A 115,343-nucleotide genomic window follows, 5' to 3' on the forward strand; every position below is an offset into this window, starting at 1 on the left:
GAATTGATCGGCGCCCCCTCCTGGATCCGAAAAGCCTTCACCGCTTGATGCAACTGAATACCGAAAACTTCGGATTGGCCGCCACTAACCGACAGTTGCCGAATAACTTGCCCAAACTCAGCTGATAATTCAAATGACGGTTACCGATCACCCGCAGTTCGCCGCCGCTACGCAAGACCCTTTGGGCGTGGGTAAACATCGACCAAGCGATCTGGTCGCCAACCGTATGTTGTTGATGAAAGGGCGGATTGCAAACGACGCAATCGGCCCTTTCGGCCGGAAACTCTGTCAGGCCGTCACCGGCGACAAATTCGGCGTCGCGGCTATCCGCGAATGCCGTTTGGAAATTTTCCCGCGCCGACGCCAAGGCCATGAACGATTCGTCGACGAATACCAAACGGCCGGCCGGATAGCGCCGGGCCAGCATCACGCCGACGATGCCGTTGCCGCAACCCAGGTCGATCAAATCGCGGTAGCCGGTCCGGTCCGGCAGATGCTGCAACAAAAAGCGGGTGCCGATGTCCAGCGAATCGCGCGAAAACACATTGGCATGGTTGGTGACGATCAACTCGTCGTCTTCCAAGCGGTAACGGGTCGGATAGGGATTGGCCGACAGTTCCAAGTCGGGATCGACTTGCACGAACAATAAGCGGGCTTTTTTTACCGCCAGCGACGGCGTGCAAGGGCCGAGCAAGCGTTCGAGTAACTTCCAGGCGGTGGGCGGCAGATTCTTGACCATGCCGGCCGCGATCACGCGAGCGCCGGGGGCCAATCGCGGTTTCAAGCCGTGTAGTTGGTGTTCCAGCAAAGCCAGCGTTTTCGGAATTTTGATCAGCAGGCAATCGATACCGGGGCTAGGCAATCCGAGGCTATCCAGCAATGCGACGTTTGCCACGTCTAGGCCGTTGCGGCGCAAATTGTCGCGGGTGGCTTGTTGCGACAGCCAGGAATCGGATATCGCGGTCGGCCGGTACGCGTGCAGCGCGACGGCCAAAGCGCCGAAGCCGTCGTTTAAAATGGCGATCCTCGCGCGGTCGGAAAGCCCGATTTCCGCAAGATGAGTCAACAGATATTCGTCGGCCGCATCCCACGCTCTGAGCGTTTCCTGGCGCCGGTGTGGCAGGCGCGCCAGTTGAAAACGCCCCTGGGGCACTATCATCTCTTGTTCCATATTCGGTTGACGGCTTCCGCCTAGAGCTTGGCGGCTAGGTCGCCGCACCCAATGGTTTCAGTAGCGACAATTTGCCACGCGGCAATATGCCACATTTTCTACCGCACTTTAGTTCAGTAGACTAAACGCGACTCTTGTATGCGCCCCAGACGGGGAATGAGAGTTATACCCCACCTCTCTATGCGGTCAGCCTCAAACATCCAGGTCCTGACCGCTTTTTTTTCCCACTCGATCAATGCGCCTCGCCAAAAGCGCCCGCAAATAAGCGATAAAAATTCTCGGTGGACTGCCGGGCGACCGTCTCGACGTCGACGCCGCGCAATTCGGCGATGTGCTCGGCGACATACCGCACATATAACGGATAATTGGGCTTGCCGCGATGCGGTACCGGCGCCAGATACGGCGAATCGGTTTCGATCAAGTAGCGGTCGGCCGGAATTCGCCGGGCGACATCCTTGATCGCTTCGGCGTTCTTGAAGGTCACGATCCCGGAAAACGAAATATAAAAATTCAGTTCCAAGGCTTTTTCGGCATAATCCCAGTCCTCGGTAAAACAATGGATGATACCGCCGACCGTATCGGCGCCTTCTTCCCTGAGCACCTGCAACGCATCCTGGCCGGCTTCGCGGGTATGAATAATCAGCGGCTTATTCAGCTGCTTGGCGACGGCGATGTGGTTACGAAAGCGGCGAAATTGCCAACCCAGATCGCCTTGGCTGCGAAAATAATCCAGTCCGGTTTCGCCGATGGCGATTACCTTGGCGTCGCTCCCCAGTTCCAGCAAATCCTCGACGCTGGGTTCGCGGCCGTCGGTCACGTTTGGATGTACGCCGACCGATAGCGAAATGTCGGGGTAAGGCTCGATCAAGCGCCGCATGGCGGGATAGGCCTCCAGATCGATGCCTATGCACAGCATGCGGCTGATTTGCTGGGCGCGAGCGGCGCCGACGAAACCGGCAAAATCGCCGCCGTAGGGTTGCAAGTCGATCCGGTCGAGGTGGCAATGGGAGTCTATGAACATCGGATGGTTTACGAAAATCAAGGCCGGCGGACATGCCGACAATACTACATGGTATGGGTGGAGCGGTCGGATTCCAGCGCGCCGGCCAGATAGGTTTCGATTTTATTGCGGGCCATGCCGCCGTCCTGGTCGCTAAATTGCACGCCGATGCCGGCGGCCCGATAACCCTCGGCGCCGTTCGGGGTTTTCCAGATGATCTTGCCGGCGATCGGCAATCGCTCGGTTTCATCCATCAAATTCAGCAGCATGAACACTTCTTCGCCCATTTCGTATTCGCGCTTGGTCGGAATGAACAATCCGCCGTTTTTGACGAAAGGCATATAGGCGGCATACAAGGCGTTCTTGTCCTTGATCGACAGCGAGAGTATGCCTTGCCGGGGTGACGGAGTTTCTGCCATGGCTTAATTCGGATTGAGTTGCGACCAACGGATCAGGAGTTGCTCGACCAGTAATTGCCGGTTCATTTGGGTCGCCAATTGCGATTTGGCGAGCAACAAGGCGTCGTAAAAACGGTACAAGCCTTGCAATTCTAGCCGCTTGGACAGGGCTTGCAAGGCATTTTTCATGTCGGGATCGGCTGCGTCGGCCGGCTCCGCCACATGAGCGCAGCGAATGATGTCCGCCACCCATTGCGCCATCCAGGTCAAGGCCACCGCTAATTCCACCGGCTCGCCCTTCTGCCACTGTTCGGCAACCGCCAACGGATTGCCCTGCCCCCTAACTATCGCCAACCAGTCCTGGAAATAGCGCTGGCGATATTCGGCGATGTTGCGTTGTGCATATTCGCCGGCCAGTAGCGGGGCACCGCGCGCCAACTCCAATATCGGTTCGGCGTCGGTCAATATGCCTTGTCCGGCTAGCCATTCCAAGGCCAGCGCCTTGGGCGGCAATGGACAATACAGCTTTTGACAACGACTGCGTATCGTTGCCGGTAGCCGGCCAGGTTGCTCAGTCAGCAACAGCAAACAAGTCCTTTCGGTCGGTTCTTCCAGACACTTAAGAAAGGCATTGGCCGATGCGGTGTTGAGCAGTTCGGCCGGGCTCAAAATCACCACCCGGTAGGTGCGGTCGTATTGCGGCTTCAGCGCGAGCTTGGCGATCAAGTGGCGGATTTTGTCGATACCGATCGCCTTGCCGGGTTCGTCGGGTTCGACGCTCAAATAGTCGGGATGCGTGCCGGCCGCCACCAACAGGCAAGCATGACAGCGCCCGCAGGCTGAAGCGTCGCCCGCCGGCGTTTCGCACAACAACGCCCGCGCGTAGTAGTCCAGCAAATGCCGCCGGCCGATGCCGGCCGGACCGGAAACTAGCAAGGCCTGCGGCACCCGCCCTTGGGCAAGGTAGGCTTGCAAGGTTTGCCAAGCCGGCTGCTGCCAGGGGTAAAGCGTCGTCATCGCCGCTCCAACAACGCCGCCAATTCGTCGGCCAAACTACCTTGCACGTCCTCCAGCGGCCGCCCGGCATCGACGACCCGGTAGCGTTCCGGATATTGCGCGGCCCTGGATAGATAGCACTGGCGAACGCGCTCGAAAAACTCGCCACGCTCGGCTTCGAAGCGGTCGGCCGCGTCGCGCCGTCCGACCCGCCCCATACCAATTTCGACCGGCGCATCCAACAACAAGGTCAGGTCGGGGCGCAGGTCGCCCTGCACGCAATGCTCCAACCATTCGATCGTCGCGACGTCCAGTCGGCGTCCGCCGCCCTGATAAGCGTAAGTCGCATCGGTGAAACGGTCGCACAGTACCCATTTCCCGGATTCCAAGGCCGGCAAGATCACTTGGCGGATGTGCTGAGCCCGCGCCGCGAATACCAGCAACAGTTCGGCCTGCTCGGACAAGGGTTCGTCGGCTTTTTCCAACAGAATCGCTCGGATCTTCTCGGCAATCCCGGTGCCGCCCGGTTCGCGAGTCACCACCGAAACGATGCCGCGCATCTCCAGCCAAGCCTTGACGAATTGTAGATTGGTGGACTTACCGACGCCTTCGCCGCCTTCCAAGGTGATGAAACAACCGCGACTCATCGTTGGTAACGCTCCACATACTTTTCGTGCTCGGCCAAGGTGGATGAAAACGCGTGACGGCCGTTGCCGCGCGCGACGAAATACAGCGCATCGCCGTGGTCGGGATGCAGCGCGGCGACGATAGCCTCCTTGCCCGGCAATGCGATCGGCGTCGGCGGCAAGCCTTCGATGATGTAGGTGTTATATGGCGTGGGCTCGCGTAAATCCTTGTGGCGAATATCGCCGTGATAACTGTCGCCCATCCCGTAAATCACGGTCGGATCGGTTTGCAGCAGCATACCTTTTTTCAGGCGCCGGGCGAATACGCCGGCGATTTGTCGACGCTCTTCGGCCGCTCCGGTTTCCTTTTCGACGATCGACGCCAAGATTAAGGCTTGGTAGGGATTTTCCAGCGGCACGTTTTGATCGCGCTTGGACCACTCCTCGGCCAACACTTTTTGCATCCGGTCGTGTGCGCGTTTCAGCAATTCGATATCGGCCGTGTATTTTTCAAAGTAATAAGTATCCGGAAAAAACAAGCCCTCCGGATGAGGTTTGTCCGAGCCGATGCCCTTCATCAACTCGGTCAACTCGGCGTCGCTGAGCGTATGCGCCAAATAAGGATTGGTTTTGACCGCTTGAAACAGTTGTTTGAACGACCAACCTTCCGGAAAAGTGATGGAATATTGGCGGGTGCGACCTTCGGTCAGCTGTTGCAAAATGTCGGCCGCGCTGGCGCCCTTGGCCAAGACGTACTCGCCGCGCTTGAGGCCGCGATCCAAGTGTTTTCGATAGGCGAACAGCTTGAACCAGAAGCGGTTGATTTGCACGCGGTGGGCCAGCAATGTCGAAATCACGCTGTCCAAGGTATCGCCGCGGCGGATTTCGATGACGGTTTCGCTGGCCACCACCGGTTTTTTCTCGATCAGATGATAGTGCATCCCGGCCCAGATCGAGATCAGTCCCGCCAGCATCAGCAGCGTGAACGCGGCAATGCTGTGACCCATGACATGCTTAGCCATCACGACAACTCCCGTTGTTTGGCTAGCCGATAGGCCGCGCATATACGTTGCGTCACCTGCCCGACCGGGAAATCTTGCCCGGCCAAGCGCCGCACCGGCCAAATCCCGATCACCGAGTTGGTCACGAACACTTCGTCGGCCGCCAATACCTGATCCACGGTGATCGCCGCTTCCACCGACGGCAAGCCTTCGGCGGCCGCGAACGCCAAACTCCATTCGCGAACGATGCCGGCCACGCCGCAATCGGTCAAAGCAGGCGTCAGCAAAACGCCGTTCTTGACGATAAACAGATTGCTCATCGTGCCTTCCACGACGTAATTCTGGACATCCAGCATCAAACCTTCCTGGCGGCTGTCGTCCGACCACTCTGCGCGGGCAAGTACTTGCTCCAAACGATTCAAATGCTTGATGCCGGCCAGCGTGGCATTGCTGGACAAGCGTTGCCGACAAAAATCGGCGACGATGCCGTCGGTTTGGTAATGCGCGGGGTAATCGGGATAGGGATGCAGGCTGAACAGCCGAGTAGGCTGGATAACGTCCGGTTGCCGGTAGCCTCGCCCGCCGCAACCGCGAGTAACGATCAGCTTAAGCACCGCGGCTTCCCTGCCGGCGGCGAAAGACAAGGCTTCCGCTTCGAGCAAACCGGCGTCGGGCATCGGAATCATCAAACGCCGGCAGCCCGACGCCAGACGTCTAAGATGCCGATCGAGAAATAAAGGCCGGCCCTGCCGGACTTCCAGCGTTTCGAACAGGCCGTCGCCGTATTGCAAGCCGCGATCGGCCGGATCGATGCAATGCGCGGGTTCGCCGTTCAGCAGAAACATCGCCGGTCACTGCCGCGGCCCGCAAAAATTATGCGTAGCGTTTGAACACCAGAGAACCGTTGGTGCCGCCGAACCCAAACGAGTTGGAGATCGCGACGTCGATTTTCATGTTTCTGGCGATGTTGGGAACATAATCCAGATCGCATTCCGGATCGGGATTTTCCAGGTTGATCGTCGGCGGCGCGATCTGGTTGCAAATCGCCAGCGAGGTTAAAACGGCCTCGATGCCGCCGGCCGCCCCCAGCAAATGGCCTATCATCGATTTGGTCGAACTCACCGCGACCTTGTAAGCGTACTCGCCCAACGCGGCTTTCATCGCGTGGGTTTCTCCGATGTCGCCCGCCGGGGTCGAGGTGCCGTGCGCGTTGATGTAATCGATGTCTTCCGGATTCAACTTGGCGTCGCGCATGGCGTTACGCATGCAGCGCGCCGCGCCCTCGCCGCCCTCGGACGGCGACGTAATGTGATAAGCGTCGCCGCTCATGCCGTAACCGACCAACTCGGCGTAAATCTTGGCGCCGCGCGCCTTGGCGTGCTCCAACTCTTCCAACACGATCACACCGGCACCGTCGCTCAATACAAAGCCGTCGCGATCGCGATCCCAAGGCCGACTGGCCCGTTGCGGATCGTCGTTACGGCGAGACAAGGCCTTGGCGGCGGCAAAACCGCCCATCGCGGTCGGCGATGTCGTGCAGCGCTCGGCACCGCCGGCGACCATCACGTCCGCATCGCCGTATTTGATCAAGCGAGCGGCGTCGCCGATATTGTGCGTGCCGGTCGAGCAGGCGGTGACGATCGCGAAATTCGGGCCTTTCAACCCGTATTTAATCGACAAATTGCCGGAGATCATGTTGATGATGTTGCCGGGCACGAAGAACGGCGAGATCCGCCGCGGGCCGGCCGCCGTGTAGGTGGCGTAGCACTCTTCGATACCGGTAATCCCACCGATGCCGGCGCCGATCGCGACGCCGATACGCTCGGCATTCTGTTCGGTGACGACGATACCGGAGTCTTCGAAAGCCTGACAACCTGCCGCGATGCCGTAGTGCACGAAACCGTCCATGCGTTTGGCATCTTTCTCGGCGATGTAGTCGCCGATATTGAAGTTTCTGATCACACCGCCGAAGGTGGTCGCAAAGGGCGAAATATCAAAGGAATCGATCGGACTAATGCCGCTCTTGCCATTGACGATACCGTCCCAAGTATCGGCAACATTGTTGGCTAAAGGCGTGACGGCGCCCAAGCCCGTAATAACAACTCGACGTGTGCTCACAGAAAACTACCGGTAAAAAAGAAGACAACCAGGAAGAGAGGGAGGAACCGGCTAGTGGATGGAAACGCCATCCACTAACTGACTTGAATCGACTTATTGCAAGTTGGCGTTGATGTAATCGATAGCCAATTGGACGGTGGTGATTTTTTCGGCTTCTTCGTCCGGAATTTCGCACTCGAATTCTTCTTCCAGAGCCATGACAAGTTCAACTGTGTCTAAAGAATCAGCGCCAAGATCGTCAACAAAAGACGCATCGTTTGCGATTTCTTCCTTTACGCCTAATTGTTCCGCGACAATCTTTTTTACTCGTTCTTCGATATTACTCATATATTTTTCCTCGAACAATGCAAATGCCTGATTGCAAGCACTTACCTTATCTTTAGTGTTGTATTAATTGAATTTGCAATCTCGTCACCGGCCGGGCCTAACGACTTAGCGGATTATACTTGATGTTCAAAAATTTTCACAACATTAGCCCAACCCGCTATGACTGAGGCTTGGCGCTCAAATTCCTGACGATTTCCTCGAGCGGCACCAGATTGAGCTTGATTCTGAACAGGATTTCCCTATCCTCCAACACGCCGTAACACTCGTAAGTCCGCAGCAGAATATCGGTGTGGTTCAGCGTATTGTCCTTGGATTCCGGCAGTTGCTTGACCAGAATATGCAGCTTGTCGTTGTTCTTCAAACGCTGTACCAAGCAGCGATCGACCGAGATGTCGTGCGAGGTGTACACCATCGGATTCGCCTTGAAATCGTGGTGTTCCAGCTGGGCCTTTTCCAGCAAGGCCCCCGAGGTCAAACAGCAGGGAAACACCTCCGGATAACTGGCGATGTGCGCCAGTTCGTCGAAATACGCCGATTGTTCCGCCAACGATCCCGACAGGAAATTCTTGACGTTGCCGTTATGCATCCACTTTCGTTTCAGGAAGAAGTCGGTGCCGGGTACGATGCTGTCGTCCGCCAGCGCATTCAAATCCGGCAAGCCGCTCAGATCGGTATTGGCCAGGAACAACGGGGTTTTGGTTTCCTTCTTGTAACCCAGCAAGATCGTCTTGCCTTGCGATTTGATCGCCACCCGGTTGGTCAAGGTCAATTCCGGAATCGTCGCGATCAGGGTTTTTTTGATGTCCAGCGTCATTTCCTGCCGAGGCCGCAAGGCGTTGACGAAGGTGATCTGGTAATTACTGAAGCGTAGGCCGCGATCCGCGATGATCTTGTCCTCCTGATGCGCTTCGCGGTACAAGCGCATCTGGTATTCGATCAGGGTATTCAACTGAAAACCCAGCACGATAGGCCCTTTGAACGGGTTATGCGTAATCTGCAGCCACTTATGCTTATCGTGAAACAAATTGAAGTCGTCCGACGCGTTGCGGGCAACTTCAATATGGATTTGTTCGAACTGAAAGGTTTGCTCTGTCATCAAAATAACCGGTTGTTTTAAGCGTAACTAACCGCATTTTAGGCCGAATACGCGCCGATCGCGAACCGAGGCGCTCGCTGCTCAGTTTCCCGACCCAAGCGCGCCAGTAGCGCGACAGGAAAAAATTTTGTAGGCTTGACGGAACGCCGGCCCGCTTTTTAGCCGACCCACGATCAAACCAACCGGGAATCTCAATGAACCTCGATCTGCGCACGATGATGGTGATGATAGCCGTGCTCAGTTTTCTGTTCTCGATACTGCTCGCGGTCGCCAGCCTGCACGCCCGCGGCGTGCAAGGACTCCGGCATTGGGCCTTGGCAAGCTTTTGTATCAGTCTGGGCTCGTCCATCGCCTTGCCCAATCTACACGCCGGCCAGGGCTGGCCCGTGGTCGCCGGCGCGGCATTGCTGGCGGCGGGATCGACGACCCAATTGGCCGGCATTCAAGCCTTCAAGGGAGAAGCCTGCCACATTCGCTGGATGATCGCCGTCGTGGTGGCGGTCGGATTTTTCAGTTATTGGTTCAGTCTGGTGCACATCAATATTCAATTTCGAGCCATCGCCAATTCGCTGGTGTTCGGGGCGATCAATTTCACCTGCGCCCGCGCCTTGCTGATCAGACTGCCCACGCCCGAACGCACCGCCCACTGGTTGACCGGAGCCTCTTTCGCGGTGCTAAGTCTGATCTACGCCTCTCGAGCGATCGCGATTTACTCGGCGCCGCCGGGTACCTACACCCTGTTCAGCCCGATGCTAATCAACCCGGTCATGTTCTTGGCGGGCAGCGTCATCCAATTGTTTCTGACCTTCGGCTTTATCTTGATGGTCAATTACCGGATGGCTTCGCAACTGGAAAATCTGGCCACTACCGATGCGCTGACCGGCGCGTGGAACCGGCGCAGTCTGGAGTTGGAGTTGCAGCGCATGCTGGCGCGCAGCCAACGCCGTCAGGAGCCGATGTCGGTGGTTATGCTGGACGTCGATCACTTCAAGCTGATTAACGACAGCCACGGCCATCGGGCCGGCGACGAAGTCCTGCGTCAGCTGACGGCTAGAGCACGGCTGGAAATCCGCCGCGACGACTATCTGGCCCGCTACGGCGGCGAGGAATTTTGCCTGCTGCTACCCGGCACCACCGAACTGGATGCCCACCAATTGGCCGAACGTTTGCGCCGCATCCAAGCCGAGCAAACGGTCGATTGGCGCGGAACGCCGATCAACAGCTCTATCAGCATCGGCATCGCCAGTTCCGAACACACCGGCCTTAACGGCGACGCGCTGCTGGAAGCCGCCGACGCCGCGCTATACCGTGCCAAACAAACCGGCCGCAACCGCGCGGAAACATTTTCGCAATTCCGGATCAGCCCGGCATGACCGAGATAGTGCTGTGTACTCTGAATGCTCGCTACATTCATTCGGCCTTCGGTTTGCGCTACCTGTACGCCAATATGGCCGAACTGCGCGAACGTACCCAAATCGCCGAATTCGGCCTGCAGCAACGGCCGGCGGAAATCGTCGAGCGCTTGCTCGACCGCCGGCCTAGAATTATCGGCTTTGGCGTTTACATCTGGAACGTCGCGGAAATCGGCGCGGTACTGGCCATCCTCAAGCAAGTCGCGCCGGACATCACCATCGTGCTGGGTGGGCCGGAAGTCAGCCATCCACCGGATTTGCCGGCCTGTGCCGAACTGGCCGATTACATCGTCACCGGTCCCGGCGAACGGAGTTTTCCGGCACTGTGCCGTCAATTGTTGGCCGGCGTAAGGCCCGAGCCACGCATCGTCGCCGGACCGACGCCGGCGCTCGCCGAATTGGCCTCACCCTACCCGTACTACAGCGATAGCGATTTGCGCCAACGCCTCACTTACGTGGAAGCCTCGCGCGGCTGCCCGTTTAAATGCGAGTTCTGCCTCTCGGCGCTCGACGTCACCGCCAAGCCGTTTCCGCTCGCGGCGTTTTTAAGCGAATTGGACGCGCTATACCAACGCGGCGGCCGCCATTTCAAATTCATCGACCGGACCTTCAACCTGCGTATCGACAACAGCGTGGCAATACTGGAATTTTTTCTGGATCGGCTCGGCGACGGCCTGCAAGTGCATTTCGAAGTCATTCCCGATCACTTGCCGGAACGCCTGCGCGAAGCGATTCGCCGTTTTCCGCCCGGCGTGCTGCAATTCGAAGTCGGCGTGCAAAGCTTCGACCCGGACGTACAACAACGGATCAGCCGCCGCCAGGACAACGCCGCGACCGCCACTAACCTGAGCTGGTTGCGCGAACACACCCACGTCCACATTCACGCCGATCTGATCTTCGGCTTGCCGGGCGACACCCTCGCCAATTTCGGCGCCAGCTTCGACCACCTCTACGCGCTCGGGCCACAGGAAATTCAGGTCGGCATTTTAAAGCGCCTGCGCGGCGCGCCGATCAACCGTCACGACGACGCCTACCGGATGCGTTACGATCCGAATCCGCCTTATTCGGTACTCGCCACCCGCGATATCGGTTTCAGCGAGATTCAACGCATGCAGCGATTTGCCCGATACTGGGATATGATCGGTAATTCAGGCCGCTTTACGACCAGCCTACCCCTCCTGTGCGGCGATCGGCCGTTCGAACGGTTTTTAGACTTTAGCGACGCGCTGTACGCCGGCGCCGGCAGCACTTGGCAAATCGCGTTGAAACGCCTGTACGAGCTAAGCTATGGCATCATGACCGAGCGCTTGCGGATACCGGCCGCTCCGGCGGCGGCGGCCTTGGCGGCCGACTACCGGCGGAGCGGCGAAAAAGGCCGGCCGGCGTTCGAAGCCGGCGCCTCGCCAGCGCCGGCCAAACGTCCGCAAACCGGCAAACGACAACGCCAAGCAATATGCGATTGACCCATGAAGACCCGCCGCCGCGAATGCCGCGTCGACACCCGACCTCCTCCGACTACGCAAAGGAAACCCGATGACTCCATTGAGCGAATACTTCGATTACCGGCAAGATGCCAACGGCCAAACCTATATCGCCGCTAAAATTCGCGGCATAGCCCTACTCCGGCTGCCGGCCACCAATAAAGGCACCGCTTTCACGATCGAAGAGCGTATCGAGCTGGGCGTGGACGGCTTGTTGCCGCCCCGAGTGACCGATCTTAACCGCCAATTGGACCGTCTCTACGCCAACTACCTAAAACAGCCCAGCGATCTGGCCAAGTACCAATTTCTCCGCGCCACCCAGGAACGTTCCGAAGTCTTGTTTTACGCGCTGTTGGAGCGCCATTTGGAAGAGATGGTCCCCATCGTTTACACGCCGACGATCGGTCAGGCCGTCCAACAATTCAGCTCGATGTACACCACCGCGCGCGGCCTGACGTTTTCGGTGGAAAACATCGACCGGGCCGGTACCATCCTCGACAACTACCCCTGGCACGACATCCGGATGATGGTGGTGACCGACTCGTCGGCCATTTTGGGCATCGGCGACCAAGGCATGGGCGGTCTGGCGATCTCGATCGGCAAATTGGCGCTGTATACCGCCGGCGGCGGCCTGTGCCCCTTCCAAACGCTGCCGGTCAACCTCGACGTCGGCACCAACCGCGACGATTTGCTGGCCGATCCGTTTTATCTGGGCGTGCCGCAAAAACGCCTGACCGGCCCCGCCTACTTCGAGATCGTCGATAAATTCGTCGCGGCTGTCCAAGCCAAATGGCCCAAGGCCATCATTCAATGGGAAGATTTCGCCAAAAACGTCGCGTTCGACGTGCTGGAGCGCTACCGCGACCGGATTCCGTGCTTCAACGACGACATTCAAGGGACCGGCGCGGTGGCGCTGGCGGGTCTGCTGTCGGCTTGCCGACTGAAGGGCGAAGCCTTGACCGATCAAACCGTCGTGGTGGCCGGCGCCGGCGCCGGCGGTATCGGCGTGGCGGCCGCGATCAAAAGCGGCATGATTCGCGCCGGTCTGACGCCAGACGCCGCGCAAGCCCGGATTTTCGTCATCGACGCGCACGGTCTGGTCGTCAAAGGCCGCACCAGCGATGCCTACAAATCGCCGTTGGCGCAAGATCCGGATATTTACCGCGACTGGGGCGTTGCCGCCGGCCAGGTACCCAGTTTGCAAGAGGTCATCGCCCACGCCAAACCCAGCGTGCTATTGGGTTTATCCGGCGTCGCGGGCCTGTTCAGCCGGGAAATCGTTACCGATCTGGCCGGTTTCCATGCGCAACCAATCATTTTCCCGCTATCCAACCCAACCGACAATTGCGAAGCCAATCCGCAAGATTTGCTGAATTGGAGCGAGGGGCGGGCCATCGTCGCCACCGGCAGTCCGTTCCCCGACGCCAGTTACGGCGGGCGGCAATATCCGGTGGGTCAGGGAAACAACGCCTTCATTTTTCCGGGTTTGGGTTTGGCGGCGACCTTGGCCGAATGCAGCCGCATCAGCGACGAAATGGTCCAGGAAGCCGCCTATGCACTAGCGGACTACACCGCCGAACATTGGTTGGATGCCGGCCTGATTTACCCGCCGGTCGCCGATCTGAAAAAAGTTTGCCAATCGGTCGCCAAACGCGTCTTGGCCCAAGCCCTGCGGGACGGCTCCGCCAGCCGCACCGATTTGAACGACACCGACTTGGCCGCGTATATCGAATCGGCCTCGTGGCGAGCGGAACAGCTGCCCTTCAAATACGAACCGGCTTAAACCCGCTGAGTCGCGCTATTTTCCGTCCAAGCGATGCCATCTCGGCCGAACCGAGAACGGCCCGAGTATTCAACGGACCGCTCTCGGTTGGAACGGAACAAACCAGCGGCATCGGTAGCCGACTGTCTCGTCGGCGCGGCTTATTGCCGATGCCGACCGCCCGACGCCACACCAAAATCGGCGAAACTGCTCGTGCTATTCTCGCCACTGTTCGGCGCTCAACGGCAGCTCGTTCAACTCGGCCCGCGCCTCGCGCCAGGCCGGATAATATTCGTTCAAGATCGCGACAAACCGTTCGTTATGGCTTGGCTCCAACAGATGCACCATTTCGTGTACCAGCACATACTCCAAAAGATGCCTGGGCTTCTTGACCAATTCGGTATTCAAGCGAATATGTCCGGCTTTGGGGTTGCAGCTGCCCCATTTGGTTTTCATCCGCTGCAAAAAATACTGCTTAACCGTTACGCCCAGCTTGGCTTGCCATTTAGCAATCAACGGCGGGATGGCCTGATGCAGCAACACCTTATGCCATTCGTGCAGCAACTCGGCGCGTTTTTCCAGAGACGTATCTGGCGGCAAGTACATGGAAATCCGCCGGTGATCGACATTCACAAACGGCTTGCCGCCGCGTGCCATGATCGTCAGCAAATGCCGTCGCCCCCAAAGATAGTGGGTCTCTCGCTCGACAAACTGCCTGGGCGTCTCTCTGGCCTGATTGCGAAGTTTGGCCTGTTGATTGCGTATCCACCCCAACTTTGAAATCGCGTAAGCCCTGGCCACTTCCAAACGGGTTTCCAGCGGCGCGGCCAAGGTAACGCGGCCTTCCGGCGGATGCACAGACAAATGCACGTTCTTGATCGCCTTTCGAGTCACCTCGATAACAATCTCACCCAGTTCGATGGTTTCAGTCATCAGTAGCCCGGCTGATTCTTGATGATCTCGAATAGTGCCAGCGTAGCATTCGGGTTCTTGTTCAGCATTGGGTACAAGAAATTCTGAACGACACGCTCCTTGGTTTCATCACCTTTCCAGCCCGCCGGCGCTTGCTCCCTCATGGCATGATCAATTTTTAGGGCCAGTTGCGCACGCTCATCGCTATAGTCGGCCTTGGGTTCATGCGCCTGTGGCGTCGGTGAGGCTTCCGGCATCAGGTCTGCCAGATTGTTGTAAACGACGATGGCCTCGTGCTTGCCATGCAAAATCGCCGGAATGCCGGCCTCGGGTTGTTTGGCCGCCAAGCGTTTGACCAACTCTTCGGCCTTGCGCAAAAACGCCTCATAAGCGGCCGTATCCGCTCGGCTTTGCTTAATCAGATCGTCGAGCAGCTTGGACATCCGCGCGTAGAACCTAGGGTCGGTGAGCTGGTCGCGGATAATGGTCTTGCGGACGTTGTTGACGATCCCCTCGGCGATAGCGTTCTTCGACAGCTTGCCTTTCTGGTTCAGTTTCTTGGCAATGGCGTCGTGGATACCGGTCTCGATGATCAGCTCGGTCAGCGACATTTCACCCAGTTCCCCTAATGCCTCCGCCGGGTCGGCCTGGATGTATGTGTTGATGAGGTGGCGCATGTCAGCCTCGTAAGGCTTGATGTCCAGCTCTTCACCGGAGTGTTTCTTGATGGCGGCCCGAATCTCGGCGTAGAACTCCACTGCCTTTTTCAATGCCTCGGCCTCGGAATAACCCGCCTCGATCAGTTCCTGGGCGATGTCGGCGTAGGCACGGGCAAAGATCGCCACTGCCTTGTAGAACGTCACCCGCAATGCTTCGGTTTCGGTTAGCGCCTCGGGATTAGCGGCATCGCCGCAGAAATAATGCAAGTACTGCTCGACTTCACGCGGCGGCAGTACCGGTTCGCACAGGTAGTGCAGTGCTTGACGGGCATCGTCCAGTTGCTTCTTGCCTTCTTCCAGCCAGTTTTTCAGGCGCACGTTGTTATCGCCGCCGTTGCCCTGGTCGATGTCCAGTTCGTCGGAACTGTAGACCGCGATGGCTTGTTGCACGTCGCCAAAGAGCTTTTTGAAGTCGACGATATGGCCGTAGTCCTTGTCGTCGCCATCCAGCCGGTTGGTGCGGCAGATCGCCTGGAACAGATTGTGGTCGCGCAGTTCGTTATCGAGATAGATATAGCTGCAGCTCGGCGCGTCGAAGCCGGTCAGCAGCTTGCTCACCACGATCAGCAATTTAAGATTGGCCGGCTCGTCGATGAAGCGGCGCTTCATCTCCGTTTCGTATTTCTCGGTCGTCGGAAAATCCTTCAATACCAACTGACTATAGGTATCAAACTTATAGCGTTCATCGCTGTTGGCGGGTTCTTTCGAGATGGCATTGGCATTCGGTTCGTACGAGGTAATGATGCCGCAGTAGGGGCCAAACTGGGTATTTCTGAACAGCCTGAAATAATGACAGGCATCGTAGATGGAGGCGGCCACCAGAATAGCGGTGCCGCGGTCGTTGTTCAAACGCGGTTTGAGGGCGAAATCGGAGATGATTTCAGCGACCACCTCGCGCTTACGGCCCTCGGCGCTCATCAACTCTTCCATCGTCGCCCAGCGTTTACGCAGAGCCGCTTTTTGAAAGTTGTTGAGATTCTTGGTTTTCTGCTCGAACCACTCGTCGATTTTTTTCTGCGAGGTCAGCCGCTCAGGCACGTCGCGGGCCTCGTACTTCAAATCCAGCACCACTTTATCGGCCACCGCCTGATGAAACTTGTAGGTATGGATATAGGTGCCGAACACGTCCCGCGTCATTTGCTTGTCCTTGCGCAGCAGCGGCGTACCGGTAAAACCGATGAAGATTGCGCTCTCCAGCCAGCGCTTCATCTGCTTGTTCATGTCGCCGCCTTGGGTGCGGTGGCATTCGTCCACGAACACGTAGAATCGGCCGAGTATTCTTGGAAGTCCTCGGTCGTCAAGAACTTCGGTTATTCCCTCATAGAGATCATCTTCACGCTTGCGTTTTTTTCGAGTAGGGAACTTATGTATCAAAGCACACATGACTCTGGGATTGGTTGCAGCCAATTTAGCAACCAATTCGTTCCGTGAAGTAATACGCGGCGACGCCGAGTTTTCGCCAATCACCCCGGCATTGCGCATCACGCCGACAATCTGCTTGTCCAGCTCCTCGCGATCGGTGACCACCAATATCCGCGCCTCGGGATCGTGCTCCAGCAACCACTTGGCGATCGGCACCATCAAGATGCTCTTGCCGCTACCCTGGGTATGCCAGATAACGCCACCCTCGCGCTTGGCGATGCGTTCCTGCGCAGCTTTCACACCGAAAAACTGGTGTTGGCGCGGCACCTTTTTTTGGCCGGCGTCGAAGATGATGAAGTTACGGATCAAATCCAGCAGCCGAGCCTTGCCGCACAACTGCGCCAGAGGTCGATCCAGCAATGCGCCGATGGCAGTCGTAGGGGCGGGTTTCAAACCCGCCCCTACCAAACCGTCCCCTTCATCCTTCCACTCCACGAAGAACTGCTCCGGCGTGCCGGTAGTGCCGTAACGCAGCCCTTGCGCATCGCTGCCGGCCAACACCAGTTGCACCGTGCTGAAAAAACCTTGGTTGAAAATGGCTTCTTGATTGGTGATCAGCTGGCGTATGCCATCCGCCACATCCACCGAACTGCGCTTTAACTCGATCACCGCGATGGCGATGCCGTTGATATACAGCACAATGTCCGGCCGCCGCTCGTGGCCGCCCTTAAGAGTCACTTCCTCGGCCAGAGCAAAATCGTTACGCGCCGGATTGTCCCAATCGATCAAATGCACGGTTTCATGGGACACGCCGGCGGCAATTTGCACCGGCACGCCGTAACGCAATAACTGATAGGTGCGAAGATTGGCCTGATACAGCGTGATGCCGGTGGTTTCGGCGGCAATCTCCAGTTTCTGCAAGGCAGCGCCGATGTGGGCGGCGGAATAGCCACGCGCCGTCAGGTTGTCGCGCAATAGCTTAGTTTCAAGGAGACGGTTGTTATCCCGCTTGCTCCAGTCGCCAAGATAGCGGTAGCCCAGGCCATCCGGCCGTATAGGGTCGGCAAACAAGGCGACCACGCGGTTCTGGGTGTTACGTTCCGAACGGCTGTGCTGTTCCCTCATGAATTAAGCTCCTATTGCCTGTCGGTTTGTGGTTGCAATTTCGCCAGCGTTTTTTCGACAACGGTTATAAAAATCGGACTTGGTATTTTCACCAGCGTTTTAGCCGGCGTTTTCACCCGCACTTTCAGCAACCGACTGCACTGGCAGTAGGCTCGGTGCATCATCACCAATCAGCGCCGGTTTGCCGTCTTTCCAGACCACGGCATACTGACCCAGGCGGCGTTTGCGTTCTAACGCTTCACCAACCGCTGCCGTCAGGCAATCCAGAAGTTGTTTCTCTTTGGCGGGAATCGTGTTCATCATTGGGCCTCGCAAACGCTTAAACTAAAAAATCTATTATGCTGAGGCTAAGTCGTGCCACAAATCCTGCCAGCTCGGATTGGCTTGCTCAATCAGCCGTTTTTTAGCGGCTCGCGACCAATTCTTTAACTGCTTTTCCCGCAATATGGCACTCTCCATCCTGTCGTGCACCTCATACCAAACCAGCAGGTGCGCTCCATAGCGTTTGGTGAAGCCTTCGGCCATATCGGTTTTATGTTGGTAAACACGCCCAATCAAATTCGAAGTCACGCCAATGTAAAGCGTCCCGTTTCGTTGACTGGCCATTATATAAACACAGGGTTGTTTATCCATTTTTGCATGATTTTCAGTTTGACCTGCTGACTTTGATCCCGCCAAAAACAGCGCCGACAAACTTTAACGCAAATACCGCAATAATTGCAGCGTCACCCCGGCAGGGATTGCTGGGGTCCAGAAGCCACGGAGGGTTTTGGCGTTTACCTCCCTGTAATCTGGGTTCCGGCAATCCCTGCCGGAACGACGGGTGGCGTGGCCATAGCAGCCTCGTCCTGCCGGTCAACAGTTCCTGCATCATGCCCTGTTTCAGGGCGCGGGTTTTGTCGCGGCGGGCAGACGGCTGCGTTAAACTTCAGTACCGTAAAGTGGCTCGCGGCGCCGTCACCCCGGCAGGGATTGCTGGGGTCCAGAAGCCACGGAGGGTTTTGGCGTTTACCTCCCTGTAATCTGGGTTCCGGCAATCCCTGCCGGAACGACGGGTGGCGTGGTCATAGCAGCCTGGTCTTGCCGGTCAACAGTTCCTGCATCATGCCCTGTTTGAGAGCGCGGGTTTTGTCGCGGCGGGCTAAGCACCGGTATACTCAAATGCCGGTAAGTGGCAATTTACACCGTCACCCCGGCAGGGATTGCCGGGGTCCAGAAGCCACGGAGGGTTTTGGCGTTTACCTCCCTGTAATCTGGGTTCCGGCAATCCCTGCCGGAACGACGGGTGGCGTGGTCATAGCGGCCTGGTCTGGCCGGTCAACAGTTCCTGCATCATGCCCTGTTTGAGGGCGCGGGTTTTGTCGCGGCGGGCAGACGGCTGCGTTAAACTTCAGTACCGTAAAGTGGCTCGCGGCGCCGTCACCCCGGCAGGGATTGCCGGGGTCCGGAAGCCACGGAGGGTTTTGGCGTTTACATCCCTGTAATCTGGGTTCCGGCAATCCCTGCCGGAACGACGGGTGGCGTGGTCATAGCAACCTCGTCTTGCCGGTCAGCAATTCCTGCATCATGCCCTGTTTCAGGGCGCGGGTTTTGTCAAGGCGGGCGGGCGGCTGCGTTAAACTTCAGTACCGTAAAGTGGCTCGCGGCGGCGTCACCCCGGCAGGGAATGCCGGGGTCCAGAAGCCACGGAGGGTTTTGGCGTTTACCTCCCTGTAATCTGGGTTCCGGCAATCCCTGCCGGAACGACGGGTGGCTTGGTCATAGCGGCCTGGTCTGGCCGGTCAACAGTTCTTGCGTCATGTCCTGTTTGAGGGCGCGGGTTTTGTCGCGGCGGGCAGACGGCTGCGTTAAACTTCAGTACCGTAAAGTGGCTCGCGGCGGCGTCACCCCGGCAGGGAATGCCGGGGTCCAGAAGCCACGGAGGGTTTTGGCGTTTACCTCCCTGTAATCTGGGTTCCGGCAATCCCTGCCGGAACGACGGGTGGCTTGGTCATAGCGGCCTGGTCTGGCCGGTCAACAGTTCTTGCGTCATGTCCTGTTTGAGGGCGCGGGTTTTGTCGCGGCGGGCAGACGGCTGCGTTAAACTTCAGTACCGTAAAGTGGCTCGCGGCGCCGTCACCCCGGCAGGGATTGCCGGGGTCCAGAAGCCACGGAGGGTTTTGGCGTTTACCTCCCTGTAATCTGGGTTCCGGCAATCCCTGCCGGAACGACGGGTGGCGTGGTCATAGCAGCCTCGTCCTGCCGGTCAGCAGTTCTTGCATCATGCCCTGCTTGAGGGCGCGGGTTTTGTCGCGGCGGGCAGACGGCTGCGTTAAACTTCAGTACCGTAAAGTGGCTCGCGGCGCCGTCACCCCGGCAGGGAATGCCGGGGTCCAGAAGCCACGGAGGGCTTTGGCGTTTACCTCCTTGTAATCTGGGTTCCGGCAATCCCTGCCGGAACGACGGTGTGGCGTGGTCATAGCAGCCTGGTCTGGCCGGTCAACAGTTCTTGCATCATGTCCTGTTTGAGGGCGCGGGTTTTTTCGCGGCGGGCTAAGCACCGGTATACTCAAATGCCGGTAAGTGGCAATTTACACCGTCACCCCGGCAGGGATTGCCGGGGTCCAGAAGCCACGGAAGGTTTTGGCGTTTACCTCCCTGTAATCTGGGTTCCGGCAATCCCTGCCGGAACGACGGGTGGCGTGGTCATAGCAGCCTCGTCCTGCCGGTCAGCAGTTCCTGCATCATGCCCTCTTTCAGCGCGCGGGTTTTGTCGCGGCGGGCTTCCAGCGCGGCGAGTTCGGCGTCCATGTCGGAGAGGATGGCGGCGATGGCGGTTTGTTCGGCCTTCGTTCTTGGGAGCCTAACCTGATACACGGCGAGCTGCGCTTTGCCGATTTCCAGAAAAGTGCTGCCGCCGCAAAGGCTTATAAATCCTGATTTCTGCATCGTGAGCAGGTAATACAGAAACTCCACGTCTGTCTTCTCGAACGGCACGAAATTCTTAAAGCCTTGATTGGTTGAAACCGGAACTGTGTTTATGGCGCATTCGCCAATAGTGGCTCGCGAAGTCATCACAATTGAATAGGCCGGAATCATTTCCGCAGAACTCGATTTCAGTCCACGCAGCGTAATCATGCGGTTGGTGTGGCACAGATATTTGCGTCCACCAAGTGCGGTTATGTCCGTCGGGGTGCTCCATGGAATCTCTCCATCCCAGAACTGCGGAACAGCGGTACTTGGCGTTCCTCCGCTGCGAATATCTGCAAGCTCCGTCAACCGCTTCATCTCCCATTCCCCACTAAACCCCGCCAAGCGAGTTTGGCCGGTGAGGAGTTGTTGCATCGCGGCCTGTTTAAGGTCGCGCTTCTTGGCGATCAGCCGCTCCAACCCGTCCAGCAGCGCATCCACATCGCTCAACGCCGCCGCGATGGCACGTTGTTCAGTGTCGGTGGGAGGGAGAGGGATTTGTGTTTTTCGAATGGTAGCCAAGCCTAAGTTGCCAATAGTCGATCCAGTCAACCCATCAAAGAATTGTCGCTTTACAATTAATGTCTGAAGAGAGTGATAGACAAACCGCTTAGAAACTGCCGGCTTCAAGTTCAAATAGGCCGCGCTCTTCCCTAGAACTACGGGTTCACCTTCATACAATCCAAGATTGCCGACGGTACCATTGATCGACAGAAGTATTGATCTATCGCTGAGTGGTTTCCGGTATTTGACGAAATCCGCGTGATCAACCAATTTTGTGTCGGTCGTGACAATTATCTTGCCGCCATTCAGGTTGTTGCCGTTGATGAAGAAATACTCTCCATTGGACGAATAAGCCGGTGTTCCATGCAATCCATCGCCAATATGGGTTGTGACATCATCCAAGAATACAGCATCCCAATCCACCGGAATAACCCCCACCTCCGTCATCTTGTACCCCGGCCTACGCAAAGCCGCCTTACCAGCCTGCAAGCGATAAGCCGCGCTGGCCTCGTTGACCGCCTCGGCATGGTTTGTTGGTTGACTACTCATGGCTTTGCATGCTCCTCGGCATCGGCGAACCGTTGAACATTGGACAGACGGTTGATTTCCATGCCATACGTTCCATTCTTCCGGTTACTGGAGGTTCACGAAAGGATTAATGACGGTCAAGCGGTCTTCGATCACCTGACCGTGTTGCAGGTCTTCGGAATAAAGCTGTCGACAATCGGCTTCCAAGGCGCTGGCGACAATTAAACTGTCCCAATAGGAAAAACCATATTTCACTTTGAGCCGATGGGCGAAACGTATCGTGGTGACTTGAATGGTCTGGATGGCTGCAATCGAAATGATGACCTCGATATTGTCTTGAATCAGCCTGTCGTTGACTTTCTTTTTCAGCATCACGCTGTAGTACTCATTGAGCACTTGGGTACTGCCTACCAATTCCGGCAAGGTCTCGATCAATTCCAACGCAATAGCGCATTTTTCATGACTGTGCTGAAAATGCGCGTACACCCAGATGTTGGTATCGATAAAGCTGTTAACGCGCATACAAATCGTCTCTGGCGAGCAGTTCGATATCCTCGACTGCGAAGCGATGGGCGTAGGCTGTTCTGCGCTCTGCGGCTTGCTGGCTGCCGGCGTCGCTATCTTTAAGCACTATGATGGTGAATTTTTCGCCGGTGGCAATGGGCAGGTCGGCTAATGAAACACCATGTGAGCTATCCATCACCAGTTCTTTTGTTAATACGACTTGCATGGCATTGTCCTCGATAAGGTTTTCAATTTTGGCTTGAATACGTCTTGGTCGGTGATTTGGCGTGCGTAGCGAGCACAAACCAAAGTGTGCTGGATTTTGAGGCATTCGACCGGATATGACCAACGCAATTGGTCGGACAGTGTCTGACTTATTGTGCCGTTGGGAGGATTCATTTCCATGTGATGCCCATCCTGGTGAGATGTCGCTCGACTTTGCTCGCCAGTTTGCTTACCTCGTCTTCCAACTGCGGCAGTGGCGCGGCATAGCGTTCGGCCAGTTGGCGGATGCGACGGGTCAGAGTCTGCGAAACCCGGTCCAGTTCGCCCTGTACGGCGGTGGACAGATGCGCCATCCACTTGTCGTCGATCACCAGCGTTTTGATTTCGGCTTCGCTCAACGTCGGGTATTTTTCATAGGCCTTTTGGTCGAGCGCGGCTTCGGCTTCCCTGATTTGTTTTTTCAACACGCCGATCTGGTTGCCAAATTCCAGCCATTGTTTCAACACTTTTAACTCTTCGGCACCATCCGAATCCTTACCAATTTCCTTGATCCGGTCTTTAACGGCGGCGGCATTGATGTTGTCGTATCCGGAAAAGATGGCGTCTTCGCCGCCGTGTTCTTCTTCCAGCTCGGCTAGGCTGGCGATGGCGGCTTCCAGTTCGGCTTGTTTGGCCTCAATGGCGGCCTGTTCGTCGGCAAAGTAGCGGGCGACGATGAGGGGCTTGGGGAGCAAATCGCAAACCCAGCCTTTGTCCTTGGTTTTACCTTTTTTGTCGGTTTCGACGATGCGTGTGGGTTGGGCGACCCAGCCGTCGGCGGCGATCAGATAGCAATCGTCCTGCATGGTTTCGGCCCAGTAGTCCATCAGGTGCTGGTAGATGTCGTAGGCATCCAGCAGCGGCGCAGGCTTGAAGGTATTCAACAAGTCTTCGGCGATGGTTTCGATCAATGCTTTGGGATGGCCGTCTTTGCCAAAGCCGGTCAGTAGCGGCGTGACGGCGTCGCGCCAATGTTGAAAGCGTGCGCTGGCTTGGGCGTTGAAGGCGGTGAATTCGGCGTGGCCGAAGATGGCGGGTTTGACCTCGGCCAGCGGCAGCGTCAATTGCGTATAGCCGGGGCGCAGCACGGCGAACAAGCTGGCGCGCACACCGGGCAACACTTGCCAGTAATCGGCTAGTGCATCCAGGTCGCGCTCGGGGATGCCGCCGTTCAGGTGGCCGGCTATGTCTTGAATATCTTCCGGCTCGCTGCTGTCGATGTAGCGCGGCAAGTTCAGGTTGAAGTCGTTTTTCGGATCGGCGATTTCGTCGAGCGGCACCATCCGCGCATAGCGCGGTACGTCGGCTTGCTTGCCGAAGGTGTCGACGATTTTGTGGATGTCCTGCTCGCGCAGGCGGTTTTTGTTGCCGTCCTTGATATAGCCCTTGCTGGCGTCGATCATGAACACGCCTTTGCGGGCGGTGGCGTTTTCTTTATCGATGACCAAAATGCAGGCCGGGATGCCGGTGCCGTAAAACAGGTTGGCCGGCAGACCGATGATGCCTTTCAAATAACCCGAGCGCACTAACTGTTGGCGGATCACCGCTTCGGCATTGCCGCGAAACAATACGCCGTGCGGCAGAATGCAGGCGGCTTTGCCATTGGCTTTCAGGCTGCGGATGATGTGCAGCAAATAGGCGTAGTCGCCTTGTTTGGCCGGCGGCTCGCCCCAAACAAAGCGCTGGTAAGCATCGTCGCCCGGCGTCAGGCCGGTGCTCCAGGTCTTGTCGGAAAACGGCGGATTGGCGACCACGTAATCGTAAGTGCGCAGTTGCTCGCCATCTTTGAACTTGGGCGAGGCCAGCGTGTTGCCGGACAGGATGGTGGCGGTCGGGAAGTCGTGCAGGATCATGTTCATCCGCGCCAGACCGGCGGTGGTCACGTCCTTTTCCTGACCTTCCAGGGTGATGTGTTTGCCGGCTTCGGCGGCGACTTTTAGCAGCAAGGAGCCGGAGCCGCAAGTCGGGTCGTAAGCCATCGTCGAGCCTTTGGCGTTTTCCGGCGAGATGCCGATCACTTTGGCGATGACCCGGCTGACTTCCGACGGCGTATAAAACTGGCCTTTGCTCTTGCCGCTTTCGGTGGCGAAGTGGCGCATCAGGTACTCATAGGCGTCGCCGAGAATGTCGTCGTGCTCGGCGCGGTTCTTGGAGAAATCCAGCTCGGGCTTTTGGAAAATGCCGATCAGGTTGGAGAGCTTCTCCACCATGTCCTTGCCTTCGCCGAGTTTGTTGGGATCGTTGAAATTGGGGAAATCGCTAAGCGCCAAACGGGAGTTAGCATTGACCAGTGGCGCTATGATTTGGGTGTTGATCTTGTCGCCGATGTCGGATTTGCCTTTGAGGGCGATCATGTCCTTGAAGCTGGCGCCGGGCGGAATCGCCACCGGCGGCACGAAGTCGTCGCTGTCGGCGTATTTGTCGGTGATGTATTTGATGAACAGCATGAACAGCACGTAGTCCTTGTACTGACTGGCGTCCATGCCGCCGCGCAATTGGTCGCACGAGGCCCACAGCGAGGAATAAAGATCGGATTTTTTAATAGCCATGAATCGGTGATGGTGTGGCGTGTTTAGTCTTGGTTATTGGGGTTAGTCGATTGGCTGGGAACGGCGATGCCGTATTAGCCGCAAAAGCCGTGAATCAGCACTTCCACCCTGTTAGCCAGAAAGCGATGCTCGCGTTCGGCGGCCAGGCGCAGCGCTGGTTTTAACGCCGAATCGATGCGAAACGTCGGCTTGGCGGCTTTGGTAGCCGGCCGGTCTGTTGCCCATCCGGATTACGGTACTGGGAACGTACCGCGATGTAAAGGAAAGCCGGCGACTATCCAAGTCCAGCGGGCCTAGCGAAGCGTGGAAGTTTAGCCTCCAGGCGGCAGAAGCGGAGAATATCCGGCCGAAAACCGAGAGAGATCGGCGGCGGCCGCCGCGAACACCGCGCCGTTCGAAGCTATGCACCGCCACGGCAAGCCGTTCGAGCGGATGACTCTATCGGCTGAACGCGACAAGCCCTGAAGATGAAGGCAAAGAACCGCTGCCGCGCCAAATTGCTCGGATCGGCGCGGCGTCACGCCAATCCGAGCGCGAACTAGATTTTTCGCCGAGTCAGCGGGTGACTATCGAAGGCTTTGCGGACATGGCGCCAATGTTCGACGACATTTTCTATCCGTTGGGTATCGCCGGTTTGCAGCTGGGTGAAACACTCGCTGCTGCGCACAAAGGACGCCAGAAAGTCGCCCATGATCAATTGCTGAGTTTGATATTCCGCCATGGCTTGACGCTTGGTCGCCACTTCGGCGGGCATCAAATTCAAACACACCCGGTGATGTCCGCGCAGCGGCAAATCGTCGGGCAGTTGCATGGGTTGCCCGCTCCAGTCCTGAGCGATCCCCCAATTCGAGCCGGTCGGCCATCCGGGACGCCAATGGATCAAGTACGCCAGCATTTTCGGATGAATGTTTTGCGAGGGTTCGCGCGCCAGCCAATCGCGCACAGCCAGCAACGTGAACATACCCAGACCAGCGTGATCCGAGTCGTTTTCCATCACATCCGGGAAGGCTATCATGGTCGGCCGGGTCTCGCGCAAGATCGCCACCAGTTCGCTGAGTAAGTCCTGGCCGTCTTGCGCGTAGCCTCTATCGACCGCTTCGCTGTAAGGCACATGGTCGAAGCCGGTGAAGTCCGAGCGCATCGGCTGGTTGCGCCGCCAATGCGACACCAGTGCCGAGTAGATGCTGCCGTCCGAGAAGCCCAACAAGTCCAGATGCAGAAAACCCTTGCCCAACACTTGGGCCGCGCGCCGCGATTCGTCCAGGCGACGTTCGCCGAACGCCAGAAAATCGGCCGCGGACGGCTTGCGCTTGCCGGTTTGCTGAACCACGGCATCGACGTAGGCGTCACCCGATGTCACGACGACGCTACGGACACTGCCGCCGTTGGCGAATACTCGTTGCGCCAGACCGGCGGCGCTCAAGCTTTCATCGTCGGGATGCGGCGCCAATATGAGCAGGCGCTCCCCCCTACCCACGTCCAGCGCTTGCTCCGGCGCGGCGGCGGCCGGTAATGCCACCGCAACGGAAAGCCAAAAAAACATAAGATGCCAAACACGATCAGACTGCCGCATACGCTGCTCCTGCTTCCAAAATAGACCCGGTTGAAATGTGTCCGCTCGGCCCGTCAACACGGACCGGGCTATAATCCGCCTCGACTGGAGACCAGCGAAGACCGTGCCAAACCATGCCGGCACCGCGACCGGCTGCAATTGTGGCCGACTAAATCCGGTTTGCATCCGACCCGGTTGAAATATCCGCCAGATTGGTTGCTATCAACCGTTCGGGACGAACCCGCTATTCGGCCATCACCACCACCGCGACGACCTGATGAGAAACCGATTCAAACGCGCCTATCGACGTTATCGGCTACGCGGCCACGCCATTCCCTTCCAAACCTGGACCCAAGCCACCGCTGAGTTACCTTTACTGCAAGGACTGACGCCAATCGAACTGGCCCGCTTACGGGTGATGAGCTCGTTGTTTCTCCGCGAAAAAAACCTGGTCGGCGTGGATATTGATCTAAATACCAACATGCGCATCGTCATCGCGGCACAGTGCTGCCTGCCGGTTTTGTATTTGGGCTTGGCTCTGCTGTACGGCTGGTTGGATGTCGTGGTTTATCCCGACGCCTTCGTCGTGGCGCATGAAGACGTCGACGACGCCGGCATCGTACATCAAGAACAGCGAATTCTGACCGGGGAAGCTTGGTCGGCGGGACCGCTGATATTGTCCTGGCAAGAAATCCTGGAAGACATCGAATATCCGGAATCCGGACAAAACGTAATCGTTCACGAGATCGCCCACAAGCTGGATATGCGCAATGGGGTCGGCAACGGTATGCCGCCGCTGCACGCCGATATGTCGGTGAGCGAGTGGACGACCGCGTTATCCGCTGCCTTCCGCCAATTGCGCCAGTATCCCGAGTTGCCGATTTCGAGCTGGATCGATCCTTACGCGGCCACCGATCCAGCCGAATGCTTCGCGGTGTTTAGTGAAGCGTTCTTCTGCACACCTGCGATTCTATTGGAACATTGTCCGGCGGTGTTCCGACAACTGAGCCTCTATTACCGCCAACAGCCTCATCGGCGTCGCGATCGACAGCAAAACATCGACCATCGTTAAGCCCCCCGACCGGAAGCGCGTTGCAGGCTCATCCGAAACCGATGGAAATCCATTCGACCGCGCAAAAAAAGAAGGCGCGGATAACCGCGCCTTCCGTTACAACAGGAAATGTTAGCTTACCAAGTAAAACTCGCCGCCACCTGGCCGCTGCCGTCGTAGGTATAACCGTTTTTGACGACGTTGCTAACGGTGTAGGCACAGGTTCCGGAGCTGCTGGTGGGCAGGCTGGAACTGCTGATACTGGCGATACCGGTGGAACCGGTCACGGCGGATTTAGCCCAGGTTTTGGAAATGTTACCGGTACTGGTTTTCGCCGAACAACTCCACGAGCCGTTCACCGTGGCGTTAGCCAATGTAGCTTCGCCATACTTGACGGTCACTTTGGCCAAACACTCCGATTTGCCACCCGTCAACAATCTGCGGATTATCGCGGTGTTCGAGACTTTCATGCTGACGTTTACCGGCGCCTGAGCGACATTGATCGATTGCGTGGCGCTGTTTTTTAAGCCGACGTTATCGGTCACCGTCAGCGTGGCAGTATAGTTGCCCGGAGTTCCGTAGGTATGATCGACACTGGCGGTACTGCCATTCGTACTTCCGTCGCCGTAATTCCAATCATAACCGACGATGGTGCCGTCCGGGTCGCTAGAGCCCGTACCATTGAATGTTACCTTGGACGGCGCATCGCTCGCGGTCGGTAATGCTGAAATGACGGCCGTCGGCGGGATCAGTTTCACGACGTTTTTCGGATAACTACCGGTAATCTGGTACTGGCCAAGGCTAGCGTAATCCGAATAGCCGGTCGTCAAGTCGCCTTTACCGACGCCATCGATTTGCAGGAAATATTGACCCGCGTTCAAGGTAGCGCTCAGCGACGCCGACAGACTATCGACCGGATTTACCTCGCTGACCGACTTACCGGAAGCATCGAACAATTTCAGAGCAATATCCAAATTACCGGCCACCGAACCCGAGGCCGCATTGAACTGAACGTCGCCGCCATCGGTGTAAAAAGTGAAGACATCCAGGTCGGTATTGCGTTCGATAATGCCGGTTTGAACCACCGAGGTGGGATCGCCCGACAAAGGCGCGGCCGAGGCCATGCTGTCCGGAAAATCGTCGACACGAATCGGAGCACCCGCCGCACTAATGACCGCAAGGTCGTCCTGAGCGTTATTCGCCCCAGGGTATTCGCCCTTACTCCATTGCGAAACGGGTTTGTAATAACCGACCCCCATCAGCGGCGCCCAACCGGTGGCGCCGCTGCCGTGCCCCGAATAGTAACCGACACTGGCGGTGCCGTCGTGGTAGAGACTCAGATTGTGGCCAACTTCGTGAGATACCGCCTCGGCCACATATTTGGGGTTGCCGTTACCCAATTTATCGAAGAAAGCCCAAGCCGGTTGATAGCGGTTGGGCGAAGTGGACGAATAAGACGAAAAGACGTTGACATAAGCAACGCCACCGCAGACCTGGCCGCACAGTTCCGGCATCGATCGAGTGATGACCGCGCGGGTGCCGTATTGAGTGTCGCTACTGGTAAGGCGTTGCATCGCATCGGCCGCCGGCTCTTGCGTCGTCACATCCACGTCGAACGGCGCGTAGTCTTCCGCCACGCGTTGCCAGATTTCGCGGATGTTGTTCAACTCCGTGGTGCTGAATCCATTGGGATTGCCATCCGTATCATAGGCCTGAGCAGTCAACGTACCGTTGTACCAAGTGGTGTTGATGGCCTGATGACCGTTGAAATCCAGGTAAATGACGCGATTGGAATCGGGTTTGCTGTGCAGCGTGAACGGATCGGTCGTCGAGGCGGCGATCGCGGCGTAAGTACTGCCGCTTCCCTCCGCCATCGCCGCGTCGGCGCTATCGGCGGTCGCGGTCTCGCCGGCACCCTGCTTGGGGTCGGGCTGGATATCCGACTCTATGTATAGCAAGCGGCCGCCTTGATCGATCCAAGCGGTCTGGTCGCTTTTTAAAATATTCTCCAAGCGTTCGGCGGACATCCCATAGGCCTTGGCCACCAAGGCCAGATTGTCACCTAGGGCGTCGACGGCGGCCTGGCCGTTGAGCTTCTCCTTCAACGAGATTTGCGGAAACGGCGATTCGGTTTCGTCCGACGACGGCAAATCGCCAATGTTGGCCAACGATTTTTGCGAGTTCGCCTTAACCACGCTCAACGGATTTTCGAGACCGGAACCGTTCAAACCGGTGACGATGGCCTGTACTCGGCCATTCGAAAGCAAAGTCAAGACATAGTTGTAGCCGACCAAAGCTTTAGCCGCATCGTCCTGATTAGAGAAATACAGTGTCTCTTTCAAGAGACTACCGGTACCGGCGGGCGGATACGACTGGCTCACGTCGCCTTCCGTCTGAGCGGTCTGGTCGGGAGTGACGGCACACCCTACAATAGTCGTGAGAGCGGCCGTGGCAACAAATAGTTTTGTATTCATAATCGACTTCCAAAGTATGAGCAAGATCCAGTCGATGAGTGCGAATCACGCGGCGCATCAAGACCAAAATCCTTGCGACAAAAATTAATCGAAAAAGCTGACCGCCAGTAGGGAGTATGTGTTTGTTTTAAGCTGAACTATCGAAACGCATATCCCTGGTGATCCGGAATTTGCATTAGAAGCTTGGCAATAAACCTCGCGCGACTTGGAGCGGTAAAAAGATTATTGAGTTAACGCCGTCGATTCTTGGCTAGCTAGCCTACTCAAATTCGAGTGTCTCTGGCACACCGGTTATAGGGAAATTTGACGACAGACAGGTTATAGCCCAACGCGGCCGATTCGGCTAGCCTGGATCTTGGAGCCGGTTTAGAAAATGAAGCGTAGTTCCGATTCGCGATTTTAAAAGCCGCCGCGTTCGACGATTGCGATAATCTTTTCGCCCGCATCACGAACGCTGCCGCCTCGCCATACAAGAACGGTGTCCGATAGCGTTTACGCCGAGAAAATGCCCTATTCCACTTCGAATTCCGTGAGACTGTCGTTCAGCGCCGAAAGACGCCGCTCCACCAACGGCCCTCGGCATTCACGCTCGCTGATAGGAGTTTGGGCTATCCGTCTGCACGGGGTTCCAACACTCGCCGTCCAGGCGTGTTGATCGCCCGCAAGCCGCGCCGATCAGCGATTATTCCGGTACATATCCTGCTGACGTTCGATGGCTTCGGTCAGGTTATAACCCTGGTCGTTGAGCAAATCGCCGACAAAAAACAAACGCATCTCGAATATCCAGGCGATTTTCTTTTGCTTATTGTTTTCCACGACAATCGTCGCCAGCCTGGGGTTATTATCGACTACCTGACTTACGACGGTTTTCGGATTATTCGGGTCTTCGTTCAACGCGCCGGATACGATCCGCTGTGCGTATTCCAGCGTCAATACCGAGCGAGTGGCCGGGGCCGCCGCATTTTTTTCGTCTATCATCGACTGTGCCTTGAAATAGCCGATGTCATAGGCCAGTTTGGCGACAACACTCACGGCTATCGCGATTGCCCAGATCGACAAGCCGATCTTCAAGCGGCGTCTGACTTGGGGGTGGGAGAGTCTTCTAACTAAAACGCTAAACTTCATTGTATGGTGTTTCCGTGGCGCCATTCGCCGGTTTTTGATGGTTGAAACAGTTGAGGGATTTAAAAACAAACATTCAATTAGGGCATCGGCTATCCATCATCTCTATAATTTGGTCCTTACGAACACGACTCACAACCAGCCGGACCGCTTCAAGCGCCAATACAGCAGCAAGCTACTCAAGGCCACGCCGCCCAGCACCAACGGGTAACTAAAGGTCCACTCCAGTTCCGGCATGTGGCGGAAGTTCATACCGTACCAACTGAACACCATCGTCGGGATCGCCAGAATCGCCCCCCAACCGGCCAGACCTTTGACCACTTCGTTCTGCCGCACGGTTTCGAAGGTCAGGTGAACCTGCATCGCTGCGATCAGCATCTCGCGCATGCCTTGAATCGATCGGTCTATGCGCTTGATATGGTCGGCGATGTCGCGAAAATAAAACCGCACGTCCTTCGGTATCAAGCCGTTATGAAAGCGCATCAATTCGTTGCAGATGTCGATCACCGGCGTGATCGCCGCTTCCAGCATCAACAGCTCGCGCTTTAGTTCGTACAAGCCTTCCATGGTCTGCCGACTGGGCCGTTGCTCGAAAATCGCCGACTCCAGTACCTCGAAGCGCTGTTGCAAGCCGTCGATCACCGGGACATAGTTATCGACGATAAAATCCATGATCGAATACAGCGCAAACCCCGGTCCCTTCGCCAATTGCTGCGGCATCGCCTCGCAACGCCCGCGCACCTTGGCGTGACTCAGCGACGAACCGTGCCGCACCGTCACCAGAAATTTCGCCCCCATGAACAAGTGGGTTTCGCCGAATTCCACTTTGTCGTCGACCAGTCTGGCCGTATGCAGCACGATGAACAACGAATCGGCGTATTCCTCGATTTTCGGTCGTTGGTGAGCGGCGCAGGCATCTTCGATTGCCAAATCGTGCAAACCGAACTCTTGTTGCAACTCGGCCAACAAGGCCGAATTGGTTTCGCGCAAGCCCAACCACACGAAGGTCTGATCCTGCCGGATCACTTCGCTAATGTCCGGAATCGACACCTCGCCGACGCTGACGCCGTTGTGGTAGGCCACGCATTTCATAATCATGCTGCTATCGATGGATTCGGCCAAAGGCTTCCCCTTATTTGGAAATCGTGATGACGGGAGCCCCGGATTGGGCGAACTGGGTCATCGTCATTTGAAAAATCTGACAGAGCAGCCGAAAGCCTTCCCGGTTCCATTGATAGCCGGTTTCAGGGCGAAGCGAATAGTAACGGTCGCCCAAGCGCACGCTCAGATCGTCGTCGGGCTCGTCGCCCACCGTCAAGGCCAGCGTCTCCGCCGGATTTTCGCGAACTTCCGGCGTGGCCGGATGGCGGGCCACCGAATATTCGGGCATATCGCCCAAGGTTTGGCCGACGAAATTCAATACGTTGTGAAAACTGCGCAAGCGGAACACGCCGTGCAACGGCCACTCGCCACCCGGAAATCCGGGACGAATATCGACACTGACATCGTTGTCGGCGCCCTGCTCGGCTTCCTGCTGCAAACGCATCCGTTCCTCGTTGCTTAAGGTAGCCGGATCGTAATTGGTCAGCACGATCCGGCCGACCTCGCGCTTGGTCAATGTCAGTTGTTTACGCGCCGGATCGAAAGTCACTTGGTAGTTTTTTTCGAGCGCCGCCAGTTGTTCGGCCGGCAACGCATCGGCCGGCAAAGTCCAACTACGTTCGAACAACAACGGCTCGACGAACAAGCGATGACGGTCCTGAATCGACGATAAATGCAACACGGCCTGGCGAAATACCCGATAACCATCGGCGTCCGCAGGCAAGTTGCGATGGATGCCGGCTTGATCTCCGCCGGACAAGCGCAGCTCGCCGGCCAACAGGCGCAGTAACAAATCCACGTCCACGCCTTGCCTGAGCAACATCGTCAGCTTGCTTTCCTGAAACGGCGTCAACAAGCGGCGGGTGAATTCCTCGCCTTCGATCGGTACGATGCTAATGGTCGGATTCTCGGACAGGCTGCCGCCGAACACCGGCGTCAACAGAGAGCCGGTCGGTCCGGTCAGCGCAGGCGTGGCGCCGGCATTAAGCTGGAAATTGAAGGTGGCGGCGATATTGGATACGCCGGTGAAATGCAGCGGTTGGTGTTGATGGGCGCGGGCGATGTTTAGCAGCAACTGCTTCGCCAACACGTCGTTAGTTGCCTTATCGTACTCGATGACGGCCCTGTCCAGGGCCGGCGGCGAAACGCATCCCGCCAAGCTCAACGCCAACCCCGCCGCCAACGCCCTGCGCCCGCCGGTCATCCCGTAGCCGCTCCACATGTTTGCTTCCTCAAAACGTCATCCTACCGCGAACTCGCACTCTCAGACCGTTCATTTTATCAGCAATGCCCGATCCCGAGCAGCGTCGTCGCCGACATTTACCATCCGGAATCACTCGGCCACCGCTAAACTAAACGACACGCTAGCCGACCGCACGAAGCTACCATGAAAATTCACCACCTAACGCCCGAGGAAGCCCTCGACAGTCTCGGTTCGGGCCCCAACGGCCTAGCCGATACGACAATTGAAGGCCGCTTGCGCGAGTTTGGTTTCAACCGTCTCGAAGAAACCCGAAAAAAATCGCAGTGGCTGTTGTTTGCAGGGGAGTTTTTACACTTCTTCGCGCTGATACTCTGGCTGGCGGCCGGTCTGGCCTTCTTCGCCGAGTCCCAACAACCCGGCGAAGGCATGGCGACGCTGGGTTACGCAATATTGGGCGTGATCGCGATCAACGGCTGCTTCTCGTTTTGGCAGCGCGTCCAGGCCGAGCAGGCCATTGCCGCGCTACGCAAATTATTGCCGAACCAGGTCAAGGTAGTCCGCGACGGCGCGCTGTGCCGAATTCTCGCGGACGAACTGGTGCCCGGCGACGTGCTGGTCTTGCAGGAGGGCGACAACGTCCCGGCCGATTGCCGACTGCTGGAGGCTTTCAACCTGCGGGTGAATAACTCGACCATCACCGGCGAATCCCTACCCAAGGGCCGCGACGCTCTACCGTCGGCGGCCGAAGACCTGGCGCAAAGCCGTAACATTCTGCTGGCCGGCACATCGGTGGTCTCCGGCGAGGCCAAGGCCGTGGTGTTCGCCACCGGCATGCACACCGAATTCGGCAAAATCGCCCACACACTGAAAACCACGATCAAGGGCCAATCGCCGTTGCAACGCCAGATCGCTCGGCTGAGCCGCTTCGTCGCGCTACTGGCGCTGTTGCTGGGCGCGGCATTTTTTCTGATCGGCCAGGCCATCGGCCTGAGCTTCTGGGAAAATTTCATGTTCGCGATCGGCATCATCGTCGCCAACGTACCGGAAGGCCTACTGCCGACCGTGACACTGGCCTTGGCAATGGCCACCCAGCGCATGGCCAAGCGCAACGCCTTGATCCGCAATTTGCCGTCTGTGGAAACCCTGGGCTCGACCACGGTCATCTGCACCGATAAAACCGGCACGCTGACCCAGAACCGAATGGCGGTCAAACAACTATTTCTGGACAATCGCCACTGTCGGCCGGACGAATTGGGCCGCGACAGCCTGCGACACCATGCCGAGTTCCTGGCCTGCGCGGCCCTATGTCACGATCTGAAACGCGTCGAAGGCCAGCACTTGCTCGGCGACCCGATGGAAGTGGCGCTGGTCAATTTGGCTCACGACCAAGGCATGCGCGTGGCCTATCCCAAAATCGGCGAAGTGCCGTTCGACACCGACCGCAAGCGCATGTCCACGCTGCATGATACCCCGGCCGGCAAGCGGCTGTATTGCAAGGGCGCGCTGGAAATGGTGCTACCGCTGTGCTCGCAAATCGCCGTCGCCGATCAGATTCTGCCGCTGGACGACGCCGGCCGCCGCACACTCCAGGACGCCTTGCAGACCATGGCCGATCAAGGCTTGCGGGTACTGGCCCTAGCCCACCGCCCACTGACCGACAGCGCTGGCGCCGACCCTGAAGCGGCGATGATCTTCAGCGGCCTGGTCGGCCTGGAAGATCCGCCGCGCCCGGAAGTCGCCGACGCCATAACCCAATGCCGGATCGCCGGGATCAAAGTCATCATGGTCACCGGCGACCATCCGCACACGGCGGTCGCGATCGCCCGCCAAATCGGTCTGGTGCAATCCGACCATCCCAAGGTCATCACCGGCGACCGGCTGAAAAAACTCACGCCCAGCCAATTGCAATTGGCCTTGGATGCGCCGGAAATTGTGTTCGCCAGGGTAGGCGCCGATCAGAAAATGCACATCGTCGAAGCGTTGCAGCGGAAGCGGCAAGTGGTCGCGGTGACCGGTGACGGCGTCAACGACGCGCCGGCCTTGAAGAAGGCCGACATCGGCATCGCGATGGGCCTGGCGGGCACCGACGTCGCCAAGGAGGCCGCCGACATGATTTTGCTGGACGACAATTTCGCCAGCATCGTCGCCGCGATCGAAGAAGGCCGCGCGGTGTTCGACAACATTCGCAAATTCTTGACCTACATCCTAACCTCCAACGTCCCGGAAGTGATTCCCTACCTGGCCTTCGTGCTGTTCAAGATTCCGCTGCCGTTGACCATCCTGCAAATTCTGGCGGTCGATCTGGGCACCGACATGCTGCCGGCCTTGGGGCTGGGCGTCGAGAAACCCGATGCGGCGGCAATGCGCAAGCCTCCGCGCTCGAGCCAGGAGTCATTGATCGACTGGCGCCTGCTGGCCCGAGCTTACGGATTTCTCGGCTTGCTGGAAGCCGCGGCGGCAATGGCGGCGTTTTTCTTCGTGCTGAACGCTGCCGGCTGGGACTACGGCGCCAGCCTGCCGCGCCACGATCCGCTGTACCTGCGGGCCACGACCGCCTGCCTGACCGCGATCATTGTGATGCAAATCGCCAACGTGTTTCTGTGCAAGCAACGCCAGCGCGGCCTGCTGGCCACGCCCCTGCTGGACAACCGGCTAATACTGGCCGGCGTCGGCGCGGAGATTGCGCTGATCCTCGCCATCGTCTACACGCCGTGGGGCAATCTGTTGTTCGGCACCGCGCCGCTCGGCCACGAAGTCTGGCTGTTCACGCTGCCGTTCGCGCTGGGCCTGCTAATCTGCGAAGAATTGCGTAAATGGCTGGTGCGCCGCTTCGCGCCGTTTCCGCGTCACGTTAAATCGCCTGTGCTCCGCCGAAGCCGGCGGTGTTAATTCGACGTTGACGGCCTCATGCGCACCCTTTCCCTGGCGGTTCGGCATGCAACTCGGCGAAACGATCTAAATGCGTTCCATCAAGGCGCCGCGACTCTCCTCCGAGCAGAGGCGGGTGGCGGCGCCGGGCCGATTTAGCTTGGTCGGAGCGGCCGGCCGGGACAAAACGCTGGAAATGCCCGGCTATCGGCATGATCTTGATCCCTGAGTCGCGCGCAGGCGACCAGGTCAAGTCACGCGGCCCCGTGTGCGTCAGGCTGGCAATGGCGTTGTGCCGAGCCGTAGCATCCGGAGCCGAAACCGATCCAGATATAAATAAACCACCGGCGTCGTGTATAAGGTCAATAGTTGGCTGAATATCAGGCCGCCGACGATAGCGATGCCCAGCGGCTGGCGCAGTTCCGCGCCGTAACCGCTACCTAAGACCAAGGGCAACGCGCCGAACAGCGCGGCCAACGTCGTCATCAGGATCGGTCTGAAGCGTAGCATGCACGCTTGAAAGATCGCTTCCCGCGAATCCAGGCCGCGCTCGCGCTCGGCCAGCAGCGCAAAATCAATCATCATGATCGCGTTTTTCTTGACGATGCCGATCAACAAAATCACGCCGATCAGCGCAACGATGCTGAACTCCTTACCGCAAACCATCAGAGCCAACAACGCGCCGACGCCGGCCGACGGCAGCGTGGACAGTATAGTCAACGGATGCACCAGGCTTTCGTAAAGCACACCGAGCACAATGTAAATGCTGATCAGCGCCGCCAAAATGAGCCAGGGTTGATTGCGCAACGCGTCCTGAAAGGCTTTGCCGGAACCTTGAAAACTGCCGGTAACGGCCGCCGGCAAGCCGATGTCGCGTAAGGCGTGATCGATCGCCGCGCTGGCTCCGGACATTGCCACGCCGGGTTTTAGATTGAACGACAGATCGCTGACCGCGAACTGGCCTTGATGGCGTACCGACAGCGGCGCGTTGCTCGGCGCGAAACTGGCTAGCGCCGACAGCGGCACTTGGCGCGGCCGACCGGTGCCGGCAATGCCGCTCTGGGCCGGCGCGCTGATATACAGTTGTTTCAGACTGTCCGTCGATTGCCAATATTGCGGCGCCAATTCCATGATCACCCGGTATTGGTTGAGCGGATTGTAAATCACCGACACTTGCCGCTGACCGAAGGCGCTGTTCAAGCTGTTGTCGATCAGGGCCTGGCTGACGCCGTAACGCGCGGCCAGATCGCGGTTGACGGTCAAGCCGATTTGCTCGCCCTTGTCCTGCTGACTGCTGTTGACATCGGTCAGTTCGGGCAAGCGGGCCAAGGCGGCCTGGACCTTGGGCGTCCATTCTTTCAACAAGGCCAGATCGTCGGCTTGCAAGGTATAGTCGATTAAACCGAAGGACATCCGCCCGCCGATGCGCAGCTCCTGGGCCGGAAACATATGCAAATTGGCGCCGGGGATTCGGCCGGCCGCCTTGCGCAATCGGTCCATCACGATCTCGATAGCTTCGCGCTCCCCGTGCGGCTTCAACGTGATAAACACCCGCGCGCTATTGCTGCTTTGCGAACTACCGGCAAAGCCGGCGACATTGGTGACCGCGGGGTCTTTCAGCAAAATCTCGGAGATTTGCCCAAACTGCTTTTGCAGCGTTTGAAACGAGGTGTTTTGGTCGGTTTGTATCTCGCCCAACAAACGGCCGCCGTCCTGGGTAGGGAAAAAACCTTTGTCGATGGCGCCGTATAAATAAAAATTCAAGCCTATCGTCGCCAGCAACAGGCTCAGCATGATCCGACCATGACGCAAGGCCCAGCTTAGGCTGATGCGATAATTGTCCTGCACCCAATCGAAGGCCGCGCCGATACCGCGATAGATCGGTCCGTGTTCCGTTGGCTCCTTGCCCAGCCAGCGCGCGCACAACATCGGCGTGGTGGTCAACGAGATCAGCAGCGAAACCAGCACCGCGGCCGATAAAGTCACCGCGAATTCACGAAACAGCCGGCCCGGCACGCCGCCCATCAATAGAATCGGCAGAAACACCGCGACCAGCGACACGCTCATCGCCAACACCGTGAAGCTCACTTCCTTGGCGGCCAGCAGCGCGGCCTTGAACGGTGCGATGCCGGCCTCGATATGCCGGTTGGTGTTTTCGACCACCACAATCGCATCGTCCACGACAAAGCCGGTGGCGATGGTCAAGGCCATCAAGGTCAAGTTGTTGACGCTAAAACCGCAGAAGTACATCACCGCGCAGGAACCCAGCAGCGAAGCCGGTACCGCGACGATCGGCACCGCCGCCGAACGCGGATTACGCAGAAATACCAGCACCACCAAAATCACCAGGACCACCGCGACGAACAAGCCATGCTCGACTTCCCGGATAGACGCCCGAATCGACAACGATCTATCCACCACCACCGACAGTTCGATATTGCTGGGCAAAGCGGCCTTGAGTTGCGGCAACACCGCCAGCACTTGATCGACGGTTTGGATCACATTGGCCAAGGGTTGTTTGCGGATGATCAGCAACACCGAGGGTTTGCCGTTTTTCAGGCCGACATTGCGCAAATCCTCGACCGAATCGACCGCTTCGCCCAGGTCGGCGATGCGCACTGGCGCGCCGTTACGGTAAGCAACGATCAGCGGCAGATATTCGGCGGCGGCGCGGGCCTGATCGTTAGCCTGGATTTGCCAGCGGGTGTCTGCACTTTCCAACACGCCCTTGGGCCGGGTGATGTTGGTTTGGGCGATGGTGTTGCGCACGTCGTCCAAACCGATGCCGTATTTGCTCAAGGCATTGGGATTCAGTTCCACCCGCACCGCCGGTAGGGTCGCGCCGCCGATTTGCACTTGGCCGATACCGGGAATTTGCGAAATTTTTTGCAGCAAAATCGTCGACGCGGAATCGTACATCTGGCCGCGCGTGAAGCTGTCCGAGGTCAGCGCCAGGATCAGAATCGGCGAATCGGACGGATTGTCGCGCCGATAACTGGGCCGGTTGGGCATGCCGCTGGGCAGCATGCTGGCGGCGGCGTTGATCGCGGCCTGCACGTCGCGGCAGGCGCCGTCGATGTCGCGGTTTAAATCAAACTGCAGCGTAATCGAAGTCGAGCCTTGCGAACTGTTGGAGGTCATTTCGGTGACGCCGGCGATGCGTCCTAACGCACGCTCCAGCGGCGTGGCGACCGTCGCGGCCATGGTTTCGGCGTTGGCGCCGGGCAATTGCGCCTGCACCGCAACGGTCGGAAAGTCCACCTGCGGCAGCGACGAAACCGGCAGATTCAAAAACGCTAAAACCCCGCACAGGCTGATGGCGACGGTCAGCAAGGTGGTGGCGACTGGGCGGCGGATGAATAGCGCGGACAGATTCATCTCAATGCAGGTCCTGTTCGACGGCGTCGCCGGACTCTACTCCTAGAGCGGTTTTGACCCGCCGCGCCAGCTTATCCATCGCCAGATAAATCACCGGGGTGGTGTATAAGGTCAGCAATTGGCTGAGCAGCAGGCCGCCGACCATCGTAATACCCAGCGGGTGGCGCAATTCCGAACCGACGCCGTTGCCCAGCATCAACGGCAAGGCACCCAGCAGCGCGGCCAGCGTGGTCATCAGAATCGGCCGGAAGCGCAGCAAGCAGGCTTGGTAAATCGCCTGGTCCGGCGGCAGCCCCTGATGGCGCTCGGCTTCCAGCGCAAAGTCGATCATCATGATGGCGTTTTTCTTGACGATGCCGATCAGCAAAATAATGCCGATGATGCCGATAATCCCCAGATCGCCGTCGGACAGCTGCAGGGCCAGCAAAGCGCCGACCCCGGCCGAGGGCAGCGTGGACAATATTGTCAGCGGATGAATGTAGCTTTCGTACAGCACGCCCAGCACGATGTACACGGTCACGATCGCCGCCAGGATCAGCCATAGCGTGTTATTCAGCGAAGCCTTGAAGGCCTGGGCGGCGCCTTGGTATTCGCTACGGATCGCCAGCGGCAATTCGATTTGGCTCTTGGCGGCTTCGACGGCGTTCACCGCATCGCCGAGCGCATAGCCCGACGCCAGATTGAACGATACCGTGGCGACCGGATACTGGTCGAGATGATTGATCGCCAACGTGGTGGGCCGCTCGGACAATTCGGCGATGGCCGACAGCGGCACTTGGCTGCCGTTGCTGGATGGTACCCGCAACTCGTTGAGGGCTTGCGGACTGGTTTGTTCGGCCGGATCGACTTCCAACACGACCCGGTATTGGTTCGCCTGGGTGAATATCGTCGAAACCAAGCGCTGGCCGTAAGCGCTGTACAGCGCATTGTCGATCGCGGCGGTGCTGACGCCCAACCGGCTGGCGGTGGCTCGGTCGATGTTGACGAACACCTGCCGGCCCTGGTCGAGTACGTCGCTGACCACATCGGCGAATTCCGGCCGACCTTGCAGCTGGTCTACCAATTTGCCAGTCCAGCGGTTCAAATCATCCAGATCGGCGCCTTCCAACGTAAATTGATATTGGGTGCGAGTGACGCGGTTTTCCATCGTCAAATCCTGCACCGGTTGCAAATACAATTGAATGCCGGGCAAATCGGCCAATCGGTCTTTCAGACGGGCGATAATTTCGCGGGCCGGCGGCCGTTGGTCGTGCGGTTTTAGATTAATCAAAAACCGGCCGCTGTTCGGGGTGGCGTTGATGCCGTCCACACCGATGAAAGACGACAAATTCTCGACCGCCGGGTCTTCCAGGATGCGTTGCGCCAGCTTCCGTTGTTGTTCGGCCAGGGCTTGAAACGACACGGTCTGCGGCGCTTCGGAAAATCCTTGAATGATGCCGGTGTCCTGACTGGGGAAAAAGCCTTTGGGTATCCAGACGTACAGCGCGGCGGTCAGGACCACGGTGGCGAAAAATACCAGCAAAGTCGCCGTTTGGCGTTGCATCACCCAGCTCAGGCTGCGCCCGTAGAGTTTAATCAGCCGCTCGAACCAGTCGTCGCTGATTTCATTTTGGTGTTGATGAACTGCGCCGGGCCGTAATAGCTTGGCGCACATCATCGGCGTCAGGGTCAACGACACCACGGCGGAAATTAAAATCGCCACCGCCAGCGTGATGGCGAATTCCCGAAACAGCCGGCCGACCACGTCGGACATAAACAGCAGCGGAATCAACACCGCGACCAGCGAGAAGGTCAGCGAAATAATCGTAAAGCCAATTTGCTCGGAGCCTTTCAATGCGGCTTTCAGAGGCGATTCGCCGCGCTCGATATAGCGCGAGATGTTTTCGATGACGACGATCGCATCGTCCACGACAAAGCCGGTGGCGATGGTCAGCGCCATCAAGGTCAGGTTGTTGATACTGAATTCGGCCAGATACATCGCCGCGAAGGTGCCCACCAGCGATAGCGGCACCGCGACGCCGGGGATGATGGTCGCCGGAATGTTGCGCAGGAACAGAAAAATCACCATCACCACCAGGGCCACGGCCAGCAGCAATTCGAATTGTACGTCGTGGACCGACGCGCGGATCGTCACGGTGCGGTCGGTCAGCGCGTCGACTTCGACGCCACTCGGCAGTGAGGCTTGCAGCTTGGGCAGCAAGGCCTGGATGCGGTCTACCACCTCGATCACGTTGGCGCCGGGCTGGCGCTGAATGTTGACGATGATCGCGGCCTTGTCGTTGGCCCAGGCCGCCAACCGGACATTCTCGGCGCCGTCGATCACGCTGGCGACATCGGTCAATTTCACCGGTGCACCGTTTTTGTAAGTCACCACCAGATCGCGGTACTCGGCGGCCGAGCGCAGCTGGTCGTTGCTGTCTATCGTTGCGGCGCGGGTTGGGCCGTTGATCGAGCCCTTGGGCTGGCTGACGTTGGCGGCGGCGATGGCGGTGCGTACGTCTTCCAGGCTGATGCCGTAGGCCGCCAGTGCTTTGTGGTTGGCCTGAATCCGCACCGCCGGCCTTTGCCCGCCGCTGATGCTGACCATGCCGACGCCGGGCAATTGGGCGATCTTCTGCGCCAGGCGGGTGTCTACCAGGTCTTCGACCTTGAACAAAGGCATGGATTCGGCGCTGACCGCCAAGGTCATGATCGGCGTGTCGGCTGGATTGACCTTGCTGTAGATCGGCGCTTGCGGCAGGTCGCTGGGCAGGAAATTGTTGGCGGCATTGATCGCGGCTTGCACGGTTTGCTCGGCCACGTCCAGGTCCAGACTCAGATTGAATTGCAGCGTGATGACCGAGGCGCCGCCGGAACTGGTCGAGGTCATTTGGGTCAGGCCCGGCATCTGGCCGAATTGCCGTTCCAGCGGCGCGGTGACGATCGCGGTCATCACTTCCGGACTGGCGCCGGGATACAACGTGGTGACCTGTATCGTCGGATAATCGACCTGCGGCAGCGCCGAGACCGGCAGCAGCCGGTAGGCCAACACGCCGACCAGCAACAGCGCCACCATCAGCAACGAGGTGGCGACCGGCCGCAGAATGAACAGTCGGGACGGATTGAAGCCCGCCTTGCCGGGATCGCTGAAACTCATGGCTTAACCGCGCCGCCGGCGTTGGCCGGATTCGCCGCCGGGCTGGGGCTGCAAATCCGGTTTAGCCGCCACCGCCTGACCGTCTTTTTCGGCGACATCGACTACTCCGCCGTCCTTGACCCGGTCGATGCCGGTGACGATCAAGGCTTCGCCCGGCGCAATCCGGTCCGCGATCGCGACCTTTTCGCCTTCGCTGGGCCCCGGTTCCACCCGGCGCAGATGGGCGATGTTTTCGGCATCGACCACGTAGACAAAGGCCCCCTGGCTGTCGTGCTGCAGCGCGGCGCTGGGGATTTGAGTGACGCCGCGCAAGGTGTCCAGATGCATGCGGATATTGACGAACTGGTTGGCGAACAGGGTTTGCTCGCGGTTGTCGAATTGGGCCTTCAATTTGAGGGTGCCGGTGGTCGGATCGATTTGATTGTCCAGTGCGATCAGTTTGCCGTCGGCCAGCTTGGTTTTCCCGGCGCGGTCGTAAGCTTCGATGCCAATCTCCCGGCCTTCGCGATAGCGCTTCACCACGTCCGGCAGCTTGTCTTCCGGCAAGGTAAACACCACGCTGATCGGTTGCAGTTGGGTAATCACCACCAAGCCGTTGGTGTCGCCGGCTCTGACGATGTTGCCTTGGTCCACTTGCCGCAAGCCGACCCGGCCGGAAATCGGCGCGGTCAGTTTGGCGTAACCGAGCTGCAGTTTGGCATTATCGACCAGGGCCTGGTCCATCTCGACATTGCCGCGATATTGTTTGACCTGCGCTTCTTGGGTAACGGTTTGTTGGGCGGCAATCGAATCCTGTTCCAGCAAGGTTTGATAGCGGGCCCGGTCCAGTTCGGCGTTTTGCAGCAAGGCCTGGTCGCGGGTCAACTGGCCCTGGGCTTGCTGCAATTGTACTTGAAACGGACGCGGGTCGATTTCGGCCAGCAGATCGCCGGCTTTAACCATTTGCCCTTCGCTGAAGTTCACTTTCACCAGTTCGCCGTCGACGCGCGATTTGACGGTGACGGTGCGTAGCGCGGTGACAGTGCCTAGCGCGTTTAAATACACCGGAAAATCGCCGCTACCGGCGGATTGGATGGCCACGACAGCCGGTGCGTCCGGCCGCTCGCCGAACGGCGGCCGGTTTTTGGAGCCGCGCTCGGCTTTAGTATCGGGCGCGGCCTGACCGAATTGCAGATAGACCAGAATACCGATCACGCAGAGGGTAGAAAGTGCGCCGCGCCAATACCAGCGAGAGCGGCGCCGGATAGAAGCATCGATGGGGGTTGGGTTAGTCATGCAAGGGATTCTATATGAGGATATAAGGTTGCCAAGGTATTGTCGTTATTAGGCGTGCGAAGCGGCCGCCGGTTCCGCCGAGAGTCGAAAAACGGTTGCATAGCAAGGCGAGCCGGCCGGGCTTTAAGCGGTATCGATTAATCGCTGGAACCTGGACACTGACGACGGCGTCGCGGCGGTTAGCCTGCTAACGGAGTTGAAGCCGCGGCTTGGCCATCGTTTGGTATTTCCCTTTGGCAAACATTGTTTCACGAACCTTAGGTCGACAGCGGCGATTTAGTTCCCGCCTCGGCCAGTGGCTTGGAGAGCCAACTCATATTGGGTTAGCAAAAGGTATGGCAGCGGCTTGCACGGCATGCCAGCAACAACTCTTCAGTTTGTGGGTGGCGAGGCAATACCGCTCGGCGAACTGGCTACAGTCCATCAATTCGCCGTCCCTGGCCGGGAAGTACCGCCCGGCTCGACCATCGGGCCGCGGGCGATCCGCACCCTGATGCTGGTATCGTAATTAAAGCTGTCAACCGCGACCGGAGGTCTAGACAAATCCGGCGCGGGTACCTGCACGAACTGAAACCAACAGCCGACACCGGAACATTCGATGCCTTTATCAGAGCGACACCGGCCGATTCGCTGGTCAGTTTAACCTTATCTTGGGATAAACCCGCGCGGCCGGCCAGAGCGGTACCGAGGCTGGCGGAGTTGAAGGAAATGCGCATGGTGACTCCTGGTCAGATGTCGGATGAATGGCGATGCCGATGCTCCGTCAAAGGGCAAAACTTATGCCATGCGCTGCAATGGCGTGCTATCCGGACGGAAAAACAGCGGTTGCTAGCGCGCCATGCGATGATCCCTGAATAATCCAACCCGGCGTCTTTGCTCGGTCGCGCTTTGAATCCGGAGTGTCGAACCTTGGTTTGACATTCTAAAATAGGCCGTGACGAGAATACGATCGGGACCTGGAGGTAACGCCGAACCCGGCCGTCGAATGTCGACGAATTGTTGCTGCAGGATCGGCGATTGCTGGACGACTGCTGTTTCGGCAACAACGCGGCGTGGTCCCAGTCGACTACTGTCACAGCAAGTCTTCCCCGATCACGACTACTTCACACCGGAATCAATCGACATGTTGGGCATCGCCCCAACCGTCATTGCCCCAGCGTTCTGTATTGGATCGATACTGTCTGGCTAGCCGTTCAGGAAAACGGCCTGCGTCAATTGCTTGGTGTGTGAGGCAATTGGTATATCTCAACAGGCCAGCCTGACGATCGAACCGCTCGTGGCCGACGAAATCCACCCAGTCGGTTCCGAACGCTCACGAACCGCGGCGGCGCGGACAACTTGGCCGCAATCGGCGCAGCGGCCTGCCGAATTGATGGGCGCCGGCGGTCGGGCCGACATCCGGACTGCCGAGTGTACGGCTTGTCTCTGGGCTGGCGCGGTGAAACGTTGGGCGCGCCTTATTTGCGCATGCCGACCTTTTGGGATTGCCGCATCGCTTTACCCAGCCGAGGACACCCACCCTGGCCATGCCCTACATCCGTCTAGCGGATTTGGGGGCGAGGAGAAACTTAAGCCACAAAGGAATTTAGGCGCCCAAACGACGTGGGTTGGGAAACACTTCTAAACGAACGCCCCTATAAAACACGAATAGCTTACGTCTCCCAGGCCCGGAATGCCGGTGTGACGAGTTAAGCGAGTGGGTATCGCAATCCGCCGGACAAAAAAACGGCCGCGGGCATGAAGCCCGCGGCCGTCGTAAAATACCTAAATATGTAGCTGAGATTAGCCTAACAAACCGCCAACGTTGATGCGCGTACCGTTGCCTTGAGCGGCGTAGAAAGCCGCCGGGTTGGCCGCGCTGGAGCTCACCAGATCCTCGGCGGCCCGGCGCGCTTCGGCGCTGGAATTCAGCGCCGGTTGCGCGTCGGTCTTCGATTGGTTTTGCGCCAAGCGCAACGAGGCTTGGGAAAAGCTCACGGTATCGCCAACGGCCTGATTGTCGCTATCGGAATCGCGATCCGGCGTCGTAACCGATTTGGGCTCCGCCGATTCGGCGCTTTTGGGTGCTTTAAGATCACGGGTTGCCTGAGTGGTCAGGGCGCTGGATTGCGAGTATTGGGTATTGATGTCCATGGGGGCCTCCAGATCTTTACGGAGCGAGGGCGTTGTGCCATCGTTGCGTCGAATTCTAATCCAATCCGCCGGCAATTGCCGAATTTAATCGTTTTCTTATTATTACGCCCCACATCCCGGAGTTCATTGATGAAATGTTTGCAGATCACTATGTTAGCGACCGGCGCGCTGCTGTCTACGGTGGCATCGTCCGCCGATTTATCGCGCATCGAGCACATCCTGGTGATCTATCTGGAAAATCGCAGTTTCGACAATGTGTTCGGCCTGTTCCCCGGCGCCGACGGCCTCAGCAACGCCCAATCGGCGCCGCCGCAAATCGACGAATTCGGTAGGCCCTACGGCACGCTGCCGCCGATTCGCAGCGACGGCAAAAACGACGAGCGCTTCCCGGCCGATCTCGCCAACGCCCCATTCGATATAGGCCGTTACATCAGCCCCAACCAACGTCACCCGGATCTGACTCACCGGTTTTTCATCCACCAGATGCAAATCAACGCCGGCCGTAACGACCGTTTCGCGCAATTATCGTCGGCCGGCGGACTGACCCAAGGCTACTACAATCTGGCCGGCACGGCGCTGTGGCAATATGCCAAGGAGTTCACGCTGGCCGACCATTTTTTCCAGGCGGCTTACGGCGGCTCGTTTTTAAATCATCAATGGCTGATCTGCGCCTGCACGCCGCGTTTCGACAATGCGCCGGACGAGATGTTGCACTGGCAGACCGACCCGGCCACCGGCAAGCCGGTCGGCGATCCCAGCGTCACCTTGGACGGCTACGCGGTCGGCACGATACAACCGTTTTTCCCACCGCACGACGACAAACACCCCGAACGGCGTCTGCCGATACAAACCGCGCCAACCATCGGCGATCGCCTGTCGGACAAGGGCGTGAGTTGGGCCTGGTATGCCGGCGGTTGGGACGACGCCGTGGCCGGCCGCGACCTTGGCGACAACTTTCAGTACCACCACCAACCCTTTATCTACTACGCCAACTACGCGCCGAACAGCGCCGCCCGCGCCGAGCATTTGCGCGACAAACAGCGCTTGTTCGCGGACCTGAAAACCGGCTTTCCGCAAGTCGCGTTTTACAAGCCGGTTGGACGTAGCAACCAACACCCCGGCTACTCCAGCATCCTGGAAGCCGACCGGGATGTTCGCGACGTGGTCGAAGCAATTCGCGCCAGCGCGATCTGGTCCTCCACCGCCATCGTCATCACCTACGACGAATACGGCGGTTTGTGGGATCACGTCGCCCCACCCGAGGGCGACCGTTGGGGACCCGGTACGCGGATTCCGGCCGTCGTGGTTTCGCCGTTCGCGAAAAAACACTACATCGACCACACCCGCTACGACACGACGGCCATCCTAAAGCTGATCGAAACCCGCTTCGGCCTGGCGCCGCTCGGCGAACGAGACGCCAACTCGGAAGGCTTGCTGGGCGCGTTCGAATGAATCGCCGGATTAATAGGCCCGAAGCAAAACTATCGCCGACCTCGCGCCGATCGCTCGTTGTCGCCCATCCCTGGGTAGCCGCGGTCGCTTTACAGACGAACACGGCTTTTTATATGAGGCCGATATTTGCACTCCGTTTTCGAGTGGCTTAAGCTCTGCCGCGTCCAGCCGATTCAGGCTTGCCGCCAGTCCGGCGGCTCGCGGCTCGCCCCCGCCTGTCGATGTCAAGGTTCGGCCGTTTCCGGGACAGAGACGGCGAATTTCCGGTTTTCAGTTAGTATTTGCAATCGTACGCCACCAAGCAGGGAGACCCTCCGATGAATCAAGCCTATCCACGCCAACCCGCCGAAAAATGGCGTTTCGCCAAACTCGGCGGTTTCGACCAAGTGGAACTGAAGCGCGCCAGCGATTTACTGGCGCTGCCGGAACTCGATCAGAAATTGTGGGCGGCGCTGAGTTGTCCGACCCACGGTCTGTACTTCGACGAACGCACGCTGCAACTGCTCGACAGCGACGGCGACGGCCGGATTCGGGTACCGGAGGTGCTGGCGGCGGTACGCTGGGTCGGGAAGGTCTTGAAAAACCCGGCCGATTTGCTGCAACAAAAAGCCAGCCTGCCGCTGGCGGCGATCAACGACCACGATGAGGAAGGCAAGCAGCTGCTGGCTTGCGCCAAAGAAGTACTGAAAAATCTGGGCAAACCGCAAGCAAGCGAAATCACCGACGAAGATTTGGCCGACATGGCGAAAATCTTTGCCGAAACCCGTTTTAACGGCGACGGCATCGTCCCGGCCAAAGCCGCCGCCGACGAAACCGGCCAAGCGGCTATTAGCGACATCATGGCCTGCCAAGGCGAGTTGATCGACCGTTGCGGCGAACCCGGCATCGACGCCGAAAAACTGACGCAATTCTTCGCGGACGCCCAGGTCTATTACGACTGGTGGCGGGAATGCGACCGGGAAGCCGCCCAGGTGCGCGGCAACATCGCCGACCCGGAGTCGGCGGCAGCCTCGCTGGACAAAATCAAGGCCAAAATCGACGATTATTTTACCCGTTGCCGGCTGGCGGCCTTCGACGAACGCGCCGCCACGGCACTGAATCCCAGCGACGCCCGCTACGAACAACTGGCCGGATTCGATCTGGCGCCTGAGCTGGAAGCGGTGGCGCAACTGCCGTTGGCCACCATCGCGCCCGACCGCGATCTGCCGCTGGATGGCGGACTCAATCCGGCCTGGAGCGAGGCGCTAGCGCAATTACGCGCCGACGTGCTGACGCCCTTACTCGGCACGCTGGAAAGTTTGAGCTACGCCCAATGGCGGGACGTACTCGGCCGGTTTGCCGACTACCGGGCGTGGCTGGCGCAAAAGCCGGCCAGCGCGGCCGCCGGCCTGCCGATCGCCAGCGTCAAAACCTATCTGGAAAGCGGCACCCAAGCCAAGCTGGCGGCGTTGATCGAACAGGATCTGGCCCTGAAGGCCGAAGCCGACGCGATCGACGGCCTGAGCCGCTTGCTGCACTATCACCGCGACCTGTACCGGCTGCTGAACAACTTCGTCTCCTTCCGCGATTTTTACACCGCCGAGCCGCACGCGATCTTTCAGGCCGGTACCTTGTATCTGGACGGCCGGGCTTGCCGTCTGTGCGTTAAGGTCGACGACGTCGCCACCCACGGCAAACTGGCCGAACTGAGCAAGATATTTCTGGCGTACTGCGAATGCCGCCGCCAGGGCAGCAGCGAGAAACTGACGATTGCCGCCGCGTTCACCGACGGCGACAGCGACAATTTGCGGGTCGGCCGCAACGGCGTGTTTTACGACCGCGCCGGACAGGACTGGGACGCGACCGTCGTTAAGATTATCGAAAACCCGATCAGCATCCAGCAAGCCTTCTGGGCTCCCTATAAACGGGTGGCACGGATGATTAACGAACAATTGGAAAAAAGTGCCAGCGCCCGCGACAAGGCGGCCCACGAAGGCGCATTCAAGGGTATCAACGAAGCCGGCGCTCAGGCCGGCGAAGGCAAGGCGCCGGCCGCGACCGCTTTCGACGTCGGCAAGTTCGCCGGGATCTTCGCGGCCATCGGTCTGGCGATCGGCGCGATCGGCACCGCGCTGGCTTCGGTATTTAGCGGCTTTTTGGCCTTGCAATGGTGGCAAATGCCGTTGGTGATTGTCGGCATCATGATGGCGGTTTCCGGACCATCGATGTTCATCGCCTTTCTGAAACTGCGCCAACGCAATCTGGCGCCGTTGCTGGACGCCTGCGGCTGGGCGGTCAACGCCAAGGCCTACATCAACATTCCGTTCGGCCATTTGCTGACCGACGTCGCCAAACTACCCAAGGACGCCGAAACCCATCTGGCCGATCCGTTCGGCGAAAAACCCAGCCGCTGGCCCGCGCTGTTGTTGCTGCTCGCGTTGCTGGCCGGCGCCGGCTGGGCTTGGCGACAAGGCTATATCGGACCCGCTACCGCCCCGCCGACCGCTGACGAAACCCCGGCAACCGCACCGGCGCCGGCGAACGGGCCGATTGCACCGCCAGGGCCGGCAACCCCAACACCCGCGCCGGAAGCCGCGAAACCGGCCGCGAAACCCGCCAAGTAAAGGGCGGCAGGCGGCCGTCTCGGCGGTCGCCGGCTAAGGCGCGATCATGCCGTTATGCAAATAGCTTTCTTCGTAGTTGAAAACGACATTACCGTCCGGCAAGATCAACTCCTCGTCGCGACCCTTGTAATCCAGTCGCGACAATAAATCCTTGATAATGTTGACGCGCGCCGCCTGCTTGTCGTCGGCGCGCACCACGGTCCAAGGTGCCGATAAATGATGGGTCCGGGCGAACATGATGTTGCGCGCCTCGCTGTATTGGCGCCAATGCTTTTGGGCGGCTTTGTCGATCGGGCTGATCTTCCATTGTTTCAGCGGATCGTCCAGCCGCGCCTTCAGACGCTTTTTTTGCTCTTCCTTACTGATATCCAGATAGTACTTAAATAGCTTGATGCCGGAACGCACCAGCAATTGCTCATAATGCGCGACGGTTTCGATGAACTCGTGGTAATCGGCGTCGCTGCAAAATCCCATGACCCGTTCCACGCCGGCCCGGTTGTACCAACTGCGGTTGAACAGCACCATTTCTTGCGCGGCCGGCAGATGCTCGGTATAGCGCTGAAAATACCAGCTCCCCAGGTCGCGATCCGACGGTTTGCCCAAGGCCACCACTCGAGTCTCGCGCGGGCTCAGATGCTGAATGATGCGCTTGATGGTGCCGTCCTTGCCACCGGCGTCCCGGCCCTCGAACAGGATCAAAATCTTATCGCCGTGCTTGATGATATGGCTTTGCAGTTTGACCAGTTCTACCTGCAACTGCCGCAGCACGTCCTTGTAATTCGGTCGTTCGGATTTGTTTTTGCCCATGGCTGCATCCTCGAAAGTGAATTGGCTGACTACCAGTGTAGCGGTTTCGCGGCGGCGCGTGATCGCACCGCACCACAAGCGTGCAAAATGTCGTAAACCGTACCGATTGAGTGCAACTTTGATCTCACTTGGCCACACACCGACAAGCCACACCGACAACCGCGACCGACCGAACTCAAGTCATATTATTGATTTTTAATTAAATTATCGCAAAGCGACTCAGAAATATCGGTTTTGGCATCCGAATTGCTTTCGGGCTAACGTGGCTCCGCGATAGGAGCCGACTGAATTTAGGCTCGACGTAGAGCCGACAGACAAAGGCGTCTAACTCTCGTTTCGGTAACGAAACGGGGTAGACGCCTTTTTTTTGGCCTGACTTTTTCAAACCCACGGGAATCCGCCATGACTTATCGCACGACATTCGCTCCGAAATCTCTGATCGCGGCCTTGGCTACGCTGATCGCCGCCGGCCTGGCCGGTTCGGCCTGGGCGGCCGGCAAGCCGGAAAAAGAAGACTTGAAATTCGGCTTCATTAAACTGACCGACATGGCGCCGTTGGCCGTCGCCGCCGAGAAAGGCTTTTTCGAGGACGAAGGCCTGTTCGTGCAACTGGAAGCCCAAGCCAATTGGAAAGTGGTAATGGACCGGGTCGTCAACGGCGAACTGGACGGTTCGCACATGCTGGCGCCGGCGCCGCTGGCGGCCAGCATCGGCTTCGGCACCAAGGCCGACATCGTGACTGCCTTCAGCATGGGTTTTAACGGCAACGCCATCACCATTTCCAACGACATCTGGAAGCAAATGAAGCCCAACGTGCCGATGGACGGCGGCAAACCGGTTCACCCGATCAAAGCCGACGCGTTAAAACCGGTCGTGGACAAATACAAAACCGAAGGCAAGCCGTTCAACATGGCGATGACCTTCCCGGCCGGCTCGCACAATTTGAAACTACGCTACTGGCTGGCGGCCGGCGGCATCCATCCCGGTTACTACGCGCCGCCGCAGGATATTTCCGGTCAGGTCAACGCCGACGCACTGCTGTCGGTAACGCCGCCGCCGCAAATGCCGGCCACGCTGGAATCCGGCACCATCTTCGGCTATTGCGTCGGCGAACCATGGAATCAGCAAGCGGTATTCAAAGGGATTGGCGTGCCGGTGATCACCGACGAGGAACTGTGGAAAGACACGCCGGAAAAAGTCTTCGGCGTCACCAAGACCTGGGCCGATAAATACCCAAACACCTATCTGGCGGTGACCAAGGCGCTGATCCGCGCCTCGATCTGGCTGGACGCCGAGAACAACAAAAACCGCAAGGAAGCCATCGAAATGCTGTCGCAAAAACAATACGTCGGCGCCGACGTCGAGGTACTGGCGGCCAGCATGAACGGCAGCTTCGAGTACGAGAAAGGGGACAAGCGTTCGCTACCCGACTTCAACACCTTTTTCCGCCACGGCGCCAGCTATCCATCCTACGGCAGCGCGGTCTGGTATCTGACCCAATTGCGCCGCTGGGGCATGATCAACGAAGCCAAACCGGACAACTGGTATCTGGAAACCGCGAAAAATGTCTACCGCCCCGACATTTATCTGGCCGCGGCGAAGGAGCTCGTCGCCGAAGGCAAGGCCAAGGCCGAGGACTTTCCGGCCGACACCGCCATCAAGCCTTCGCAAAACTTCTTCATCGACAAAGTACCGTTCGACGCTAATAAGCCCAACGATTATTTGGCCAAGTTCGCGATCGGCTTGAAAGGCAAACAAACAGTTTCCGGCGGCAAGGTCGTCGACTAAGAACCTTTGGTGGGTGCTCAAAAGCAGGGACGCGATTTGATGCAGGGAGGCATCTTTTTTACCAACCGAAATTTTGCAGCAAGCGCAGGGTACGCACCGCGTACCTTGCCAACCGATCCGATTGTCAAGACCGAAAAAAGGTACGCGGTGCGTATCTACGACATCACATACAGAGGTATCCAGATGACTAACAAACTCATCAAATTCTTCAACATCACCGGCCTGACCTGGTTCGTGCCGCTGGTCAAAATAGCCGCCGGCGAAAACCCGGCTCAACAACTGCGGCAATTGTTCTTGGTGATGGGCGTGCCGATGATTGCCTTCGCGCTGTTCTTGGGGCTGTGGAGCGTGTCGGCGTCCGGTGTCAATACCAGCCTGGGCACGATTCCAGGTCCGGTCGCGGTGTGGGACGAAGTCGGCGGTCTGATAGCCGAACACACCGCCGAACAGACCAAGAAAGCCGAGTTCTACCAGCGCCAGGAACTGCGCAATAAGGAAAAACTGGCCGAAGACCCCAAGGCCGAGATTAAATCCCGGCCCTACACCGGTAAACCAACCTACCTCGACAAAATCCTGACCAGCTTGCGCACCGTGTTCGCCGGCTTCGTCATCGCGACCTTGATCGCGGTGCCGATCGGTATCCTGTGCGGCATGAGCCCGGTGCTCAATACCGCCTTCAATCCGTTGATCCAAATCTTCAAACCGGTATCACCGTTGGCCTGGCTACCGATCGTCACGCTGGTGGTCAGCGCCGCCTACGTGACGACCGACGACTCCTGGTTCGAGAAATCCTTCATCACCTCGGCGATTACCGTGACCTTGTGCTCGCTATGGCCGACGCTGATCAACACCGCCGTCGGCGTGTCGTCCATCGATCGCGACTTGGTCAACGTCGGCAAGGTATTGCGGCTGGACTGGATGACCCAGATCAAGCGCATCATTCTGCCGTCGGCCCTGCCCTTCATTTTCACCGGCATGCGCTTGTCGCTGGGCGTGGGCTGGATGGTGCTGATCGCCGCCGAAATGCTGGCGCAGAATCCGGGTCTGGGTAAGTTCGTTTGGGACGAGTTCCAAAACGGCAGTTCCAATTCGCTAAGCCGCATCATGGTGGCGGTGTTCACGATCGGCTTCATCGGCTTCGCGCTGGACCGCATCATGCACTCGTTGCAAAACCTATTCTCTTTCCAAAAAGTGTAAGGCCGCCGCCATGAATGCCCCCGCCAAAATCATCGAACTTTCCATGCAAAAAACCGCGACCAACCAACCCGCCAACGACGCGCGCGCGCCGCTGGTCGAATTGAAAAATGTCTGTAAATCCTACGGCGAGGGCCGGAGCAAGACCTCGATCCTGAAAGACATCAATCTGGACATACAAGAAGGCGAATTCATCGCCATCGTCGGCTTTTCCGGCAGCGGCAAAACCACGTTGGTGTCGCTGATCGCCGGCCTGATTCAGGCCGACGCCGGCGAGTTGCTGAAAAACGGCGCGGCGATCCGCGAACCCGGACCGGACCGGGGCGTGGTGTTTCAAAACTATTCGCTGATGCCGTGGCTGACCGTTTACGAAAACGTGGCGTTGGCCGTCGATGCGATCTTCAAGGACTGGACGCCGGCGCAACGCCGCGCCCACGCCGAAAAATACGTCAAGATGGTCAATCTGGGCCGAGCCATGGACAAGCGCCCGGCCGAACTGTCCGGCGGCATGCGCCAACGGGTCAATGTCGCCCGCGCCTTGGCAGCCAACCCCGATATTTTATTGCTGGACGAACCGCTCAGCGCGCTGGATGCGCTAACGCGCGGCAACTTGCAGGACGAGATTCTGCAAATCTGGGAGCAGGACAAGAAGACCGTCATTCTGATCACCAACGACGTCGACGAAGCCATCTACATGGCCGACCGGGTGATCCCGCTGAAACCCGGCCCTGACGCCACCTTCGGCCCGGATTTCGTCATCGATCTGGAACGGCCGCGCGATCGCGCCGCGTTGAACCACGATCCGGAGTTCAAACGTCTGCGTGCCGAAATCACCCGCTATCTGATGGACATCGGCCTGCAAAAAGCCCAAGCCGAAGTCGGCGACCGGGTCAAGCTGCCGGACGTGCGTCCGAACACCAGCAACGACTGGAAACTCGATACCTCGGCGCTCAAGCCCAGCCAAACCGATCTGGGTAAGGCCCGCTATCTGGAGTTCGCCAACCTGTCGAAAATCTATCCGACCCCGGACGGCAACAGCACCGTCAAGGTGGTCGACGGTTTTGACTTGCGGATGAAAAAAGGCGAGTTCGTGTCCATCATCGGCCATTCCGGTTGCGGTAAATCCACAGTGTTGTCGATGACCGCCGGCCTCAACGATATTTCCGAAGGCGGCATCATTCTGGATAACCGCGAAATCGACGGCGCCGGCCCGGATCGCGGCGTGGTGTTTCAGGCGCCGAGTTTGTTTCCGTGGCTGACCGCGTTCGACAACGTCATGCTCGGCGTCGATAAGGTTTATCCGCACGCCAGCCAGGACGAGCGCGACGACATCGTCGAATACTACTTAACCCGAGTGGGCCTGGCCGACTCGATGTTCAAGAAAGCCGCCGACCTGTCCAACGGCATGCGCCAACGAGTCGGCATTGCCAGGGCCTTCGCGCTGTCGCCGAAACTGCTGTTGCTCGACGAACCCTTCGGCATGCTGGATTCGCTGACCCGCTGGGAATTGCAGGAGGTGTTGATGGAAGTGTGGGAACGCACCCACGTCACCGCCATCGTCGTCACCCATGACGTCGACGAAGCGATTCTGCTGGCCGACCGGGTGGTGATGATGACCAATGGCCCGCACGCCAAGATCGGCAAGATACAAGACATCGATCTACCGCGGCCGCGCAGCCGCAAGGCGCTGCTGGAGCATCCGGACTACTACCGTTACCGGGAAAGCCTGCTGACCTTTCTGGCGGAGTGCGACCACACCCATTAGATATTGTTGGGTACGCATCCCGTACCTTTTCAAGCCATGAACAAACCGAATGCAACCAGGTACGCGCTGCGTACCCTACGACCTCTTTGTGCCGAAATTCCCGCCTTGCAGGCTTAGGCGGATGGCAAACCGACTTTCGACCGACCACAGACCAGGAGACATCATGTTCAAATCCACACACATCTTGCCGGCCGGCGTGCTGGCGATCGCCGGAGCCGGCACGCCGGCCCAAGCCGACATCACCAAGGAGGTGGAGGACGCGCTGAATTTTTACCACTACGGCAGTAACGGCGCCGTCAAAATGGATTTGAACTACCGCTGGGAAAACGTCGATCAGGACAAAGGCCCCATCATCCCCGGCAAGGCGCCGAAACGGGTGGAAACCGCGAACGCCAATACCGCCCGCTTGCGCTTGGGCCTGCTGTCGCCGACTTTTTACGATTTCCAAGCCTACGCCGAATACGAAGGCAATTACGCGCTACAGGAGGACTACGATCAGGGCGGCACGACGTTGAACCGTCACCGCGACTATTCGCTGATCGCCGACCCGGACCGTAGCGAGCTCAACCAGTTCTGGCTCAGTTACAAGGGCATCGCCGACACCTTAATCAAGGTCGGCCGGCAACGCATCAAATTCGACGACGACCGCTTCATCGGCAACGTCGGCTGGCGGCAAATGGAGTCGACCTACGACTCGGTGCTGGTTACTCACAACAACCAAACCCTGTTCGGGCTGACCGTCAACGCCGGTTACCTGGACCACGTGCAAAACATTTTCGGCGAAACCGACACCTTGAACGCGCCGGTGCTGAATCTGAATTACAAGGTCGGCGACTGGGGCAACCTGATCGGTTACGGCTACTGGCTGGACTTCCGCGAGCGCGCCAATTACGCCAAATCCTCGCAAACCTACGGCCTGCGCTTAGACGGCAAATCGCCGCAGTTCTTCGATACCGTGAATTTTCTGTACACCGCCGAATGGGGCAAGCAATCCAATTACGCCGACAACCCGAATCATTATCAAGCCGACCGCATCAACCTGATGGGCGGTCTATCGGCTTTCAACCTGACCTTGCAAGGCGCGATGGAACAGCTGAACGGTTACGGATTGAACAAGACCTTCAACACGCCGCTGGGCACCAACCACGCCTTCCAGGGCTGGGCCGATTTGTTCATCAATCCGTTGGGCAACGCCACCTTGGGCCAGGGTATCCGCGACGTGTTCGCCACCGCCAGCTATAAGGCGATGAACGATACATTGATCGTCACCGGCATGTACCACGATTTCTACGACGACACCGGCGGCGTCGAATACGGCAGCGAGTGGGATTTCTCGATTTTGAAGAAATTCGGCAAGCACTACTCGCTGCTGGCCAAGTACGCCAATTTCAACACCGAAAACGCCGCGTTTACCGATACCCAGAAAATCTGGCTGCAGGCCAACGTCAGTTTTTAACGACTTAGCACGGGAGCCGGCCGGTAGCGGCCGGCTCCCGTGGCGCAACGTTATCGAGGCAAGAACATGAAACCGAAACTCGTCGTCGTCGGCAACGGCATGGCCGGCATGCGGACCGTCGAACAACTGCTGCAAATCGCCCCCGACCTTTACGACATCACCGTATTCGGCGCCGAACCGCACGGCAACTACAACCGCATCATGCTGACGCCGGTGCTGTACGGCGCGAAAAACTTCGCCGACATCGTGATCCACGACTTCGACTGGTACCGGAGCCGCGCCATCACGCTACACTGCGGCCCCGCCAAAGCCGTGGTCGCCATCGACCGGACGCGACGCCAAGTCATCGCGCGCGACGGCACGACGGCGGACTACGATAAACTGCTGATCGCCACCGGTTCGCTACCGCTGCTGCTGGACATTCCGGGTCGCGACTGCGACGGCGTGATGGGCTTTCGCGACATCGCCGACGTCGAGACAATGATCGCCAAATCGGCCCGGCGCCGTCACGCGGTGGTGCTGGGCGGCGGCCTGCTGGGACTGGAAGCGGCCAACGGCTTGTTGAAACGCGGCATGCAAGTCACCGTGGTCAACCGCGCCGACCACTTGCTGAACCGGCAACTCGACGCCCAGGCCGGCGAATTCCTGCGCCGGCACCTGGCCGAAACCGGCATGGAATTCCAACTCGGCGCCACGATCGCGGCGATTGCCAGCCGCGCCGGCCACGTCGTCGAAGTCGAACTGGACAACGGCCAAAAACTACCCGCCGATTTGCTGGTGATGGCCACCGGCATCCGCCCTAATATCGCGTTGGCGGCGGCGGCTGGTCTGAGCTGCCGGCGCGGCATCGTTGTCGACGATGCGATGCAAACCAGCGATCCCTCCGTGTACTCGGTCGGCGAATGCATCGAACATCGCGGCGAATTGTTCGGCTTGGTGGCGCCGGTCTACGAACAAGCCAGAATCTGCGCCGACCAACTGGCCGGCGGCACGGGCAGCTATCGGACCGGTTTCGCCGCGACCATGTTGAAAGTCACCGGCATCGATTTATTTTCAGTCGGCGACTTCGACGGCGATGCCGACAGCGAAACCCTGCGCTTCGTCGATTATGGCCTCGGCATCTATAAAAAAGTGGTACTGCGCGGCGACGTGCCGATCGGCGTGATTCTGTACGGCGATACCGGCGATGCCAATGGCTATCTGCGCTTGGTCCGCGACGGCGTGCCGGTGAGCAACAGACGCCGGCGCTTACTGTTTGGCGGCGCGACAACCGCCGAGGCCGCCTGAGACAATAGCACCATGAGTCCAACCACCATCGTCAAGACCACTTGCCCTTACTGCGGTGTCGGCTGCGGCATCTCGGCCGAAATCGAGGATGCCGCCGGCCACCGCGTCCGGATTGCCGGCGATCCGGAGCATCCGGCCAATTTCGGCCGGTTATGTTCCAAGGGCGCCGCACTGGCCGACACCGTGTCCTTGGAAAACCGCCTGCTCTATCCGCGTATCGGCGGTGCCCGCACCGATTGGGACAGCGCGCTGGACCTGGTCGCCGAGCGTTTCCGAGCCGCGATCGCCGAGCACGGCCCGGATTCGGTGGCCTTCTACGTGTCCGGCCAATTGCTGACCGAGGATTACTACGTCGCCAACAAATTGATGAAGGGCTTCATCGGCTCGGCCAATATCGATACCAACTCGCGGCTGTGCATGTCGTCGGCGGTGGTTGGTTATAAACGGGCCTTCGGCGCCGACGCGGTGCCGTGCAATTACGAAGACCTGGAATTGGCCGATTTGATCGTGCTGGTCGGCTCCAACGCGGCTTGGTGTCACCCGGTCGCCTTCCAGCGCATCCGCAAGGCCAAGGAACGCAATCCGGCGTTGAAAATCGTCGTGGTCGATCCGCGCCGCACCGCCAGTTGCGACATCGCCGATCTGCATCTGCCGATTCAACCCGGCATGGACGCGCTGCTGTTCGACGGCCTGCTCGGTCATTTGGCGGCGATCGCCGCCACCGACGCCGCCTATATTGCCACTTATACCGAAGGCTTCGAGGCGGCCTTGGCGCAAGCGCGAAGCGCCGCGCCGAACATCGCCGCCACCGCCGAGAATTGCGGTCTGGCCGCCGCCGACGTCGGTTTGCTGTTCGACTGGTTCGCCGCGACCGAAAAAACCGTCACGGTGTACTCGCAAGGCATCAACCAATCCAGTTCCGGTTCGGACAAATGCAACGCCATCATCAACTGTCATCTGGCCACCGGCCGCATCGGCCGGCCCGGCATGGGGCCGTTTTCGTTCACCGGCCAACCCAACGCGATGGGCGGCCGCGAGGTCGGCGGCCTCGCCAACATGCTGGCCGCGCACATGGATTTGGACAATCCGGTCCATGTGGACCGAGTCGGCCGATTTTGGGGTAGCCAGCGGGTCGCCGACCGCCAGGGCCTGAAAGCGCTGGAACTGTTCGACGCGGTCGCGGCCGGCAAGATCAAGGCGATCTGGATCGTCGCCACCAATCCGGTCGCGTCGATGCCGGACGCCGACCGGGTCAGGCAGGCGTTGCAGGCTTGCGATTTCGTCGTGGTGTCCGATTGCATCGCCGATACCGACACCACTCGATTGGCGCACGTGCTGCTGCCGGCCACCGGCTGGAGCGAAAAAGACGGCAGCGTCACCAATCTGGAGCGGCGGATTTCCCGCCAACGCGCGTTGTTCGCGCCGTCCGGCGAGGCCCGCCACGACTGGTGGATCTTCAGCCAGGTGGCGCAACGCCTGGGCTTTGGCGAAGCCTTCGCCTACCGGTCCAGCGCCGAGATTTTCCGCGAACACGCCGCGCTGTCGGCCTTCGAAAACGATGCCGCTCACGGTCGTCGCGACTTCGATCTGTCCGGTCTGGCCGAGCTGAGCGATCCGGCCTATTCCAACCTGCAACCGCTACAATGGCCGGTGAGCGCAGCCGGCGGCACTGCCCGGCTGTTCGGCGACGGCCGGTTTTTCACGGCCAACGGCAAAGCCCACTTCGTGCCGGTGTCGCCCCGCCCTCCCCGCCACGTACCCGACACCAACTATCCGTTCACGCTGAATACCGGCCGCTTGCGCGACCAGTGGCACACGATGACCCGCACCGGCCTGGCCGCCAAACTGAATACCCACCAAGTCGAACCTTGCGTCGAAATCCATCCTGACGATGCCGCCCGCCTGCGGTTGCCGGCCGGTGCCATCGCCAAACTGACCAGCCGCTGGGGCGCGATGCTCGCCAAGATCGCGATCAGCGCCGAACAACGGCCCGGCAGCTTGTTCGTGCCGATGCACTGGACCGGCGTCAACAGCAGCCACGGCCGGATGGGCGCTTTGGTCAATCCGGTGGTCGATCCCTTGTCCGGTCAGCCGGAAAGCAAGCAAACGCCGGTCGCCATCGAAGCCTGGCCGGCCCGCTGGCATGCCGTACTGTTGTCGCGGCAAGCCTTGCCGCTATCGGACTGCGAATACCGGGTGGAGATGCGCGGCGACGGTTTTTACCGTTACCAACTGGCCGGCGGCCATACCGGCCGGGACTGGCGAACCTGGAGTCGCCACCGGCTGGCCGCCAATGCGGCCGAACGGTTGGACCGCCACTGGCTGGAATACAGCGATCCGCCATCCGGCGACTTTCGGACTGCTCTGATCACCGAAGCCGGCCTGCAAGCTTGTTTATTCGTCGGCGCCGGGCCGGAATTGCCGGAACCCGGCTGGATCGCGACCTTGTTCGGCAAAACGGCCTTGAGCCGGGGCGAACGCCTGAGTCTGTTGAGCGGCGCACCGCCCGCCGGCGAAGTCGATATTGGCCGAATCGTCTGTTCGTGTTTCAATGTAGGCGAGAAAACCATTCGGCAAGCGGTTCGCGACCGCAAGCTCGGCAATGTCGCCGAGATCGGCGCCTGCCTGGGGGCGGGTACCGGCTGCGGTTCCTGCCTGCCCGAGTTGAAGGTTTTTCTAGCGACCTGAACTAACAACGCGCATGCGAGCAGCCACCAGGGAACGATGCAAGCCAAACTACAGTTATTTCCGTATTTTCAACCTATCATTTCCACCGCCAGCGGCCAGATCGTCGGCTACGAGGCGCTGGCCCGCCAACACGACGCTAACGGCCGCGTGGTTTCGGCCGGCGCTTGGTTTTCCTCGGCCGACATCGACGCCAAGCAGCGAACCGAACTCGACCGCCAGGTGCGTTGGCAGGCCTTGCAAAAATTTGCCGAACACGCCGATCCCAATAGCTTTCTGGCCATCAATATCTCGGCGGCCTGGATAGACAATCTGCGCCAGCTCAACGCGGTGCCGACGGTGCGGATGCTGGAAGAACTGAATATCGACCGCGGCCGGGTCATCGTCGAAATCTCCGACGCACCGGCCGATCCGCAAAAGCTCAAGCAAATCGTCCAGCGCTACCGCAAACACGGCCTGAGCGTGGCGATCGGCGATTTCGGCGCCGGCTCCTCGCAACTCGAACGGCTGATCGCGGTCCAGCCCGACATCATCAAGATCGACATGCGCTTGTTCAAGCAAGCCGCCAAGGGCGGCATCGCCGGCGACATCATGCAAGTGTTGTCGCGACTGGGCAAGCGCACCGGCGCCCGGCTGACCTGCGAAGGGGTCGAAACCGACGAGGAATTCTGGTTCGGGTTGGACTGCGGCGCGCAATATATGCAGGGTTTTTTGTTCGGCAAGGCCGAGGCCGATTTCAAGCCTGCCCAGCAATATCAGCAACACATTGCCTCGCTGCGCGGCAAGTTTCTAAAACAAACCCTGGTCCGCGAAGAACGCAAAATCAACGCCATCAACACCCTCAAGAGCTTGGCCTATCGGCTGGCGGAGGCTTTGCAAGACGATTTCAATCTCAACGAATTGGTCAGTTGGAATTTCGCGGAAAGCGGCGTAATCCGCTTTTATCTGTGCAACAACCTGGGCGACCAGATTTCCCCCGACTTCAATTTCAGCGCCAACCGCTGGTTTACCGATCCGCGCAAGATCGGCTTCAATTGGTCATGGCGGCCTTATTTCTTTCAACTGTTGGCACTGGAACATTGCGGCGACCGCGACCGCATCGTCAGTTCCGAACGCTATCGCGATTTCGAGACCAACCTGCTCTGTAAAACGCTGGCATTACGGCTGGACGGCGACCGATTATTGCTGGTCGATACCGTCGCGGTCGATTAAGCGGTCTATACTCTTTCCAGCGGCGGCGCATCAGGAAGCGGGTTTAGGCCCGGGTCGGCGCTTTTCGTGCGTCCGTTCCCGCGATTGAAGGCATTCCGGGTTTTTCAGGCGTGTAGGCGACCAAACCTCCCCGCGCCGAAAACCGGTGATCGCAACGCTTTACGGCGCGTACCTACCGAGCTAACGGAATGACCAAGCCATCGCGCATCCCCACTTCACTTTCATTCGCTATCCTGGCCGCGGGCCTCGGACTGTTGTTCCCACTAGGTACTAGCGCCTTTCTGTTGAATGGCGAGTACTTCCAGCTTGATCTGGCCACTCTCGCCTCCTTGCACCGGCTCCACCCCGAACTGTGGGTCATCTGGGGCGCTCCGCTGGTTCTGGGACTAGCCGGCTATCTGCTGGGCCGTCAAAACGAAACACTGCAACAAAAAATGCGCAGTTTGGAGCGGCAAACCAGCCAACTGAACACAATTCTGGATACCGCGCCCAGCGCGATCATCACCATCGATCAAACCGGAGCGATCCGAAGTTTCAATCGCGGCGCGGAACGCATTTTCGGTTACTCCGCCGGACAAATGGTGGGCGAAAACGTCAAACGGCTGATGCCGGCCGACATTGCAAGCCGACACGACGGTTATTTGGCGCACTACATCGCGACACGGGAAAGCCGCGCCATGAACCAGCGCCGCGAGTTCCAGGGCCGCCGTGCCTCCGGCGAAATTTTTGCAGTGCAATTGCACATCAGCCCCATCGAAATCGACGGCGAGACGCTGTTTTGCGGCATCCTCGACGACGTCAGCGAAACCAAGGCACTGCAAACCCAACTGACCCAAGCTCAAAAACTGGAAGCCATCGGCCAACTGGCGTCCGGCGTGGCTCACGAAATCAACACGCCAATTCAATATATCGGCGACAACCTGGCCGCGTTGCAAAACTACTTCGCCGACCTGAGCGCCTGGCAGTCGGCGGTTTACCAACAAGCCGACCCGGCCTCGAAAACCCGGCTAGACGATCTCGGCGAGCAATTCGATCTGGCCTATATTCTGGACGACAGTCCCAAAGCCATCGGCCAAGCGCTGGAAGGCGTGACCAGGGTCGCCGAAATCGTCAAGGCCATGAAGACTTTTTCGCACGTCGAACCTAGCCAATCCCGGCAAGCGATCAACCTGAACGACACCGTCGCCGGCGCGATCACGATCAGCCGAAACGCCTGCAAATACATTGCCGACGTCGAAACCGACCTCGCCGCCGATTTGCCTGCCGTGCCCTGCTACGCCAACGAACTTAGCCAGGTCCTGCTCAACCTGATCATCAACGCCGCCCATGCCATCGAAGAAAAAGGCGGCGAACGCGGCGTGATCCAGATTGCCACCCGCAAGCTCGGCGATATGGCGGAAATCCGCATCCGCGACAATGGCGCGGGCATTCCGGCCGAGATTCGGGAGAAAGTCTTCAACCTGTTTTTCACGACCAAACCGGTCGGCAAGGGCACCGGCCAGGGGCTGAGCCTGGCCCACAACATTATCGTGGAGCGACACCGAGGCAGACTATACTTCGAATCCGAGGCGGGACTCGGCACCACCTTCCACGTACTGTTGCCGCTCGACCCGCAGGCACCGGTTACCGAAAATGACTAAGAAGCACATACTGTTTGTCGACGACCAGGAATTGGTTATTCAAGGCATACAACGCCAATTGCGGCCCTACCGCGAGCAATGGCGGCTGTATTTCGCGACGAGCGGCGCGCAAGCCCTAGCCATCATGGCGGCGGAGAAAATCGACTTGGTGGTTAGCGATATGATGATGCCGGGGATGCACGGCTACGAATTGCTGAAGACCGTCGCCGAGCGCTATCCCGGCGTGGTTAGAATCATGTTGAGCGGCTACACCGACGAAAACAACCTGAAACAGAGCCTGGAAGTCGCCCACCAGTATTTGAGCAAGCCTTGCAGCGCCGAAACCTTGCGGGAAGCGCTGAGCCAAATCTTCAAAATCCAAGATTGCATCAACGATCCGCTGATCGCCGGCACCCTCGGGGATGCCAACGCCCTGCCCAGCCTGCCCGCGATCTACCGGGAGTTGAACGCGGCAATCGCCGACGAAAACACCACCACCAAGGACATCGCCGACATTTTCGCCCGCGACATGGTACTGTCGGCCCGATTGCTGCAACTGATCAACTCGCCCTATTTCGGACTGAACCGGGTGGTCTCCAGCCTGACCGAAGCCATCAACCTGATCGGCATCAAGCGCCTGAACAATCTGGTCTTGTCGGTACATGTGAAGACTGCGTTTCCGATCGCCAGTCCGGAATTGGAGCGAAAAATGGAATATTTGTGGCAAAACGCCGGCCGAGTCGGCGAGTTGGCACGCCTGATCGCGCTAGCCGAACATCAGCGGGAAGACCGTCCGGACCAAGCCTACCTGGGCGGCTTGCTGCACAATATGGGCTTGCTGCTTTTTCTGTCGCGCGGCGGCGGCAAAACTCTGGAATTGTTGGCGCGCGCCAAACGCCACGAGCAACCGATAACGGCCTTGGAAACCGAGATTTTCGGCTTCAATCGCTGTCAGGCGGCGGCCTATGTGTTGAGCCTGTGGAAAATCCCGCCGCGCATCATCGAAGCGATTTTGTTGCATTACACCCCCAACGAGACCGATTACGACGGCGTCAACGCATTAACCGCCGTTCACGTCGCCGCTTGCCTGTTGCAGCCGGCGAATCCGAACGACTACAGCCATTTGTTCGAAATGCAATTGGACGAAGCCTATCTGCGGCGTTTGGGCAAATGGGAACGTCTTGCGGAATGGCGGGCGTTGGCGGAAAAAGTCGCGGAACAAGCCGGAGGCAGCCGATGACCTTACCCAGCAATCCGACCGCCGAGCCGGCCGCCTTACCCGAGATCAGCCGGAAAATCCTGTTCGTCGACGACGAAATCCTGCTGTTGGAGGGCATCAAGCGCCAATTGCGCCGCGATTTCGACCTGACCGTCGCCGACGGCGGCGCGGCCGGCTTGCGCATCCTGGCCGAGCAGGGACCGTTCGCGGTGGTGGTGTCCGATTACAACATGCCGGATATGGACGGCATCGCCTTTTTAAATGCGGTGTACCGGCAGTATCCCAATACGGTCTTGGTCATGTTGACCGGGCGGGCCGAATTGGACATCGCCGTCAACGCGCTACACAGCGCTCATATCGCCCGCTTTTTAAACAAACCCTGTCCGCCGGAAATTCTGCGCGAGACCTTGAACGACGGCCTGGAGCAATATCGCCTGAAAATGGCCGAACAAATCCTGCAAAGCCAGTTGCAGCAAGCCAACCATCAACTCGGCCAACTCAACGCGCACCTCGAAGACTTGGTGGCCAAGAAAACCCGCGCCCTCGCCTTGCAATATCGCTACGTGGCCAACATGACCCGCTTGAACGACTCAAGAGGCGTGGTATCGGCACTGATCGCCGCGTTGACCGAGCTGATCGGTAGCAATGCGATCGGTTTATGGTTAAGTCCGGGGGCCGATCAACAGTTTCGCTGCTTCCATCCGCAAAACGGCGAACCGAACCAGTTCGCCGTCGCCGATCTGCCCGAGGGCGCGATTCGCCGCGCGATCGCCGAGAACCGGCGTTGGCAATTCGGATCGCCGCTGGACGGCGGCGGCATCGCCTGGTTTACCGGCCAGCCGCTGGCCTGTCTGCCGATGGTCAGTTCTCGCGGCGTCATCGGCCTGGTCACCCTGGCCGGCGACGGACCTTCCCTGACGGCCGACACCTTGTCGACATTGATCGGCATGCTGAACGTCACCGCCACCGCGTTACAGAGCCACTGGCACCGCGAAGCCTTTATCGAAGCTCAAGACGCCATCATCACCGCGTTGGCTAAACTGTCCGAATACCGCGATCCGGAAACCGGCTCGCACCTATTGCGTCTGAAAAAATACTGCGAGCTGATTTGCCGCCACATGAGCCGCACCGAGCGTTATGCCGCCAGCGTGACCGCCGAATTCACTCAGGATCTGGTGCGCTCGTCGCCGCTGCACGACATCGGCAAGGTCGGCATCCCCGACGCGATTTTGAAAAAGCCCGGCCGGCTGACGCCGGAAGAATTTCAGATCATGAAAACCCACGCGGCGATCGGCGGCGATACGCTGCGTTCGGTTTACGAGCAATATCCGTCGCAGGGCTTCATTAAATGCGGTATGGACGTCGCCTACGGCCACCACGAGCGCTGGGACGGCAGCGGCTATCCGCTGGGCTTGCGAGGCGAGGACATTCCGCTGGCCGCCAGAATCCTAGCCTTGGTTGATGTATACGACGCACTGACCAGCCGCCGGGTTTACAAAGCGCCGATGCCGCGCGAAGAAGCGATGAACTTGATCGTCGAAGGTAACGGCAGCCACTTCGATCCCGACATCGTCGCGGCCTTCCAGGAACTCGAACCGCAATTTCATCGCATCGCCGAAACTTACGCCGACCACGTCGAGGTACTTGCACCCGACGACCAATAGCGGAGACAATGCCGACAACGCTAGCCACCGCCTCGAGGAACCGAGATGAATTATTGGTTGATGAAATCCGAACCGGACACTTTCGGCATCGACGACTTGCAACGCAAACCCGAGCAAACCGAGCATTGGGACGGCGTCCGCAACTATCAGGCCCGCAACATAATGCGCGACGACATGCAGCCGGGCGACCTGGTGTTTTTCTACCATTCCAACTGCGCCGAACCGGGCATCGTCGGCATCATGCAGGTCGTCAAGGCCGGCTATCCGGACTTCACCGCCTTCGATCCGGACAATATCCATTTCGACCCGAAAAGCCGTCCGGACAATCCGACCTGGTTCATGGTGGACGTCAAATTCGTCCGCGAATTGGCGCGTAACATCACCCTCAAGGAGTTGAAGGAAAAGTCCGAACTGGCCGAATTGGCCTTGCTGCGCCGCGGCAACCGCTTGTCCGTGATGCCGGTCGGCGCCGCGCACTGGGACTTCATCCTCGGCCTGGAATAGCCGGCCGGCCGTGCCATGGCTGACATCGCGGCATCCGGATCGATGGCGCCGGCTTACGCCGAACTACCGGCCCTCGCCGAAGCGGTACGCATCATCCTAAACCTGACGGCCGCCGGCCAAGGGGAAGTCATGGATATCAACCTGCCGTTGGACGCCCGCTTGCAAGCCAGCTTGAACAAGGTCGCGGAGGAACTCCCCGAACTCAAGCTCAATCAATTGGTGGAAGCCAAAATCACGCTGGTGGATAGCCCAAACCAGGCCGTGACGGTGACAATCGGCGAGCGCAACCTGCTGTTGCAAAACCCCGCGCGAATGCCGGTACAAGTCGGCCAGACCCTGCAACTCCAAGTCGTCAAATTGGCGCCGACCGCCGAACTGCGCCTGGTGGCGGTCAGTCAGCCGAATCGAAACGAATTTTTGCCGGTAGCCCGCGCTAGCAACGGCGGCGTTTTCAAACTGCCGACCGCGCCGGCGAATTTAGACGCGGCGACCTCAGCGAACCCCGCCAGCTCGGCGACTTCCTCTCCCTCCGCGACCTTGGCGGCCGGGGCCGGCGGGACGGTGCCGGCCGCCGCTCCGGCAAACTCGAACCCGGCCGCCGGCGTGACGGCGGTCGTGGTTAAGGCCGATGCCGGTCGATTGACCTTACAATTGCTGCCCGCCGCCAACCCGGCATCGCCGACGCCACCGTCGCCAACGCCACCGCTTTCGCCATCGTCATCGTTTTCGCCACCGCTTTCGAGCAATCCGACGGCCAGCCCGCCAAACCCGCGCGCCGATCTGATTACGCTGACCGACAAACAATGGACGTGGTCCCAGCCGGCCAGCGGCACCGGCAATGCGCCGACCAGCGTCTCCGCGCCGCCCGCGCCGGGCCAGACCGTAACGCTACACATCGTTAAAACCGCCGACGGGCCGATGGTCGCGCTATCGCCGCGCGGCGCGGATACCGAAGCCTTGCTCGCCGCCGCTTACAAACAACTGCTACCGATGCAAACCCCGCCGGCCCAGTTCGCCAGCCATCTGGCACGCGTGGTAACGGCCGACTTCGCCGGCGCGAATGTCGGTGAAACCCTGAAACGCGCCGCGCTCAATCTGCTGGCCGCGATACCGCCCCGCGCGGCCTTGCTCGAACCCGCGCCGCTACGGCAAGCGATTCGTGGCTCCGGCCTGTTCATGGAAAGCGACTGGTTCGGCGGCCCGCATCCGCCGCCCGATCAAACGCCGCCGCCCGAGGACTTCAAGTTGAAGTTGAGCAAATTCGTCGCCTTGCTGCAGCGGGAACTGGCCGAACAAACCGCGCTACCCGCCGCCGAGCGCGAACCGCTCAGCGAAACCCTACAAAAAGCCCAGGGCGGCCTAGCCAAATTGACGCTCGATCAACTGAATTCGCTACCCAGGGACGACGCGACCAAACAGGTCTGGTTTCTGGAACTACCCTTCTTCAACGCCGACCAAGCCGACAGCCTACGGCTGTGCATCGAACGCGACCAAACCGGCGGGAGCGAGGAACATAAGGATGCCTGGACCGTCAGCATTAGCCTTAGCCCGCCGCTTATTGGTACAATACATTGCAAAATTTCCTGCTACGACGGCAGCGTCAACACCCGCTTCTGGAGCGAGTCGCCCCGTACCGTCGAGCTGATCGACAGCCGCCTGCCCGAACTCAGGCAACAATTTGAACAAAAAGGATTAACGCCCGGATTTATGGACGCACAACAAGGCCGACCCGCCCAGCCCCAACCGCCCGCGTTACCGCCGCAAACGCTGTTAAGCGAAAAAGTTTGAACGCCCCGATGAAACCATTCCCGGTCACCCCTTCGCGCCGCGCGCCGACCGATTTCCGACCAACCATCGGTCGCGAACAAGCGTTGCGCCTGAACCCCTATTCGAATACCCGACGGAGAATCACCGCATGACCAACCAAGTCACCCTGACCCAGTTCATCATCGAACAGCAGCGCGGACTGCCGGAGGCCTCGGGTACCTTCACGCTATTGCTGAACAACATCGTCACCGCCTGCAAGCAAATCTCCCATCGGGTCAATTGCGGCGCGTTGATCGGCGTGTTGGGCAGCGCGGAATCGGAAAACGTACAGGGCGAAGTCCAAAAAAAGCTGGACATCATCACCAACGACATCATGGTCCGGGCGCTGGATTGGAGCGGTTCGCTGGGCGGCATGGCTTCCGAGGAAATCAACGATCCGATCCAGATTCCCAAGCAATATCCCAAGGGCAAATACCTGGTGTTGTTCGATCCGTTGGACGGCTCGTCCAACATCGACATCAATCTGACCGTCGGCACGATATTTTCGATCCTGCGCTGCCGGGAAGGCGTCGAGCCGGAACCGGAAGATTTTCTGCGCAAGGGCAGCGAACAAGTCTGCGCCGGCTTTGTGCTGTACGGCCCCTCGACGATGCTGGTGCTGACCACCGGCAACGGCGTCAACGGCTTTACCTTGGATCAGGACGTCGGCGAATTCATCCTGACCCACTGCAACATGAAGATCCCGGAAGACGCCAGCGAATTCGCGATCAACATGTCCAACCAGCGTTTCTGGGAAGCCCCGGTCAAACGCTATGTGGACGAATGCGTCGCCGGCTCCGACGGACCGCGCGAGCGTGACTTCAACATGCGCTGGGTGGCGTCGCTGGTCGCCGAGGTGTACCGGATTTTGAATCGCGGCGGCGTGTTCATGTACCCATTCGACCTGCGCGACCCAGCCAAGCCCGGCAAGCTGCGCCTGCTGTACGAAGCCAATCCGATGGCCTTCATCATCGAGCAGGCCGGCGGTGCCTGCAGCACCGGCCGGGAACGGGTACTAGACGTCAAACCCACCAGCATCCATCAACGGGTGCCGTTGATCCTGGGCTCGAAAAACGAGGTGGAGCGCATCGTCGGCTACCACCGGGACATGGACGGAGCAGCCTAATGAACAACCTGCAACATTGCGACTCGGCCGGCGGCGACGCCAAGGTCGTCGCCCTTAACAAGCAAGTCAGTTGCGCCAATTGCAGCCTGGACAACATTTGCCTGCCGCGCGGCTTGTCGCAATCCGAGATCGCCAACATCAGCCAGGTGATCCGCGCCCGCAAAACCCTGCAACGCGGCGATTTCATCTACCGCGAGGGCGATAATTTTCGCGGCATTCTGGCGATCAAGTCAGGCAGCGCCAAACTGGTCGCCAACGACAACCACGGCAACGAACACATTCTGAATATCTTGTTGCCCGGCGAACTGCTCGGCTTCGACGGCCTGTCCGGCTCCAAGCACGGCTGCGCGGCGATCGCGCTGGAAACCATGAGTTTCTGCATCCTGCCGGCCGACAGCATGGAAGAATTGTTCCAAAACGTACCCAGCCTGACCCGCGAACTGTTCCGCCATACCGGCGAAAAAATGATAGAGGACAAGAACCAACTGGTCCTCAGCAAGCGTCCGGCCGAGGAAAGGTTGGCTTATTTCCTGATCAGCCTGTCCGAGCGCCTGAAGCGGCGCGGCTTCTCGTCGTCCGAATTCAAATTGTCGCTGACCCGCCAGGAAGTCGGCAATCACCTGGGTCTGGCGCTGGAAACCGTCAGCCGGATGCTGAAAAAATTTCAGGACGACGATCTGATCAGCGTGCAAAACCGTTTCATCGCCATCAAAAACCCGACCGCGCTCCGCAAACTGCTGCAATCGACCGATTGAGCCATCCCGCCGGCGGACCGCTCACCGCAGCCGCCACCGCCCGGCCTGATCCGCTCCGCGGGCCGGGCCGCGCCGGCTGGGTTCGCTCCCCTGCCAGCTCAGCCCTGAACTCGGGCGCACCGGAAGCCAAGGACGTTGCCGCGGTCGGCGGGCTGGCCGATGCCGCGACAAGCGCAGCGGCAGAGCCCGGCGTCGTCGTCCCACGAACCGCCGCGAACCACGCGGGCCGCGCCGGCTTCGCCGGACACCCAAGCACTGCCATCAGCCGGCGCGCCGTCGTAATTCGGGTGCCAATCGTCTTGCAGCCATTCCCAGACATTGCCCAGCATGTCGTACAAGCCCCAGGCGTTGGGCCGTTTCAGGCCCACCTCGCGACTGCCCGATAGCGGATTGGGATATTGTCTACCCTCCCAGCCTGTCGAGTCGTAGCCGTTCGCCAACTCGAAACCCTCGCCGCTGTTACCGCCGTACCAGGCAATGGCGTCCAGGGCCGGCGCGTTGTTAAAGCCCAGAATCACTATCGGCCCCGAATACAGCGCGCTGTCGGTGCCGGCCCGGCAGGCGTATTCCCATTGCGCCTCGCTGGGCAGCACCAGCTCCAGACCGGGAATGCGGGCGTTCAGACGCTGGATGAACACCTGCACGTCGTCCCAACCGACTCGCTCGACCGGCCGGCGCGGGCTTTGGAATCGGCTGGGATTGTCGCCCATCACCGCCGTCCATAAGGCTTGCGTGCATGGGGTATCGAACAACCAATAGCCCTGGCCGATCAGCACCGGATGACGGGGATGCTCGGCCTCGAACCAGGGCTGCTCGTAGTCTTCCCTGGCCAAGTCGCGGGTTTCGGACTCCGGCGAGCCCATCTCGAACCGCCCCGGCGGAATCCAGCGCAGGCGCTGAGTGACATCGTCCAACGTAAAGGCGACGAACACGCCGTATCGGTCCTGTCCCCATTCGCTGGCCCAAGCCGGCGCATAGCCATGAATCAACGGATGCCAGGTGGGGTCGATGTCGGTCGCAATTTGCAGGGTTTTAGCCATGGATACCTATCGCGCTAAAAATTGAGTCACATCCGCTGTCTCGCCGGTCGGTGGCTGCGGTAAAAGTCAACATCTAGCTTGCTTTCCCTGGCACCGGATGCCCGCTTCCCGGCGGGCGTGACGGCGCGGCTAAGCTGTAAAACAGCGGCGCCGCGATGAAAGGCCTTGGACAAATACCGGCAAGCGGTGTCGGAACGCCGTCGATCGCGGCTGAAGCCGCTCCCACGCCCATCTTATGCGTTCGCCAGAACGAAAACCCGTTGACGACAATAGGCGCCACCAAGCAACGACGATGCGGCGGCAGCCACTGGCGACGGCGAGCTTGCCCGTGCCACCGCGTACCGGCCACCGCCGCCCGGCCTGATCCGCTCCGCGGGCCGCGCGGCCGGTACGCTCCGCGCTTGACCGGATTCACGCCTGAACTCGGGCGCACCGGAAGCCAAGGCCGCCATTGCGGTAGTCGGGCTGGAAGTTGCTGCGACAAGCGCAGCGGCAGTACCAGGCGAGGTTGTACCACGAACCGCCGCGAACCACGCGGGCCGCGCCGGTTTCGCCCGCCATCCTAGCACCGCCGTCGGCCGGCGCGCTGTGGTAATTCGGGTGCCAATCGTCTTGCACCCATTCCCAGACATTACCCAGCATGTCGTAAAGTCCCCACGGATTTGCGAGCTTGCCCTTGACCAAGCGGCTGCCGGCTTGGCGATTAGGGTACTGCATTTCCAGCCAATCCGAGGTGTCGAAGCCGTCCGTCAACTCGAAACCTTCGCCGCTGTTGCCGCCGTACCAGGCAATGGCGTCCAGGGCCGGCGCATTGCGTTCTCCCAGAATGTCAATCGGCCCGCTGTAAAGTGCGCTGTCGGTACCGGCCCGGCAGGCGTACTCCCATAGCGCCTCGCTGGGCAGCTCCAGCGCCAGACCGGGAATCCGGGCGTTCAGGCGCTGGATGAACGCCTGCACGTCGTTCCAACTGACTTGCTCGACCGGCCGGCGCGGGCTTTGGAATCGGCTGGGATTGTCGCCCATCACCGCTTGCCAGAGCGCCTGGGTACAGGGCGTATCGAACAGCCAATAGCCATCGCGTAGCGTGACCGTGTGTCGCGGACCTTCGTCGTTAAATCGGCCCGCTTCGTCGTCCGGAGACCCCATGCCGAAGCTACCCGGCGGAATCCAGCGCATGCGTTGCACGGTAGGCTGGTCTGGACTGTCCTCGACGGTAAACTCCGCCCACAGCCCGTGGCGGTCGCGGCCGATCGCGCTGGCCCAGCTCGGCTTGGCGGTTTGCTGGAACGTCAGCCGCGCACGGTCGCTGACGATGCGCAACGCACCGGCGGGCGGCAATGCGATCGCGACCGGCTCGGTACCCTCAAGCCGCAATAGCCGCGGACGGCCCGCGTCGGCCAACGGCTCGAACTGAACCAGGCCGTTCGCCGTGGTCAAATGCGCCAGCCAACTGCCCGCCGCCCGCTCCGCCGCGTCGGCTTCGAGCAGTTGCAGATTCGAACCGCTCTGTATCAAATCCACCTGCCGCTCCGGACGGTCCGGCGGCGGAATATCTCGGGGTTGAATGCCTTCGGGCAGTTGCCCGCTCGCGTCCAGCAACAACTCGGCCAAGCGCACGCCGAACTCGCCGTCGGCGCACAAATGCCGGGTAGCGCGAGCGGCGATGCGCGCCAGCCAAGCGCGGTCGTGGCCCGGCATGCCATCCAGCTCGCGCGCCGGGTTGAGGGCGCAGAAATCGGCGAAGTAGCGGCGAGCGTCGTCCAGGTCGTCGCGCAAATCCTGGTCGGCCGGTTCTCGCGGATCGGCGGCAACGGCGGCCGGATCGACATTGAGCAATTCGTCGAACCAAATTTCCGGCGGCAAATCGCCGCGCCAGGCCTTGATCGCGCGCAACAAACGGTGCCGCAACGCGGCCGGCTCGGTGTCCGCCAGTTCGGCGCGCAGGCGCTTGGCCTCGGCCGGATCCAGCGTCGCCCCGGCGGCGGAGTCGCCGATCAGTGCCGGGTGTTGCCAAACGTCGGCTTCGGTGCCGGCGTCGGCGGCCTCCGGCGGCAACAGCAAGCGGGCCGCCCGCAGCAGGCCGGGTTCGATTCTGGCGGCCGGCGACACCAGCCGCAACAGGCGCTCGGCCCGTTCCGCCGGGCTACGCCCGTCGTCGGCCAACCGGGGCCGCTCCCAGGCTATCACCCGCCAGACCGCCGCCAGCGCCGGCGGACAACGCATCGGCGGCGCCGGAAACAGCACCAACGGATGGCAACCGGCTTCCCGCAACGCCGTACCCAAGGCCAACCAACGTTGCCGGAGGCCGGCATCGCGCAGCGCCAGTCCGCCCAAGTCGCCCAGCACCAGCACCAGGCTGCCCGGCGGCGGCGGCCAGACTTCGGCATTGGCGGTCAACGGCAGCGGCAGCTCGGTTTGGTCGTCCATCAAGGCCCGCGCCAGGGCGTGCTCGGGCAGCAAGCGGCCGATGGCGTCGCGTATCAAACGCTTGTCGGCGCGATAGGGTATCAAGCGCCGGCTGTCGTCTTCGATCAGCAACAGGCTGGGACCCCATCGGCGGCGACGTTCGCGCGGAAAAGCCGGCAATACCTGGCCTTGGCCGATCAGGGTCAAGGTTTTGGCCAGGTCAATGCCGCGACCTTCCCGGTAATCCCCGAGCACCTGGCGCAGCCGGGGCGCCAGTTCCGCCCAGGTCGCCAGCGGCTGAACGCCGGGCGCCGCGCGCGGCCGGTTTCGCCAGACTTCGGTATCGGCGGTCGGATGAGTGAGCGGCACGGCCTCGGCCGATTCCGGCTCGCCCAAGCTTTCGTAGCCGGCCAAATACCAAAACAGCGCATCGCGCAACGGTTCGCGTGGCGTGTCGGCGGCCGCGCCGGAGTCTGATAGCGGTACGCCGGCCGGCGCCGGCCGCGCCGACTCCGGTTCCGTGCGTTGGGATTTGGGTGCTTTCCATTCCAGGCGCAGTTGGCCGGCCAGATAGGCCACGGCCGACGCAGGGTCCGCGCCGGCGGCTTGGGGCTGGGCAATCAGCGCATCCAGCAAATCGGCACGGCTCAATAGGCCGCGGCGCGGCGGGGTCATGTCGGCGGGTTTTCCAGAGCGGTCAAGCCGGCATCCTGCTCGCGGGCGGCATCGGGGTGCTTTTTCAATACAAACTGGCCGACTTGAGCAATCAAGGCTTGTTGAACTTCGAAATCGCCGCCGGCTTGCTTGACGACGCCTCTTACCAGGTCCAGATATTCGGCTTGCCCGGGCAGTGGCCGCCAATGCCGTTGCTCGGCGGCAGCGCGGTCGTCCGCCAGCATCTCGGCGGCGGCTTGCAGCACCTTCGGCGCGACGCCGGCGCCGAAGTGGGTTTGGCCGCGTTCGACCAGCTTGGCGATCAGTTCCGCGCGTTGGTCCGGCAGTTTCAGATGCAGCACCAGGCAACGCCGGACGAAGGCGTCCGGCAAGGCGCGTTCTTCGTTGGTGGTGATGATGACCAAGGGCGGCACGCCGACGGTTTTGACCGGCTCGTGGCAACCCTGCGGCGTAAAGCTGCCGGCGCCCAAGGCCTCCAGCAGGCCGTTGGGCACATCGGATTCGGCCTTGTCGATTTCGTCGATCAGCACCACGCAACCGTTGCGCGGGTCGCCGTTGTCGGTTTGCGGCGGCGGCGCCACGCCCACGTGATCGGCTTGGGTTTTGGCGCCAGGCCAGTCAAAGGCCCACCACAGCGCGCGCGGATGAATGAATTGCTTTAGCTCCAGGCGTTGGCGCAACGCGGCCAGCGCCAGTTCCGCCGGGTCGCGACCGTCCGGATGCGCCGGCGGCGGGCAGGCGACGTGCAAGGCGCCCAATACTTGCGCCTCGGCCAGCCGGCCGATGGCGTCGAAGTGCCAGAGCAGATCGCGGGATTCGGTCTTGGCATCCACCACACACTGCACGAAGGCCCGCCGCAGCGCCTTGGCGGCGGCGCGGGCCAGCTGGGTCTTGCCGATGCCTGGCTCGCCGCGCACCAGCAAGGGCCGGTTGGCGGACAGCGCGGCGTTGATCGCCATCAATTGGCGCGGCTCGAAATGGTGTTTGGGGCACGGATCGCCGTCGGCGGCGACGGGATCTTCGAGGGTCTCGACATGGTTCGAGCGTATTGGGAGGAAGTTCATGGGCGTGGTCCTGTGTTAGCGTACAACAGATCTCTGAGTAAGGAATAGTCCAGCAACTCCCGCCACATCGGATCGGGCGGCGCCAGGCGGATAAAGGCAATTTCGGGAAACCGCTCCGCCAATTCGCCCAGCACTTGGTTTTGGTCGGCCAGTTGGGCGGGGTCGGAATCCGCCGGTGTTTCGACTAAATAGTAATAGGTGTAACGGCGAACACCGTTGGCGCGCGCCTGACGTTTGGCATCGCGTGTCAAACCGTCGTTGATCCACGCAATCAGCGCTTCGTCGGTCGTCAGCGGCAAACCGGGGTCGGTAAAGCGGCCGCGCAAATAATCCACAAACTGATTCTTGAAACGGCCATCAATCCAAACTTCGGCTTTTTGCGCCAAATGCTCGGTAAAATCTCGTTGGAACTGCCGGCCGTCGACGTCGCGCCCCGCTTCCGGCGGGGTGGGTAAACAAGGCAAGGCGGACGGAAATTCGTTGGGGTGGCTGGGCTTGTGATAGGCGGCGGGCCTGCCGTCGGCCCTCGCCATCACCAATTCGGCCAGGGTTTTATGGCAAGCGCCGATTTCGTGCAATACGCCGGATTTGGCGGCGTGGTTCGAGCGGACGGCGTCGGCGTCGGCGGATTTGTGGAGCACAGGTAAAATCACTTGCACAAAGCGAGCGACGGCCTCGGCACCGGCGAAATCGCTATCCGCGAGCAACACATGTTGCGCGTCGACGGTAACATCGAATAATTCGTCCAATTCGGTGTTCAACGCCTTGCCTGCCACTTGCTCCCGACGCTGGTCGATGGTCCCGGTTGTGAACCCGAAACCCTCGGCCAGTTTTTCGGTCGCAGACCCGCAAGCTTGCAGCAATCGAACGATCAGATCATGGGCTGTTTTCAAGCGATCCGGCTCGCGGTCCAAACCCAAGCATTCGCAAAATGCCGAATCCAGACGCAAGCGGTAAGCCGGCACGGCCTGAAACTGCTCGGTCTTAAAGTATCTCGGCACGTCCTGGATAATGCCGACGATCTCGCTATTGACCAGAACCGGCATGCCGGATGCGCCGCTCCAGCCTTCCTCGCTATCGGTTTGAAACTCGTTCTTCAACTTGAACACGCTGTCGGCTGGTGTGGGGCCGCATACCGCGCCGAAGAAATCGCCGTGCTCGCGAAGTTTGGCTATGTTGGTAATCTTGGGAAACCCTCGGCTCAGCCATTTGGCGCCCTCCTGAGGTAGGGACGCCGAGATGGCGGGTTTGCGGATTTTTTGGGCGTCCGGATGGCTGGGGCAACGGAGCAGCACCGCATCCAAGCTGTCACCACCGTCCCAGGCGACGGCAGCAGTATCGTCTCGCTGCAAGTCAACCCAGCCGCTGTAGGGATCGGTACGATCGCAGAATTCGTACCAACGGACTTTGATCGGAAACTGCGCGTCGCGTCCGGCCTGCCGGACCACATGACGGGCAGTCAGAATCAACCCATCGCCGACCGCGATTCCGGTACCGATAGCGCCGGACCACTGATCGCGCCGCTCGCCGCTGGGTCCGACGGTTGGGGCCAGAATCGTCACAATCAGTCTCTTCGCCATTTATCCACCGTTGTGCCATCCATTGGACGGGGCAACGCCGCGTATTACCGGCCGATACCGCTGTCGTCGGCAACCAGCACCGGCCGTTCATTGCCGTCCGCGTCCACCTCAACCGGATTCAGCTTTAGATGCAGTTTCTGCACGGTCCCTTTGTCGCGCTTGGCCTTGCCGTCGGCGTTGACTACCCAAAACTTGACGCCGCCGCCGGCCTCGGCGCTTTTCGTGACGGTGACTTGCAGTTCCAAGTCTATCGACTCGACGCGAAAACGCAGCTTTTTGCCGTCTCCCTCCCGCTGCGCTTTATCGAGCTCGGCGCGCAAATCGATCAACATGTCGGCTAACGGTATCTGTTCCATATGGGTCTCCTCGTGGATGGTTGAGTCTAGCGATTGTACTATCGCGCTAGAACTTGGGACATCTCGGTCTTTGTAGCGTCCGCTCGGACTTGCCGATCTTGGCGGACCAAGCCCTAGGTTTTTATGCCGACGCCTTTGTGCAGCAACCATAGACTCAGGCTTATCAGCAGCGCGATGACGCCGGCCGTCATTTCGAAGGCCAGCAGGATGGGAACGTCGCTGACGCCTATCATGCCGTAGCGGAAGGCGTTGATCATGTACAGGATCGGATTGGCCCGAGCCACCTGTTGCCAGACCTCGGGTAACATCGCCACCGAATAGAACACGCCGCCCAGGTAGCTGAGCGGCGTCAGCACGAAGTTGGGGATGATCGAGATGTCGTCGAAGCTGTCGGCGAACACCGCGTTGATGAAGCCGGCCAGCGCGAACAAGGTCGCGGTCAACACGAACACCACGCAAACCACGTCCCAGTGCAATACTTGGATTTTTGTAAACAGCATCGAAATCCCCGCCACCACCAAGCCGACCAGCACGCCGCGGGCGATGCCGCCGCACACATAGCCGGCCAGTATCACGTAATTCGGCACCGGCGCCACCAGCAATTCCTCGATATGGTGTTGAAACTTGGTCGAATAAAACGACGACACCACGTTGGAATAGGAATGGCTGATCACCGACATCAAAATAATGCCCGGTACGATGTAATCCATGTAGCTGACGCCGTGCACCAAGCCGATGCGCTCGCCGATCAGCTTGCCGAAGATCAAAAAGTATAATGCGGTCGTGATCGCCGGCGGCAACAAGGTTTGCGGCCAGATGCGAGTGAAGCGGCGAATCTCCTTGCCCAGGATCGTCCAAAACGCGACGGAGTACGTCATTGCACCAGGTCCATAAACATTTGCTCCAAGCGGTTGGATTTGTTTCTAAGGCTCAGCACTTCGATGCCCCGCGCCGACAACTCCTGAAACAGGCGGTTCAGCCCCAGCGCCTTGGGTACCGAAACGTCCAGCACGCGCTCCCCGGCCAACGCGATCGCGCAACCGGCAATGGCCGGCGCCTCGCGGAGCGGCTCGGCAATATCCAGCACGAAATGGTCGGTATGCAGCTTGGCCAGCAGATCGCTCATCGCCGAATGCTCAACGATCCGGCCATCGTCGATGATGGCGATGTTGCGGCACAGGCTTTCGGCTTCTTCCAGATAATGGGTGGTCAGGATGATCGTCGTCCCCTGCTGGTTGACCTCTTGCATCATGTCCCACATCGCCCGGCGAATCTCAATGTCGACGCCGGCGGTGGGCTCGTCCAGGATTAGCAGACGCGGCTCGTGCACCATGGCTCTGGCGATCATCAGCCGCCGTTTCATGCCGCCCGACAAGCGCCGCGATACGGTATCGCGTTTGTCCCATAACTCCATTTGCCGCAAACAGATTTCGGTGCGCCTCAGGGCTTGCTTGCGGGGAATGCCGTAGTAGCCGGCTTGGTTCAACACCACGCCATGCGCCGTCTCGAATTGATTGAAATTGACTTCTTGCGGTACCAAGCCGATACAGCGCTTGGCGCCGGCCGTGTCGCGATCCAAGTCGTGACCGAAGATTTCGACGGTCCCGCTGGACTTGTTGACCAGCGAACTGACGATGCCGATCAACGTGGATTTGCCGGCGCCATTCGGGCCGAGCAATGCGAAAAAATCGCCGAGTTCCACGTCCAAGTCCACGCCGTTCAAGGCCTGGAAGCCATTGTTATAGGTTTTTTTTAGGTTGCGGATGGATAAAGCCGTCATGCTCTAGTTTATAATGCCCGGCGGTAGTGATGACGTTCCGGCGCGGATCGCCGGCCGTAAAAGCAGTCGATTCTATCAGAATTGGCATTTACTCAGCAGCCAGAACAGGAATACTACTTTGCCATTTCCGATACCGACCAGCGTTGCCGCCGTGGACCTGGGTTCGAACAGCTTCCACATGATTATCTGCAGCTTGATGAACGGCAAACTACAAACCGTGGACCGTTTAAAGGAGATGGTGCGTCTGGCGGCGGGTCTGGATCAAAACCGCAATCTGGAACCGGCCACCCAGGAACGGGCGCTGGCCTGCCTGGAGCGATTCGGCCAACGTATCCGCAATTTTCCGCCGCACAGCGTGGCGATCGTCGGCACCAACACGCTACGCATCGCCCGCAATTCCCAGCAATTCATCAACAAGGCCGAAAAAGCCCTGGGCCACCCGATCCACATCATTTCCGGCATCGAGGAAGCCCGTTTGATTTACCAGGGCGTCGCCCATAGCCTGGGCAGCGATGCCAACAACCGTTTCGTGATGGATATCGGCGGCAGCAGCACCGAATACATCATCGGCCGCGAAGATGTCGCCCATATCAAGGAAAGCCTGAACATGGGCTGCGTCACGGTCAGCCAAGCATTTTTCAAAAGCGGCAAAATCAACAAGAAAGCCTTTCGCAACGCGATGTTGTTTGCCGAACACCATTTGGAGCCGTTTCAGGACACCTTCAACCGCAAGCAATGGGACGAGGCAATCGGCGCTTCCGGCAGTCTGAAAGCAGTCAGTAACGTATTGCAAACCTCCGGCTGGAGCAACAACGGCATTACGATGGCGGGACTGGACGCGCTGGTCGAACACCTGTTGAAACTGAACGATATTGCCGAGATCGACTTTCCGGCGCTCAGCATCGAGCGCCGGCCGGTTTTCATCGGCGCGGTAGCCATCGTCTACGCGACTTTCAAGACGCTGAACATCGAACAAATGACCGTCGCGGACGGCGCGCTGCGGGAAGGTTTGGTTTACGATTTGTTGGGCCGAATCTACAACCACGATATTCGCGGCCAAACCTGCGAATTGATAACAGCCCGCTACCACACCGATCGCCGCCACAGCGAACAACTTAAGGCCACTTTGCGCTACATGGCCGAACAACTGAACGACCACCCCAGCTTTGCGGACAACCCGGCGACGCTACAGTTTTTGGAATGGGCCGCCGATTTACACGAAATCGGTTTCGAGATTGCACACAGCCAGTATCATAAACACAGCGCTTACATCATCGAGAATGGCGATCTGGCCGGTTTTTCCAAACAAGATCAATTGTTGCTGGCGTCGCTGGTCCGCAGCCACCGGAAGAAATTCAAGGCCTGCCGCTTCGAAGACCTGCCCATGCCTTGGCGCCAACACGCGCCGATCATGGCGATCTTGTTCAGACTGGCCACGCTACTGCATCGCAATCGGCATAGTCCGCGCCCTGACTTCAAACTGAACGTCGAAGATCGCGACATCCGGATCGATTTTCCGCAAGGCTGGCTCGAACAGGCGCCGTTAACCGACGCCGACCTTAGAAAAGAAATGCTGTATTTAAAGGAAAGCCGCTTCAATTTGATCTTCGATCAATGCTGAAACGCCTGCTCTATTCGCTACTGGGACTAGCGCTATCGATCACGATATTACTGTGTTTTGCATTGGATGACAGCCCATCGCCGCAAATCCAACAAAGCCTGAACCGCGACGACATCCAACGCGCCAAGCAATTGCTGAACGTTAGCGCCGATGAACGCGACTCTGTAAAAACAGTCAATTTAAACCAAAAAGACTTAAATATCGCGGTCAGCTATCTGCTTAACCACTTCGTCGAAAACACCACCCAAATTCAGTTGCTCAACGACCGCCTACAGGCGCAAATCGCGATTTTCGTACCGGAAAACCCGTGGGGCCGCTATTTGGACATCAACTTCAGCCTTCGGCAAGCCGACCGCGGTATCCGCATCAAATCCTTTAAAATCGGGGAAATATCCATCCCGGATCCGGCCGCGAATGTGCTGATACCCGCCATCGTGGAATACCCGCCCCTAAAAAAATATTGGCTGGTCGCCAGCCAATACGTGCAAAACGTCAGGATCACCCCGAACGCGCTGGAAATCAGTTATCTTGGCTCGGTGGTCGAATCGGCGAAGCAGTTGGCCATCCAAAAACATCGGGAATACCCCAATCTGCACCGCTATCAGCAGCAGATCAATACTATCGTCAGCCAACACGATCCGGCCTGGCGCTTGTCATTGATCGATCTGCTACAACCCTTGTTCGATTTTGCCTACCGCAATACCGAAGCAGCCGACGCGATTCGGGAAAACCGCGCGATCATTATCGCGGTCGGCAGTTACATTTATAAAAGCGAGCTACGCCGCTTTTTGCCGATCGGCTTGGTGTACAGCAAGGAACTTCCGGTCTACGCCTATAAACGCGTCGATATTCCGCAACATTTCATTGCATCGGCGCTACTGGCGGCGGTCGATGCCAAACTCTTAGGCGAACAACTTGGCGTGGACAAGGAATTGGGCGATGCGGAAAAAGGCAGCGGCTTTAGCTTTATCGACTTGAGCGCGGACCGGGCCGGTACCAAGTTCGGCACGCTGGCAATTTCGACTACCGAGCGGGCCAGGGAATTACAGAAAGTCCTCTCGCAAATCAAGGACTATTCCGCGATTATCCCCGACGTGCAAGACTTGCCCGAGCACATGGACGCCCAGACCTTCAAAAACCGTTACCAGACAGTTGGAAGTCCGAAATACGCCGCCACGGTAGCGGAAATCGACCGAAGGATTTCCGACTTACCGCTCTACCGCACCGACTAACGAAAAAACTCCGCTCCGATCCTGGCGAAGAGAACGAAACGTCCGCTACACCAGAATAACAAACGGGCAGTCGAGTTAATTAAAAATGGATTCGAACGAATAACCGTTGGTTTCCAGGATTTCTTTCAAGCGCTTTAAGCCATCCATCTGGATCTGTCTGACCCGCTCGCGAGTGACGCCCATTTCCAGCGCGACTTGTTCAAGGGTGGCGTTTTCGAAGCCGCACAGTCCGTACCGACGGCAAATCACTTCGCGTTGTTTTTCGCCTAGTTGATACACCCAATGGGTGACGTTGTTTTGAATGAAGTCTTCCTGCAGGATTTCCGCCGGACTGCGGCTCTCTTCCTCGGAAATGGTTTCCAATAAAGGCTTGTCGAAATCCTTACCGAACGATACGTCGACCGAAGTCACTCTCTCATTCAGTTTCAGCATTTTGCTGACGGTTTTCGCGGGTTTGTCCAAATGCTTGGCAATTTCGTCCACGGTGGGCTCGTGATCGAGTTGTTGCGCCAAACTGCGTTGAGCCTTCAGGTAAACGTTCATTTCCTTGACGATGTGAATCGGCAAGCGAATCGTGCGGGTCTGATTCATGATAGCCCGTTCTATCGTTTGCCTGATCCACCATGTCGCGTAGGTGGAAAACCTGAATCCGCGATCGGGATCGAATTTTTCGACTGCCCGAATCAAACCGAGATTGCCTTCCTCGATCAGATCCAGCAGCGGAAGGCCACGGTTTAAGTAGCGCCTGGAAATTTTCACAACCAGACGCAAATTGCTTTCAATCATGATTTTGCGGGCTTGAGTATCGCCTTGTTGCGTGCGCCGACCGTAAATTTTTTCTTCATCGGCGGTCAGCAGTTGGGATTTGCTAAGTTCGTTAAGATAGGCTCGGGTCGCGTCGAAAGTCCCTTCGTTTTGCGAGTCGCTGGTGTCGATTTCCGCTAGTTTGAACGTTTCCGCGGAATCGACCTCTTCGATTTCGTCCTCCACTTCATCGAAAGAAATGAAATCGGGCATATCCATGTCTTTTATTACATCTATCGCTTCTTCCATCATGATTAGTCTCCCAGGTATTTGGCTTGCTGATTCAGTTATTGTTCTGTTCGGGCCGTCCCTAATAGGGAATCGGCCTTCAATCTCAAATACGGATTAGAGTGCAATCCTTACGTCGCCTAGTCCGGCCCGATAGGACGGTCCGACCAACTGCAACCCTCATCTCCCTTTTTTTTCGCCTTAGCATAAACTCAGAAATTATCCCTGTTTACGGCGAGCGCCAGTATAACTTTAATTTTTTTATCCTATGAGTTGAATTTCCAGGTTTTTTTGTGGCTCACATCTCCTTTTTGGAATTGATCCGGCGACTGCAGAATATCGAAACCGCGACTATTTCACACTAAGTTCAAAATCAAAATCTGACTTCGATCAGATTTATCTTTCGTTCAGAGTGATGCGCTTCACATAAATTCGAAATTCAAACTCAATAGCGGTTTGGCACGATGCCGTCACGATCAGTTTTTCAGCAGCACCCGCTTCGCCAAATTAATCCGCGCGGCCAAATAGTCGGACCCGCCACGGTCGGGATGCACCCGCGAAATCAGCTTGCGATGGGCTTGCACAATGTCGGCCTGACTGGCGCCGATTTTCAGTCCCAAAACCTCCAGGGCTTCAGCCTCGCTCATTGCAGCGGTCTTACCGCCGCGCCCTTGCCCTGAGCCAGCCTGCCCCGACCGACCGGAATCGTGGCGACTGGTTTGAAACCAAAGCCACAAGCGCTGCAATTGCGGCGCCACTCTGATCAATATCGGTAAACCGCGCCAGACAAACGCCGCCGCCACACCCAGCGCGCCGAACAACCAACCCAGACGACCGCTCAACGCTAAAACCGCCAACAGTAGGACGCCGCCAATCGTCAACCATTGACGCAATTTGTCGCCCGATGGTTTAGCCGGCAACGCCATCCACCAACGTACCGCGAAAAACAAGCCGACCACCAGCAATAACAAAACGATGCGTATCACCCCACCTCCGGACCGCCACCCAAGGCTAGCCATAATACCTTAGAATACCCGGCTTTCTTGCGCTTCCGAGACCCGCGATGCTTCAGCCGCCGCCGCTGTTGGGATTCGCCGCCTACAGCGGCACCGGCAAAACCACGCTATTGACCCGTCTGTTGCCGCTGCTCAAGGCAAACCGGCTGAAGGTCGGCGTGATCAAGCACAGTCACCACGATTTCGAAATCGACCAACCCGGCAAGGACAGTTACCGGCTCAGACTAGCCGGCGCGACACCGGTCATGTTGGTATCTCGCTTCCGACGCGCGATCATCAGCGAATTGTCGGCCGCTACCGAGGTTACGCTAGCCGAGCAATTAGCGGCATTTCCTAGCGCCGGCCTAGACTTGATTTTGGTGGAAGGCTTTCGAGACGAACGCTATCCCAAAATCGAATTGCACCGATCGGCGCTGGGCAAACCGTTGCTGTATCCGAGCGATCCCAGCATTATCGCAATTGCCTGCGATACCCAACTGCGGCCAGAACCGCCGATACCCAAACTCGACCTCAACGACCCGTCGGCGATTGCCGACTTTATTCTCAACACCTATTTGAGCTCGCTATCGTGACCAACCTTTGTTACCCAAGCCATAAACCGTTACTCAGCGCCGAACAAGCCTTGGAGCGGATCGCCTCGGCAATAATCCCGCTATCGGAAACCGAAACCGTCGCGCTGTCGGACGCACTTGGCCGTGTGATCGCGGAAAGTCCGCAAGCGCCTCAAGATATTCCGCCGCAAGCCAACGCGGCGATGGACGGTTACGGTTTAAACAGCGCGCAGATATTGCCGAGTCAAACCTTCCGCTTGCGCGTCGTCGGTACTGCGTGGGCCGGCCAACCCTTCGTCGGCGAACTGGCGGATGGCGAATGCGTCAGAATATTCACCGGCGCGGTGGTACCCGACGGGGTCGATAGCGTGGTCCAGCAAGAGCAAGTCGATAGGGACGGCGAGTTTGTGCTGTTCGGCGCCGATTGTCCCGCCGGCAGAAACGTCCGCGCCATCGGTAGCGACGTGCATCGCGGCGATACCTTGATCAGCGCGCCGAAAAAATTGACCGCCAGCGATCTGGCCTTGTTGGCCGGCGCCGGCATCGCCGACATTCGCGCCCATCGCCGTTTGAATATCGGCTTTTTCTCGACTGGCGACGAATTGACACCGCTCGGAGAGCCATTGGGACACGGCAAAATCTACGACAGCAACCGCTATCTGCTATCCGGCCTGTTGGCCGACGCCAACCATCGAGTCGTCGATCTTGGCATCGTCAGAGACGATCCGGCTCTGCTCGAGCAAACCTTGCTCGACGCCGCCGATCGTTTCGATGTCGTCTTGTCCACCGGCGGCGCCTCGGTCGGCGACGCCGATTACGTTCAAGAAACCCTGGCCAAATGCGGCCAGGTCGAGTTCTGGAAATTGGCGATCAAACCCGGCAAGCCGCTAGCTTTCGGCAAAATCGGCGCCAGCTGGTTTTTCGGACTACCGGGCAACCCGGCCGCCGTATTGGTCACTTTCCGGAAGTTCGTGGCGCCGGCCTTGCGTCAACTGGCCGGCGAACCGGCCGCCGGGCCTTTGCAATTGCTGGCCCGTTGCGACAGCCGGCTGAAAAAATCGGCCGGCCGTCAGGAATATCAACGCGGCATCGTCAGCCAAATCGCGCCTGGCCAGTACGCAGTCAAGCTCGCGGGCGGCCAAGAGTCGCATCAATTGACAGTAGCCAGTCACGCCAACTGCTTCATTGTGCTGGACGCAGACTGTGCCGGCGTCAAACCGGGCGAGTCAGTCATCGTCGAGCCCTTCAGCACCAACTTGCCACCGCTCTGATTCTGACTCGGCCGCCGGCAACTTTTCAGCCCTGCAACGCATCCAACTCGTCCCAACGGCTGTAAGCGGCGGCCAGTTCGGTTTCCACCGCCTGCAATTCCGCCAGACTGGCCGCGACGGCCTCTTGCGATTGCTTGTAAAACTCGCCGCCGCCGATCGTCGCGGTCAGTTCGGCTTGGCGGCTTTCCAGTTGTTCGATGCGTTCCGGCAGTTGCTCCAGCTCGCGCTGTTCCTTGAAGCTAAGTTTCTTGGCCGGCGCGGTTTTGGGCTTGTCTTTCTTGGCCGCTGCGTCGGCGACTTTCGCCACCTCGGCTTGTTGTTTTTTATTGCGCTCTGACAGCGCAAACCAATCGGCGTAACCGCCGATGTATTCTTCAACCCTGCCCTCGCCCTCGAACACCAACACGCTGGTGACCACGTTATCCAGAAACTCGCGGTCGTGGCTGACCAGCAATAAGGTGCCCTGGTACTCGACCAGTTTTTCCTCGAGGATTTCCAGGGTTTCCAAATCCAGGTCGTTGGTCGGTTCGTCCATAACGATCAAATTGGCCGGCTTGGTAAACAAGCGCGCCAACAGCAAGCGGTTTTTCTCGCCGCCGGATAGACTCTTGACCGGCGAACGAGCCCGCGCCGGCGCGAACAGAAAGTCGGCCAGATAACTCATCACATGGCGCCGGCCGCCGGGCAGGTCGATGAATTCACCGCCGTCGAGCACGCTGTCGGCCACCGAGATTTCAGGGTCGAGCTGTTCGCGCAATTGGTCGAAATAGGCGATTTGCAGATTGGTACCCAGTTCGACCGTGCCTTGCGTCGGCTGCAACTGACCGAGCAACAGTTTCAGCAAGGTCGATTTGCCGGCGCCGTTGTTGCCGATCAAACCGATCTTGTCACCGCGATCGATGCGAATCGAGAAATCGCGGATGATAGTGCGGTCGCCATAGCTGAACTCGACATCGACCGCCTCGATGACCTTCTTGCCGGATACCTCGCCCTTATTCAACGATAGTTTGGCGGTGCCCTGGGTGTTGCGGCGCTCGGCGCGTTCGGCGCGCAATTTTTTCAGCGCCCGTACCCGGCCTTCGTTGCGGGTGCGTCTGGCCTTGATACCTTGGCGTATCCAGACCTCCTCCTTGGCCAGCTTCTTGTCGAATTCGGCATTCTGATTGGCTTCGTCTTCCAGTGCCGCCGCCTTGCGCACCAGGTAATCCTGATAATTGCCGGCCCACGACGTCAACTGACCGCGATCGAGATCGATAATGCGGGTCGCCAGTTTTTGCAAAAAAGCCCGGTCGTGGGTCACGAACAGCACCGCGCCGGCGAAGTTCAACAACTGTTCTTCCAGCCAGGTGATGCTTTCGAAATCCAGATGGTTGGTCGGTTCGTCGAGCAGCAACACCTCCGGATCAATCACCAAGGCCCGCGCCAAGGCCACTCGCCGCTTCCAGCCGCCGGACAGACTACTAACCTTAACATCGGCCGGCAATTGCAAGCGGCTCAATACCGCCTCGACCCGCTGTTGAAACTGCCAGCCGTTGGCGGCTTCCAATTTGTGCTGGACTTCGCCCAGCGCGTCCAACCCGGCTTCGCTGCCGTCCATGTGCGTCAACAACTCGTGGTAGCGGGCAATTAGTCCGCCCAATTCACCCAAACCGCCAGCCACGGCTTCGTAGATCGTATCGCCGTCATTCAGATTCGGCTGCTGCTCCAGCCAAGCCAGCCGCAATTCCGGCTGCTTCCAGATCTCGCCGCCGTCGGCGTGAATATCGCCGGCGATGATTTTCATCAAGGTCGATTTGCCCTCGCCGTTGCGACCCAACAGCCCGACCCGTTCGCCGGGGTCTAGTTGAAAATCGGCATGATCGAGCAAGGCATGAGTGCCGAAAGCAATAGAAACGTTGGTCAGGCGAATTAAGGGCATAACTTTTGTAAATAGCGGCGGAGTAAGTCCAGGGTCAGCCAGGCTGATTGGGTTTGTTTGGTGTTTGCGGTGCCGCCCAGGGTATGCTGTTTGCAATACCAGCCGTCCGGCGTCAGCAGGCCATTATAAAGGACGATGGTACTGTCGCGGTTGCGGTAATCGTCCGGTCCGCCTTGATAAAGCTGAACCAGGGCCAGATCGGCGCCTCGCGCTCGCAAGCTTTCGGCCAATTGTCGCACCGCCAATTCGAGAAGCTCGTTCTCGGTAGAAACCCCTAATTGCCGCCCGGCTTGAGCCGCATCGCGGCAAACTAAGGTTGAATCCAGCCAATCGTAAAACTGACATAGGGCCGCCAGCCGGCCGCCGCTGGCGGTTTCCAGTATCGCCACTCGACTATCGACCGGTAGCAATCGATCGACAACCGTCGGCAAATCGCCGCCAGCCACGCCCTCCAGGCCGTCGATCGCGAACACGCAGTCGCCGATCGCCGCGCGTACCCGGCCGGCCCAGTCGCGAATATCGGCCAGCGGAAAGTCGGCCGCAAACAGTAACTTGGTTTGCACCTCGTCCGGCGCGGCTCTAAACCCCAGTTGCACGCCGCCGGGTAATGGAATACCGGCCAAGGCTTGCTGTATCGCCGATTCGCCGATCCCAACGCTGCGCAACATCACTAAACGATCCGGCCGTAACCTAAAGCGTTGCTGCAACTGCCGCCCCACGTCGGCAAACAGCGTTTTCATTTCCATCGGTACGCCCGGCAAAAAGGCGAACCAACACCGACCGATTTGCAACGCAAAACCCGGCGCGGTGCCGACCGGATTATCGATGCGCACGGCGCCGCGCGGCAAATACGCCTGTTTGCGGTTGGCGGCCGGCATGACCCGCCGCCGATTGGCGTAATAGCGTTCGATATGGCTCAGGGCTTGTTCGTCCAGCACCAGCGGCAAATCGGCGGCGATGCTCACCGCTTCGGCGGTCAAATCGTCGACGGTGGGTCCCAGACCGCCGGTGCAGACGCAACAATCGGCGCGGCCGGCGATCTCTCGAACCAAGGCCACCAGATCGTCCAGTTTGTCGCCGACCGCGGTGTGCCGGGTCACGCTGAAACCCAGCTCCACCAAGTGTTGCGACAACCAGGCGGCGTTGCTGTCCACCACCTGGCCGGTGACGACTTCCTCGCCTTGCGAAAACACTTCGGCAATGGCCTTCATAACACCTCGAACCAAAACGGCAAACTAAACAAACTCAGTCCAGTCGTGACGGTCACCGCCGTGGCATACAACGAACTATCCAGTTGGTAGCGGTCGCACAGCACCACGCCCAACACCATGCTCGGCATCGCGATATCCAAAATCGCCGCCGCCCGAAACGGATTTTCGAGCTGCAAGACATCCGCGATGTAAATGCCGGCCCACGGAAACCACATTAATTTAATAAGCACCACCGGCGGGATATAGGGCAGATTGCGCCACCTTACCGCTCGCCAACTCAAGGCCAATCCCAACGAAAAGATCATCAGCGGCGCCACCGCGGCCGACAGCATCGTCAGCAATCCGGCCAACCACAACGGTGCGGGCAGGTGATTCAGATTCAAAACCACCGCCAGTAACGCCGCCCAAAACGGCGGCGCGTTAAAAAATCCCAGCCGGGACTTGGGCTGGTCTTTTTCGGCGGCGCCGTAGTGGCGCGCCAGCAGGATACCGACCGTGAACACCATCGGCGCCGCCGCGAACAAGTCCATCTGTATCACCACCGAGCGCGACCACCCGCCGTAGGCTTGCTCCAGCACCGGCAATCCCAGATAAGTCGTGTTCGGAAACGCCGCGGCAAGTATCATCGCACCGGTCTGGGGCCGCTGGAAACGGAGCAGCTTGGCGATCAACCCGCTGACGACAACCGCCAACAAGATGCTGGAACAACCCAACAGGCTGAATTTCAACGACTGCCAGCCGATGTCGGCCTTCCACAGCACCTCCAGCACCATGGCCGGCAATAAAAAATAATAAACGACGCTGGTCAACACCAGGCGGGTTTGATCGGCCGCGAGTTTATTCGGGCACAGGACTCTCCAGGCCGCGCCGCACAGCATTAGCACGGTCATCTGGATCAAAGTGGTCGTCATTTAGGGATTTAGTTCGATGGGCAATGCCGGCAGTATAGGCAAAAACCCCTTCCGAATCGAACGCCGCAGCAACTTGTCGCAAACCCGACATTTGTCGAGACCGCCACGCGCCGGCACCCGGCAAACCTCGGCAAATCGGCATTCCCGCGCTTGGTATCGCTCTTGCTTAATCGCTAATAATTTGTGTAGCCCCGGAATCGCCATGACAAACCGCCCAACTCACCGCCGCGCGACCACCTCGGAGCCTGGAGTTCGCCGATGAGCGCGACGCCGCTGCAAATCGCCGTCGCCACCAAGGACGGCATCTCTATCAACGAACATTTCGGTCACGCCAAACACTTTGCGATCTATCGTTTGACGCCGGACCATTGCGAGCACCTGGAAAGCCGCGACGTCGATCATTACTGCCACGGCCAACACGGCGATCAGAACGCGCTGGCCGGCATACTGGAAACCATCAAGGACTGCGACGCCGTGTTCGTGGCGCGCATCGGCGACGGCCCGACCGCCAAGGTGAACGCCATCGGCGTCGCGGCGGTCGCCGACTACGCCTATATGGCGGTCGAGGAGTCGTTACTCGATTACGCCAAGCGGCTGGCCGCCGGCGAGGCCGTCGGATGACGCCGGAAACCGTTGCCGCCTGGGTGGCGGCGCACCCGCTGACCCCGCTGCATGTCGATTGCGCAGTGACGGTGATGCTGAAAATCATCGACGGCAAATGCAAAATGCGCGCCGGCGAAAAAGTCGTGATGAGTTTGTTGTACGACCAAATCCGCGACCTGCCCGGTCAGTTGTTGGAGCCGGAGTTGCATGCATTGATCGCGACGGCCCGCGCCGCGCCGGACGACGAAGACCTAAAAAACCGAATCTACGAAAAGCGCTTGTTCGCCGAAACGGCGCTCTCCAGACCGGTGATGAAAGGCTTCAAGGCCATGCTTCGCGAGCAAGGGTTGTTGGAAAAACGCCAGAAAGACGAGGATGCGGACGCTTGATGCACCGAGCTTAACCCGGTTCTACCGTACCCGCCTCGAGCCTGCGCCATTGCCCGCAAGCCGCGCGACCAGCTTTCACTCGAAAAAGTCAAAACTCATCTGCCCGCCGGCCGCCGGCTTGCGGAATAAGTCGGTGCGGAGCGGCGGCAATCCGCGTTCCAGGCCGAGTTTTTTCCGGATTAACCCGAAGCGCTGCGCAATCAAATCGGCGTAGACACCCTCGCCGCGCAAACGCCGATGAAAGCTCGGGTCGTAGACCTTGCCGCCCCGGCTGTCGCGCACCCGGTTCATCACGTGCTCGGCCTTCAGCGGGTAATGCTCGCGCAACCATTCGTCGAATAAGTCGGCCACTTCCAGCGGCAGGCGCAGCAGAATGTATTCCGCGCTGATCGCTCCGGCCCGCTTCGCGGCCGACACGATGGCTTCCAATTCGTAATCGGTCAACACCGGAATCAACGGCGCAACCATCACGCCGACCGGCACGCCGGCTTCGCTCAAACGAGTCAGCGTTTCCAAGCGGCGCTCGGGCGCGGCGGCGCGGGGTTCCAGCGTCCGCGCCAAGCGGCGATCCAGGGTCGTGATCGACAAGCACACCGACGCCAAGCCCTGGCCGGCCATCTCGGCCAGGATGTCGATATCCCGTTCGATCAGCGCCGATTTGGTGACGATGCCGACCGGATGCCGGGTTTCCCGCAGCACTTCCAAAATGTCGCGCATGGTGCGCTGGCGGCGCTCCAACGGCTGATAGGGATCGGTATTGGTACCCAGCGCCAGCGGCGCGCAACGGTATTGGCGCTTGCCGAGTTCCGCGCGCAGCAACGTCGCGGCGTCGGGTTTGACTAAGATACGGCTTTCGAAATCCAACCCCGGCGAATAGCCAAGATACGCGTGGGTCGGCCGCGCGAAACAATACACGCAACCGTGTTCGCAACCCCGGTACGGGTTGACGGAACGGTCGAACGGAATATCCGGCGAATCGTTATAGGTGATCACCGATTTGCTGGCATCGACGATGATTTCGGTCGCCAGCGGAGGCAAGTCGACATCCAAGCTCCCCCAGCCGTCGTCCTCGGCCTGGCTTCGTTGTTTTTCGTAGCGGCCGGCGGCATTGCTGACGGCACCGCGACCTTTGTGAATCAGAGGCTTGGACATGACAAAAACCAAAGGAAGAAGCGCGTGCGCGCCCTTGGATTCCGGACGGCCGGTCGTCTAGCGCGGCAAACGCTCGGTTGGGCGACTTCCTCTATCTTGGCAAACTTCGAACCGGCGCGCAAAGCATTTTCGGCCATCGAACTTCCACAGCGCCTAGGTGCGATCCTCCGGGTAACCGTTTCGAATTTGCCTACCCAAACTGGATAGCGACTCAAAATGGTCTAAGCTAATCCGAGAAAAACCGTAAGCCCCGGCCAAACCATACCGTTTCGCGAAGCGCGGACAAATTTGATCGAACGCGCGCTACGGCCCGCCGCAGCGTTCCGCCCACATTTCCGACCTTCAACGACATCCACGGAGAAACCCCATGACTGTTAAACAGAGACTTTTACTCCTATCGTCGTCCGCCATGCTGGGCTTGGTCGGACTGGCGCTGTTAGGCTATATCCAGCTCGCGAAAGTTTACGACGCGGCGAGTTATGCCGGCGTTAACACGGTACCGACCTATCGGATATTTTTCGAGATTCGAAAACAACTGGCCGATTTGAGGGAATATTCGTTGTTTCACGTCATCATCACCGATCCGGCCGGCATGGCGACATTGGAGCCGAAAATCGCCGAAGCCCGCGCGAAATTGGACGACACGTTGAAGCGCTATACCTTGGACGCCTGCAACGGCGCCAGTTGCCTTTCGGACGCCAAGGAACAGGCCATGCTCGACAACGTTAAATCGCTATTGGCGGCGTACGATATTCCGCGTCTAAAAGTTTTCGATTTCTCTAGGCAAAACCGCACCAAAGAGGCCGAAGCGGCGGTCAGGGAAGAATTGATGCCGGCCATTAAAAAACTACAGGACGCCATCCAAACCGAGTTGGACTACAACTCCCAATTGGCCGACCAAGGGATGCTCGAAGCGAGCCGCATCCAGCAAAGCGCCACTAATATTTCGGTCGGCATCGCGGTACTGATCACACTGCTAGTTGGGATGATGAGCTGGATGATCATCCGCAATTTGATGCGCCAACTGGGCGGCGAACCGGACGCGGTCGCCGGACTGGCCAATCAAATCGCGGTCGGCGATCTCAGCGGCACCATCGTGTTACAAGCCGGCGATAACGCCAGCGTGATGGCCGCGATGAAACACATGAGCGACACCATCAAAACGCTACTCGCCGCCATGGACCACATGTCCAAGGAGCACGACAAAGGCGAAATCGACGCCGTCGTCGATGCCGCTAAGTTTCAAGGCAGTTTTAGAACCATGGCGCAAGGCGTCAACGACATGGTCGGCGCCCACATCGGCGTCAAGAAAAAAGCCATTGGCGTGTTCATGGCCTTCGGTAACGGCAACTTCGACGCCGACATCGAAAAACTGCCGGGCAAAAAGGTGTTTATCAACGAAGCCATAGATCTAGTTCGCGGCAATCTGAAAAGTTTTATCGCCGACATGAACCGTATGGCCGGGCAGCACGACGCCGGCGAAATCGATTTCAAGATCGATACCGGCAAATTCCAAGGCGAATTCGCGACGATGGCTAAAGGCGTCAACGACATGGTCGGCGCCCACATCGCCGTCAACCAAAAAGCCATCGCCTGCTTCGAGCAATTCGGCCAAGGCAACCTGGATGCCGATATTGAAAAACTTCCCGGCAAACTGATCTTTATCAATAACGCCATCGATAAAATCCGCGCCAATTTGCGCGCGGTCATTGCCGATACCGATACCTTGATCAAAGCCGCCGCCGAGGGCCGCCTGGACGTCCGCGCCGACGCTGGCAAGCACCAAGGCGACTTCCGCAGATTGGTGCAGGGCATCAACGACATCATCGACGGCATCGTGTTGCCGGTTAACGAAGCGGTGGAAGTGTTGGGTCTGGTCGAGCAAGGCGACCTGACGCGGATCGTCAAAGGCAACTATCAAGGCCAACTCGGCGAATTCAAGGACACCGTCAACAATACCATCGCCAAACTGTCCGAGACCATCGCCGAGGTCGTCTCCGCGACCAATCAGTTAAGCAACGCTTCCGAACAAATCCAATCCACGTCGCAATCGCTGTCGCAAGCCGCCAGCGAACAAGCCGCGGGCGTCGAGGAAACCAGCGCCAGCATCGAGGAAATGGCCGCCAGCATCGGCCAGAACGCCGAAAACGCCAAGGTCACCGACGGCATGGCCACCAAAGCCTCGCAGGAAGCGGTCGAGGGCGGCGCCGCCGTCAAGCAAACCGTCGAGGCGATGAAAAGCATCGCCGGCAAAATCGGCATCATCGACGACATCGCCTATCAAACCAATATGCTGGCTTTGAACGCCGCCATCGAGGCCGCCAGGGCCGGCGATCACGGCAAGGGCTTCGCGGTCGTCGCCGCCGAGGTACGCAAACTGGCCGAGCGCAGTCAGATCGCCGCCCAGGAAATCGGCCAATTGGCCGAAACCAGCGTCAGCACCGCCGAAAGCGCCGGCCGCTTGCTGGACGCCATCGTGCCCAGCATCGCCAAAACCTCCGATCTGGTGCAGGAAATCGCCGCCGCCTCGCAGGAACAATCAGCCGGCGTCAGCCAAGTCAATACCGCGATGAATCAGATGAACCAAATCACCCAGCAAAACGCCGCCGCCAGTGAAGAATTGGCTTCCACCGCCGAGGAAATGACCGGTCAGGCCGAACAATTGCAAGGCTTGATGAGTTTCTTCAAGATCAGCGGCGCGACGGGCAACACCGGCGGCGGGCAACGCCGAACCGCTCATTCTACAACCCAAGCCAAGATCAAACACGCACCCACCAACCCGAACGACCCGACCCACCTGGATTTGAATCTGCATCAATTCGAACGGTTCTAGGTTCGCCCGCGAATAAGTAAAACGCCGTTACAATGCGCTGCTTTTACCCCGGCACGGAAAGCCGGGGTAAAAGCCCCCCTCCGCTAGATTAATCACCTTACGATGAATGTCGTGAGGCACAACGTGCGGACATGCCGTTGTAGGAGCCGCCCATGATCGCGGCTAACGCCGCCCCCACGCACCGACTTACTTTTGGCGGCGGTTTCAAAATCGTTCGACCGGCAGCTCCGCTCAGCTAATCGCCAAGCGCGCTCGCGGCCTCGTATCTCCGAGGGTATTCGCTAAACCTCAGACGCCCCTGATCGATAGTCGGCGTCTAATTTATCAACTCCATCGCTAAACATAACAGCAAACTATACCGCGTAGAGTTAACGCTGGCCTCAAATTCCTCAACATCGAATACATTCGCCGGAAACGACAATAGCCCAACGCTGGACTCACTCAAATACCGAGGACACCGGCAACCCAATTTTTTCATCAACCACATGTAAAACAATTGATTTTTTTCATTAACGAAACTAGTTACTCCGAACAAACGCCGCACTTTCGCGGCACCGCGTGGAGCGCTCGGCAATGAGTAGCTCGCTAACTCACCGCACTTTAGCTAACGCGTAAAAAGATTATTTTTTTGAACACCATGGCATAGCGCATGATAATAGGCTATAGATATTTAGCGCAAAACAAGGCATTCTAAAATGCCGCACCCGACAAGCTATCCGGCGACCTCGGTCCAGCAGGCTCAAAGAACACGGGGTCCGTCATGGAACGGCCGGCCGAATCAAGTCAGGGAAGCTCAACATCGGGAGGTCCACATGTCCATCGTACAACGCATGTCGCTTTTGATCGGAATCGCTTTACTAGGCCTGTCCAGTCTGGCGGGCGTCAGTTATCAACAATTGGATAGTGTCTTTACGGCCGCCAACTACGCCAACGCCAATAGCGTGCCCTCGCTGATTGCGCTGAATCGCCAATTCAAAACCTTCGGCCAAGTTCGAGCCAGACTTTATCGGCACGTATCGAATACCGATCCGGACAAGATCGCCGAATTAAATCAATCGATAACCGAGGCACTCAGCGCATTCGAAACCAGCCTGAAGCAGTACGACGCTCTGGTATCCGACGCCGAGGACAAGCGCCTGTACACCGCTAACCTCGCGGCCTTCGAAAAATACCGGGCCGGCGTCGATACCGTCCTGGCGCTGTCCAAGCAAAACCGTAAGGACCAAGCGCTAGCGGCGCTGGAGCAAATGACTCCGCTAAGCGCGACACTCCAAGATGCACTCGAACAGCAAGGACAATATAACGGCAATCTGGCCGAACAAAGTGCCGGCCAAGCCAAGGACATCAAAGCCCACGCCTCGATATGGCTAGCGGTCATCGCACTACTGGCGTTGGCGACGATCGCACTATTGGGCTGGTTTGTGACCCGCAAACTGAGCCGCCAATTGGGCGGCGAACCGGACGAAGTCGCTCGATTGGCGGGCAGGATAGCCGTCGGCGATCTGAGCGGCGAGATTCGGATTGACGCCACCGATACCGCCAGCGTCATGGCTGCGATGAAACATATGAGCGACACGATTAAATCCCTGCTGGCCGACATGAACCGGATGGCCGCCGAACACGAGCAAGGCGATATCGACGCGGTCGTCGACAGCCAACGCTTTCAAGGCAGCTTTCGACAAATGGCGCAAGGCGTCAACGACATGGTATCGGGCCATATCGCCGTCAAGAAGAAAGCGATGGCGGTGTTCAAGGCCTTCGGCGAAGGCGATTTCGACGCCCCAATGGAGAAACTACCCGGCAAGAAAGCGTTTATCAACGACACGATAGAACTGGTGCGCGGCAATCTGAAAGGCTTTATCGCCGATATGAATCACATGAGCAAACAACACGAAGCCGGCGACATCGACGTGTTGATGAATACCCAAAAATTCCAAGGCGATTTCAGCGTCATGGCGCAAGGCGTCAACGACATGGTATCGGGCCATATCGCCGTCAAGAAGAAAGCGATGGCGGTGTTCAAGGCCTTCGGCGAAGGCGATTTCGACGCCCCGATGGAGCGCTTGCCCGGCAAGAAAGTCTTCATCAACGACACGATAGAACTGGTGCGCGGCAATCTGAAAGCCGTGATGGCGGACACCAATACGCTGATCAGCGCCGCCGCCGAAGGCCGATTGGACGCGCGCGCCGATGCCGGCCGGCATAAAGGCGACTTCAATAAACTGGTGCAAGGCATCAACCAAATCTTGGATGCCATTTTGATCCCGATCGGCGAAGGCAACCGCGTTCTTAGCCTGATTCGCGGCGGCGACCTGCGCCAACGCGTCGAGATCGCTTGCAAGGGCGACCACGACAAAATGAAACAAGCCGTCAACGGCGTGCATGCCTGGCTGTCCGATCTGATCGCCTACGTCACTAAACTGGCGAACGGCGACATGAGCGCGGAAATGGCGAAAGCCTCCAGCGACGATCAAATACACGAGTGGCTGATGCTACTCAAGCACAACATTCAGGCGCTGGTCACCGACGCCAACAAGCTATCTCAAGCCGCCGTCGAAGGCCGTTTGGCCACCCGCGCCGACGCCACCCGGCACCAAGGCGATTTCCGCAAGATCGTCGAAGGCGTCAACGACACGCTGGACGCGGTGATCGGCCCGCTCAACGTCGCCGCCGACTACGTCGATAACATCGCCAAGGGTAATATCCCGGCCAAAATCACCGACACCTATCACGGCGATTTCAACATTCTGAAAAACAACCTGAACACCTGCATAGACGCCGTGAACGCCTTAGTCGCGGATGCCAACAAACTGTCGCAAGCCGCCGTCGAAGGCCGCTTGGCGACCCGCGCCGACGCCACCCAGCACCAAGGCGATTTCCGTAAAATCGTCGAGGGCGTCAACCAAACCTTGGACGGCGTCATCCTGCCGATCAACGAAGTCGTCGAGGTGCTGCGGCTGGTCGAACAAGGCGACCTGACTCGTCCGGTCAAGGGCGATTACCAAGGTCAATTGGGCGAATTCAAGGATACCGTCAACAACACCATCGCGAAATTGTCGCAAACCATCGCCGAAGTGGTCGCCGCCGCCGAACAACTGGGTACCGCGTCCAAGCAAGTCAGCGCCACATCGCAGTCGCTGTCGCAAGCGTCCAGTGAACAAGCCGCCAGCGTCGAGGAAACCTGCGCCAGCATCGAACAAATGGCGTCCAGCATCAATCAGAATGCCGATAACGCCAAGGTCACCGACGGCATGGCCACCAAGGCCTCGCAAGAAGCCAACGAGGGCGGCGAGGCGGTCAAGCAAACCGTCGTGGCCATGCGAGACATCGCCAGTAAAATCGGCATCATCGACGACATTGCCTACCAAACCAACATGCTGGCGCTGAATGCCGCCATCGAAGCGGCCCGGGCCGGAGACCACGGTAAGGGCTTCGCGGTGGTCGCCGCCGAAGTACGCAAACTGGCGGAACGAAGTCAGATCGCGGCCCAGGAAATCGGCAAGCTCGCCGAAACCAGCGTCAATACCGCGGAAAGTGCCGGTAAGCTGCTGGATTCCATTGTACCCAGCATCGCCAAAACCTCCGATTTGGTGCAGGAAATCGCCGCCGCCTCGCAGGAACAATCGGCCGGCGTTAGCCAAGTCAATACCGCGATGAATCAGATGAACCAAATCACCCAACAGAACGCCTCCGCCAGCGAGGAGCTGGCCTCCACCGCCGAGGAGATGACCAGCCAATCCTTACAACTGCAAAATCTGATGAGTTTTTTCAAAATTGCCCGCGCCGCCGGACAAATTAACCCAGTCCGCGCGCCGGAACATCGCAAATCGAGCATGCCGCGCGACCTCCCCGAACACGCCGCGAGCGGCACCGTGGATTTGCACCAATTTCAGCACTTTTAAACGACCAAACGCTTAATCCAGCCTAACCGTGAACGCTGGACTACGGCCCGCCGCCCATCCCGCGGCGGGCCGTCGTTCGATTCCATCACGTGCTCGCGACGGTCTCACCAACACGCAGACCTGGTAAAGCGGGCTAGAGCCCGGTTTGATAACCATCGACAGCTCGGACTCAACACCCATCTGCTCCGCTAAAACGACCTCCGGATACTAGCGTATGACCATTCCGGGGACTTTCAAACGCCCCTCCGAATCCAGCCTCGAAGCCGCGAATCACCGAATCGTCAGCCACAAGCCCCCTCTCGCGTAGGCTTGGCGGAGGCTTAGATACCAGCCGACAGGCCGCCTCTGGCAACCCTGCGTTCGGCGACGTTTCCAGCGCCAGCCGATTTGCGGCAAATTCCGTTCTACACTTATGGAATTACCGATCCAGACCCGCCTAGGCATAACCGACAGCCCGGAAAACCGACTGACTCCGGCGACTTTCAAACCGAGCCCGCCATCCATACCAGGAGACATTCCACATGCCATTGCCCACCCTCGCCAAGCTGAATGCAACCGCTTTCACGGCACCGCCTGCCCTGGGCACCCCGTTTGCCGTGGCGCCATCAGCACGATCGCGAGCGCGGGCGTCGTCCCGGCGCTACGCGGCAAACGCGCTGCTCGCCTTGGCGTTGACAGCCTGCGGTAGCGGCGGACAGCGACCGGCGCCGCCAAAATTGATCGACACCGGCAAGCCGGCCCTGCACGCCATCGACAGCCAAGACCTGCGGCAGTCGATGCAACGCATGCATAACTTGATGTACGAACGCAATTTGACCGAGCACGAGATGGACAATCAGCGCCGCGAAGCGCTGTATCGCGTGCAACAAGCGGCGGAAGGCGTCGAGCACGCTCTGGCGGCGATGCGTCTAGCCATGCCAAACCTGCATCTTGAATCGGACGAACAAAAAGTCTTCGCTTCGCTGGCGGATAAACTGCTGATCCAGGCCGGGCAACTCAAATCCCAAGCGCAAACCTTGCAGATCGACGCGATTCCAACCACGTTGGAAGCCATTTCGGCAACCTGTACGTCCTGCCACGAGTTGTTCCGCGATTTCAAGAAACCCGGAGGCCAATAATGCACAGCCGTCCTCGCCTGCTCCTCACCATCGCCTCCGGCGTATTTCCGCTAGCCGCGACAGCGGCCGACGATGTGCGCGCCTTGTTGCGACAACTCGGCAACCAAGTCGCCGAACTCAAGCAACACGCCGATCAAGCCGATGCCAGAATCCGCGATCTGGAAACCCGCTTGGCCGCCGAGCAACAAAAAAACCGGCAATTGACGACTCAGGCCTCGCCGGCGGCGAATGGCGTCGTCGCCGTTTCGGCCAGTCCCGCCGCCAACCCGACCGAAGCGAAACCGGAAACCAAGCCGCCAGTCACGTTGGGCGATACCAAGGGTACCTTTAAGATACCCGGCACCGACACCTCGCTGGGCTTCGGCGGCTTCGTAAAACTAGACGTCAACGAAAACAGCGTCAGCGCCCCGTCGTTTGGCGACCAATATTTATCCATCTCGAATATTCCGGTATCGCATCGCGGCGAGGACAGTCAACTAGCGTTCAACGCCAGGGAAAGCCGCTTCTGGTTCAAATCGTTCACACCCAGCACTTGGGGCGATATCAACACCTACCTGGAACTGGATCTGTACGGGGCCGCCGCCAGCTATACGCCCCGATTGCGCCACGCCTACGGCTCGTTCGGCAATTTCCTGGCCGGCCAAACCTGGACCACGTTTTTAAACGAATTGGCGGCGCCGGACACTTTGGATAATGCCGGCCCGGTCGGTCTCGCTAAATTTCGCCAACCGCTAGTGCGTTGGACCCAGCCGTTTAAATTCGCTGGCGAGAGCTTGGATTTGCAACTGGCGGCCGAATCCCCCAACAGCACGCTGTGGACCGGCAGCGGCTGGAGTCCGGCGCTCGGTACGCTGACCTACGACAACCTCACCACCACCGGCGACGATCGCTATCCGGACCTGATCGCCAAACTGGTCTACAAACCGGACTGGGGCAATCTATCGTTGGCGGCGATGGGCCGGCAGATTCGCAATGCCAACAATACCAGCGGCGCGGCGCGAGAAGCTTGGGGCGGCGGCGTCAGCCTAGCCGGCAAAATCAATGTCTTCGAACTCGACAATATCCGCTTCACGCTGAATTACGGCAACGCGATAGGCCGTTATTCTTCGGTCAACCGTCTGGAAGACGCCGCGCTGGATTCGGCCGGTAACCTGCATTTGGTCAATGTGTACAGCGCCGTGACGGCCTACCAACATTGGTGGAGCAACACCTGGCGCAGTACCTTCGCCTACGGTTTCGAGCAAGCCGACCAGCCCGATTTCGTGGCCGCGACGATGACTCGCCAAGCCCAATCGGTACATGCCAACTTGCTGTGGAGTCCGTTGCCGCAAGCCACTTTGGGCATTGAATACCTGTACGGCAGCCGCGAATTGATCGACGGCCGCAACGGCAACATCAGCCGGGCCATGTTCTCGGCCAAATACAATTTTTAAACTTTGCCGGATACGGGCAAAGTTAGCGGTTTCGCTCCGCTAATTCCTTGCTTTTCGTCTAGGCTTAGATTAACCGGGATCGTCGTGCGGATTTAGCCGACAAGCCAATTCGCTCGACGTCATCGAACACTCATTCGCCGAAGGTTTCAAATTCGGCATCAACAAAACCGACATGTCGATTCAATCTTTACGGAGGGGCCAATGTTTAACAACATGAAAATCGCGGTAAAACTGGGGCTTAGCTTTGGAGTCGTGTTGCTCCTGCTGGGCGCTATCGTCTGGGTAGGGATCGCCAATATGGGCAATTTGGCCGAGACCACCCGATCCATTGTGGAAGAAGATTTCGTCAAGGTGAAATACACCAGCGACATGATCGAAAACACGCTGGATAACGGCCGGCTAATGCGCAATATGTTACTGACCGACGATGAAAGCAAACTTCAGGAAATGAAGCGGGACCTTCAAGCGAATCGCGACGAGAACAAAACCATACTCGCCAAGTTGGATGCCTTGATCCAATCCGAGAAGGGCCGCGCATTGCTCGACGCCGCCGGCAACCTACGCAGCCAGCTATCACCAAAATACGAAACGTTTTACAGTCTGCTAGCCGACAAAACCAAGGGTAAGGTCGCCGCCACCGAGTTTCTGTTGAAAGACTGGGCGCCCAACAATACCGCTTACGTAACCAGTCTGAAAGCAATCAACGATTTCCAAAACGAAAGGATGAAACAGGCCTATAAAGATGCCGACGACTTGTACGACAGCAGCAAAACCATCATGTTTGGCGTCGCGCTGGTCGCGTTGCTGGTTAGCCTACTGATTGCCTGGTTTGTGACGAGAGGATTGATTCGCCAACTGGGCGGCGAACCGGGCGATGTGGCCGCGCTGGCCAACCGAGTCGCGATCGGCGATCTCAGCGGCGAAATCCGCTTGGACGCCGGCGACACCACTAGCGTGATGGCCGCGATGAAGCATATGAGCGACACCATCAAAACCCTACTGACCGACATGGACCATATGGCTCGCGAACACGACAAGGGCGAAATCGACGCCGTGGTGGACGGCGGCAAGTTTCAAGGCAGTTTTAGGACCATGGCCCAAGGCGTCAACGACATGGTCGGCGCCCATATCGCGGTCAAGAAAAAAGCCATGGCGGTATTCAAAGAGTTCGGCAGCGGTAACTTCGAAGCCGACATCGAAAAACTACCCGGCAAAAAAGCGTTTATCAACGAAGCCGTCGATCTGGTTCGCACTAATTTGAAGGCCGTCATCGCCGATACCGATACCTTGATCAAAGCCGCCGCCGAGGGCCGCCTGGACATACGCGCCGACGCCGGCAAGCACCAAGGCGACTTCCGCAGATTGGTGCAGGGCATCAACGACATCATCGACGGCATCGTGTTGCCGGTTAACGAAGCGGTGGAAGTGTTGGGTCTGGTCGAGCAAGGCGACCTGACGCGGATCGTCAAAGGCAACTATCAAGGCCAACTCGGCGAATTCAAGGACACCGTCAACAATACCATCGCCAAACTGTCCGAGACCATCGCCGAGGTCGTCTCCGCGACCAATCAGTTAAGCAACGCTTCCGAACAAATCCAATCCACGTCGCAATCGCTGTCGCAAGCGTCCAGCGAACAAGCCGCCGGCGTCGAGGAAACCAGCGCCAGCATCGAGGAAATGGCCGCCAGCATCGGCCAGAACGCCGAAAACGCCAAGGTCACCGACGGCATGGCCACCAAAGCCTCGCAGGAAGCGGTCGAGGGCGGCGCCGCCGTCAAGCAAACCGTCGAGGCGATGAAAAGCATCGCCGGCAAAATCGGCATCATCGACGACATCGCCTATCAAACCAATATGCTGGCTTTGAACGCCGCCATCGAGGCCGCCAGGGCCGGCGATCACGGCAAGGGCTTCGCGGTCGTCGCCGCCGAGGTACGCAAACTGGCCGAGCGCAGTCAGATCGCCGCCCAGGAAATCGGCCAATTGGCCGAAACCAGCGTCAGCACCGCCGAAAGCGCCGGCCGCTTGCTGGACGCCATCGTGCCCAGCATCGCCAAAACCTCCGATCTGGTGCAGGAAATCGCCGCCGCCTCGCAGGAACAATCAGCCGGCGTCAGCCAAGTCAATACCGCGATGAATCAGATGAACCAAATCACTCAGCAAAATGCCGCCGCCAGCGAGGAACTGGCCGCCACCGCCGAGGAAATGACCGGCCAAGCCGAGCAATTACAAAGCTTGATGAGCTTTTTTAAGATCGCCAACGCCGGCGGCCAACGTCGCGTCAGCACTTCCCACGGCGGCCATGCGCCTCACGCCAAACCGGGGGTTATCAAACTCGGCCCGACGCCAGCCCGCCACCACGATCAAGCCGGCTTGGATTTGGAAATGCAACATTTCGAGCGCTTCTAGTTGCCTAGTGGCTAAGGCGGAAGTCCTGACGCTCCCGCCTCCTCCGGCACGGCTTTCGATCCGGATATCAGCGAGTTCGAACGTATTCGAGCCGACCCGACAGCGCTTACGCGACCGCATCGGCCAACGTTTGGCAGGCGATTGTCGATCTAAAAACAAAACCGGCAACTAGCGAGCCTTACCCAACCGCTCGCTCCAGGCACGGCATACGGTGAATCAACGCCGGACTATGGTTCGGCATCTTCTTCAACTCAGTTGGGAGAATTTAACCATGATAAGCACAATTAAAGGGCGATTGACGAGTTTGATCGTTTTCATGGCCTTGCTGGCTGTCGCGGTGGGTGGTAGCGGATTGCTAGGCATCAACGCGGTCGTCGAGTCGATGGACAACACCTACCGCGGCAAAGTCGTTCCCGGCCAATTATTGGCCAAAATGCTGCAACTGAATAACGACAACCGCACCAACATCATGCTGGCACTGCAACACGATCCAGCCTCGCCGCACGCCAAACTGCACGATCATCCGCTCAGCCTGCACATCGAAGCGACCGAAACCAATCGCAAGCAAATGGCTGATTTGCTCGATGAATACCAAACACTGCCGATCGGCCCGGAAGAAAAAGCTTTGCTCGACCAATATCTGAGCGCCCGCGACGTTTACCGGCAAAACGCCAGTAACCCCGCATGGGAGGCGATCAAAGCCGGGAATTTCGAACTAGGCCATCGTTTGTTATTGACTCAAGTCAATCCTGAATTCAAAAAGTTACAGGCGATCGGGGAACAACTGTTATCGCGCACGCTAAAACTGACGGAAGCGGCCAATCAGTCCGCGGAACAAAGTAGCGCTAACTTACAAAATACGATGCTGGCCGGCACATTGTTATCGATCGGGATTGGTTTTTATCTCGCTTGGCGTTTAGCGAATTCGCTATTACGACAATTAGGCGCGGAGCCGGGCGAGGCTGTCGGCGTTGCCCAACGCATAGCCGTCGGCGACCTCTCCTACCCTTTCCAACTGCAACACGACGATCGGGACAGTTTGATGGCCGAGATGAAAAACATGAGCGATACCATCAAGCACATGTTGGAACAAATGGCCTGGATGTCGAGCGAACACGAAAAGGGCGACATTGATGTCATGGTAGATACCGATCGCTTCCAAGGCAGTTTCAAGGCCATGGCGCAAGGGGTTAACGACATGGTCAACGCTCACATCGACGTCAAGAAAAAAGCCATGCAGGTGTTTACGGCCTTCGGTCAAGGCGATTTCAACGCCGATATCGAGAGACTGCCCGGTAAAAAAGTATTCATCAATGAAACCGTCGACTTGGTACGCGGCAATTTGCAAGGCTTCATCGCCGATATGAATCACATGTCCGAGGAACACGAGAAAGGCGATATCGATGTGGTGATGGCGGTTGAAAAATACCAAGGCGATTTTCGCAAAATGGCACAAGGCGTCAACGACATGGTCAACGCCCACATTGACGTAAAGAAGAAAGCCATGGCCGTGTTTAAAGCCTTTGGGGAAGGCAATTACGACGCTGATATGGCGAAATTGCCGGGTAAAAAAGCCTTTATCAACACCACCGTCGACTTGGTGCGCGAGAACCTGCGTCGCTTCGCGGAAGCGGCGCGGGAGTCCGCAACCATCAAGGCTACGTTGGATAACGCCTCGATCAACGTGATGTTGGCCGACAACGACGGCGTGATTCGCTATCTGAACAAATCCACCATGGCCTTGATGCGCCGCTCGGAGCCGGAAATGCGCAAGTTGTTTAGCGATTTTGCGGCGGACAATATTCTCGGTCGGAATTTCGATGTATTCCATCGGAATCCCGCCCATCAACGCAATTTGTTAGCCCATCTAACCAGTCCGCATGTTGTGCAAATCGAGGTGGGAAACTTGATCTTCCGGCTAACGGCCAGCCCCTCCTACGACAACGAGGGGCGGCGGAGCGGATCGATGATCGAATGGCTGGAGCGTTCGGCGGAAGTCAACGCCGAACGGGAAATATCCCAAGTTGTCGAAGCCGCGGTAGCCGGCGATTTTCGACCAATTAGCGTTGCCGACAAACAGGGCTTCTTAAAAAACGTCGCCGAAGGCATCAATCAGATCACCGATACGGTCAATGTGGCGTTTCAGGACACGATAGAAATGGCCCAAGCCCTGGAAAATGGCGATCTAACTCGCACGATTAACCGCGATTACCAAGGCGTCTACGATCAAGTTAAGCAAAGTCTCAACAATACCGTCATCAAACTGTCGCAAACCATCGGCGAGGTCAGAGAGGCCACCGACCAACTCGGCAACGCCTCGCAGCAAATCAGCGGTACCTCGCAGTCCTTGTCGCAAGCCGCCAGCGAACAAGCCGCCGGCGTCGAGGAAACCAGCGCCAGCATCGAGCAAATGGCGGCCAGCATCGGCCAAAACGCTGAAAACGCCAAGATCACCGACGGCATGGCCACCAAAGCCTCGCAGGAAGCGGTCGAGGGCGGCGCGGCCGTCAAGCAAACCGTCGAGGCGATGAAAAGCATCGCCGGCAAAATCGGCATCATCGACGACATCGCCTATCAAACCAATATGCTGGCCCTGAACGCCGCGATCGAGGCCGCCAGGGCCGGCGACCACGGCAAAGGCTTCGCGGTAGTCGCCGCCGAGGTGCGCAAACTGGCCGAGCGCAGTCAGATCGCCGCCCAGGAGATCGGCCAATTGGCCGAAACCAGCGTCAGCACCGCCGAAAGCGCCGGCCGTTTGCTGGACGCCATCGTGCCCAGCATCGCCAAAACCTCCGATCTGGTGCAGGAAATCGCCGCCGCTTCCCAGGAACAGTCGGCCGGCGTCAGCCAAGTCAATAACGCGATGAATCAGATGAACCAAATCACCCAGCAAAATGCCGCCGCCAGCGAGGAACTGGCCGCCACCGCCGAGGAAATGACCAGCCAGGCCGAGCAATTGCAAAGTTTGATGAGCTTTTTTAAGATCGCCAGTTCCGGCGGTCGGCATCGTTCAGGCGTTTCTCACGGCGGCCACGCGCATCACGCCAAACCTGGGGTTATCAAACTCGGCCCGACGCCAGCCCGCCACCACGATCCAACGGGCTTGGATCTAGAATTGCAGCATTTCGAGCGATTTTAAAATCCACTGTGGCGCAACGCGCTTAGAGCGCTACCGCCTCGCCGTCCGAATCCGTCCGAGCCGGGCGGTCGGGCGGCGACTTTTAAGCCGTCGGCATCTTGAGCGTCTGGGAAATCATCGATTACAACCGGCTAGCAGCAATGCGGACGATGCCGCACATCAGGAGCCAGCATGAACACTGATCCCTTTGCAATCCTAGCCCAGCCTAACGGCAATTTTCAATCCGAACGGCATCGCTTCAGTTTACGCGCGGCGGGGATTCGCTTGCTGTTGCTACTGAGTCTGGTCGGCGCCGCACAAATCACGGTCAGCTTTCGGATTGCCGACAACATTGCCGAGTTCAACAGGCAAGCCGAGCATGCCATCGATGCGGTAGATCGCGCGCATTTGCTCCAATACCACATTTCGCAAATTCAGCAATATCTAACCGACATCAGTGCGACCGGCGACGAAGAAGGCTTCGACGACGCCAAGCGGCATGCCGAGGAAAGCCGGCGTTTGTTGAATGAAATATTATTACTGCTTCCCCAGAGCAATGCCGCCGTAAACGAAATCCGCGAAAAATTGGAGCGTTTTTACGATGTGGGTATCGAAATGGCCCGCGTATATCTTACCGAAGGCAAAGTAGCCGGCAATCGCGCGATGAAGCAACCGGATACCGGTTTCGACGCTCGATCCAACACACTGATAGAGAGTTTGGACATATTAAGTCGTCCTTTGGAACGGCAAGCCGATTCGGCAAAAAACCAATTGAATATCGAAGTTTCGCAAATGCGGCGGTGGTCGACGACGCTAAATCTGCTTAGTTTGCTCGCGGTTATTGGTTTGTGCCTGCAAGGCTTTCGGCAACTGTGGAACTGCCTCGGCGGCGAGCCTGAAGTCGTCGCTGAATTGGCCAACGGTATCGCCACGGGCGACTTGAATCAATCCGTTAAGCTTCGCGCCAACGACAACTCGAGCGTGATGGCGGCGATGCTGCATATGAGCAACACCATTAAAGCCTTGCTGGCTGCGATGGATCATATGTCCAGCGAACACCAAAAAGGCGATATCGATGTCATAGTGGACGCTACCCGATTCAAGGGTGGATTTAAAACCATGGCGCAAGGCGTCAACGAGATGGTGAGCGCCCACATTGCCGTCAAGAAACAAGCCATGGCCTGCATCCAATTATTCGGCGAAGGCAACTTGGATGCGCCGCTGGAACGATTTCCCGGCAAAAAAGCCTTCATCAACGACACTGTCGAACAGTTGCGCGGTAACTTGAAACAAATTGTCGGAGAAATCCGCGACATCGTCTCGGCGGCCAACCGAGGCGACTTTAGCGTCAAGATGGATATTACCGGTAAAGCCGGTTTCACTAAGGAGTTGTCGGAACTGCTGAATCAGCTTTCCGGAACCGTGGACATCGCCTTCAAGGATACGATTGACGTGGCTGAAGCCATGGAACAAGGCAACCTGACCAAAACCGTCACCCGCCAATATCAAGGCGCATACGATCAGGTCAAGCAAAGCCTCAACAACACCGTCGCCAAGCTCTCCCAAACCATTACAGACGTGGTTTCGGCCGCCGATCAATTAAGCAGCGCCTCCGAACAAATCCAATCCACGTCTCAATCGCTGTCGCAAGCGTCCAGCGAGCAAGCCGCCAGCGTCGAGGAAACCAGCGCCAGCATCGAGCAAATGGCCGCCAGCATCGGCCGGAACGCCGAAAACGCCAAGGTCACCGACGGCATGGCCGCCAAAGCCTCGCAGGAAGCGGTCGAGGGCGGCGCCGCCGTCAAGCAAACCGTCGAGGCGATGAAAAGCATCGCCGGCAAAATCGGCATCATCGACGACATCGCCTATCAAACCAATATGCTGGCTTTGAACGCCGCCATCGAGGCCGCCAGGGCCGGCGACCACGGCAAGGGCTTCGCGGTGGTTGCCGCCGAAGTGCGCAAACTGGCCGAACGCAGTCAGATCGCCGCCCAGGAAATCGGCCAATTGGCCGAAACCAGCGTCAGCACCGCCGAAAGCGCCGGCCGTTTGCTGGATGCCATCGTGCCCAGCATCGCCAAAACCTCCGCTCTGGTGCAGGCGATCGCCGCCGCCTCCCAGGAACAATCGGCCGGCGTCAGCCAAGTCAATACCGCGATGAATCAGATGAACCAAATCACCCAGCAAAATGCCGCCGCCAGCGAGGAACTGGCTTCCACCGCCGAGGAAATGACCGGCCAGGCCGAGCAATTACAAAGTTTGATGAGCTTTTTTAAGATCGCCAGTTCCGGCGGCCAACGTCGCGCCAGCACTTCTCACCGCGGCCACGCACCTCACGCCAAACCCACGGCCACCAAGCGCGGAGCGGCGCCAAGCCGTCGCCACGATGCGACCGGCTTGGCGCCGGAATTGCCGTATTTCGAGCGTTTTTAGAAAGAAATAGCGGGAGGGCGATGCAACAATACGCCCTGCTATTGGCACCCAGCCAGTGGGCTAAATTTAGGCTTCTGGCAGACACCGACCGGCAGCTCCGTTTGGGGAAGCCGCCGGTCGGCTCAAGATTCGTTCGGCAAAAACCGTCACGTATCCTGTCTTCCAGGTGTAAACCAAGTCGTAACATTTCGCGCGGAATCCGGCGTTCGGCAAGGAAAACACCCAGCCGAAACCGGCAGGTCGCAGGAAATAAAAAAGGCCTTGCATTGATGCAAGGCCTTGGTATTCGTGGTGCCCAAGGACAGAATCGAACTGTCGACACGAGGATTTTCAGTCCTCTGCTCTACCGACTGAGCTACCTGGGCGTCAAGAGCCGCGCATTAAACTAGGTTATCGGCGGCAAGTCAAGAAAAAACGCAGTTCCCAGCTAAACTGGACAGACGAGCAACGATTATGCAATTCTGTGCCGCCACGCGTGCCGCAGCCCCGCCCGGCGTCTCAAGGGCCGAACCATCCCGGTTTGCCAGGCCCCGGCAAATTAAAAAAATTAAAAAGACCGAGACTTTTATGCAAGCATTTACCGACATACGCGCGCTGATCATCGATATGGACGGCGTACTCTGGCACGGCGACCAGCCGCAAGCCGGCCTGACCGACTTTTTCGAAACCTTGCGCGACCTGGCACTGCCGTTTATTTTGGCGACCAACAACGCCAGCATGACTGCCGAACAATACGTCGCCAAATTGGCAAAAATGGGCGTTGCGGTGGCCGAGCGTGAAATTCTGACCTCGGGGATGGCCACCGCTTTGTATTTGTCCCAGCGCTACGATCCCCAAACCACCCGCGCCTACGCGATCGGCGGCACCGGCACCTGGAAACCTCTGCAAGATCTGGGCTTTACGCTAACCGGCCTCTACGAAACCGGACCCGACCAACACGCGCATTTGGTGGTTTGCGGCATGGACCGGGAAATCAGTTGGGACAAACTGGCGACCGCGACCCTCAATCTGCGGGCCGGCGCGCATTTCATCGGTACCAACGGCGACATATCGTTGCCGACCGAGCACGGCATTACTCACGGCAACGGCGCGATCCTGGCGGCGCTGACCGCGGCAACCGGCATCCAGCCAATGATTATCGGCAAGCCCGAGCCCATCATCTACCGGCAAGCCATCGAGTTACTCGGCGCGCCGCTGGCACAGACCATCGCGATCGGCGACCGGCTGGACACCGACATCCTCGGCGCGGTGCGCACCGGTATTCGCAGCCTGATGGTTCTGACCGGAGTATCCAGCGCAAAAGATGTGGAAGCCACCGACTACGGCCCAACCTGGGTGGTGCCCGATATCCGCGACGTGACCCGGATGTTGCGCGAACTGGCCGCCTGACCCGCAAACCAAGGAGTGACCATGAAAAAGTTCATCGATAGCCCGGACAGCTTGTTGACCACCAGTTTGCGCGGCTTCGCCAAGGCCCACGCCGACATCGTCGACCTGAACGAAACCCCGCATTTCGTGCGTCGCAAGCACCTTAAGCCCGGCAAGGTAGCGCTGATTTCGGGCGGCGGCTCCGGCCACGAGCCCTTGCATAGCGGCTTCGTCGGATTCGGCATGCTGGACGCCGCCTGTCCAGGCCAGGTGTTCACCTCGCCGACGCCGGATCAAATGATCTCCGCGGCCCAGGCCGTCGACGGCGGTGCCGGTGTGTTGTTCATCGTCAAAAATTACGCCGGCGACGTGATGAATTTCGAAATGGCTAGCGAGATGCTGGACCTCCCCAACGCCAGCGTGCTGGTCAACGACGACATTTCCCTGCCCAAGACCCACGCCATTGGTCGGCGCGGCGTGGCCGGCACCAGCATCGTCGAGAAAGTCGTCGGCGCGGCGGCCGAGCAAGGCTACGATCTGGCGGCTTGCAAAGCCTTGGGCGAACGGGTCGTTTCGGCCACCGCCTCGCTGGGCGTCGCGCTGACCAGTTGCACGGTACCGGCCTTGGGCCATCCAACCTTTACCCTTGGCGACGACGAAATCGAGATGGGCGTCGGCATCCACGGCGAGCGCGGCCGCGAAACCGTCAAACTGGCCGACGCCAGCCACATCGTCGCCGAATTGACCCAGCATCTATTCGACGAGTTACGGCCGGCCGCCGGCCAAAACGTGCTGTTGCACGTCAACGGCTTCGGCGGTACGCCATTGATCGAATTGCATTTGCTATACGAGTTGGCTCACGCACGGTGCGGCGAACGCGGATTGACCGTGCAACGTTCGCTGGTCGGCAATTTCACAACCTCGCTGGACATGGCCGGCGCCTCGCTGACCCTGACCGTGCTGGACGAGGAAATGCTGAAACTGTGGGACGCGCCGGTCAATACCGCAGCCTTGCGCTGGGGCTGTTGAGGAAACGCTGTCAAATCAAGATTCGACGCCCCACCTGAATTAAGCCGTTTTCAACACCCTGGCCACCGCCGCGACGATCAATTGCGCGGTTTTGGCGCCGGCATCGATATGGCCCAGACTACGCTCGCCCAAGAACGACGCCCTGCCCTTGGTCGCCAGCATATCGCGGGTAGCTTCGACGCCGGCCGCCGCGACTTGGCAAAGATGATCCAGCAATTCGTCCAGCGATTTGCCGGCTTCGGCATCCTGTTGCAAAGCCTGCGCCACCGGCACCCAAACGTCCAGCATCGTTTTTTCGCCGACATCGGCCTTGCCGCGTTGTTTGACCGCCTCGACGGCGGCCGCGAACGCCGCCGCGAAGCCGGACACAGAGCTATCCCGACTGTGTTTATGCAGCGCGATGAACAAGGTCGCGTACAACGAGCCCGACGCGCCGCCGACCGCCGCCATCACCGTCATGCCGATTTTTTGCCAGGCCGCCGGCCAATCCAGCGGCGCGATCGCGTCGGCCTGCTCGGCCAAGGCCTGCAAGCCGCGTTGCAGGTTGAAAACGTGATCGCCGTCGCCTATCGCCTGATCCAACTCGGTAACAGCCTCGGCGTTGGCAGCGATGTCGGCCTGAACGGCGCGGATCAATGGGGGAAATATCGCGGGACTGATGGTCATGTGGGCAACTCCTGCATGGGCGACAACAGGCGCGGAGCATAGCCAAGCCGCCCGCGCCTGTCCAGTCCGCGCCGCGTCATAAAACCGTAACGCCGCCCTCGTATACTGGGCCGTCGTCGCCCCTGCCCATGCGTGCCTCATGCTGTTTCCGATTCATTCCATCGAACTCGCCCTCAACGACGCCCGCAAACATCGGCAAGACCAAACCCTAGACGAAACGCCGGGCCAAACCGCGACGGTCAAACGCCTGCTGAGCCATGTCGAACCGATCGCCTGGAACAGCCGTTGCGTCGATGTGCTCGATCACTTCATCCGCCACGAAGATTTGCCGGCGGTCGCCATCGTTGACGCCGACCGGATGCCGGTCGGCATTATGGACCGGGGCCGGATCATTGAAATTTTTCTGCGACCGTTCGCCCGCGATTTGCTGTACAAAAAGCGCATCGCCGAAATCATGGACGCCAACCCCATCGTGGTCGACATCAACGCCGGCATCGATGACGTGGCGCGGATCATTATCGATGCCGGGATGCGCCACATGGTTAACGGCTTCATCATTCTGCGCGACGGCGCTTACGCCGGCATGGCGACCGGCCACGCGCTGCTGGAGGAAATCACCCAGCGCAAACAGCGCGATCTGTACTTGCTGGCCCATTACGATCAACTGACCGGCCTACCGAACCGCCTGCTGTTTAAGGACAGACTGGAGACAGCCTGCCGTGGCGCGCTGCGGGGTGGGCGGATGCTGGGGCTGATTTTCGTCGATTTGGACCGCTTTAAATACATCAACGACAGCCTGGGTCACAGCGTCGGCGACCGCCTGCTGCAAACCGTGGCCGAGCGACTGACCCAGTGCGTCCGCCATAGCGACACCGTGTCGCGGCTAGGCGGCGACGAATTCGTCATTATCTTGCCGAATCTGGATGGCGAAACCGCCGCGACCACCGTTGCCGACCATATCGTCGCCGCGCTGGACCAGCCAATGCCGGTTTACGACCACGCCTTGCAGGTCACCGCCAGCATGGGCATCGTCTTGTATCCGCTGCACGACAGCTCGGCCGAAGGCTTGATCCGCAAGGCCGACGCCGCGATGTACCAAGCCAAGCAACTTGGACGCAATCGCTATGCGCTGTACTCCGAACATTTCGACGACGGCTTGCGGGAACGCATGCTACTGGAAGCCGAATTGCGCGGCGCGCTCGGCAACGGTGAATTTTCGTTGCACTATCAACCGCAAATTCAACTGAGCGACCAGCGGGTCGTCGGCGTCGAAGCCTTGTTGCGCTGGCAGCATGCCACGTTGGGCGCGATTTCGCCGGCCGAATTCATTCCGATCGCCGAGGAAACCGGCCAAATTCACGACATAGGCGACTGGGTGCTGCGCCAGGCCTGCCGGCAACACCTGAGCTGGATCGCTGCCGGCCTGCCCGCGCTGCGGATGTCGGTCAATATTTCGGCGAAGCAATTCGAACAGCCCGGTTTCGCGGGACGAGTCGCGCAGTTGATCGCGGAAACCGGCATGATTCCCGAACACCTGGAGCTGGAACTGACCGAGGGCGCGGTGATGACCCACGCCGACCGCGCAGCGCAAACTCTGGGCGAACTGCGGAGCTTGGGGGTCAAACTGGCCATCGACGACTTCGGCACCGGCTATTCCAGTCTGAGTTATCTACGCACCTTCCCGATCAACAAAATCAAAATCGACCAATCGTTTATCCGCGATATCGAAAACACGCCGGCCAACGAAGCTATCGTCAAGGCCATCATCGCGCTGGGCAATAGCCTGGGCCTGGAAACCATCGCCGAGGGCGTTGAAAATCTGGCCGAACTGGAATGCGTTAAAAGCCATCAATGCCACGAAGTACAGGGCTACCACTTCGCCAGACCGTTGGCGCCGGGCGACTTCGTGACTTGGCACCGGGAATTCCTCGGAACTGCGGCGGCGTGAGCAATCAGTCGACCGCGCCGTCGTCCGGATCGCCTTCCACCGGGCGGGGAGCGGGAATTTCGCCGTCGCGGAAGTGGTATTTTTCGCGCAGATAAGCGAACAACCAGGCATAGGTATCGGGCTGGCGTTGGGCGGCCGCGTCCGGCATTTGTTGCAAGCGCTGCCTAACCGCATGCAACGGCAACAGCAGCAGTTCGATGTCGGCCATCGCCACGAATTTGTTAGGATCGGGCGTGCGACT

General features: G+C 58.8%; 80 protein-coding genes and 1 tRNA gene (1 of these 81 cut by a window edge). 37 read left to right on the top strand and 44 right to left on the bottom strand.

Annotated elements, in window-relative coordinates; all coding sequences use genetic code 11:
- Positions 1-37 precede the first annotated feature (37 nt).
- The 10 genes from ACQE3D_RS14665 to ACQE3D_RS14710 all read right to left on the bottom strand — a co-directional run bounded on the left by ACQE3D_RS14665 (position 38) and on the right by ACQE3D_RS14710 (position 8,733).
- Positions 38-1,159 (bottom strand): methyltransferase, encoded by a 1,122-nt coding sequence (locus ACQE3D_RS14665; protein ID WP_313729934.1) that lies wholly within the window; start codon positions 1,157-1,159, stop codon positions 38-40.
- A 244-nt stretch (positions 1,160-1,403) separates the two neighbouring features.
- The gene (locus ACQE3D_RS14670) at positions 1,404-2,192 is read right to left on the bottom strand and encodes a TatD family hydrolase (RefSeq protein ID WP_313729933.1); all 789 of its coding nucleotides are present in this window, start codon (positions 2,190-2,192) and stop codon (positions 1,404-1,406) included.
- A 44-nt stretch (positions 2,193-2,236) separates the two neighbouring features.
- Positions 2,237-2,590 carry a PilZ domain-containing protein gene (locus tag ACQE3D_RS14675; protein ID WP_071157930.1) on the bottom strand — a complete coding sequence of 118 codons (354 nt, stop codon included), beginning with the start codon at positions 2,588-2,590 and terminating at the stop codon, positions 2,237-2,239.
- A gap of 3 nt (positions 2,591-2,593) precedes the next feature.
- Positions 2,594-3,586, bottom strand: coding sequence for a DNA polymerase III subunit delta' (locus ACQE3D_RS14680; RefSeq protein ID WP_313729932.1), 993 nt, complete (start codon positions 3,584-3,586; stop codon positions 2,594-2,596).
- The gene (gene tmk, locus ACQE3D_RS14685; RefSeq protein ID WP_313729931.1) at positions 3,583-4,212 is read right to left on the bottom strand and encodes a dTMP kinase; all 630 of its coding nucleotides are present in this window, start codon (positions 4,210-4,212) and stop codon (positions 3,583-3,585) included. The genes ACQE3D_RS14680 and tmk overlap by 4 nt, the downstream gene beginning before the upstream one ends.
- Positions 4,209-5,213, bottom strand: coding sequence for an endolytic transglycosylase MltG (gene mltG / locus ACQE3D_RS14690; RefSeq protein ID WP_313729930.1), 1,005 nt, complete (start codon positions 5,211-5,213; stop codon positions 4,209-4,211). Before mltG ends, tmk begins: the two co-directional genes overlap by 4 nt.
- On the bottom strand, positions 5,213-6,037 hold the full coding sequence (gene pabC / locus ACQE3D_RS14695; protein WP_064027432.1) for an aminodeoxychorismate lyase: 825 nt from the start codon (positions 6,035-6,037) through the stop codon (positions 5,213-5,215). The genes mltG and pabC overlap by 1 nt, the downstream gene beginning before the upstream one ends.
- 28 nt (positions 6,038-6,065) lie before the next feature.
- Entirely contained in the window at positions 6,066-7,310 is a 1,245-nt protein-coding gene (gene fabF, locus ACQE3D_RS14700) for a beta-ketoacyl-ACP synthase II (RefSeq protein ID WP_064027430.1), read from the bottom strand.
- A gap of 93 nt (positions 7,311-7,403) precedes the next feature.
- Complete coding sequence (acpP, locus tag ACQE3D_RS14705) at positions 7,404-7,637, bottom strand: acyl carrier protein (protein ID WP_013820083.1); 234 nt, start codon at positions 7,635-7,637, stop codon at positions 7,404-7,406.
- A gap of 157 nt (positions 7,638-7,794) precedes the next feature.
- Positions 7,795-8,733 carry a hypothetical protein gene (locus tag ACQE3D_RS14710; protein WP_064027428.1) on the bottom strand — a complete coding sequence of 313 codons (939 nt, stop codon included), beginning with the start codon at positions 8,731-8,733 and terminating at the stop codon, positions 7,795-7,797.
- A gap of 194 nt (positions 8,734-8,927) precedes the next feature.
- Here ACQE3D_RS14710 and ACQE3D_RS14715 point away from each other — a divergent pair, with 194 nt between their 5' ends.
- The 3 genes from ACQE3D_RS14715 to ACQE3D_RS14725 all read left to right on the top strand — a co-directional run bounded on the left by ACQE3D_RS14715 (position 8,928) and on the right by ACQE3D_RS14725 (position 13,409).
- The gene (locus tag ACQE3D_RS14715) at positions 8,928-10,106 is read left to right on the top strand and encodes a GGDEF domain-containing protein (protein ID WP_064027426.1); all 1,179 of its coding nucleotides are present in this window, start codon (positions 8,928-8,930) and stop codon (positions 10,104-10,106) included.
- Entirely contained in the window at positions 10,103-11,608 is a 1,506-nt protein-coding gene (locus ACQE3D_RS14720) for a B12-binding domain-containing radical SAM protein (RefSeq protein ID WP_313729929.1), read from the top strand. Before ACQE3D_RS14715 ends, ACQE3D_RS14720 begins: the two co-directional genes overlap by 4 nt.
- 70 nt (positions 11,609-11,678) lie before the next feature.
- Positions 11,679-13,409 (top strand): NAD-dependent malic enzyme, encoded by a 1,731-nt coding sequence (locus ACQE3D_RS14725; RefSeq protein WP_064027422.1) that lies wholly within the window; start codon positions 11,679-11,681, stop codon positions 13,407-13,409.
- Between the two features lie 195 nt (positions 13,410-13,604).
- On the opposite strand, the gene ACQE3D_RS14730 is transcribed toward ACQE3D_RS14725, so the two are convergent.
- The 9 genes from ACQE3D_RS14730 to ACQE3D_RS14770 form a co-directional block, all read right to left on the bottom strand.
- Entirely contained in the window at positions 13,605-14,321 is a 717-nt protein-coding gene (locus ACQE3D_RS14730; protein WP_313729928.1) for a M48 family metallopeptidase, read from the bottom strand.
- Complete coding sequence (locus ACQE3D_RS14735; RefSeq protein WP_313729927.1) at positions 14,321-17,506, bottom strand: type I restriction endonuclease subunit R; 3,186 nt, start codon at positions 17,504-17,506, stop codon at positions 14,321-14,323. The genes ACQE3D_RS14730 and ACQE3D_RS14735 overlap by 1 nt, the downstream gene beginning before the upstream one ends.
- A 99-nt stretch (positions 17,507-17,605) precedes the next feature.
- The gene (locus tag ACQE3D_RS14740) at positions 17,606-17,809 is read right to left on the bottom strand and encodes a hypothetical protein (RefSeq protein WP_313729926.1); all 204 of its coding nucleotides are present in this window, start codon (positions 17,807-17,809) and stop codon (positions 17,606-17,608) included.
- Positions 17,810-17,842: 33 nt separating this feature from the next.
- Complete coding sequence (locus ACQE3D_RS14745; protein ID WP_064027491.1) at positions 17,843-18,139, bottom strand: GIY-YIG nuclease family protein; 297 nt, start codon at positions 18,137-18,139, stop codon at positions 17,843-17,845.
- 2,052 nt (positions 18,140-20,191) lie between these two features.
- Complete coding sequence (locus ACQE3D_RS14750) at positions 20,192-21,508, bottom strand: restriction endonuclease subunit S (RefSeq protein WP_313729925.1); 1,317 nt, start codon at positions 21,506-21,508, stop codon at positions 20,192-20,194.
- Positions 21,509-21,592: 84 nt separating this feature from the next.
- On the bottom strand, positions 21,593-22,009 hold the full coding sequence (locus ACQE3D_RS14755) for a PIN domain-containing protein (RefSeq protein WP_313729924.1): 417 nt from the start codon (positions 22,007-22,009) through the stop codon (positions 21,593-21,595).
- Positions 21,999-22,217: a hypothetical protein gene (locus ACQE3D_RS14760; protein ID WP_313729923.1), complete on the bottom strand. Its 219-nt coding sequence runs from the start codon at positions 22,215-22,217 to the stop codon at positions 21,999-22,001. Before ACQE3D_RS14760 ends, ACQE3D_RS14755 begins: the two co-directional genes overlap by 11 nt.
- Before the next feature lie 169 nt (positions 22,218-22,386).
- The gene (locus ACQE3D_RS14765; RefSeq protein ID WP_313729922.1) at positions 22,387-24,804 is read right to left on the bottom strand and encodes an N-6 DNA methylase; all 2,418 of its coding nucleotides are present in this window, start codon (positions 24,802-24,804) and stop codon (positions 22,387-22,389) included.
- 538 nt (positions 24,805-25,342) lie between these two features.
- Positions 25,343-26,377 (bottom strand): PIG-L family deacetylase, encoded by a 1,035-nt coding sequence (locus tag ACQE3D_RS14770; RefSeq protein WP_168029585.1) that lies wholly within the window; start codon positions 26,375-26,377, stop codon positions 25,343-25,345.
- Between the two features lie 256 nt (positions 26,378-26,633).
- On the opposite strand from ACQE3D_RS14770, the gene ACQE3D_RS14775 reads away from it, so the two are divergent.
- A complete protein-coding gene (locus tag ACQE3D_RS14775) occupies positions 26,634-27,428 on the top strand; it encodes a zinc-dependent peptidase (protein ID WP_313729921.1) in 795 nt (264 codons plus the stop codon).
- 116 nt (positions 27,429-27,544) lie between these two features.
- On the opposite strand, the gene ACQE3D_RS14780 is transcribed toward ACQE3D_RS14775, so the two are convergent.
- The 4 genes from ACQE3D_RS14780 to ACQE3D_RS14795 form a co-directional block, all read right to left on the bottom strand.
- A complete protein-coding gene (locus ACQE3D_RS14780; RefSeq protein WP_313729920.1) occupies positions 27,545-29,788 on the bottom strand; it encodes a PKD domain-containing protein in 2,244 nt (747 codons plus the stop codon).
- A gap of 768 nt (positions 29,789-30,556) precedes the next feature.
- Positions 30,557-31,006: a hypothetical protein gene (locus tag ACQE3D_RS14785; RefSeq protein WP_071157896.1), complete on the bottom strand. Its 450-nt coding sequence runs from the start codon at positions 31,004-31,006 to the stop codon at positions 30,557-30,559.
- A 129-nt stretch (positions 31,007-31,135) separates the two neighbouring features.
- Positions 31,136-32,101 carry a magnesium/cobalt transporter CorA gene (gene corA / locus ACQE3D_RS14790; protein WP_168029847.1) on the bottom strand — a complete coding sequence of 322 codons (966 nt, stop codon included), beginning with the start codon at positions 32,099-32,101 and terminating at the stop codon, positions 31,136-31,138.
- Between the two features lie 34 nt (positions 32,102-32,135).
- Positions 32,136-33,326 (bottom strand): hypothetical protein, encoded by a 1,191-nt coding sequence (locus tag ACQE3D_RS14795; protein WP_281020723.1) that lies wholly within the window; start codon positions 33,324-33,326, stop codon positions 32,136-32,138.
- A 165-nt stretch (positions 33,327-33,491) separates the two neighbouring features.
- Here ACQE3D_RS14795 and ACQE3D_RS14800 point away from each other — a divergent pair, with 165 nt between their 5' ends.
- Positions 33,492-36,197, top strand: a complete 2,706-nt coding sequence (locus ACQE3D_RS14800; RefSeq protein ID WP_313729919.1) for a cation-translocating P-type ATPase — start codon at positions 33,492-33,494, stop codon at positions 36,195-36,197.
- Between the two features lie 252 nt (positions 36,198-36,449).
- Here ACQE3D_RS14800 and ACQE3D_RS14805 read toward each other — a convergent pair whose 3' ends face one another.
- From ACQE3D_RS14805 to ACQE3D_RS14820, 4 genes are all read right to left on the bottom strand, one after another.
- The gene (locus ACQE3D_RS14805) at positions 36,450-39,554 is read right to left on the bottom strand and encodes an efflux RND transporter permease subunit (RefSeq protein WP_313729918.1); all 3,105 of its coding nucleotides are present in this window, start codon (positions 39,552-39,554) and stop codon (positions 36,450-36,452) included.
- A 1-nt stretch (position 39,555) separates the two neighbouring features.
- Positions 39,556-42,690: an MdtB/MuxB family multidrug efflux RND transporter permease subunit gene (locus ACQE3D_RS14810; protein ID WP_313729917.1), complete on the bottom strand. Its 3,135-nt coding sequence runs from the start codon at positions 42,688-42,690 to the stop codon at positions 39,556-39,558.
- Positions 42,691-42,693: 3 nt separating this feature from the next.
- Positions 42,694-43,965, bottom strand: a complete 1,272-nt coding sequence (locus tag ACQE3D_RS14815; RefSeq protein WP_313729916.1) for an MdtA/MuxA family multidrug efflux RND transporter periplasmic adaptor subunit — start codon at positions 43,963-43,965, stop codon at positions 42,694-42,696.
- 1,782 nt (positions 43,966-45,747) lie between these two features.
- Positions 45,748-46,098 carry a hypothetical protein gene (locus ACQE3D_RS14820; RefSeq protein ID WP_168029599.1) on the bottom strand — a complete coding sequence of 117 codons (351 nt, stop codon included), beginning with the start codon at positions 46,096-46,098 and terminating at the stop codon, positions 45,748-45,750.
- A gap of 129 nt (positions 46,099-46,227) precedes the next feature.
- Here ACQE3D_RS14820 and ACQE3D_RS14825 point away from each other — a divergent pair, with 129 nt between their 5' ends.
- Both ACQE3D_RS14825 and ACQE3D_RS14830 read left to right on the top strand, forming a co-directional pair.
- Positions 46,228-47,550: an alkaline phosphatase family protein gene (locus ACQE3D_RS14825; protein ID WP_313729915.1), complete on the top strand. Its 1,323-nt coding sequence runs from the start codon at positions 46,228-46,230 to the stop codon at positions 47,548-47,550.
- A 317-nt stretch (positions 47,551-47,867) separates the two neighbouring features.
- Positions 47,868-50,153: a hypothetical protein gene (locus ACQE3D_RS14830; RefSeq protein ID WP_313729914.1), complete on the top strand. Its 2,286-nt coding sequence runs from the start codon at positions 47,868-47,870 to the stop codon at positions 50,151-50,153.
- 33 nt (positions 50,154-50,186) lie between these two features.
- Here the strand turns inward: ACQE3D_RS14830 and ppk2 are convergent, their stop codons facing one another.
- A complete protein-coding gene (gene ppk2, locus ACQE3D_RS14835) occupies positions 50,187-50,960 on the bottom strand; it encodes a polyphosphate kinase 2 (RefSeq protein ID WP_313729913.1) in 774 nt (257 codons plus the stop codon).
- A gap of 402 nt (positions 50,961-51,362) precedes the next feature.
- On the opposite strand from ppk2, the gene ACQE3D_RS14840 reads away from it, so the two are divergent.
- The 14 genes from ACQE3D_RS14840 to ACQE3D_RS14905 all read left to right on the top strand — a co-directional run bounded on the left by ACQE3D_RS14840 (position 51,363) and on the right by ACQE3D_RS14905 (position 71,040).
- The gene (locus ACQE3D_RS14840; RefSeq protein WP_313729912.1) at positions 51,363-52,748 is read left to right on the top strand and encodes a CmpA/NrtA family ABC transporter substrate-binding protein; all 1,386 of its coding nucleotides are present in this window, start codon (positions 51,363-51,365) and stop codon (positions 52,746-52,748) included.
- A 183-nt stretch (positions 52,749-52,931) separates the two neighbouring features.
- A complete protein-coding gene (locus ACQE3D_RS14845) occupies positions 52,932-53,945 on the top strand; it encodes an ABC transporter permease (protein WP_168029609.1) in 1,014 nt (337 codons plus the stop codon).
- A 10-nt stretch (positions 53,946-53,955) separates the two neighbouring features.
- A complete protein-coding gene (locus tag ACQE3D_RS14850; protein WP_064028686.1) occupies positions 53,956-55,707 on the top strand; it encodes an ABC transporter ATP-binding protein in 1,752 nt (583 codons plus the stop codon).
- 163 nt (positions 55,708-55,870) lie between these two features.
- Positions 55,871-57,163, top strand: a complete 1,293-nt coding sequence (locus ACQE3D_RS14855; protein ID WP_313729911.1) for an alginate export family protein — start codon at positions 55,871-55,873, stop codon at positions 57,161-57,163.
- Between the two features lie 66 nt (positions 57,164-57,229).
- A complete protein-coding gene (locus ACQE3D_RS14860; protein ID WP_313729910.1) occupies positions 57,230-58,450 on the top strand; it encodes an NAD(P)/FAD-dependent oxidoreductase in 1,221 nt (406 codons plus the stop codon).
- 12 nt (positions 58,451-58,462) lie between these two features.
- On the top strand, positions 58,463-61,138 hold the full coding sequence (locus ACQE3D_RS14865; RefSeq protein ID WP_313729909.1) for a molybdopterin-dependent oxidoreductase: 2,676 nt from the start codon (positions 58,463-58,465) through the stop codon (positions 61,136-61,138).
- 36 nt (positions 61,139-61,174) lie between these two features.
- Positions 61,175-62,347, top strand: coding sequence for an EAL domain-containing protein (locus ACQE3D_RS14870; protein ID WP_064028671.1), 1,173 nt, complete (start codon positions 61,175-61,177; stop codon positions 62,345-62,347).
- Between the two features lie 188 nt (positions 62,348-62,535).
- Positions 62,536-63,987 (top strand): two-component system sensor histidine kinase NtrB, encoded by a 1,452-nt coding sequence (locus ACQE3D_RS14875; RefSeq protein WP_313729908.1) that lies wholly within the window; start codon positions 62,536-62,538, stop codon positions 63,985-63,987.
- A complete protein-coding gene (locus tag ACQE3D_RS14880; RefSeq protein ID WP_313729907.1) occupies positions 63,980-65,206 on the top strand; it encodes a response regulator in 1,227 nt (408 codons plus the stop codon). Before ACQE3D_RS14875 ends, ACQE3D_RS14880 begins: the two co-directional genes overlap by 8 nt.
- The gene (locus ACQE3D_RS14885; RefSeq protein ID WP_313729906.1) at positions 65,203-66,849 is read left to right on the top strand and encodes an HD domain-containing phosphohydrolase; all 1,647 of its coding nucleotides are present in this window, start codon (positions 65,203-65,205) and stop codon (positions 66,847-66,849) included. The genes ACQE3D_RS14880 and ACQE3D_RS14885 overlap by 4 nt, the downstream gene beginning before the upstream one ends.
- A gap of 45 nt (positions 66,850-66,894) precedes the next feature.
- Positions 66,895-67,353 (top strand): EVE domain-containing protein, encoded by a 459-nt coding sequence (locus ACQE3D_RS14890; protein ID WP_313729905.1) that lies wholly within the window; start codon positions 66,895-66,897, stop codon positions 67,351-67,353.
- A 15-nt stretch (positions 67,354-67,368) separates the two neighbouring features.
- Complete coding sequence (locus tag ACQE3D_RS14895; RefSeq protein ID WP_313729904.1) at positions 67,369-69,141, top strand: flagellar hook-length control protein FliK; 1,773 nt, start codon at positions 67,369-67,371, stop codon at positions 69,139-69,141.
- Positions 69,142-69,268: 127 nt separating this feature from the next.
- Positions 69,269-70,285 (top strand): class 1 fructose-bisphosphatase, encoded by a 1,017-nt coding sequence (locus ACQE3D_RS14900; protein ID WP_313729903.1) that lies wholly within the window; start codon positions 69,269-69,271, stop codon positions 70,283-70,285.
- On the top strand, positions 70,285-71,040 hold the full coding sequence (locus ACQE3D_RS14905) for a helix-turn-helix domain-containing protein (protein ID WP_313729902.1): 756 nt from the start codon (positions 70,285-70,287) through the stop codon (positions 71,038-71,040). The genes ACQE3D_RS14900 and ACQE3D_RS14905 overlap by 1 nt, the downstream gene beginning before the upstream one ends.
- A 98-nt stretch (positions 71,041-71,138) precedes the next feature.
- Here the strand turns inward: ACQE3D_RS14905 and ACQE3D_RS14910 are convergent, their stop codons facing one another.
- The 7 genes from ACQE3D_RS14910 to ACQE3D_RS14940 form a co-directional block, all read right to left on the bottom strand.
- Entirely contained in the window at positions 71,139-72,080 is a 942-nt protein-coding gene (locus tag ACQE3D_RS14910) for a formylglycine-generating enzyme family protein (RefSeq protein WP_313729901.1), read from the bottom strand.
- 411 nt (positions 72,081-72,491) lie between these two features.
- Positions 72,492-75,161 carry a formylglycine-generating enzyme family protein gene (locus ACQE3D_RS14915; RefSeq protein WP_313729900.1) on the bottom strand — a complete coding sequence of 890 codons (2,670 nt, stop codon included), beginning with the start codon at positions 75,159-75,161 and terminating at the stop codon, positions 72,492-72,494.
- Positions 75,158-76,225, bottom strand: a complete 1,068-nt coding sequence (locus tag ACQE3D_RS14920) for an AAA family ATPase (protein WP_313729899.1) — start codon at positions 76,223-76,225, stop codon at positions 75,158-75,160. The genes ACQE3D_RS14915 and ACQE3D_RS14920 overlap by 4 nt, the downstream gene beginning before the upstream one ends.
- Positions 76,222-77,805: a S1 family peptidase gene (locus ACQE3D_RS14925; RefSeq protein WP_313729898.1), complete on the bottom strand. Its 1,584-nt coding sequence runs from the start codon at positions 77,803-77,805 to the stop codon at positions 76,222-76,224. Before ACQE3D_RS14925 ends, ACQE3D_RS14920 begins: the two co-directional genes overlap by 4 nt.
- 44 nt (positions 77,806-77,849) lie before the next feature.
- Positions 77,850-78,161: a trypco2 family protein gene (locus ACQE3D_RS14930; RefSeq protein WP_313729897.1), complete on the bottom strand. Its 312-nt coding sequence runs from the start codon at positions 78,159-78,161 to the stop codon at positions 77,850-77,852.
- 113 nt (positions 78,162-78,274) lie between these two features.
- Complete coding sequence (locus ACQE3D_RS14935; protein WP_313729896.1) at positions 78,275-79,039, bottom strand: ABC transporter permease; 765 nt, start codon at positions 79,037-79,039, stop codon at positions 78,275-78,277.
- Positions 79,036-79,941: an ABC transporter ATP-binding protein gene (locus tag ACQE3D_RS14940; protein WP_064028653.1), complete on the bottom strand. Its 906-nt coding sequence runs from the start codon at positions 79,939-79,941 to the stop codon at positions 79,036-79,038. Before ACQE3D_RS14940 ends, ACQE3D_RS14935 begins: the two co-directional genes overlap by 4 nt.
- 118 nt (positions 79,942-80,059) lie before the next feature.
- Between ACQE3D_RS14940 and ppx the strand changes: the two genes are divergently transcribed.
- Together ppx and ACQE3D_RS14950 are read left to right on the top strand one after the other, a co-directional pair.
- Entirely contained in the window at positions 80,060-81,562 is a 1,503-nt protein-coding gene (gene ppx, locus ACQE3D_RS14945) for an exopolyphosphatase (protein WP_064028707.1), read from the top strand.
- A complete protein-coding gene (locus ACQE3D_RS14950) occupies positions 81,556-82,794 on the top strand; it encodes a hypothetical protein (RefSeq protein WP_064028651.1) in 1,239 nt (412 codons plus the stop codon). Before ppx ends, ACQE3D_RS14950 begins: the two co-directional genes overlap by 7 nt.
- A 75-nt stretch (positions 82,795-82,869) precedes the next feature.
- On the opposite strand, the gene rpoS is transcribed toward ACQE3D_RS14950, so the two are convergent.
- Complete coding sequence (gene rpoS / locus ACQE3D_RS14955; RefSeq protein WP_313729895.1) at positions 82,870-83,850, bottom strand: RNA polymerase sigma factor RpoS; 981 nt, start codon at positions 83,848-83,850, stop codon at positions 82,870-82,872.
- A 452-nt stretch (positions 83,851-84,302) separates the two neighbouring features.
- Positions 84,303-84,812 (bottom strand): molecular chaperone DnaJ, encoded by a 510-nt coding sequence (locus ACQE3D_RS14960; protein ID WP_313729894.1) that lies wholly within the window; start codon positions 84,810-84,812, stop codon positions 84,303-84,305.
- A gap of 77 nt (positions 84,813-84,889) precedes the next feature.
- On the opposite strand from ACQE3D_RS14960, the gene mobB reads away from it, so the two are divergent.
- Complete coding sequence (mobB, locus tag ACQE3D_RS14965) at positions 84,890-85,414, top strand: molybdopterin-guanine dinucleotide biosynthesis protein B (protein WP_313729893.1); 525 nt, start codon at positions 84,890-84,892, stop codon at positions 85,412-85,414.
- Positions 85,411-86,664: a molybdopterin molybdotransferase MoeA gene (moeA, locus tag ACQE3D_RS14970; protein ID WP_313729892.1), complete on the top strand. Its 1,254-nt coding sequence runs from the start codon at positions 85,411-85,413 to the stop codon at positions 86,662-86,664. Before mobB ends, moeA begins: the two co-directional genes overlap by 4 nt.
- A 25-nt stretch (positions 86,665-86,689) precedes the next feature.
- Here moeA and ACQE3D_RS14975 read toward each other — a convergent pair whose 3' ends face one another.
- Genes ACQE3D_RS14975 through ACQE3D_RS14985 form a run of 3 tightly spaced genes read right to left on the bottom strand, consistent with a single transcriptional unit; the run spans position 86,690 to position 90,704 of the window.
- A complete protein-coding gene (locus ACQE3D_RS14975; protein WP_313729891.1) occupies positions 86,690-88,582 on the bottom strand; it encodes an ATP-binding cassette domain-containing protein in 1,893 nt (630 codons plus the stop codon).
- A complete protein-coding gene (locus ACQE3D_RS14980) occupies positions 88,573-89,793 on the bottom strand; it encodes a competence/damage-inducible protein A (protein ID WP_313729890.1) in 1,221 nt (406 codons plus the stop codon). The genes ACQE3D_RS14975 and ACQE3D_RS14980 overlap by 10 nt, the downstream gene beginning before the upstream one ends.
- The gene (locus ACQE3D_RS14985; RefSeq protein WP_281020744.1) at positions 89,790-90,704 is read right to left on the bottom strand and encodes an AEC family transporter; all 915 of its coding nucleotides are present in this window, start codon (positions 90,702-90,704) and stop codon (positions 89,790-89,792) included. The genes ACQE3D_RS14980 and ACQE3D_RS14985 overlap by 4 nt, the downstream gene beginning before the upstream one ends.
- A 258-nt stretch (positions 90,705-90,962) precedes the next feature.
- Here ACQE3D_RS14985 and ACQE3D_RS14990 point away from each other — a divergent pair, with 258 nt between their 5' ends.
- A complete protein-coding gene (locus tag ACQE3D_RS14990; RefSeq protein WP_064028632.1) occupies positions 90,963-91,325 on the top strand; it encodes a NifB/NifX family molybdenum-iron cluster-binding protein in 363 nt (120 codons plus the stop codon).
- Positions 91,322-91,696 carry a hypothetical protein gene (locus ACQE3D_RS14995; RefSeq protein ID WP_313729889.1) on the top strand — a complete coding sequence of 125 codons (375 nt, stop codon included), beginning with the start codon at positions 91,322-91,324 and terminating at the stop codon, positions 91,694-91,696. The genes ACQE3D_RS14990 and ACQE3D_RS14995 overlap by 4 nt, the downstream gene beginning before the upstream one ends.
- Before the next feature lie 75 nt (positions 91,697-91,771).
- On the opposite strand, the gene ACQE3D_RS15000 is transcribed toward ACQE3D_RS14995, so the two are convergent.
- Positions 91,772-92,848 carry a PA0069 family radical SAM protein gene (locus ACQE3D_RS15000; RefSeq protein ID WP_313729888.1) on the bottom strand — a complete coding sequence of 359 codons (1,077 nt, stop codon included), beginning with the start codon at positions 92,846-92,848 and terminating at the stop codon, positions 91,772-91,774.
- A gap of 367 nt (positions 92,849-93,215) precedes the next feature.
- On the opposite strand from ACQE3D_RS15000, the gene ACQE3D_RS15005 reads away from it, so the two are divergent.
- The 7 genes from ACQE3D_RS15005 to ACQE3D_RS15035 all read left to right on the top strand — a co-directional run bounded on the left by ACQE3D_RS15005 (position 93,216) and on the right by ACQE3D_RS15035 (position 110,091).
- On the top strand, positions 93,216-95,681 hold the full coding sequence (locus ACQE3D_RS15005) for a methyl-accepting chemotaxis protein (RefSeq protein ID WP_313729887.1): 2,466 nt from the start codon (positions 93,216-93,218) through the stop codon (positions 95,679-95,681).
- 812 nt (positions 95,682-96,493) lie between these two features.
- The gene (locus tag ACQE3D_RS15010; RefSeq protein WP_313729886.1) at positions 96,494-99,583 is read left to right on the top strand and encodes a methyl-accepting chemotaxis protein; all 3,090 of its coding nucleotides are present in this window, start codon (positions 96,494-96,496) and stop codon (positions 99,581-99,583) included.
- A gap of 521 nt (positions 99,584-100,104) precedes the next feature.
- Positions 100,105-100,701 (top strand): hypothetical protein, encoded by a 597-nt coding sequence (locus ACQE3D_RS15015; RefSeq protein WP_313729885.1) that lies wholly within the window; start codon positions 100,105-100,107, stop codon positions 100,699-100,701.
- Positions 100,701-102,134 carry a DcaP family trimeric outer membrane transporter gene (locus tag ACQE3D_RS15020; RefSeq protein WP_313729884.1) on the top strand — a complete coding sequence of 478 codons (1,434 nt, stop codon included), beginning with the start codon at positions 100,701-100,703 and terminating at the stop codon, positions 102,132-102,134. Before ACQE3D_RS15015 ends, ACQE3D_RS15020 begins: the two co-directional genes overlap by 1 nt.
- A 201-nt stretch (positions 102,135-102,335) precedes the next feature.
- Complete coding sequence (locus ACQE3D_RS15025; RefSeq protein ID WP_313729883.1) at positions 102,336-104,540, top strand: methyl-accepting chemotaxis protein; 2,205 nt, start codon at positions 102,336-102,338, stop codon at positions 104,538-104,540.
- Between the two features lie 271 nt (positions 104,541-104,811).
- Positions 104,812-107,679: a methyl-accepting chemotaxis protein gene (locus ACQE3D_RS15030; protein ID WP_313729882.1), complete on the top strand. Its 2,868-nt coding sequence runs from the start codon at positions 104,812-104,814 to the stop codon at positions 107,677-107,679.
- A gap of 171 nt (positions 107,680-107,850) precedes the next feature.
- Entirely contained in the window at positions 107,851-110,091 is a 2,241-nt protein-coding gene (locus ACQE3D_RS15035) for a methyl-accepting chemotaxis protein (RefSeq protein WP_313729881.1), read from the top strand.
- A 289-nt stretch (positions 110,092-110,380) separates the two neighbouring features.
- Here ACQE3D_RS15035 and ACQE3D_RS15040 read toward each other — a convergent pair.
- A tRNA-Phe gene (locus ACQE3D_RS15040) sits at positions 110,381-110,456 on the bottom strand.
- 202 nt (positions 110,457-110,658) lie between these two features.
- On the opposite strand from ACQE3D_RS15040, the gene ACQE3D_RS15045 reads away from it, so the two are divergent.
- Both ACQE3D_RS15045 and dhaK read left to right on the top strand, forming a co-directional pair.
- A complete protein-coding gene (locus tag ACQE3D_RS15045; RefSeq protein WP_071159329.1) occupies positions 110,659-111,480 on the top strand; it encodes an HAD-IIA family hydrolase in 822 nt (273 codons plus the stop codon).
- Between the two features lie 21 nt (positions 111,481-111,501).
- The gene (dhaK, locus tag ACQE3D_RS15050; protein WP_313729880.1) at positions 111,502-112,488 is read left to right on the top strand and encodes a dihydroxyacetone kinase subunit DhaK; all 987 of its coding nucleotides are present in this window, start codon (positions 111,502-111,504) and stop codon (positions 112,486-112,488) included.
- Between the two features lie 39 nt (positions 112,489-112,527).
- On the opposite strand, the gene dhaL is transcribed toward dhaK, so the two are convergent.
- Entirely contained in the window at positions 112,528-113,154 is a 627-nt protein-coding gene (gene dhaL / locus ACQE3D_RS15055) for a dihydroxyacetone kinase subunit DhaL (RefSeq protein WP_313729879.1), read from the bottom strand.
- Positions 113,155-113,293: 139 nt separating this feature from the next.
- Between dhaL and ACQE3D_RS15060 the strand changes: the two genes are divergently transcribed.
- On the top strand, positions 113,294-115,102 hold the full coding sequence (locus ACQE3D_RS15060) for a putative bifunctional diguanylate cyclase/phosphodiesterase (protein ID WP_313729878.1): 1,809 nt from the start codon (positions 113,294-113,296) through the stop codon (positions 115,100-115,102).
- Positions 115,103-115,106: 4 nt separating this feature from the next.
- Here the strand turns inward: ACQE3D_RS15060 and ACQE3D_RS15065 are convergent, their stop codons facing one another.
- Positions 115,107-115,343 carry the final stretch of a hypothetical protein gene (locus tag ACQE3D_RS15065; RefSeq protein ID WP_231883520.1) on the bottom strand. It continues 279 nt past the right edge of the window, so 237 of the gene's 516 nt are visible here — the last part of the coding sequence; its start codon lies off the right edge, out of view; it ends in the stop codon at positions 115,107-115,109.

The sequence above is a fragment of the Methylomonas sp. MS20 genome (genome assembly GCF_050275925.1).
Taxonomy (GTDB): Bacteria; Pseudomonadota; Gammaproteobacteria; order Methylococcales; family Methylomonadaceae; genus Methylomonas; species Methylomonas koyamae_A.

Excerpts from the sequence above, each read along its gene's own strand:
- ACQE3D_RS14985 (WP_281020744.1), bottom strand. The coding sequence starts at position 90,704 with ATGACGACCACTTTGATCCAGATGACCGTGCTAATGCTGTGCGGCGCG.
- pabC (WP_064027432.1), bottom strand. The coding sequence starts at position 6,037 with ATGTTTCTGCTGAACGGCGAACCCGCGCATTGCATCGATCCGGCCGAT.
- ACQE3D_RS14900 (WP_313729903.1), top strand. The coding sequence starts at position 69,269 with ATGACCAACCAAGTCACCCTGACCCAGTTCATCATCGAACAGCAGCGC.
- ACQE3D_RS14920 (WP_313729899.1), bottom strand. The coding sequence starts at position 76,225 with ATGAACTTCCTCCCAATACGCTCGAACCATGTCGAGACCCTCGAAGAT.
- ACQE3D_RS14980 (WP_313729890.1), bottom strand. The coding sequence starts at position 89,793 with ATGAAGGCCATTGCCGAAGTGTTTTCGCAAGGCGAGGAAGTCGTCACC.
- ppk2 (WP_313729913.1), bottom strand. The coding sequence starts at position 50,960 with ATGGGCAAAAACAAATCCGAACGACCGAATTACAAGGACGTGCTGCGG.
- ACQE3D_RS14905 (WP_313729902.1), top strand. The coding sequence starts at position 70,285 with ATGAACAACCTGCAACATTGCGACTCGGCCGGCGGCGACGCCAAGGTC.
- ACQE3D_RS14815 (WP_313729916.1), bottom strand. The coding sequence starts at position 43,965 with ATGACTAACCCAACCCCCATCGATGCTTCTATCCGGCGCCGCTCTCGC.
- ACQE3D_RS14940 (WP_064028653.1), bottom strand. The coding sequence starts at position 79,941 with ATGACGGCTTTATCCATCCGCAACCTAAAAAAAACCTATAACAATGGC.
- ACQE3D_RS14875 (WP_313729908.1), top strand. The coding sequence starts at position 62,536 with ATGACCAAGCCATCGCGCATCCCCACTTCACTTTCATTCGCTATCCTG.
- ACQE3D_RS14925 (WP_313729898.1), bottom strand. The coding sequence starts at position 77,805 with ATGGCGAAGAGACTGATTGTGACGATTCTGGCCCCAACCGTCGGACCC.
- ACQE3D_RS14740 (WP_313729926.1), bottom strand. The coding sequence starts at position 17,809 with ATGATGAACACGATTCCCGCCAAAGAGAAACAACTTCTGGATTGCCTG.
- ACQE3D_RS15035 (WP_313729881.1), top strand. The coding sequence starts at position 107,851 with ATGAACACTGATCCCTTTGCAATCCTAGCCCAGCCTAACGGCAATTTT.
- dhaL (WP_313729879.1), bottom strand. The coding sequence starts at position 113,154 with ATGACCATCAGTCCCGCGATATTTCCCCCATTGATCCGCGCCGTTCAG.
- ACQE3D_RS14975 (WP_313729891.1), bottom strand. The coding sequence starts at position 88,582 with ATGCCCTTAATTCGCCTGACCAACGTTTCTATTGCTTTCGGCACTCAT.
- ACQE3D_RS14840 (WP_313729912.1), top strand. The coding sequence starts at position 51,363 with ATGACTTATCGCACGACATTCGCTCCGAAATCTCTGATCGCGGCCTTG.
- ACQE3D_RS14755 (WP_313729924.1), bottom strand. The coding sequence starts at position 22,009 with ATGCGCGTTAACAGCTTTATCGATACCAACATCTGGGTGTACGCGCAT.
- ACQE3D_RS14845 (WP_168029609.1), top strand. The coding sequence starts at position 52,932 with ATGACTAACAAACTCATCAAATTCTTCAACATCACCGGCCTGACCTGG.
- ACQE3D_RS14865 (WP_313729909.1), top strand. The coding sequence starts at position 58,463 with ATGAGTCCAACCACCATCGTCAAGACCACTTGCCCTTACTGCGGTGTC.
- corA (WP_168029847.1), bottom strand. The coding sequence starts at position 32,101 with ATGATTATGAAATGCGTGGCCTACCACAACGGCGTCAGCGTCGGCGAG.
- ACQE3D_RS14895 (WP_313729904.1), top strand. The coding sequence starts at position 67,369 with ATGGCTGACATCGCGGCATCCGGATCGATGGCGCCGGCTTACGCCGAA.
- dhaK (WP_313729880.1), top strand. The coding sequence starts at position 111,502 with ATGAAAAAGTTCATCGATAGCCCGGACAGCTTGTTGACCACCAGTTTG.
- ACQE3D_RS14795 (WP_281020723.1), bottom strand. The coding sequence starts at position 33,326 with ATGTGGAGCGGCTACGGGATGACCGGCGGGCGCAGGGCGTTGGCGGCG.
- ACQE3D_RS14675 (WP_071157930.1), bottom strand. The coding sequence starts at position 2,590 with ATGGCAGAAACTCCGTCACCCCGGCAAGGCATACTCTCGCTGTCGATC.
- mobB (WP_313729893.1), top strand. The coding sequence starts at position 84,890 with ATGCTTCAGCCGCCGCCGCTGTTGGGATTCGCCGCCTACAGCGGCACC.
- ACQE3D_RS14670 (WP_313729933.1), bottom strand. The coding sequence starts at position 2,192 with ATGTTCATAGACTCCCATTGCCACCTCGACCGGATCGACTTGCAACCC.
- ACQE3D_RS14720 (WP_313729929.1), top strand. The coding sequence starts at position 10,103 with ATGACCGAGATAGTGCTGTGTACTCTGAATGCTCGCTACATTCATTCG.
- ACQE3D_RS14760 (WP_313729923.1), bottom strand. The coding sequence starts at position 22,217 with ATGCAAGTCGTATTAACAAAAGAACTGGTGATGGATAGCTCACATGGT.
- acpP (WP_013820083.1), bottom strand. The coding sequence starts at position 7,637 with ATGAGTAATATCGAAGAACGAGTAAAAAAGATTGTCGCGGAACAATTA.
- ACQE3D_RS15025 (WP_313729883.1), top strand. The coding sequence starts at position 102,336 with ATGTTTAACAACATGAAAATCGCGGTAAAACTGGGGCTTAGCTTTGGA.
- tmk (WP_313729931.1), bottom strand. The coding sequence starts at position 4,212 with ATGAGTCGCGGTTGTTTCATCACCTTGGAAGGCGGCGAAGGCGTCGGT.
- ACQE3D_RS14850 (WP_064028686.1), top strand. The coding sequence starts at position 53,956 with ATGAATGCCCCCGCCAAAATCATCGAACTTTCCATGCAAAAAACCGCG.
- ACQE3D_RS14990 (WP_064028632.1), top strand. The coding sequence starts at position 90,963 with ATGAGCGCGACGCCGCTGCAAATCGCCGTCGCCACCAAGGACGGCATC.
- ACQE3D_RS14830 (WP_313729914.1), top strand. The coding sequence starts at position 47,868 with ATGAATCAAGCCTATCCACGCCAACCCGCCGAAAAATGGCGTTTCGCC.
- ACQE3D_RS14725 (WP_064027422.1), top strand. The coding sequence starts at position 11,679 with ATGACTCCATTGAGCGAATACTTCGATTACCGGCAAGATGCCAACGGC.
- ACQE3D_RS14935 (WP_313729896.1), bottom strand. The coding sequence starts at position 79,039 with ATGACGTACTCCGTCGCGTTTTGGACGATCCTGGGCAAGGAGATTCGC.
- ACQE3D_RS14710 (WP_064027428.1), bottom strand. The coding sequence starts at position 8,733 with ATGACAGAGCAAACCTTTCAGTTCGAACAAATCCATATTGAAGTTGCC.
- ACQE3D_RS14915 (WP_313729900.1), bottom strand. The coding sequence starts at position 75,161 with ATGACCCCGCCGCGCCGCGGCCTATTGAGCCGTGCCGATTTGCTGGAT.
- ACQE3D_RS14950 (WP_064028651.1), top strand. The coding sequence starts at position 81,556 with ATGCTGAAACGCCTGCTCTATTCGCTACTGGGACTAGCGCTATCGATC.
- ACQE3D_RS14860 (WP_313729910.1), top strand. The coding sequence starts at position 57,230 with ATGAAACCGAAACTCGTCGTCGTCGGCAACGGCATGGCCGGCATGCGG.
- ACQE3D_RS14805 (WP_313729918.1), bottom strand. The coding sequence starts at position 39,554 with ATGAATCTGTCCGCGCTATTCATCCGCCGCCCAGTCGCCACCACCTTG.
- ACQE3D_RS14825 (WP_313729915.1), top strand. The coding sequence starts at position 46,228 with ATGAAATGTTTGCAGATCACTATGTTAGCGACCGGCGCGCTGCTGTCT.
- ACQE3D_RS15020 (WP_313729884.1), top strand. The coding sequence starts at position 100,701 with ATGCACAGCCGTCCTCGCCTGCTCCTCACCATCGCCTCCGGCGTATTT.
- ACQE3D_RS14855 (WP_313729911.1), top strand. The coding sequence starts at position 55,871 with ATGTTCAAATCCACACACATCTTGCCGGCCGGCGTGCTGGCGATCGCC.
- ACQE3D_RS14995 (WP_313729889.1), top strand. The coding sequence starts at position 91,322 with ATGACGCCGGAAACCGTTGCCGCCTGGGTGGCGGCGCACCCGCTGACC.
- ACQE3D_RS15000 (WP_313729888.1), bottom strand. The coding sequence starts at position 92,848 with ATGTCCAAGCCTCTGATTCACAAAGGTCGCGGTGCCGTCAGCAATGCC.
- ACQE3D_RS15015 (WP_313729885.1), top strand. The coding sequence starts at position 100,105 with ATGCCATTGCCCACCCTCGCCAAGCTGAATGCAACCGCTTTCACGGCA.
- ACQE3D_RS15010 (WP_313729886.1), top strand. The coding sequence starts at position 96,494 with ATGTCCATCGTACAACGCATGTCGCTTTTGATCGGAATCGCTTTACTA.
- ACQE3D_RS14885 (WP_313729906.1), top strand. The coding sequence starts at position 65,203 with ATGACCTTACCCAGCAATCCGACCGCCGAGCCGGCCGCCTTACCCGAG.
- ACQE3D_RS14770 (WP_168029585.1), bottom strand. The coding sequence starts at position 26,377 with ATGCGGCAGTCTGATCGTGTTTGGCATCTTATGTTTTTTTGGCTTTCC.
- ACQE3D_RS14775 (WP_313729921.1), top strand. The coding sequence starts at position 26,634 with ATGAGAAACCGATTCAAACGCGCCTATCGACGTTATCGGCTACGCGGC.
- ACQE3D_RS14820 (WP_168029599.1), bottom strand. The coding sequence starts at position 46,098 with ATGGACATCAATACCCAATACTCGCAATCCAGCGCCCTGACCACTCAG.
- ACQE3D_RS14890 (WP_313729905.1), top strand. The coding sequence starts at position 66,895 with ATGAATTATTGGTTGATGAAATCCGAACCGGACACTTTCGGCATCGAC.
- ACQE3D_RS14730 (WP_313729928.1), bottom strand. The coding sequence starts at position 14,321 with ATGACTGAAACCATCGAACTGGGTGAGATTGTTATCGAGGTGACTCGA.
- ACQE3D_RS14910 (WP_313729901.1), bottom strand. The coding sequence starts at position 72,080 with ATGGCTAAAACCCTGCAAATTGCGACCGACATCGACCCCACCTGGCAT.
- ACQE3D_RS15060 (WP_313729878.1), top strand. The coding sequence starts at position 113,294 with ATGCTGTTTCCGATTCATTCCATCGAACTCGCCCTCAACGACGCCCGC.
- ACQE3D_RS14785 (WP_071157896.1), bottom strand. The coding sequence starts at position 31,006 with ATGAAGTTTAGCGTTTTAGTTAGAAGACTCTCCCACCCCCAAGTCAGA.
- ACQE3D_RS14715 (WP_064027426.1), top strand. The coding sequence starts at position 8,928 with ATGAACCTCGATCTGCGCACGATGATGGTGATGATAGCCGTGCTCAGT.
- ACQE3D_RS14745 (WP_064027491.1), bottom strand. The coding sequence starts at position 18,139 with ATGGATAAACAACCCTGTGTTTATATAATGGCCAGTCAACGAAACGGG.
- ACQE3D_RS15005 (WP_313729887.1), top strand. The coding sequence starts at position 93,216 with ATGACTGTTAAACAGAGACTTTTACTCCTATCGTCGTCCGCCATGCTG.
- rpoS (WP_313729895.1), bottom strand. The coding sequence starts at position 83,850 with ATGATGGAAGAAGCGATAGATGTAATAAAAGACATGGATATGCCCGAT.
- ACQE3D_RS14750 (WP_313729925.1), bottom strand. The coding sequence starts at position 21,508 with ATGAGTAGTCAACCAACAAACCATGCCGAGGCGGTCAACGAGGCCAGC.
- ACQE3D_RS14680 (WP_313729932.1), bottom strand. The coding sequence starts at position 3,586 with ATGACGACGCTTTACCCCTGGCAGCAGCCGGCTTGGCAAACCTTGCAA.
- ACQE3D_RS15030 (WP_313729882.1), top strand. The coding sequence starts at position 104,812 with ATGATAAGCACAATTAAAGGGCGATTGACGAGTTTGATCGTTTTCATG.
- ACQE3D_RS14930 (WP_313729897.1), bottom strand. The coding sequence starts at position 78,161 with ATGGAACAGATACCGTTAGCCGACATGTTGATCGATTTGCGCGCCGAG.
- ACQE3D_RS14880 (WP_313729907.1), top strand. The coding sequence starts at position 63,980 with ATGACTAAGAAGCACATACTGTTTGTCGACGACCAGGAATTGGTTATT.
- ACQE3D_RS14665 (WP_313729934.1), bottom strand. The coding sequence starts at position 1,159 with ATGATAGTGCCCCAGGGGCGTTTTCAACTGGCGCGCCTGCCACACCGG.
- ACQE3D_RS14765 (WP_313729922.1), bottom strand. The coding sequence starts at position 24,804 with ATGGCTATTAAAAAATCCGATCTTTATTCCTCGCTGTGGGCCTCGTGC.
- ACQE3D_RS14800 (WP_313729919.1), top strand. The coding sequence starts at position 33,492 with ATGAAAATTCACCACCTAACGCCCGAGGAAGCCCTCGACAGTCTCGGT.
- mltG (WP_313729930.1), bottom strand. The coding sequence starts at position 5,213 with ATGGCTAAGCATGTCATGGGTCACAGCATTGCCGCGTTCACGCTGCTG.
- ACQE3D_RS14870 (WP_064028671.1), top strand. The coding sequence starts at position 61,175 with ATGCAAGCCAAACTACAGTTATTTCCGTATTTTCAACCTATCATTTCC.
- ACQE3D_RS14810 (WP_313729917.1), bottom strand. The coding sequence starts at position 42,690 with ATGAGTTTCAGCGATCCCGGCAAGGCGGGCTTCAATCCGTCCCGACTG.
- ACQE3D_RS14735 (WP_313729927.1), bottom strand. The coding sequence starts at position 17,506 with ATGAGGGAACAGCACAGCCGTTCGGAACGTAACACCCAGAACCGCGTG.
- ACQE3D_RS15045 (WP_071159329.1), top strand. The coding sequence starts at position 110,659 with ATGCAAGCATTTACCGACATACGCGCGCTGATCATCGATATGGACGGC.